The following is a 115,343-nucleotide window of genomic DNA, read 5'->3' on the forward strand; positions in this document are numbered from 1 at the left end:
CTTTGCGTGTTATTCGAGATTGAGGTCTCAACCAGCCTAATCATGGTTTGCACAATAGCAGGTGGACAGTTTGTGAAACGGACTAATTGCCCAGATCTTTTATCGTCCTCCCCGGCTATAGCTATTCTAACCTCATCATATGAGCATATTTTACAGACTCGAGCTAAACTAATTTTACTACTACATGAATTATGGTAATCGATCAAATGATGATAAAATACATGACAACTTTCACTATTTCTGAGCAGAACTATGATTTATACTAATGGGTAACATTTAACCGGAGTGGTATTGGAGGAGGAAACATGGTGCTGGATCTGGATGGTTTCCGTATGCTGGAGAACGTGGCGAATTTCGGATCGACCCGTATAATACGCATGATACGGGAAAGCGATCAAGCCCGTGTACTGGCGAAAACAACATCGGATGAAGTACCTCGTACCCGTCTCGTTCGTGGTATGAAGCGGGAATTTGACCTGTTGAAGCAACTAAAAGGGAGAGGCGCAGTCGAGCCTTACGAATTTCGGGTCGTCAATGGGCGTCCGATCATGCTGTTTGATGATGCGCCTGGCAGAACGATGGAACATCTGCTTGCCGATCGGAGACAGAGGCCCGGTTTAAATGAGCTGCTAACGATTGCAGCGTCGGCGGCTTATGCCGTACATGAGCTGCATGGGCTAAAGCGGTTCCATGGCATGATTACGCCTCGTCATTTCATTATTCATCCGGAAACGGGGGAAGCCAGGCTGCTTGATTTGGGCAATGGCGGAGGCTTGGGAGCCGTGTCGATGAAAAAGCTGCCCAATGCTTTCCTATCCTATCTGCCTGAACAGGCCATGGACGAAATGAGAGGAAAGCTTGGTTTTCAGTCGGATTTGTATTCTCTGGGCGTTACTCTTTATCATTGGTTCGAAGGGAGCTTGCCCTTGCCGGGAGACCCTCGGCTCGAACATCAAGATACGCAAGAGAAGCCAAAGGTCGTAAAATCGTTTTTTGCAACCAAGTGGCTGCCCGAGATGATTTCGATCATTGCAAGCAAATGTACGCAACTAACGCCAACGCCAGGCTACTCCAGCGTAGGAGGGGTCTATAAGGACCTAATGCAATGCCTGCGACAATTGGAGCAAAAGGGTGATATTGAATTATTTCGACCAGCTCTGGACGATAATCCAGTACCGCCTGAATTGTCCGGACATTTGTATGGCCGAGACGCCGAGCAAAAACAATTGCGAGAGGCTTACCAAAGTTCGGCTAATGGCTCGTTCGAGATGGTGTGGTTAAGCGGTGGCGGCGGTATTGGCAAATCGACGTTTGTGGAGCAAACAATGGAGAAACTGATGCCGGACGGCTCTATTTTTGTATCGGTGAAGTTTGATGAGGGGCACAACACGGCTCCTTACGAAGTATGGTCCCATATTTTCACTCAACTGACGGATTATCTGCTTACGGCTTCTACCATGGATATCGATATATGGAAGTTACGCATTTTGGAGGCTGTAGAGGGTCATGGCGGATTACTTCTGGATCTTGCTCCTCATTTGTCAGGGCTGATTGGGGAGCAGCCGTCCGTGCCCAAGCTTGCTTCCTCCATGGCCCACCACCGTTTGTATTCGGTCATGGATCGATTTTTGGAACTGTTCGGTCAGTTTGAAATGCCGTTAGTGCTGTTTTTTGACGATCTGCAATGGGGGGATGACGCCTCCCTGCATTATTTGCATCACATGCTCACTTACGAGGGCAAATTCAAGCATACAATGGTACTTTGTGCTTTTCGGAATACGGTATGGGGGCCACTGCATCCCATGTCGAAGATGGAGGCAGAGCTTAACGAGCGGAGTAAGCAGATTACTAATATTCAGCTAAGCGAACTGAATGGAGACGATTTGCAAGATATGCTGGAAGATACGTTGGATTTGTCGCAAGGGCAGCTAGGGCCGTTTGCAGCAGAGTTGCTCCGCAAGACGGGAGGGCATCCCCTATTTCTCAGACGTTTTTTTCAGCAGCTTCTGAATGATGGACTTCTTTTATTTAATGGAGCAAGCAAGCGCTGGCACTGTGATCTGGAACGGGTAAAAGGGCTGAGGCTGGCGGAGGATGTCGCGGACTATTTGTCTGACCGACTGACGCGTTTACCCCAGCAAACGAAATTGGCTCTCAGCCAGGCTGCGCATCTTGGTCGTATCTTTACACTGGATCGGGCTGCTGTCCTGCTTGCATGGTTGCCGGAACAGCTGGAAGAAGCCCTTCAAACTGCGGAGAAGGAGGGGCTCATTCAGCGCCATTTGACTTCAGGTGTCGAGAATGCATACGTATTTCTTCACGATCGCATACGCCAGACTGCCACAGAGTTGGTCGGGGAGAACGAACGACTGTTGCAGTTAGCGGATATCGGTTGGATGCTTGTGGAAAAGATGCCGGAGGACGGCGATCGTTATTTATTTGAGGCCGTTAGTTATCTCAATCAGGCAGCAATCACGATAAACGAACCGCTGCTTAAGCAAAAGCTTAAAAAGTTGAATATGCAGGCTGGCCAAAAAGCAAAGCAGGCAACCGCTTATGAAAGCTCGCTCGACTATTTTTTGCGAGCTGCTTCGTTTGTTCTGGAACACGACTGGGAAGAGCATTATCCTTCAACCTTTCAGCTCTATCAGGAACTGGCGGAGGCAGCTCATTACAGCACGCGTTTTGAGCTGGCCAATGAAACCTGTCAATTGTTACTGACTCGTTCGAGGTCCGACTGGGATCGAGCCGTCGTATATCGGATGCTTATCCAGCATGAAGTGAGCCAGAATCATCACGAGGAGGTTTTGCGTCTGGCCAGGCAGGCTCTGCAACTGCTTGGAATAAAGGATATGTTTAAACCATCATGGATGGGTATCGCGAAAAAATGGATAACTTGCAGAAGGAAGCTTCGACGATATTCGCCAACTTCAATTATAGACCTTGCGCCCATGACGGACGAACGACAGAAGGCGATAATGACTGTACTTGCCCATGCTTCCAATGCTTGTTTTTACTTGAATAAGGCAGGATGGATCGCGGTTACGATCACGATGCTGGAAATGACGATCGATAACGGGCTTGCCCCCGAATCCTCTATTGCTTTTGTCGGCTATGCGATGATTTTGTCCCTGCAATTTCGTCGGCACCTGGAAGCGACGGAATGGGGAGGAGCCGCTTTATTGGTGGCGAAGCCTTATCCGCATTTATTTGTCAAAACGCTTACAGCTTATTCGCTTTGTTATGATAGCTGGCGTCAGTATGATGCCAACTTTATGGATAAATTTACAGAACATGCAGGCAAAGTGGGACTGGAATCGGGAGATTTGTGGCAGAGCAATCAAAGCGTGATGCTGCACAATGTCTTGATGATGCAGTTCGGGCAGCCGTTACCCGATATCTATAAACGCCTGCAGGCACGGTCGCATGATTTTGCTCGGCATAATGTACGGGATTTTTGGTTCCAGGTATCTATGCTGTCGGAGTTTGCTGTGCGCTTAACAGGTTACCAATCTTCAAACGATATTTATCACCGTTTTGACCAGGAGTACATGGATAGGGAAGTCCAAAAGGCAGTTGATGCCAGAAATGAGACGAGCTCAGACGCTGGTCTATGGACATTTGGCTTAATACAAAGCTATATATTCGGTGATTACGAGCGTGCGGAGTATTGTATCGAACGAATCAGGCAGCATGTCAAATATCATCAGGATGCCTTTTTGGAGCCTTCTGCTCTTCACTTTTATGAGGCGTTGACTTTATTGGCTCAATATGATGATGTGGATAAGACGCTTCGTCGGCAGTATGTCCGGCGCATCCGGCAATTGATGAGGAAGCTTCACCGCTTTGCCCGTAGATGCCCGATTAACTATATGGATAAATTCATGCTTGTGCGAGCAGAATGGCTGCGTGTAACCGGTCAGACACGTAAAGCCGGGGAAATGTATAGGCAATCCATTGAGACATCGCGTTTTTATAAACATTATCATAATTGGGGAATAGCCGCGGAGTGTTATACACGATTTGCTTTAAAGGAAAAACAATATTCTCGTGCGGGTCAATATATAAGGGAAGCTTATGAAGCCTATGGGATGTGGGGGGCTGCTGTCAAACAAGCACAACTTGCCAGTTTGTATAGGGAACTGCTTGGAGACTCGTACGATGCGGGAAACAAGCAGCTCGATGAACGATTCGTCCTGAGAGCTTTGCACTCTCTGTCTGTTGAGATGGAAATGTCCGGTTTATTGCAAACCTTGCTCCGCATTACGCTGCAGAGCACAGGTGCGGAGTTTGGAGCGCTGCTGATGGACAGTGATAGCGGATGGAAGGTGGAAGCCTATGGTACGAAAGAAGAGATTGGGCTAAACGAGATTCCGATGGAGGAAGCAGATCAGCTTATTCCTGCTCAAATTGTCGGTTATGTCATACGAACCCGAGAGACAGTCGTACTAGAAGATGCAGCAGAAGTCGGCATGTTTTCACGTGTGCAACTCGTCCGCGAAAAGCAGATAAAATCGGTGCTGTGCATGCCGATCATTCATCAGCAGAAGCTGCTTTGCGTTCTTTATCTGGATAATAGGCAAATTTCAGGCCTATTTACTCCACAAAAGCTGGACGTGTTAAAACTTCTTAGCGAGAAATGCGCGGTTTCTCTTGAAAATGCTAAATTGTACTCCGGCATTCAAGCATTGAAGGACAGCCTGGAGATGCAGGTAAGGGAAAGGACTGTCAGCTTGGAGCAATCAATGCGGGAAACGTCAGCAGCCCTGGCGGAAATGTCTGTTTTTGCGGAGCGTAATCGCATAGCCCAGGATATTCATGATGTTGTCGGACACGGCTTGACCTCTACAATTCTACAGATTGAAGCCGGCAAACGACTGCTTCATAAGGAGGATCGCGAAGGAGCGCTCAGCCGTCTTCAGGTTGCGCAGGATTTGATCAGACATAGTCTCAGTGAAATTCGGGGCTCGGTGCATATGCTGAAAACGGGCAATGACTTTGATATTGCCGAGGCATCAAGGAAGCTGCTTACTCAAACAGGCCTGCAGGTGCAAGTGGATATTTCCGACATACCGGATATTCCTTTTATTTACAAAAAGGTGATTTATCATGCGCTTCAAGAGGGGATAACAAACGGCATTCGGCATGGCGGCAGTAAGGGTTTTGTTTTTTCCTTTACCTATGATGGAAGTTTGCTGCTGTTCCGGTTGCAGGATTACGGAAACGGTGCATCCGAAATCCGGATGGGCTTTGGTTTAACAGCGATGAAGGAGCGGGTAGAGCAACATGGCGGAAGGCTGAGTGTGACCTCAGAACCTGGAGAGGGCTGTGTTTTGCAAATCTCGCTTCCCTATCAAGCGGAGTATGGAGGGAGGGGTGGACAATGAAACCTATTACGATTGTTGTTGCAGACGATCAAATGCTGACTCGCGAAGGGCTTCGAACCATCCTGGATCTAGAGGAAGACATGGAGGTGGTTGGTGTAGCGATCAACGGACTGGAGGCCTGTGATCTGGCGAGCAGTCTGCATCCTGATGTCGTGCTGCTCGATATTCGGATGCCGACGATGAACGGCATCGAAGCTTTGAAAATCATTCGGGGAAGCTGCCCGAATACGGCCATACTCATCTTGACAACCTTTCTGGAGGATCAATATATTCTGGAAGCAATGGCGAATGGTGCCCAAGGTTATATTCTAAAGGATATGGACGGGGACAGGATGATTGCATCGATCCGCGACATTGCCGCAGGTCAGTTTGTGCTGCCTACGGCAGTAGCCGCCAGACTGGCTGCGAGAGCTAGCGAATTGGCAGACAGCCATAAGCAGACAGGGACTTATTTTGGCGGATCGCATCAGTTGAGGCTAACCGAACGTGAACGTGAAATTGCAGGGCTGATGCTGCAGGGGCTGAGCAATCGGGAAATTGCGGGAGCGATGCATGTGACGGAGGGAACAGCGCGAAATTATATCAGCAATTTGTATGGCAAGCTGGAGGTAGGCGAACGAGTGCAGGCGATTATGCGTCTGCAGGAGCTGCTAAAAGAGTAATTTTTCCCTTTATATACCATATTGTCAAATGACAAATTGATGACACCGGTCACTAAAAATAGATTGATAGATTGTATATAGTAGATGAGGTGATAATAGTAGCCCTAAGAAGAGGAGATTACATATGAAAAAATGCATAGCCGTATTTGTTGCAATGTTTATGCTTGTGCAACTTGTTCTGCCTAGTGTAGGAGTAGTTGGCGCAAGCAGCGAGGGAACAACAAATTTAACATTTCATAAGTTGGGCAATGGTACAAGTAGTAACACCGGTACGGTCTCGCCAGAAGGGACGATTGATGCAACTAAAATGTGGTTAAATACTACAATTAGTTCTCTGGTAGCCGATGACGAAGGCAATATTTACTTTATTAGAAGCGTAGCAGATGGACGTATTTACAAAGTAGATTCCAGCGGCATGCTGAGCACTTATGCAGGATTAGGTAAGATTGATGAAGCAGCAGCGCCTTATCAAGCCTATGAAGCAGGCAAGCTTGCTACTGAAACGTATGTGTACCAGCCAACTGCAATGACGCTTGATCGTCAAGGCCATTTATATGTTCAGTTTTTAAATCAACCATTTATAATGAAGATCGATGCCGACACAAAACTAACATCGTTTGCGTTTGGTTCAACGGGACATTTAACAACTCAAAATGGTCAGTCAGTTCCAGTTCCATATGAGTGGCAGACAGCTACTCCGACTGCAATTGAAGGTCTGAAGATGCCTTCTGCACCTAATGGGATAACCACAGATGCAGCTGGTGATTTATACTTTTCTATTCGTCAAGACGTTACCGTTCAAGGCTCTACAGCTTCCGTCATTTTTAAAATAGCAGACGGTAAGCTTCATTATATCGGACAGGTAGAGCAAGCGATCGGGGGCGGCATAGCGGTAGATTTGAAAGGACAAGTATATGCTGTTGCGCCGGGGCCGCAAAATCAACCTTGGCAATCTGTCATTTGGAAATTCGTAAAATCGGAAGCCTTTCCAGGACGCTATACCAGCGAAGTGTTTGCCAGCTCAGATGGTAAAGGGAATGCCAATCTTGGCGGTCATCATATTTGGCAACCGACGGGGATAGGCATTGACGCCAATGACAATATTTATGTAAGCGAAGGTACAAATAGAATAATCACTAAAATCGATAAGAACAACAGCAGAACAGTATGGGCAGGTATTGCTGTTAATACTGGTGTTAGTTCCGGCACTGTTGCACATGGCGGTGTTGCCAATGAACAAAAAATTGGAAATAGCAATGGGCAAACGAAGCTATACACGGTGACACCATCTGGTGTCGGCTATTTCATGAATTTAAGTAAAGTATTTGCTATTGAACCGGGAGTTACGCTTTCTTACGACGGTAGTGGCGCAAGTGGAGGATCGGCTCCAGCGACTAATGGGGTCAAGGTAGGAGCAAAAGCTACAATTGCAGGAAATACAGGAAATATGTTCAAGAACTTCCATACATTTGGTGTCTGGAACGATCAAGCGGATGGCAACGGAACGGACTATACTGCAGGTACGAGCATAGAGCTAACGGCCAGTAAGCAGCTATACGCGAAGTGGGTCGTGAATCAATATCAGTTAATCTACCGCGCGGGCAGTAACGGAACGCTCACAAAAGGCGAACAAAGTGGAGAGGCGAGCTTTACGCTCCAGGTTCCATATAACACGAAGGGTGCTAAAATAACGGCTGTTGCTAATCAAGGCTATGAGTTTACTGGTTGGGATGATGGAGTTGTTTCCCGAGATCGCGAGGATACCGCTCTCTTCGACAGGACACGAACAGCTAATTTCGTTAAGCTGCATACGGTGAGTTTCAATACGGATGGTGGTACAGCAATTCAGCCAGTGACGATTCGTAATGATATGCTGCTGCCCGCCATTAGCGATCCAACGCGTACTGGCTATTGGTTCGATGGTTGGTACACAGATGAAGCGCTAACGCAAGTATTCGATGCCAGCAAGAAGATTACAGCTGATCTGACGCTGCGTGCAAAGTGGTCACAAAACGTAGTCGTTAGTTTCAACACGAATCAAGGCAGTCCAATTGGAGCGAGCACGCTAGTCTACAATACGCTTCTAGGCAAGATTGAAGCAACAACGAAAGTAGGCCATACGTTTGCAGGCTGGTATACAGATAAAGAGCTAACGCAGGCGTTTGATGCAGAAGTGCCGATTACAAGCAATTTAACGCTGCATGCGAAGTGGGAAATTAATAAATATGCGGTAAGCTTTGTAGTAAATGATGGTTCAACTGTTCAACCACAAACGATCGCCCACGGTCAACCTATCCATGCGGCATTGGCAACGACGACGAGAACGGGTTATACATTCTTAAATTGGTACGTGGATGAAGAGCTAACAGAACCGTTTGAGACGGAAACCCCAGTAACGAGTGGGCTGACGTTGTATGCAAAGTGGGCTCTTAACACCTATACTGTATCATTTGAATCAAATGATGGGACTGCTGTAGCTTCTAAAGGGGTAGCTCATGATGGCGTATTAGGTACGATAGAAACAACAACGAAAGCAGGCCACACGTTTGCAGGCTGGTATACAGATAAAGAGCTAACGCAGGCGTTTGATGCAAATGCGCCGATTAAAAATAACGTAACGCTGTACGCGAAGTGGACGATTAACACGTACAAAGTAAACTTCGTAGTAAATGGCGGCTCGGCTGTAGAACCACAAGTGATTGTTTACAATGCGTTCATTGATAAGCAATTGACGAAAACAGATCGAGCAGGACATGCTTTTACAGGCTGGTATGTAAATGCAGAGTTGACGGAAGCAGCGGATACAGATGAAGCGATTACGAGCGATGTAACCCTGTACGCGAAATGGACGATTAACACGTACAAAGTAGATTTCGTAGTGAATGGCGGCTCAGTTGTTCAGGCACAAACGATTGCTTACAATCAACCCATTAATAATGGATTGGTGGTTAATCAACCAGGACATACCTTTGCAGGCTGGTATATAGATCAAGAGTTGACGCAAGTGTTCAATATGACGACACCGATTACGAAGGATATGACGCTGTACGCGAAGTGGACGATTAACACGTACAAAGTAAACTTCGTAGTAAATGGCGGTTCCGCTGTAGAACCACAAGCGATTGTTTACAATGCGTTCATTGATAAGCAATTGGCTAAAACAGATCGAGCAGGACATACGTTTACAGGCTGGTATGTAAATGCAGAGTTGACGAAAGCAGCGGATACAGATAAAGCGATTACGAGCGATGTAACCCTGTATGCGAAATGGACGATTAACATCTATACAGTATCATTTGAAACCAATGATGGTACTGAGGTAGCTACGCAAGAGATCGCGTATAACAAATTGCTTGATGCGCAACAGCTTGCAACTACTAAAGATAAGCATACATTTATTGGCTGGTATACGGATGAAGAGTTGAAGCAAGCATTTGCTGCGACAACACCGATTACGGGAGATCTGACGTTATATGCGATGTGGGTTGTTACACCGCCGGGCGCGCCGTCTATTACAGCGATTTCAGCCAGTGATGCAGGTATTGATTTGCAGTGGACTGCGGTGGAAGATGTAACTGGCTATGTTGTATATCAAAGCACTGTTGCGGGTGCAAAAGGTGAGCGGGTTGCAGAACTTGATGCTGATACAGTCAGTTATCAAGCGGTTAGTTTAACAAACGGAACGACTTATTATTATACCGTTGCTGCGGTTAACGATGGAGGCGGTATAGATTCTGTTCAGGTTCATGCTACACCAAAAGGAGTGCCAGCGGCACCTGCCAACGTTCAAGCAGTTGCAGGAAATGAACAAGTAACGTTGAGCTTTACAAGTCCTGCTCATAACGGCGGCAGTGAAATTGTGGAGTATATTGTAACGATTTTACCTGATGATACGACATTGAAAACGACGGATACCTCTGTTGTTGTGACAGGCTTGACGAATGGTAAGGCATATCGCTTTACGGTTATTGCTGTCAATGCGCAAGGTAATAGCGCAGCTTCCGAGTCTTCGGCTGCTGTAACTCCGTCCGCTCCGCCAACAGACGGCGGCGGCAATCCATCAACAGGCGGCAACAGCAATCCTCCAACGGGTGGCAATTCAACACCAAATCCCGTAACGACGACTAACGGTAAGCTGGAAATTGCTGCAGGAGCCCCGGGTAATACGAAATATGGTGAAGAGGTACAGGTTAAAATTCCGGCAGGCGCAACGGCGCAAAGCTTGAAGCTGACGGTTGAGGTTGTAACTCAGTTGGAAGGCTTAAATGTTAACGGTGAAGTGTTCGCCAGCTCCGTATATGAATTGTTGAAAAACTTTACTGACAATTTCCGAAATCCGATAACCCTAACATTTAAGTTCGATCAATCTCAAGTGAAAGCCAATCAGCATCCAGAAGTGTTCTATTTTAATGAAGAGAGCAAGCAATGGATCAGGGTTGGAGGAGAAGTTACAGGAAATATGATCAGTGTAGATGTGGATCATTTTACGAAATTTGCTGTATTGGTAGTAGACAATGTGACAGATATTCCTGATAACCAACCTAATTTTACGGACATTGCCGGGCATTGGGCAGAAGCTAGCATTAAAGATGCTGTTCAACGTGGCATCGTGTTAGGCTATACAGATGGTACATTTAGACCTCATGCACAAATTACACGCGCTGAATTTGCTACGATGCTGGCAGGTGCGCTGCAATTGAAAGTGGAGGGAACTGCGCTTGCATTTACTGATGAAGCTGAAATCGCCGCCTGGGCGAAAACGGCGATTGCTCATACAGTAGCGGCAGGAATTACAGTTGGATATGCGGATGGAAGTTTCCGTCCAAGCGCCAGCATTTCGCGGGCAGAGTTAACCGTAATGATTGCTCGCGCATCTGGCAAAGAAGCAACAGCCACGACAACCAGCTTTGCTGATGATCAAGACATTCCAGTATGGGCAAAAGCCTCAGTGCAAGCTGCTAAAGAAGCAGGCATCGTTAACGGGCTGGGACAAAACAGATTTGCGCCGCAGATGACAGCAACAAGAGCGGAAGCAATTGTTATGATCTTGAATTTGTTGGAAGCATTGAGCTAATACGAACCTGTAAAAGGGTCATTCGAATTTCGGAGACCACTAAAAAACCCTTTTTAAAAGAAAAGTTGAGTCTCATGAGTAATGTGTTATCGACTTAGATGCGGATGCGGGTTCCTCAAACGGAACTCGCATTTTTTGTAAGTGTGACAGATTAAACACCACTATGTTTGGTGGACTCAGGACAAAATCTTGTCCGTTCCTTGTAGACAACCGTAGACCAAAGCGATAAACTTGGGCAACAAGTGCTAAAATGCCGAGGGACGAAAATAGGAAATGAACCCCTGACAAAGCGTGACCCAGCGGGGAAAATGCGGACATGCCAATAAGGGTAAGGAGATAGGGTACGCTTGTTCAAATCCCCTTGCCTCCATACCCACCATGAAAAACCCGACCTCGTGAGGTCGGGTTTTTGCATTTTTTATTTTTGTTAAGGCAAATTTTTGTTGAGCTCCCTCGGTAAAATGTAGTTTTGTCACGAATGCTCACTATTTCGCAGGATCTCTCCCAATAGAAAAATCGCTATCCGGATAGAAGAGGGGATCTACCGTCAAATCGGTAGCCGAAGCGCATGCGGGAACAGAAGGGGCGAATTTTCGCTCCTTTTTTACTGCTCTGCTGCACGCTGCTCCACGCACCTCCGGAGGCTTTCACTCCCATTTCTCGACGGGTCTATGCCCTTTCATTCCTTCGTTACGCCTATCTAGAGGGTGGAGGCCGGTAATCCTAACGGTACGGGTCTATGCCCTTTTGTTTAATGCAATCCGGTACTCCGTGCAATCTTGAAATCCTGCGAATAAGCCCGTTTTTGTGCGGAGCGTGAAGCGATTAAGCAACCTGTTTCATAGGCAGAGCTCGATTCGGTTCGTAAGCTTCACCGCTGCGAGCTATGGCAACCAGAATGCGAGCCAACTTGCCGCAAAGCTTCATCACTGAGCGCATTGGCTTCATGCTTTTCGTCTTTACATTCATATCGTGCTGTCGTTTAAACGTTTCATCGTTCATAATGAGGGCCATGGTTGCCATGAACAGGGCATGTCGAAGTCTTGGTCGGCCACGTTTGCTGATGGACATTTGGCCCTTCCACTTACCTGAACTTGCTTCAGCTAGGTTGAGACCGGCATGCCGCAACAACGCATTGCCATGTGTATAGCCGCTGAGGTCGCCAGCTTCACCCAGAATCCCGGCGACTGACAGGATGCTCATACCCTTAATGGCCATCAACGGCTCGGCAAGCGGGATCCGGACCAATGTAGCCGCGACTTCATCCTCGATGACCTGCAACTGATCCATAGCCAGATCATATTCAGCCAGCAGCTGTTGTAGGTGAAGCTTGTAGGCTTTCTCTGCATGCTTGGCGCCGACGGAGCGAGCTGCTAGCGCCAGTAGCTCACCAGCTCTTCGTTCACCACTATGCCGTTTCATGACTGTTTTCCAGCCGTTGATTACCTGGCGAACGGTTAACTTTCGAAGATCGGCAGGCGTTGGAAAGAGACGCAGTGTGGCGAGCGACCCGGAGCCAATGAGGTGCTTATATACCTGCCTCAGCTCGGGAACACAATGTCGACCCAACGGTGGATCTGGTTCTTGACGCTGACGAGACGATGGACGATGGTCTCTCGATTCGCCATGAGCACTCGCAGTTCTACGAACACATCAATGGTATCTTTAATGACCGAGTAGTAGCCTTTTTTCACCATGTCGGCGATAACCAAGGCATCCTTGATGTCGCTTTTGGAGGGAGTATTATCTCGGTTTTCCTTGTTCTTTTTGACGAGATGAGGGTTTAATAGCACGACTTCGAGGCTTCGGTCTTTGAGCCAGTAGTGGCCAGTGGGTTCCATACCGATGATGGCATTGTTTAGTCTGTGTGTTTCCTGCAAATCTTTCATCCACTGCAGCAGCTGGTTAAAGCCTATATCGTTGTTCGAGAAGTGAAGCGGAGTGCCGAGCGAGATTCCACGGAAGTTGACAGCGCGAGCAACATGGGACTGCTGGGCGATGTCGATGCCGACGACAAGGTGCTGGGTTGAAATGCGTTCGAGCAGTTGATTTTGTTTAGTTTGAGCTTTAAAATTCAAGATAGAGCGACCTCCTTAAGATGGCTAAAGGGCTATGACCCGTGACTACCCCATCGTACCGGAGTCGCTCGTTTTAATGCAAAGCGCAAAATTAACGCTCTACAGGAATCCTAACGGAGAACGACAGTTCAGCGAACTATGTAGCAATCCAATATTTCCAGCACGTAAGCGTTTTTTAGTCTTTAAGAAAAAGTTTTTTATATTGAGAATGTACTTAGAAAAAATTCTGTATATAAAGGGGGACGATCTCCCTCGCCTCCATCATGTAAATCCACAACCGAATGAGGTTGTCTGTTACTTTACCCATAAGTTTGCCATGTGGCAAGCTTATGCTTCCTAAAAAGTGCGGAAACTTATACTTCAAAAGCAATTTTGAGTTCCATAAAAAATGCCACTACTCCTTATGAGTAGTAGTGGCATTTTCACTAATGTACTACCTATCTTGTTCGGTACAACGAAGAACGCCGTTTTTAATCAGCTATGTGCAGCGCTAATGGCCTATGTCGTTCACAAGGTTGTATAGTCACGCGAAATCTTATGTTCTTCCCCTATTGTTGATATGCCGATTTCTAGTCGAGCACATCAATATAAAGGAAGGAGACATGAGTATTATTTCGTATCGCCCCTGGTTCAGTCCATCTCATTTTTCTTTAGTAACAATAGGGGGTTCAGCCCCACAGCTCATTTTTTTGAATAGCAAGGTCGCAAGAAGTAAAGCGATGCATACAGCAGCAAGACCCAGCCAATTTAAATACAAGACTGATGTATGGCTGATGACAAGACCGCCTAGTCCAGATCCCAATGCAAAACCAAATTGGATGAAGGAAGTATTTAAGCTTAAGGCAATGTCCGGATTTCTAGGTACCAGAGTAACTAGATATAGCTGCTGAGCAGGGGATATACTCCAAGTGGCTAACATAAAGATCATAAAAATCAAAATCAATACAAAGAGGTTGACACCGGCTAGAGCGAATAAAAGGAGAGTTGCTCCTTGCAACAGGAGTCCGAGACAAATTGTGAATTTCGATCCCTTTGCATCTGCCAATTGTCCGCCCACTTTTGATCCGACGAAGCTGCAAATTCCGGCCAGGAATAGAATACCGCTAATTTCGGTTATGGAAAGAGAGGATGTGGCTTGCAAGAAAGGTGTAATATAAGTGAATAGTGTAGAGTAGCCGCCAATATAAAATAAAGTAATAACCAAGGCAGTCAGAATTTTTGTGTCTTTTAAAATGGAGAGTTGTATCCTGAGGGTAACTACTACTTCTTCTTTGATTGAAGGAACCTTGTTATAGATGATAATCAATGGGAGAACACTTAATAAGCCGATCCCTATAAACAAAACTCTCCATCCAAACATCTCACTAAAGAATGTACCAATTGGAACACCCAGCACGAGTGAACTGCTGAGCCCCATCAAAATAGTACCGATGGCAGTGCCCCTTTTTTCTTTTTCAACGAGTCGTGTCGCTACTGCCATAGCTACTACGGTAGCCATTCCTCCACTAGCCCCTTGAATAATTCGTACCCATAGTACGGTTTCGTAAGAAAGGTTTATCAACATTAGTCCGTTGCTGGCAATAAACACACTGAGAGTAGCCATGAGTAGCTTCTTGCGATCCATATTTATCGTTAGAGCGATCAGAATCGGAGCGATAATGGCCGCTGCGAGAGCAAATACAGTCACCAATAGCCCAGCTTCGGAAATAGATACTCTCAAGTCCACGGCGATCATTTCAATGACTCCTGTAATAATGTATTCAATGGTTCCGATCAGAAAAACAGCAAGTGCCAGGACATAGATGATCAGTTTGTTTTTCAATTCAATCCACTCCTCCTCCAGTTATCTATTTATAATCGGAATTTGTATCTCCATTAATTGTGCATCTTGTTGTATAATTTGTGGCAATGTGAAGCCCAATTCTTTTAGATAAAGATCCGGTTGAGCTGAAGAAGCTGGTCTGCTGAATAGTAACGGTAGCCGGTGTCGTGATCCACCTTTCTCGGCCTTAATATGCCAATCTGGTCATAATAGCGCAATGTTTTTAAGGAGACCTTGCTTAGCCTCGAAAACCCACTGATTTTAAACAAAATATCACCTCTAATCTATAACATAATGGAAGTATACAGTTTCCCGTGCAGGGGAAAGACAAGCGTGCGAAGTTATCATTCAAGCAAGAACATTTTCAGGTTTTTATCTATAAATAGGGAATCAGGTTCATGCTGTCCGATGCCTGCGCAATGTCCCCATTTCGATTCAATCGGGAGGAAGAACGCACCAGGCATATGTTGTGCCTCATATTTGCTATCCTGGGGAGGAAAGAAAAGGTCCGTGCTTCCCGGCATAACCAGCGCCCGTGCTGTAATCTTGCTTAATGCAAGTTCAAAATCGCCGTCATACGCTGGATCTGTGCTACTGTCGCCGGTGATTCCGGTATGCAACATGGTGATCAGGTCATTGGCATCAAAGGTCAAAAACACTTTATCCCAGTAATCCACGAGATATTCCTCCAGTGTGTGGTAGCCCTCTTGCTGATAGAGCTGCTCTAGATAATAAGCCTGAGAGAATCCCCAAGCTGCATAGACTCGACCCATGGCTGCCAATCCCGCTGTGGGCTGCTGCGTGTAAAAGCCACTCTTCCAGGCAGCATCAGCCTTAAGGGCAGCGATCATTCCTTCAAATACAACCTTTGCATGTGGCCGGGTCTTGGCAGTCCCTCCGAATGGAGCAATTCGCTCGACCATATCGGGATAGCTTGCTCCCCACTGAAAGGTCTGCACGGCTCCGAGTGACCAGCCTACTACGAGAGCGATTTTCGTAATGCCAAACTTTTGGGTAATCAGTTGATGCTGCAGCCGCACATTATCATAAATCGAAATCTGCGGAAAATTAGCTTGATGATAAGGCGGGGGCGTATTGCTTGGCGAGGAGGATAATCCATTACCCAGCATATTTGGGATGATGATAAAATACTTTTCCGGATCCAGTGCCTTACTAGGCCCAATTAACCATTCATTATCGGTATGCAGACCTGCAAACCAGGTAGGGTACACAATCACATTATTTTTTGCTGCATTTAGTGTTCCGTAAGTTTTATAGGCGAGAACGGTATGTGGCAGGGTGTCACCGGATTGCAGCAGAACATCCCCCAGTTCATAAATTTCATAATCTCTCATATAAAATCTCCTTTTCATAACTAAAGATGGAATACCATTCTTGTCATCACTCTACGATGATGCTATTGTTAAGTCAAAGAAACGTTTATGAACACAATGTTCATTTTTTTTGAACTAAAGGTGGGATGTACCATGGAACTGCGCCAACTAAAGACCTTTTCTACGCTTGCTTCTACACTTAACTTTAGCCGCGCTGCAGAAGTTCAAAACTATGTTCCCTCAACGGTTACGATGCAGATGAAGGCTTTGGAGGGAGAACTGGGTGTTAAGCTGGTGGACAGATTGGGTAAAAAAGTGATCCTGACCGATGCGGGGAGAAGTTTTCTGCGCTATGTAGACAACATATTGAGTGAGCTTGAAGAAGCAAAGCATGCAGTCAAGCAATCCGGCGAGTTGACGGGTACGGTGGTCATAAGTGCAGATGAAACGTTGTGCACGTACCGGCTGCCGGCTGTACTACGCCGGTTCCGCTTGCGCTATCCGGGGATTAGGCTGATGTTTCGACCGCTGGCTAGTCCGAACCTCAAACAGAGCTTGCGGGAAGGGGGCGCGGACATTATTTTTATGCTGGATGAAGACAAGGGCGAGACAGGATTTTGCGGAGTAAAAGTGCTGGATGAGCCCTTTTATGTACTGGTAGCGCCCGATCATCCTTTGACTGCACGTACAGCGTTGGCTATTGAAGATTTTAATGGCCAGACCTTTTTGTTGACGGAGAAAGGATGCTCCTATCGCACGTTTTTTGAGCGAAGTCTGTCACAGAAGGGCATGGGAGGAATTACCGAATTGGAGTTTAACAGCGCTGAGGCGATTAAACAATGTGCAAAAATAGGAATGGGCATCGCCATGTTGCCTGAAATGGCCGTGACAGCAGAAGTGAATCGGGGAGAACTGGTTCCGTTGCCGTGGGATTTGACCGCCACATCATTTTCAACCCAAATGTTTTGGCATGAAGAGAAGTGGATCTCGCCTGCGATCGAAGCCTTTTTGAACTTGACCCGAGATACATTTTTGAAAAATAGCACCCTATAAAAAAGTGGTGCGCCGTGTAAAAAGAATCACGAGAACCGCAGCCATGATGATGTACAGAAAATGCTTATCCGGTTTCATAAGAATCAAGCCGGACGGTGGGCGTTATTCATTTTATTAGTAGGTACGTTCATGGTTATTTTGGATATTTTTATCGTTAATGTTGCGATTCCCACAATTCAAGTAAGTTTAGAGACCACTTCAACGCAAATTTAATTTATCGTGGCAGCGTATATTTTGTCTTAAGCCGTATTCTTAATCACTGGAGTTCGTTTTGGTGATTGGCTAGGAAGAAAGAAGATGTTTATGATCGGGATGGGCGTATTTATGCTACCACGATCGTCGATTGCCAAGGCGCAAGAGGCGGGAATAATCGCTTCCCACCGCTTGCCTGAAGAGTATCGGGATTTACAGGTATGGTTTGTTCACAGGCATGAATTGATTTACTCTAGCGCGTTGTCAAGATGACTACAATTAATTGATGTAAAGCAAAGATAGTTAACTCGCAACAATAGAGTCGAGTGTGTGGTGGGATGCATCACCAAACAACCTCAACATCACACTCCGGCGAATTGTGGATCACGCCATGACTCGCCTTCACCACATGTAAGACCCCATCCGCGTAAGGATGGGGTCTTTGCTATGCTCGATGGACCGATATGATTGCAGCTAAAAGAGCAGGATGTATTAAAGTTTTAGTGAAAACGGGTTCGGGTGAAAAAGATTTGGCTAAATATCGAAGTAATCAATTTTTTGGAGAATGGCTGGAGGCTACCCCAGACTATATAGCTGAGAATTCATTAGATGCCGTGAACTGGCTGTTAAAGTAAATGTTCTGGGACAAAATAAATAGGACAGTATGATGATAGGCAGTAGGATAGAGCGATTGGAGAAATTTAAATTGAGGGCCATACAGTCAACAGAACGAGGCTGCTAATATGGAATGGCAGCCTCGTTGAGCTATTGGGCAGTTTGCATCAGTAAACTATGGTGGGTAAAGGTCTTAAAGCCAAGGAGAAGGCATGCGCTCAACTCATTCTTTTACTCATATTTGCAAATCTAGGCCCGGAGTGAAAACCTACAGTTCTATAAAGTTTCTCTGCATAATTGCCAACTGTAACGCAAAGCTTAACGACGGGTGTATATTTATGAGCATTTGCCCTTACCTGCTTTAGCATAAATTCGCCAAGCCGTTTATTCCTGTAATTAGGCAAAACACATATTTCACCTATTTCGGCAAATCCCAAAGGGATGCTTTCGCTAATACCAGCAATACAAAGCCCTGCAATCTTTTGCTCGTTTTCATCAAATATATAAATGGACAAATTATTGGGGGAATAAATTTGCATCAGACGTCTAGCATCCTCTTTAACATCAACTTCATCCGGAGTACCATGAATTTCATAGTCAATTCCTCCGATATATCCTTGCATAATAGTACTGGCAAGGGTTTTACTATCAACAGAATCATTTAAAGTATGAAGAGAGTAACCACTCGGCAACACCGAAGTCATGCCGGGATCAGTCGGACAGCACATGATCTGCCGGATAACATCCAAACGATAGCCGAAAGTAAGTAAAATACTGACGTCTTCTGTTAAAATGCCTCTTATGTTTATAATATCCTTGCAACAACTAAATAGCGCTTTCCAAAAAACAGTTCTATCTACAAATGGTGATATTAAAAATGGATACATAACCGTCCCATCGTTAATAATTGCTCCGCCAACTCTGTTATTATCGTATATAATCCAAAAACATTGATCAGTAAATTTAGTATCATCTAGTCGGGAATTCCAGTCGTACCACATTTCGATATCAGCATCTGAATATAGTACCTGATATACTGCAAACAAGTCTTTTTCGGCCTGCTCTATTTTGTATTTTGACATAAACCTGCTCCTATTCTGAAAATAAATACTATAACTCATCCATTTTTTTCTTGCACTCAATGAATGAGCCGTCCTATAGTAAAACTAATGTTGTTCGTGGCCTTTAAACACAAAAAGCCACCTTCCGGTATCTCGGATAGGAGGCATGTGCGCGTAAACAAAGAGACATATAGCTTTAGCAAAAAAAAAAAGCCATACTCTCCTTGCTACTATAAAAAAGCCCACACTAATCCTATCCAAGAAAATCGATTGAACGAATTTTCATAAAAGATAGAATTAGTTTATCATTGGCTTTGGTCACCCTTTCAATTACATATAATCAGTAATATATCAATATATCCCTCTATTTACAACCCATTTATTGATAGTGATTAGCAATCGGAATTAATTCTCACTGGCAGCGCTGCAGACATGAATGTTGACATCGTATGAATAGATTGCATTGAACCTGGCTTTGTGGAACTTTATCGTTGCCGTAAATGCTGAAGTTGACGGGTAATGCCTCTTCGATTAAAAAAATTGTGTACAATTACCTGTAAAGAGTTGGTGAATCAGAATGAGCGGAAAGTTTTGGTTAGTGGTACAGTATCCTCTGAAAAGTGAAAAAGGCAGCCAACGGGACCACTGGCTGAGGGATAAAGTAACGGAATACTTGGAGATATCTCTAGCAGATGCCAGCTTAGGCAATGTTGATGGCTTTGATATGGGGAAATGCGTTTCGGATCCGAAAAAATATGCACTTAATATATTTTGTGTCATTACGGAAGAAGAACGAAGTATAGCCTTAGTGAAAAAAGTTTTAAGAGATAGCAGGCTTGATTATACTCGTATAAAAATTGCTACAATGCCTTATGGAAAAGAAGAAGCATATACTCTGAAATATGCCTATAAAAAAGGTGTTACCGATTTTTCACTGTAAAATGGAATAGGAATTCAAGTTAGGAGAGGATGAAATCAAAATGGCTGCTAATTGGTGGCTGGCTCTTTTAGTCTTGGATGCAAAATGCGCAACCATTCAGGTGACATCAAAACTGTGATTGCCCCCCGACCGAAAGAGGTCGGGGTTTTTGTTATCTTAAATATGCCGTTAACTGTTCTAACCTTTGTTTTATATAACTTATTGAATTGGTTCTAATGCCAGGGAGTGAATAATTTCCTCTTGAGAAAAAGGTTTTTTCCTGCCCAATTGTTTAACCCTCACCATAAAGGGGCTTCCAGGATTTTTCATATGATAAAAGCCTGGTATGCGCATTACTCTCGATAGATTGGTTATCATGGGATCAGAGCTGAATTTTTTGGCTAGAGCTTTTTGAATAGGAACGAATTTGCTTACGGAGCCGCCTTGAAGGGCCCAATAGATGTGATATCCGTTTTTAGTTTCGATAATCATTGTATCCTTGATTTGAGTTTTGAATTTCTTTAGAAACGCATTCTTTAATTTCGTTACTCTCTGTTTTTTTCGCAGAGCTAAAAGATAGTATTTACCTTGTTTAGTTTTTTTAACGGTAATCGATTGAAGTTGTTCTGCAGGGTCGGATTGAATGGATTCAATCATCTGTTTGACTTGTTCTTTTGTGTCTAAATGCATCGAAATTTTGTTTAAATCTACATCGATGAACTGCGCTCTGATTTTTTTGAAATCACTAGTCCTTGTTTCTCGGTAATTGATCTCCATAAATACGGCATAACCTTTTTTATTTTGAGTGAGAAGATGTATGAGCTTATTCCTTTTGGAGAAGAGAGTGAACTGAGGGGTGCGTTTTTCAAGTAGATTGAGAGGTTTATGGAGTGTCATCGCTGGGTGAATAGAAGAAGAACTGAATTTCTTGTTTTTGTTTTTAGGGTCATGGACTAAAATAAAATGAAGTTGTTCGTTCGGCTTGCAGCCTAGTTTTTTAATAAATTGGCGTGCGTGGGTGGAGAACCTTCGCAAATTTTTTGTATATCTCTTTGAGCTTAAACGTTGTGCCATTGAACCACATCTCCTTTAAAGCATGCGTTACAATCTCAGTTCTTTTCTAAACAATCATATTCTGGCAAGAGGATACAAGTGTAAGTGGCAGTACCCATTTTTCGATATTAGATATGCTGTTGAAATAGTCAGGGCATGAGCTCTGTGGATATTCGCTTTTCCTCGACTCTTTAGTGAGTGGTAAGCATATTCCTAATGGATGACCAATGTACCCTTAATGAGATTCCGATGCGTGGAGTAGTTACACGACTAGCATAATCCCATATAATTACTGTGAATCACGACGGGAAGAGGTGTTATTGTTGGATTACTTTCAAGCGACTCAGAGATTCGTTGATTATATTGAAGATCATCTGGGCGAGGATATCGATATGGATGAAGCGGTGAGTAAATCCCATATTTCCAAGTTTCACTTTTACCGATTATTTAAAGCGATTGTGGGTATAACCGTTCACGAATACATAAAAAGAAGAAAACTTAGTAAGGCGGCGGAGCATCTTCGCAAAACCAATGATGACGTCTTAATGACGGCTGTAAAGTATGGCTTTAATTCTCAAGAAGTATTTACACGTAATTTCAAAAAGCTATTTCATTATCCCCCGGCCAAGTTCCGAAGCATGAATGATGATAACTGGCGTTTAAGCAGGACGAATAAAATTAATGTAGATGCTCTTAAGCTGAAAATAAAAAACTTTAGCGGAAAAGTCGTAGTACATGAGAATGTTGAGATCATCAAAGATTTAAGGCTGGTGGGCATTGAAAGAGTAACCAACGATAATAACAGCTTCACAGTGATTGAAGCCATGGAGCATTTTATACAAGAGGCTGAGCGAATACCCAACATGGTAAATGAAACCATTTATCGTGTTTGTTATGATATGGATCAGTCAGAAGAGATTGTCCAATATAAAGAGTTAATTGCTGTGGAGGTTACTAATCACTCTAACTTGCCGTTAGGAATGACAGCGAAGTATATAGCATACACGAAGGTGGTTACCTATACCCATGAAGGTAGGTTATTTGCAGGTGAAGTAGAAAAAATTATTAATACCTATCAGTTCCTATATAGTTATCGTATCCCTTATTTGGCGTACGAACTAACCAACGAGTTATTGCTTGAAAGGTATGGCGCGGATTTTAAGGGCCCGTATCAAGAAGACTCAAAAATGGAGATTTCTTTTTCAATTCGATAACACAAATAAAAGTAGCAATAAGAATCAAAAGATAAGATGAGCGTTCTGTTATTTTTAAGTTAACGAGAAGTTGGCTTGGAAATCTAGGGAGCTTATTTTATGGGAGGGATTTCTTATGTGTACTACATTTACGCTTCAAAATAATGAATCCATTTTACTGGGACAAAATTATGATTTTTATTATGGCCATGGCTTAATTGTAGTAAGTAAGAGAGACCTGCTGAAGGAATCTCTTAAAGAAGAAGGCGAAAAAGGAGTAACATGGACATCTAAATACGGAAGTGTTACCTTCACGCAGTTTGGACGTGAGTTACCGATGAGTGGAATGAACGAAAAAGGCTTGGCTATTGCTATGATGTATCATGAGGACGGGCAATATCCGGAAGAAGATAGCAGACCTGCACTAAATGAGCTGCAATGGATTCAATATCAGTTAGACCAGTATGCTTCGGTACAAGAAGTAGTCCATAATCTAGATAACATACGATTAGAAAAATCGATGTATGAGCTGCACTATATGGTTTCAGATGCTTCAGGACAAACCGCGATCATTGAATTTGTTGCTGGAAAGCCGCAGGTGATCAAGGATGCGCCGTATTTTGCAGTAACTAACACCAGCTTCGATAAGTCACTACAATATGCAGATCAATTCAAAGAAAGCTCTCTATTTAAGCTGTCGAAGCGAGTGAATTCTCTGGATCGTTTCACACTTGCCTATCGCATAGTTGAGAATAAGAGTCTACGGTATGCATCTTCGCGAATTCCGATCGAGGAGGTATTTGTTGTATTAGGAGAAGTATCGGTAAAGCCCTCTCTCGGAAGCATCTGGAGATGGGTTGGGCACAAGATTCCGCCTACCTTTACGTATTGGAGTATCGTATTTGATATGAAGAACTTAACGATTCAATATCGAGATTATCGCAATAAGGCCATACGCTCAATTGAACTAAAGAACTTTAACTTTTCTAAAGTTGAGCCCGTATTATCCTTGCAACTGGATAATCAACTAAGAGGTGGAATAGAGTCTGATTTCAAACCCTATACCGCCCAAGATAATGAACGAATTATCCGATTAAGTTATAAACCAATTACCGATATTTTTCCGATAGAAGATCAGTTAGAACTAGCGAAATATCCCGATACATTTAAGTAAGAGTGAATAAAGAATGGCAGTATCAAAAGGAATAAAGGGAGAGAGTGAAGAATTGTGGATTTGCTAAGCCACGCTTCGCCTCCACCATGAAAATCCACAACCTAATGAGGTTGTGGTATTTGCATTTCCTCGAGCTTGTATTGCGGAATCGTCATCTTGACAAACCGTCGTTGTAAAAAGATACTTATTCGAAGTGGAGATTGCTGGCATAGCGAGAGGAGGAGTAAGCATGGATTGGGAAGCCCACATCGAACGGTGGAGCCGAAATGCCGTAAGATTGCTGGATATTCGACAATATCGCGTGGAGAGTGGAACGGTACCAGATCGCTATGTGGCGCAGGCGAGCTTTTTTGTAGTTACTACCCATGGAGAGGCGAGAGTGAGCCTGTCGGGAACGGCCCATCAAACTCGTTCATTTCACATTTTGCACGGAGGAGCGGGAGTGGAACTATCCTTTATGCCGATGGGAAACGACTTCGCTTTCTATTTGATTCTGTATAAAGCCGAATGCGTTTCGCCAGAGGATCGGGAGAGCTTTCAAATGTCGTATTCATTCACTCCTTATGCAATGCTGCCTTTGCAGGAAAAGTGCCAAGCGATGGATCGCCAGTGGAATCAAACAACCCCGCTAGACAAGCTGCAGGCACAGTCTGCCTTCCTTCCGTTTGTGTATGAGGTCATGCGACAAATGCGAACGTCAGCAACGGAAAACAGTAGACGGAACGTGGTAACTGAAGCCATTCACTATATACATGAGCATTACAGGAAGTCGATTACAGCCGAGGAATTAGCCGGATTTTACAACTGCAGCGCGAGCTATTTGTCTCGCTTGTTCAAAAACCAGATAGGGGTAGGCCCGATTGAATACCTCATTCATGTGCGCATCCACAAGTCAAAACAGCTCCTGCTGAAATCGGAGGCGCGTATTCAGGAAATAGCGAGCAGTGTAGGCTATGCGGATGTCTATTATTTCAGTCGTTTGTTCAAGAAGCATATAGGCTCCTCTCCGCTTCAGTTCCGGGAGGACAATCGGCCGACTGTTCAGTATAATCCATTAGGACTGTTAAAATCGTCTATTGTATCTCCAAAGCTTGTTTCCCATAATGAGAATGAGAGTTATTATCAGTACAATGGGGAAGGGGACACATCGATGTTCAGATTTTCAAGACCAACGTTCGGAGCAATAATGCTTTTATGCACAGCTTTGCTTCTGAGCGCATGCCAGGCAAGCAACAAGACAGGGGCACCGGTATCCTCGCCTGCTCCAACAGAGACCACTGCGGCAAACACAGCTGCGGAAACGCGTATTTACGAGCATTTGAAAGGTCAAACGGAAATTCCTGTGAAGCCTCAGCGTGTAGTTACCCTTTTTCATTTGGGAGAACTGCTGACGCTTTGCGTGAAGCCGGTAGGTGCAACTAGCTTTATTCTGAAAAACCCGCTGCTAAGCGATGTTTCTGATATTGCAGATGTTGGGGTTCCGCCTGATGCGGAGAAGATTCTGTCACTGGAGCCTGACCTCATTATTACAACAGGACCATTTGCCGAGGTAGTTGAAGGCGGGTACGAAGCGCTAAGCAAAATCGCACCAACCATTATTGTGGAGCAATACAATGATCCAATCAAGGATGTTGAAATGTTTGGCGATATTCTTGGCAAGGAAGAGGAAGCGAAGCGGTGGAATGAGGCGTTTGCAACAAAAATAGCCGATTACAGGGAGAAGATTAGCCCGTTCATTGGGGCCGATGAAACCTTCTCGATTTTGAATGTTCGTCCCGATGCGCTTTATGTTTATGGTGATACCAACATGGGAGGCAATATTATCTACAAATATCTGGGTTTGAAGCCCACAGAAAAAGTAGAGACTGACGTTATTAATGGAGAAACATGGGAGATATCTACAGAAGTAATCCCTGATTTTATAGGGGATCGCTTATTCCTAGCTGTGAATAAAGGGTCAGAGGAAAAGCTGAAGGAAGTGGAAAAGCTTATTCAGCATTCTCCAGCAGGAAAAGCAGGAAGAGTCTACAAAGTTGATTTCGATCAATTTCTTCCCAGTGACCCGATTTCTGTAGAAAAGCAGTTGGATATTATCGTTAATATGTTGGTTGAAAGCGATTAGTAATAAACGCTTATTTGACTCTAATTCGATGAAAGTCGCATACGATATGGTTTAAATGGAGCGGTTGGCAGGATTATTTATAGTAGTAAGGAAACCCCAGACCTTCGTTAGGTCGGGGTTTTCTTTTTCGGTCATAAAACTATGTATTAATGGATTCGCTGACCGGTCATCCATAACATTTCGTTCACTTCTTCACAATAACTAACGATTGCGCTCCGTTCTTAAATGGGTTATTCTTCAATGAGCGCCCCGTTTGTGCTGCGTAATTACATAATGACGGTGGTAGAATCGAGCAAGTATGGGATTGATTAGGAGGGGAAGATTGGTATACATATGCCGTTTTTTGATAGGTTTGTTTCTTCCCGTTTCGGAAGTTTAGTCTTAAATCGGTAGTATGACACTATAACTTCATAATACTTAGGTAAATGGTGCTGTGTGAACACAGCTTAAAATGGAAGATCAGTGCAAATCTGACGCGGTCCCGCCACTGTAATGCTGAGTATGCTAACGTGTTTCCACTGTATTCTATACGGGAAGGAGTTAGCCATACGATGAAGCAAAGCCAGGATACATGCCATTTGCTTTTTCTGCGACTTCACGAGGATGAAAGGAGAGATGTTTAACTGTGCATTTATTTGGGCATTGCTGTGTCCTTATGTCCGTTTGTCAAACACCTTTCACAATGACTAGTGAGAGGTGTTTTTTTGTTTTGCCAAAATAGATAAGAATAAAGGAGATGGATCAATTTGTTGCGAAAAACAAGCGAAAAATGTTTGGCATTAAGCTTAGCATTACTAATGATTTTTTCATTGTTCAGCCCAATAGCTGCGATGGCAGCGGGGGATGTTTCAGATGCTAAGGGTATAAAGGGGTATGCGACGGTATCTGTTGAGAAATTCACATTAGGACAAGGCTATATTATTGAGCCGGTTCGTGTTCCTTTCCACGAAGGAGACAATGTGGCAGCCGTTATTTCAGAGCTGTTGGGAGAAAATCACTACAGGTATAGCGGTAGTGTAGCTGATGGTTTCTATTTAGCCGCTATACATGATCCGGGCGCCGGAGAAGTCGATATTCCCTCTTATATTTTGCAAGCCATCGGAGGAAAAGGGGAGATTGGTGATCGGACGAACGCGGATTGGTTAGGCGAATTTGATTACTCTAACCAATCGGGATGGATGTACGCGGTCAATAATAAATTTCCGAATGTGGGATCTTCGGCAACCTATATTAAAAATGGCGATGTTATTCGTTGGCAATTCACGGTCTACGGGTTAGGGGATGACTTAGGAAGTAGTGGTTTACTTATTAATCCTGCCAACAAGGACGCATTAACTGAAAAAGTAGCAGAGATTAACAGCCGTGTTGATAAACTAGAAATTCTTGCCGATGATGCCGTTCGATTCGCATACGATAATGCTTATGATGCGCTCACGGATATGGAAAGCAGCCAGACTATCGTTGATGATGTGCTGGAGGATTTGGTTGAAGCCTTGGATGAAGGCCATGAGCTGAATACGGCTAAATTGGAAGCGTCCATAAAAGATGCAGAATTAAACAAAGCATCCGTGAAGATTAGTAAAGACGGTTCGGATGTAAGCATCACCGACTATTGGGTTGTCGAAGCAGAGCTTGACGCATTGGTCAAAGTGATTGTATCAGCCCAGCAGTTAGTCACTGATTTGAATGCGAATCAAGAAGAAGTGGATGCAAAGGCATTAGCACTCGATCAAGCTCAAACGGCCTTCAATGAAGCGAAAAAACCAGGTTTATGGGAAGAAGTTATTCAGCCTGAATTTAATGTTACGTTTACGGTAGCACCTAAAACAACTAAATTAGAGATCTATAATGCCAAAGATCAGCTCGTGAATATCGGCGAGGGTGAAGAGGGCACTTATAAAATATATAAAGCTTCTTTGCCTGCTGGCGCCTATAGCTACAAGGGGATTGACGCTAGCGGGAACAGTATTGGAGGAGGCAAGTTAAAGGTAACGACGGAGCCTGACCAATCCTTTGGATTCCGTCAATTGAACCTTAAAGCAACCAATGCGGGATGGAACGCGGATGTAGATTATACGGTAAGGATCGGTCAGGACAGTCCAAGCGACACGTCTCTAACTTTGGGAACGATGACGGCTGCGGGTCAATATCCAGTCCTCGTACTTGCGGGCAATACGTATTTTTACTCTTTTGAGCCAAGCAAAGCGCGTGAAGGTGAAGAATATATTGCACTTAGCAACAGTGTTACGGTCACGTTAGCAGCTCAAGCACAAGCGATTACTGGAGCCATTCCTTTATCGCGAATCATTACTTTTACGGTGCCTGAGGAAGCATCATTGTTCGTAGGTCGAAAAATCAAACATTTTGTTTCGTTTGAAAAAATTCAACCTCTGGAAACGAAAATTCAAGACGGTAAGCGAGTATCTAGCTACAAATTGATGAATAGCCAGGAATATAACTATCGGGTTAGCCAAACTGGCAAGCTGACGAACACAGGAACGTTTAGAGCGAATGAAGCGAATGCAGCAATAGAGATTACGGAACAACAATTAAATGTTCTTTCGCCTAATTCGATTTTAAACCGGGGAACTTATCTGGAAGGGAATATTTATCTCAATATCAATGAACAAAATCACTTAAAGCTGGCAGCGCCGGGCTCTGAATACAAATTGTTAACGTTACGGAGCTGGCAGGCCTTAATTGAAGGTATCAGCAATTACTTCTTTGAACCTGATTTTCATTATGAAATTATTTCCGGCGACGATGTCATTGCTATTGCAGAAGGCGAGCCGGGCAGCTATTCAACGATCCGCGCGAAAGCGAACGGAACGGCGATTGTTAAGGTAACTTATGATGCTCTTAAGGTAAATGGATCTGCATATATTACAGCTGCAAACGATGCTTTTAGCGCAATTTGGCCGGAAAATGTCGGCTTGTTTGTTGTCACGGTAGGTCAAGGCGATACTGGTATTGTAACGGGTATCGAAAGCAATAAGGCACGCAACCAAAAGGCCAATGAGGGCAAGATGGGCAATCAAGTCATGAATCTTCAAAACGGCGCGTTCGATGCGGATATCGATAGCGTGTACTTCGTGGATACAGAGCCCGGAGCTACCTATACGTTTAACCCTTCTGCAGACAGTGAAGTCAGTATTCTTCGACCTGATATTAATCATGCAGCTGGAACTGTATCTTATGGAGACGGTACTTTCTCCGCAGAAAACGTAACAAAACATTCTGACGGATCGTTCAGTGTACTGCTGACGGAAGGCCGCAATATAGTTAAGGTGGAACGAGCTGGAAAGGCCGAATACCAGGTCATGACCGCAAGGCCGCTGAGCGTGACTATCGAAAATGTAACTCATCCGTCAGAAGAAGTTGGCCCGGGAGATCAAGTCAAGGTTGTATTCCAAGGGCTATCGTTCCCAGCTAACAAGCTAGCGGGTATTTATAATTTCAATGCACAGCTAAACTTTTTTGCAGGATCAAATCGGACACTAATTACCAATGCAGCTAAACAATACAACATTACGACGCAAGGCAATAGTGTGGAGTTCAAGGTGCCGCAGGATTTGGAAGGCGGTTATATTCTAAAAGACGGACATCTTAAGTTAGGCTTTTTCGGCAGTCCTATTGGGGATCATCGTAATATTAATCCGTTAGTAGGGGCTAACCCTAATTTCACGGCGTTGACTAGAGAGGGATACTATAGTATCTTTCCCAAGATTGTAATTGTTAAAGAAGCAGATAAGACTTTTCTGCAGCTTGCCGTGGATGATGCTAAGGAACAAGTAAAATCAGTCTCCGTGAGCACAGACGGAGTGGATGTTTATTCAAGCGAATATTGGGTGACAGAAGAAGTATATAGTCAGTCTATTCAGCTTATTGAATCAGCCCAAGCTTTAATTGCTGACGAAAACGCCAGCCAAAATAAAGTCGATGCCAAGGTGTTGGCGCTAGAACAAGCGCACAATGCGTTTAATGATGCCAAGCAACCAGGATTGAAAAAAGAACCTGTAGAAGACATAAACGAACAGTTAAATAAGCATTTGTCTTATTTAGTTGAAACCGTAAACAACCCTACATTCAATACGCTTGCCGGGGATTGGAGTGTTCTTTCTCTTGCACGCGCGAATTATGATGTTCCCGAAGACTATTTTGCAACCTACTACAGCAATGTAGTGAGTGAAGTCAGAAAGCAAATGCCTAAAGGGAAGCTGGATCCCAATAAAGGCACCGAGCATTCGAGGCTTATCTTAGGTCTTACGGCAATTGGCAAAGACATCTCTAATGTAGCGGGGTATGATATTGGCGCAGCATTAGCGGACTTTGCTTACGTCACCAAACAAGGGATTAACGGGCCAATCTTTGCGCTGATTGCACTTGACAGCCATCAATATGATATCCCTGTTCAAAATGGGGTTGCGAACCCGACGACGCGCGATAAGCTGATCAATTATATTGTGGACAAAGAAGTGGACGGTGGCGGGTGGTCCTTAAAAGGAGCTGCCGATCCGGATATGACGGCCATGGCGCTTCAAGCTTTAGCCCCTTATTACGATAAGAAGGAAGAGGTTAAAGGTGTCGTAGATCGTGCACTGCTATGGCTTTCTTCTGTTCAAAACGAAGTTGGCGGTTATTTGAGCGGAGGCGCCGAAAACGTCCAAAGCGTCGCCCAAGTAATTGTCGCATTAACCAGCTTGGGTATTGATCCTCATACGGATGTGAGGTTCAACAAAAACCGCCATTCAGCAGTCGACAATTTGTTGACCTATGCGGCGCCGACAGGCGGGTTTGTTCATCCAAAAGGCGGCAGTGTAGACGGAATGGCAACGGACCAAGGCCTTTATGCCCTAGTCGCGTATGCCCGTTTCCTAAATGAAGAAACTAATCTGTATGATATGACAGATGTTGTGATTGAGAAAACGGAGCCGGGCGATACGGTTCAACTTCCCGACAGCGGGCAATCTATCGTCATACCAAACGATGGCAAAGATTACACGATACGTGTGGAGGAAGCGGATCAGGGCAAGCAGGTATCTATTGAACTGCCTGATCGTGCGCAATCGAAAACATTCATTAATTTGCCTGCAAATGCAGCTCTGCCGAATCTGTCGATTTGGAGAGGCGGCATCACTGTCGACTTCCCGCAAGGGATTGTTATGGATGACGGTTCGAATCAAACGCTTGAACTAATCACGTCTAACAATAAAAAGGACGAGACGCTCAAGGCAGGCTTGATCGGCCTGATTGATTCGAAGCAGCAATTAGATGACGTTCACGAATTTTTCACGATCGGCGGAAACGGATCAATTCACTTTAAGAATGGATTTGTTGCTTTTACCTTTAAGGACATGAAGGGCAAAGAGGCCGCTTTTATACAAAATAACCAGCTTGCCTCTATTCAAAAGTTTGCTACCGATCAAGAAGGATTAGCAAGCGGCAAGCACGAGTATGCGTATGAAGCTGGAAATGACCTTATTGTTAAAACGAATCACTTTACCGACTTCGTCATCTATTCGCTCAAAGAAAAGGTCGATAATGGCGGTGGCACTCCACCGGGCGATGGCGGCGGTGTTGGGCCAAACCCTGAAAAAGGAACGATTCAATTATCTATTGATAAGTTAACGATTAAAAAGGGTTTTGTGTTGTCGCCAACTACAGTTGAATTCACGCCGGGCGAATCGGTCTGGGAGGTTTTGAAAAGAGAGCTGGATAAACGCGGTATTGCGTATAAAAACTCATTCTCACAAGAATTTAATAGTATCTACATCGAATCCATTGCAGGCGATGGAGAGTTTGATCACGGCGAGCTCAGCGGTTGGATGTATAACGTGAATGGAACATACCCTAATTATGGAGCAAGTCTATATAAGCTAAAACAGGGTGATAGTGTCCAATGGCGCTATACGACCAATATGGGCGAGGATTTTATCAAATTTCCTTTGGTTATAGACGAAGACATTGAAGGAACAGATGAACCTAACAAAGAAGAAAAGACTTTGGCAGACTTCTATACAGATAACGCAAATATTTCTTCTTGGGCTAAAGATCTTATTTTGGAAGCAACAAAAAAAGGGTTTGTTCAAGGAAATAATGGAAAGCTGAATCGGAAAAATAAAATCACTAGGGCTGAATTTGCCAAGTTGATCGTGGAAGTCTTTAACGTTCAAGCAAACGGCGAGGCAGCGGGTCTTTTCCGTGATGTTCGGACAACGGACTGGTTCTATTCTTACATCAATACCGCATATGCTGCAGGAATTGTGAAAGGGTACGGGGATCAGTTCCTTCCAAATGAAACCATTACAAGAGAAGAAATGGCGGTAATGATTGCAAGAGCAATGAAACGGGAGCCGCTTAAATCAAACGTTTCCTATCAAGACCGCGACCAAATTGCGTCATGGGCGCAGGGGCATGTTGCTGACCTTTCATCGTTAAAAATTATGGAGGGTTATGCAGATCAATTTAATCCAAAAGGTACAGCAACTAGAGAAATGGCTGTCGTTGTTGCAATGAGAGCGTATCTAGCAAATAAATGATTTTAGATATTTGCACAAAAACAGTCCATGGCAAATTAGTGGCATGAGCAATAAATAAAGGCAGAATATGAAATTGTCTCTATACATTTCGCCATGGCCAATAATTAGAAGAACCCAACCGTTGAGGTTGGGTTTTTTCTTTGGTTATTTAATCCTTAAATAGGTGGAGAGAATTACAATAGTATAAATTTTATAGAAAATATTGGAGACCTATAGTATCATTAAATTGGTAGACATACTAAGAAATAGAAGGAGATTACTGTATGAAAAAAGGGAGAAAAAAATTAATTTTACTCGCATTATTACTTTTATTGTTTAACTCATTGGGGATTGTTGCCCCAACTGCCAGCGCAAATTCATCAGCATCTTCTCTTGATCTCGCTCTCCCGAATGATTTAACAGACTGGCTATTGGACGAGGATGCGGGGTATATTTATGCAATCTCTAGCCCAGCAAATAGTCTCTACTTTATTCGACTTAGCGATTTTAAAATTGAGAAAACACTGAATGTTGGATCTAGACCTTTATTTTTAGCAAGGGACGGCCAGTTTCTTCAAATAGCGCTTTCCGGTGCGACCATGATAAAGACGGTTGACCTCTCAACTCAACAAATTTCAAACACGATTGTTACACCCGAAATTCCTAATTCAATCGCTGCTTCTTCCACTCATCTTTTTTACGGAACAAGTGACAGGAAGATCTACCAATATAACAAAGCTACTAAGACAAGCAGCGTATTAAACAGTGATTATAATATTTTTGATAATTTAACTCTAGCAGTTGATGAGTCATCGAATACACTTTATGCTGGCAAACTGTCTTCTTATGGCGGTATAACAGCTATAGATATTAAAACTGGAGTACAGCTGAGTAAAGACATTAGTGACAATATGGAGATAGGCGGATCTTCTATATCGCTTAAACGCATTTTTATTGATGATCGTTACGTGTATTTTGGAGGGCATCAGTTCAATAAACACAACTTGATAGAGACGACAGGTACCTACTCAAGAACCAATAATGACTATACTTATCTTGAAGCTGTAATACTGGATGTGACAGATGCTTATGTTCTTACCACGCAAGGTGTATATGATAAAGCTACTTATACTCCATTGGTTCTTTTCCCTTCTAATAAACGATTTGCCTTAATTGATTCAAGTGGACATGCCTATCTTTCTGGAATTGAGAACTGGTATGATAATATAAACAAAATTACTCGAATCGGTCTAACAATACCGCAAAGGACCACTGTTAACTTAACTGGAAATTCGTATTTTATAAATAGTAATCAACCAATTACCGATTGGATAACCTCTGACAACTCACCTTACATCTATGCTATTGTGGCAAGCACCAACGAGCTTGTTGTCATTCGCAAGGAAGATCTAAGTGTAGTGAAAAAAATGTTTATTGGTTCTAATCCAAGTGCAATCAAAATTTATAACGATAAGGTTTATGTTATTTTTAAAGGCGCAAACCACATTAACGTTATAGATTTAGATGACGGTATTCCATCAGAAGTGGCCATTTCTCAAATAACCACGAAGAACTATCCACTTAATGTCTATCCCGATAAGAATAATCGAATTTTGTACAATGGTGGTACATTTGGGAGTGGAATTAGTGTAACATCAGCTGTCTATACCTCTGTTACGGACGCGGTTTATAATGAAAAGAGCACAGGGATTTATTATCCTAGCAGTTATGCATTGGATCTTGATCAACAGATTCTTTTTGGTGGAGATAGTTCCAATGTCTATAAGTACGATAGTCAAGATTTTAGATTGCTTGAAAGAAAAAGCATAGATAACGGTTATTACTATTCCAATATCATTCTTGACGAAAATAATCTTTATTATGGAAAACTTAGATTGGATGCGAACCAGCCTTCTATATTATTGGGAACTTATTCAGAAAGGATTGTATATGCGCACGGAAGCCTCGTGTTCAGTAATGCTGCCGTATACGATAGAGATAGTTTTACAAAAAAATACGATTTGTTAATGTATGTCCAAAATGTCTATGTTGGTGCAGATCATACCATTTTCGTATCGACGGATAACCGTCTATATAAATTTAAAAATATTGAAGAGATGCAAACAGTCATGAATGAGACTCGTCTGCCTTCTAATGGCGTTTTCGTGGATGAAGATTTAAACCCCGGTTGGGTTGATGGATATTTGTCTTTTGAACCACCGATCGATCAAGATGGCATTAAGGGTTATGCTGCGTACTATCTGGATCAAATGGGCAATAAGCTTATGCAAATTGGATTGTATAAGAAGGTAGAACTCTCAACAGACTCGCTTTTTGTTTATGATATTTCAGGCTCGGGATTACCTGACAAAGCAGTCAGCATTGGAGTTTATCCGCTTATTCGCCTTAACGATTACAGCAGCGAACGTATGTTGGACGTGCCTCTATCGGTTCCAATTTATGATGCACCGAACTATCTTCCTGTAGACTTGACGGGGACAGATACGAATGCGGACATAAACATATTTTCTGGCACAGTGACATGGAAAGCAGGAAAAACAGAAATACCTAATGTTCGTTATCACTTGTATTTTATAGATGCATATGGTGACGTTGGAGATGAGATAGCCGTTGTGGATGGTGGGAAAAACACTTATTCCGTTGCTCTCGAGAAGTCTGTACCGGAGGAAGCTTTAGGAATAGGCGTCTTTATGGAAAGTGACAATTTTATATCCCCATTCTATAGCAGAATACTATTTGAAGATAAACGAACAACTGCTATTCCTTTAACATCAATTACCGTAAACAAATTCATGGTTCAAGCAGATAATATCGTAGTTAATAACCTAATTGCTGGTGATATTATACGTGTTTACAATGAGACTCAAACCTTTATTATTGGGGAAGGAATTGTTAAACCGAATCAGAGCACGATAACAATCACCATTGGGAATATTGGAAATCCAGGAAACAAGCTTGTTCTTACTCGAGAGAGTACGAATAGGTTCGAAAGCACGGGTACTTCAGTTGTTATTCCTTCTGTTATAAATGACAGTGGTGGAGGAGGAATCCCTGGTGGCGGTGGTGGCACTCCAGGTGGTGGGGGAATTCCCGGCGGTATTGCTGGAGGTTCAATTACTGAGGAAGCCAAAATCGTGACAACAATGAAACAAGGCACAGATGGAACTTACTCCTCTATAACGGAAGTACCATTGGCCTATATTTCGAATGCCATGAGTGACCCTGACTTTAAGAAAAACCCGAATATTAATATTAAGGCTGATGAAAAAACGGCAACTCAAAGCAGTCAATTCCAGATAGATTTAAATACAATATCAAACATTAACAACAGCTCAAAGGATGCTGTACTTACTTTTGAATCATCATCAGGCAAGTTACAACTTCCGGTAAATTCTTTGTTGTCGTCCGCCTCACAGGATAATCGTTCGGGACAAAAGGTCGTGATTACCATTGCTCAAGCATCAAGTGACTTCAAGACTAAATTGAGTACTCAGCTTAATAGCTCTACAAGTGTTCCGTTGGGGGTTCCTTTGGAATTTGAAGTTAAGTTGACTGGAAACGGTCAAGATAAGATTCTATCCAATTTCTCTAACTATGTTGGTCATATAATGGATTTGAAATTATCCAAAGATGCAGATGCTGTTTATGCGGGCCTTACCTATGATCCGATTACACAGGCTTACGTACCGGTTCCAACTACGTGGGAGTGGAAGGACGGAATTCTGCAGGTGACACTGCAGCGTAAGGGGAATTCAGTATACACCGTTGTTCAAAATCATGTGGAGTTTAATGATTTGGATAATAGCAGTCCATATAAAGAAAGTATTTTAGCATTAGCAAACAGGATGGTTATCAATGGCTACCCTGACGGAAGCTTCAAGGCAGAATCTGTTGTCACACGTGCTGAGTTTGCTGCTATGCTCAATCGGGCTCTAGGCATTTTGCCTAGATTACAGGCTTCTAAAAGCTTTAAAGATGTTAAGACTGGAACTTGGTATGCGGCTCAGGTTAATGCAGCCGTCGACGCTGGTCTAATTAATGGCTATACCGATGGTACATTCCACCCAAATCAAGAAATTACGCATCAAGAAATGATTGTTATGCTGGTGAATGCAGTCAAATATAGCGAAGCTAAGATCGTCATAAAAAACACCACTTCTATAGAGTTTCCTGACAAACTACCAGATTGGGCAAAACCATATTATACTGCTGCCTTGGATAATGGGATACTAACCACAGATAGCCCATTCCAATTTCAGACTGGAAAAAATACGCAACGACAAGAAAGTGCCCTTTTATTATACCAACTGATGAAGGTATTGAAGCTTATCAACGCCTAGGAAGCGGGAGGTGAATTGTGGATTTGTATACCATGATTTGCTTCCATCCTAGAAAGCCACAACCGCGAGGGTTGTGGCTTTTTCATTTACTTGCGCTTTAGCTGAAGAATGAGCTTCGAACTCTCTTTTTACTTTGTTACCTCAATAATCTAATAACGGATTGATCGAATATCAGCACTTGGCGGATATGACGGTGGCTGCGCGCGAAACGGTGGCCAAATGATTGCTTGAATTATAAAATGAGCAGTTGACACTTTCACTGGACCACAAGAAAGAGCGCCATGTTAGGCGCTCTTTTTGTTTTAAAGTTAGCCAGAAAGCTTACCAAGCTACCCCAATTACAATGCCCTCATCCGATTATTTCTTGGAAGGTGTTCGACTTCCGCAAGTCCTAGTTCCTCCATTAAAGGCGGGATATACATGCCAAATCTTCCGCGAAGACCTTTTTTCAAACCATACCAACCGCCTACGGGGTTTTCAGAAGAACGCCCCCAGGCTTCTACCGTACCTTCTTTCGCTGGCTTTTGCTCGTCTGCGCTGCCTAGCTCTATCCAATCTCCGTGCTGCTTGAGCATAGCATGTAAGTCGTCAATACACTGATAGTCATAATGCAATATCGTTTTGCCTACTGTGCAGACGATAATAGGCTTGCCGTCTTTCTCTCCCTTATACATCTCATATTCGGAGGTTTGAGGAGGAGTTTTTAACTTCCAAGGGTCTTCTTTGGTTCCTTTTGCTGTCGCCATAGCCATAACTCCTTTGATTTTGAATTGCATCTCTACTCATATTTACATTAACACACTAGGCTGATAAAATGGGGTGCTTGGCACAGACGCTTATTTAATGCACTACTACATGAAGTGGGGAGAATCCAAGATGAACAGCATTGAATCCCTGAAAGCTGTGGTTGCAATGATTCCAATCTTAAAGGCGGCAGTTCCTGCTGAATTATCGATTGCTATTTGTGATACAGAGAAATTTATAGCCTATTGGCCGGGCGAAAATATTGATTTGCATATACGTGTAAGTCAACAACTGCACCCTGAGGAACCGTTAACGCAGGCCATTCGAAGCAATGTAGCGCTAAGAGCGGAAGTCCCTGCCGCATTTTATGGCTTCGAGTTTACAGGTACGGCTACACCGCTCCACGATTTCGATGGCGCTGTGATTGGCGGCATAGCCGTTCAGCTTCGAAAACAAAGTGAGCTAATAGCCATTGCCGATCAAATGTCGGTTTCATTAACACACGCGAATAATCAGCTGTCGCAGGTGACAGAAGGATCGGTCGTACTGGCGGAGTCTGCTCAGCAGCTTCTTGCCCTCGCCCATAGGACGGTCAAACAGGTGAATGAAACGGATAAAGTGGTCTCTATGGTCAGAAGAGTAGCGGATCAGACAAACTTATTAGGCATTAATGCGGCAATTGAAGCGGCTCATGCAGGGGACCGGGGAAGAGGGTTTGGCATTGTAGCCAATGAAATAAGGAAATTATCCAATGAAACAGTGTCCTCTACGCAAACGATTCAGCATACGCTGAAAACCTTCGAAGAAGCGATAAGCGGAATGCGCATATCCATTGAACAAATGACGGGAATCGTTGAGCAGCAGGCGACATCGTCAAGGCAGATTTTGGACTTCATCGAAGACGTTCATCGGATGTCGGAGCAGCTTAATCAACTGGCAAAGCGGTTATAATCTTATTCTTGCGGCAATACGCCGAAGAACCCGACCTGATTAGGTCGGGTTTTTGGATAAATTAAGGTGTTTTTCACATGAAACTAACTAATTACGATTCGGTCATGTAGGTGAATGTAAATCAAAGCTTAATTTAGTGTTTGTAATGCTTCTGATGTAAAAGGAATCAGCTCGTCTGTCCGACCGTCCCGAATTTTGGCTGCCCAAGCGGGATCAACCAGTAGTGCGCGTCCGATGGCCACCATGTCGAACTCTTCACGCTCAAGTTTTTGGATCAATCCATCAACTCCGACGTTAGCTGCTCCTTTTCCTTCAGTGAAAAGGCTCATGAAGTCGCCATCAAGGCCAACAGATCCAACGGTAATCGTTGGTTTGCCTGTAAGCTTTTTGGTCCATCCGGCAAAATTCAGGTCAGAGCCCTCGAATTCAGGCTCCCAGAAACGGCGAGTGGAGCAATGGAATATGTCTACGCCGGCCTCAACAAGTGGGGCTAGCAATTGCGCCAGCAGTTCCGGTGTTTCAGCCAATTTTGCCGTATATTCACTCGACTTCCATTGCGATAAACGCAGTACGATGGGGAAATCTGCTCCGACTGCTTGACGGCAAGCCTCGATAACCTCCACGGCAAAGGTTGTGCGTGCCAGCATGTCCCCGCCATAACGATCCGTGCGCGGGTTGGTTTTCTCCCAAAGGAACTGGTCGATTAAGTATCCATGTGCGCCGTGCAGCTCAATGCCATCGAACCCAATCCGCTTGGCTTCTAAGGCTGATTGTGCGAATGCTTGTACGATATCAGCAATTTCTGCTTCCGTATAATCGCCAACATGACCGCGTGCTCCCATATGCCAAATTTGCGGAATAATTTTTCCTCCTGCGTCATGTACCTCAGACACTACGTTTGCCCAGCCATTTAAGGCTGCTTCGCCGTAAAAATGAGGAACGTTGGGCTGATTCGATGCATCTGGGTGATTGATAATGGTTCCTTCAGTCACAATCAGTCCCACACCGTTCTCTGCTCTGTGGCGATAATAGGAAGCTACATTTGCGCCGGGTACGCCTTCAGGTGAAAATTGACGGGTCATGGGTGCCATGACAATCCGATTAGCTAATTCCAAATTGCCTAATTTAAAAGGTTTAAACAGCGGTTCTACGGATTGAGTATAATTCATAATAGCCTCCAAAATTAATTTTTTATGTTTAGCAATTTAACTGGCAGTTGCCTGCAGGAATTAGCGCGATTTATCTGCGAATATTCGTCCTAAAGGAATTTCCTGTCCACCACCTCCTTAAGGTTGTAATGTTTGTTTATCATATAAAATTATTGCTTATTCTTGACTGAATGGTCAAAATCTTGGCAAAAAAAATCAAGGCGAAATCATTGCAAAAGATGTACGCAAGACCGCCTCAATCTGTTCCCGAGCTGCGCCTGATTTCTCTAAAATTCTAGCGCCTGAAATAGCGTTGTTAAGATAAGCTGCAAGCTCTTTGCTGGAAAAACGAGAGGTAATCAACTGTTGCTGCTGACCGCTTCTGATGATTTTCTCTAGGACCTGCTCGGCCTCGGCGAACATGAGCTCAATTTCGCGAGTGACCTGCTCGTCCTCTTTTCCGAACTCTAGAGACGAATTCACCATTAAGCATCCTCGGCAAAAGGCGCCATCGTTTAGAAGAGAGCTGCGTAATGAGTCGAGCTTCTCCAGTGGAGAGATATTCTGCTCTTCCAGTTCTTTCAGTAACGCGATGCTCTGTTCACGATAGTGTGCTAAAGCCTTTAGGAACAAGGCTCGCTTGTCGTTAAAGACACAGTATAAGCTTTGTTTCTTGACCCCCGTCATGCGGGTTAGATCCTCATAGGAGGTAGACTTAAACCCTTTGGACCAAAATACTTCCATAGACTGGTGCAAAACACGATCGACATCAAATTCTCTTGGTCTGCTCATGGGATAACCTTATCACGTTTTTGACTGCTCAGTCAAGAATGTGAACGGATACCGATAAGTTACGCTATGTTAGGCTACTGCTCTTTTTGCTTTTTTCATTATGACGAGTCTCCAGCCAGTCAGCATTGCACATACTAAGCAAATTGCGGATGATGTCATGAATACGAGATGCATGCCTGACAGAAAAATAGCGGGTTGGCCTGGAATCAAATCGGTTACTTGGTATCCAGCCTTGCTGCTCATTTCATGAAATAAGATGGTAGTGGCAAGGGTGATGCCGACGACCATCCCCACATTGCGGACCAGTGAGTTGACGCTGCCGGCGGAGCCAAGCTGTGTGCGTGGAACCTTGGACATAATTAGGGAATTGTTTGGCGGCTGAAACAAGCCGCTGCCGATTCCAAGCATAGCGATCCAAACGCCCACCAGCACGACAGAGCTGCCATCATGCAGGCGGGCCAGCCCGAATTGGGCAATGACCATTACGATTAGCCCGGCGAAGGTAAGAGCTTCAGAGCCGATTTTATCCGACAATGCCCCGCTAAGTGGAGAGATGACCACCATGCAGATTGGGAATAACATAAGTAGAAAACCTGCATAGAAGGGGGATAGTTCCAGCATATTCTGTGCATAGAATGGTGCAATTATGTTAAAGCAGAAGTTAGCCACAAACACAAGAAAGCCGCAAAGAATACTCAGTGAGAATAACGAATTTTTAAACAGTGACAGCTGCAATAGCGGGTGGGATGTGCGCATCTCTACTCCAATAAAAGCGATGAAAGCAGAAACCGCGACGATTAGCGACAAAATAATCAGGCTGTCTCCATACCCCAATTGCTGACCAAGCAGCAGTCCAGCGAACAGGGCGATAATAAATACGGCGAACAAAAGGCTGCCAGGGATATCAATTTTGGATTTTACTTTCATAAAGTCCGAAGGAAGAACCTTCCACCCAAGAACGATGGCAATCAGCCCAATCGGAACGTTCACCCAGAAAATATATTCCCAGCCTAATGTTGACACAATAATGCCGCCCAAGCTAGGCCCGGCAATGCTGCCTAACGACACGAAGGTGCCGATTAGCCCAATCGCTTTGCCCCTCTCTGTTGATGGGAAAATATCGGTGACAATGCCTTGGCTGTTGGCCATGGTCATCGAGGCTCCAATAGCCTGTATGATTCGCGAAGCGATAAGGAAGGGAAGGGATGCACTAATACCGCAAAGCAGGGATCCGAATATAAACACCACCATGCCAATTTTGAAAATTTTTATTTTTCCAGCGATATCGCCAAGCTTTCCGAAGAACAGTATGGCTGAGCAAATCGACATTAAATAGATGGTCGTCACCCACTCTACTTGCGCTAGCGGAAGATGAAGCTCCTTGACAAGCACAGGCAAAGCAATATTGACAATACTGCCATCCAGTGTGGCCATAAAAGTGAATAAATTTAATACGATCAGGATCATCCAGCGTTTTTTCTGGATCGCCTCATCCTCTTGATAGGTTGCACCAATTGCACTCATACCTAGCACCTCATGCCTCTTTTTTGATATATAGTTGCGAACGCAACCAAATAATACACTCAGTGTACTACAATGTAGTTGCGCACGCAACAAATTTCATGTAGTGTTTGAGGAAAGGCTTGTTACCCGGCAGTCATTAATTAAAGAGGTGTGCTTAATGAAATTGAACCATGAACCGATCGGCAAGCTGATCTCTCAGCTTCATCGCCAAAATCAAAAAAAGCTCGCGAGTGAGCTTCTGCCGTACGGTATCGGCAGTGGCGGACAGCCCAGCTTTCTTAAGCTAATTCTAAAACAACCAGGCATTACACAGGATCAAATGACCAATGAATTGAAATTTGATAAGGCAACAACCGCCCGTTCAGTGAAGCAGCTTGAGGAGTCCGGTTATATCGAGCGGAGAATTGATCCTAAGGACCGCCGCTCATCTCTGCTTTATCCGACATCGAAGGCACTTGAGTTCGCTCCTGTGCTCCAAGCGATTCTTGCGGAAATCAATAACACGCTTGCCGAAGGATTAACAGTTGAAGAGGTAGAACTATTGATTACTTTGCTCAAAAAGATCAATATGAATTCTAAAAAGTTATGAAAGCAGCCAAATCGTCTTCTGTTATAAATTCATGTTTGGCTCTTGCACGGAGTTGCTGTCGAAATGTTGCTATCGTATTCTGATTTTCGTGGGCTTCCTAATCAATCTGGTTATACTCAATGTAAATGAGTTGATGGCTGCGAGGGGGAAAGGTGATGGATGCAGAGTTATTCGATAAGGTTTACGAGTCTATTGCGAATAAACAATCAACCTATGACGGTATATACTATACCGGTGTAAAGACGACAAAAATTGTATGCCGTCCTTCATGCCGGGCTCGTACACCCAAACGCGAAAATATTACGATATATCCGAATTTAAAGTCTGCCTTGCGCGACGGATTTAGGCCCTGCAAGCGTTGTAAGCCTGATATTCCGGGTTCATTAAATCCAGATGCCATGCTTGCTGCGCAAGTGGATGCTATGATTACAACAAATTTTAAATCAGCGTTAACCTTATCCATACTGGCAAATCAGTTGGCCGTTAGCCCTTATCATTTGCAGCGTACTTATAAGGGCGTTACGAATCGCACGCCAATGGAGCAGCTTCATCAAGTGAGGCTTAAGAAAGCCAAACTACTTTTGGCCAATAGAGAGCTGACCATACATGGCGTAGCATTATCTGTTGGTTATAAAACCGCTTCGCATTTTGCGGTGTGGTTTCGCGAGCAAACGGAGCTAACCCCAACGGCTTACAGAGAGAGTCTAAAAGGAAAGGACGACAGCTATGAGAAATGAGCTAATGTGGACAAGAGTTGAATTCAATCAGAGTAGTTGGTTGCTGCTTGCAACGGAAAAAGGCTTATGCCGAATCATATTTCCGCATGAGGGATTGGAGCATTTCAAAAGCTGGATGACCCGGATTATTCCCAACGGAGAGCTGAAGGAAGATCATGAAGCCATTAAGCGTACAGGGATCATAGAGTGGCTTGAGGGCTATTTTGCAGGCCAGAAGTTATCCATTGCAGGCGCTAAGCTTGATTTAATCGGGACTAAATTCCAGCAGGAAGTATGGAGAGAGCTTGGAAACATCCCTTATGGCGAAACAAGATCCTATGGAGAGATCGCGAAGGCAATAAACAGGCCGCAGGCAGTACGTGCGGTGGGTGCAGCTAATGGAGCGAATCCAATCCCCATCGTATTGCCTTGTCATAGAGTAATTGGAGCCAATCGGAAGCTAACGGGCTTTAGAGGCGGGCTAGAGATGAAGAAAAAATTACTAACTATTGAGGGTATAACTAATGTTGAGGATGGCGGTCATGAACGATTCTTATTTTAAATGAGAAAGAGCACCTAAACCAGGTGCTCTTTTTTTCATTCTATTTTATTAAAGAATCATATACCTCTTCAAGGTAAGCGACCGATACATGCTCTGCTTCTTCTTTTAATAGGAGAGCATCAGAAGCTTGCCGAAGTCGTCGATAGAGGCTGATCGCACTTTTTAACGCATGATAGCAGCTTTCGAAGCTGTGTGCAGGGATCGTCTTTTTGAGGTCTTCTAATTCATTAATGGCATACTTCTCCAGTTTTCTAACGCCTCTAGGAAGTTGACCATTTTGTATCAAAACCAAAGGACCGAGCACGGCACTGCGAATATAAGTAATATGGTCGATCAATTCGAACCATTCGCCTCTCCCTAGCTTCGTTGCGCCGTAATGGACCCAGACCCAGAAGCGGTCCTCTATCCATTGGGCATCGGGGTATGGATGTGAAGGGAAGGTTTTTTCGAAAATGTGGCTGATTACCTGATCTTGTTCCCATAGGATAAGAGGATTTTCAATCCGGACATTGAGCTCTTCCAAGGTAACGAATTTTAGATCGACATGCAGCGGGTCTGGTCCATATAAGCATATAACGACACGAGGTTCACCAACGTGCTCACCCGTAAATCCAGAAAGCAGTGTGCCCAATCCTTCGGCAATGGCCAGCCGTTCACTCATGATCTGACCCTGATAGGCAGAGTCGTATACGATGATTAGGTCTAAATCGCTATACTCGTCCATGGTATTCGTCATCATGGAACCGCCGGCTAAAAGCCCTCGAACTCGCCGATCTTGGCTTAGCTTTTCCTTGGCTTGGTGAATGAATTGTTCGTGAACAGGCAGCAGCATATAAAGCACCCCTTATGATATGACCCAAAATGGGTATTACGCCAACGTACCATCTCCATTGGCCTTTGTCAATTCTAAGCGGAGCACTGCTCGGATGAGGTACTCAATTTTTTAGCTTCGTATTTAATTTCACAAGAAAGAGATCCTGAGAGAGCCCTTTTCCCAAGATATAAATTCAATCGGTTAAATTAGTAAGTTTTAGGAGCTTGTTCGGTTATTCTCTGATAAAATTAAGCATAAGGAGAGATATATCTTCCTTTTAGCCATAAGGCCTTGTTAATCTTAGTGCTTCTTAAAAAGTCGAATCGGAGTCAGTTACTGTAATAGCAGGGGAAGTGTGTACGTTGGATAACGGTAAATTTGTGAAGCTGTTTGGGCTTGTTGGCGGAGCTGCGGTCCTGAATATTATCGTGTTGTCACCTGGGCTTCTAGGTGTGGAAATAGGAGGTGAAAGCGTACTTGAAACGGCTTCGGGCGTAACGTTATTGGTTGTGAGTTTTATTGTTATGCTTTACGGGAGTTATAGTTTGCTCTTTAAACCTCCCGTCGTGCTTCCGGTAAAAAACATAGCGACGCGTGAGGATTATATTGCTGCGCTTCACCAGTACCGAAATGCCAAAGACTTGAAAAAGGATATAGCCCTTGCTTTGGATCAATTGGAACGAATAGTGAAAAAGAAGAGTGCTTTGGTAGAGATTCTTGGACAGCGCTTCGATCAAACGGAAATCAGCTATAAGAAGTTCGACTCCGTTATTTATGAGGTTGAGAAGCTGTTCTACCTCAATATTCGGGGTATTCTTAACAAGCTCAGTGTATTCGATGCCTCCGGCTATTCCACTTTTGCAGGGCAGCAGCAATCGGCGAGGCTCTCTGACAAACTAATACAGGAAAAAACGAATTTATACAAGGAGTACTTATCTTACGTTACGGGTTATCTCAGTGCTAATGAAGAAATTTTACTTAAGCTAGATAAATTATTGTTGGAAATTTCGCTGTTAAACAGTACCGATTATAGAGATGTTGAGGAAATGCCCTGCATGAAGGAGATTGATTTATTAATCAAGCAGACCAAATTATATAAGCATGGAGAGGGAGACGGATATGGCAGGTAAAGGGAAAGCTTTTGTAGTGTTAGTGGCTATTGCACTGTCTGTTTTTTTGCTTGTTTATTTGGGCATCACCTTAACGTCTAATCTAGGGAAAACAAAGACGCAGATCACTACGGAAGACGCGGCCAAAAAGCTTGATAAATTATATAAAGATGTATCGGTGAAAACGATGCAGCCCATCAAAGGCCAAATTGATCTAGATCCTGCGGCAGTTGGAGATTCTTTGCCCGATATATCCAAATTTCCGGTTTCGGTATCGAATACCACGGATAACTATGTAGAAATATTTTCTTCCACGGAGAAATCCGGAACAGGTATTGATGGGTGGTTAAATGAAGTAGCTGCCGAATTCAATAACGCCAATATCACGGTTGATGGAAAGCCAGTATCGGTTATGATTCGAAATATTGCTTCGGGAACCGCTGCCGATTATATCAGGTCAGGCAAATATATACCGGATGCCTTTACTCCTTCGAACGAGCTGTGGGGCGAAATGGTCAAAGCAGAGGGCATTCCTACTCAGTTAGTCTCTAAGCGGCTTGTTGGCAATGTTGCCGGTATTGTATCAACCAAAACAAAGTATGATGAGCTGGTAGATAAATACGGTTCCCTGAATATCAAGACCGTCACCGATGCTATTGCCGATAATGAGCTGGCCATGGGGTATACAGATCCGTTTGCCAGTTCTACGGGGCTAAACTTTTTGGTGACCGCCCTCGGAACCTTTGACAGCAATGATTTGCTGGGCGAGAAAGCGGTGCAGGGCTTTGAGAAGTTCCAGGCAAATGTCCCTTTTATTGCGTCAACCACGCTGCAAATGCGCGAGGCAGCCAAGACAGGCATGCTGGATGCTTTTGTTTTAGAGTATCAAACCTTTGTGAATGCGACGGATTTTAAAGCAGGTTACGTGTTCACTCCTTTTGGCGTGAGACATGATAGTCCGCTTTATGCCTTGGGTGATTTGCCAAAGGCTAAACTCGACATTATTCAGAAGTTCGCCGACTTTGTGGAGCAAGAGAAATATCAGAAATTAGCGGAGCAGAAAGGCTTTAACGGCCTGCAGGATTACCAATCAGAGCTTTCGGTCGTGGATGGCAGCATCTTGTCCGCAGCGCAGAAGCTATGGAAGGAGAAGAAGGATGGCAGCAAACCGATTGCGGCAGTGTTTGTAGCTGACGTATCGGGGAGCATGGGCGGTGAACCGATAAATCGATTGAAGGAATCGCTGTTGAAAGGTCAAAAGTTTTTGGGCCGGGACAATAGCATTGGTTTTGTTTCTTACTCCAGCGATGTTGCCATCAATCTTCCGATCGGGAAGTACGATACGAATCAGCAATCAATGTTCGTGGGGGCGATAAACAGCCTTCAGGCCAGTGGGGGCACAGCTACTTTTGACGGGATTGTGGTGGCGATGAAAATGCTTCAGGACGAGATCGCTTTGAATCCCGATGTAAAGCCTATAATCTTTGTACTGAGCGACGGAGAGACGAATGAAGGGCATTCGCTTAAGGATATTAGAGGACTGATCGAGACCTACAAAATTCCGGTCTACACGATTGGCTACAATGCAAACATCAAGGCTCTTCAAAGTATTTCAAGCATCAATGAGGCGGCCAGTATTAATGCGGATACCGAGGATGTTGTTTATAAGATCGGCAATTTACTTAACGTTCAAATGTAAAGATAAACAATGAGGAGGGGCTAAAATGTCATTTTCCATGGAAGTGATAAGCGAGGAGAAGCTGAAGTCGGCAATCGAGGAGCAGGTGAAGCCTGAACCGGAGGAGTTAACGCAGCTGAAAGAGCTGGCGTTAAACAACGTTTCTACAATTTTGGCGTTGGATATCGAGTCATTGGATAAGCGAAGAGGGGTCTTGCAGTCCATTGATAGCTTCGGAATGGGCTCGATGAGGTCGTCCTCGGAGAAAAATGCCCTTCTGCAGGTTTCCGTAGGGAACTTATCCAAAACAGGGGATGAAGGCGGGCAAGTAGCCAAGGGTTTGGCGGAGCTTCACCTTCAGTTGAAGGATTTGGACCCGAGCGTCATCGATTTTGCAAAAAGCGGCGTTTTGGGCATGCTGTTTAATCCCTTGCGGCGTTACTTTGTGAAGTACCAGAAAGCAGATGCGGTCATTTCGGACATTATATTATCATTAGATAAAGGGAAAACGGTATTAAAAAATGACAACACCACCTTGGAGATCGAACAGCAGGTGCTTAGGGAGCTCACTAAAAAGCTGCAAAAGGAAATCCAGCTAGGCGTGCTAATGGATTCAGAGATTGAGTCTCAGATTGAAGCAGCAAAACTGCGCCAAGAGTCTGCAGACAAAATTCTGTTTATCACGGAGGAAGTCTTATTTCCTTTACGCCAGCGTCTAATGGATTTGCAGCAAATGCAGGTAGTCAATCAGCAGGGAATTATGGCCATAGAGGTTGTGATGAGGAATAATAAGGAGCTTATGAGAGGAGTAGACAGAGCCCGAAATGTTACAGTTTCTGCCCTGAAAATCGCAGTCACCGTGGCAAGCGCGCTTTACAATCAACGAATTGTTTTGAAGAAGATTGAGCTTCTCAACCAAACCACGGACAATCTCATCAGCGGTACTTCAAAAATGCTGAAAGACCAGGGAGCAGCGATTCATAAGCAATCCCTTGAAGCCAATATCTCAGTCGACACGATGAAACAAGCCTTTACCGACGTGCTTTCAGCCTTAGATTCGATTAGCACTTATAAGCAGGAGGCGCTTCCTCGCATGCGTGAAACCATTAGCCAGTTTAGAGAGCTGGCGAATGAAGGGGAAAGCAGGATTTTACGGCTGGAGAAGGGTCAAAAGCTGGGTCTTTAGAGAGGTTCATTATTTTTGAACAGGCAGGGGCTTAACGAAGCCCCTGTTTTTGGCGTAGGAGGAGACTGGACGCTTGCTGAACTGTTCAGAGATGAAGTTGTTTCAGATCTTTGGCTGAACAGGATACAAACGCTTTTGTCTGCGCTGCTCGTCCAGCAATCGCATCATCCCATTCTGAATGCTGATCGTATGCTGTGTTGAAAGTGAGGGATGAACAAGGTTGTTTGTCTCTAGGGGATCATCGGTTAAGTTGTACAATTCAAATTCCTCCTGAACCGGTTGTGTCTTGGTTGACGTAACCCATTGCCCTAAAGTAGGGTCTCCTACTGGCTGTGAGATGCTATCTTGGACGCCAGGTTGGCTCCAAAATTGAACATTGTCGAAGTAACGGGAGAACTTCCAAATCTCCTGTTTGTTATTTCTATTAAGGGTAATCATTACGGTTTCGATGTGGTTAGGTTGAACGACAGAGGGATAGGGCACGCCCAATACATTCATTTGGCGCTGGCCGCGGGTGACATCGTCATCGGACATGAAGTAGATCGGTTCATCCGCGATCCGAGCGTCATTATTCCCGAGCGCCAGAGAACTAAGATTTCGACCAACAAATGGACGAATATCACTGAAGCTATTATGAATACGATTTTGTATTTGATTAATGTCAATATTCGCCAGACCAAGCATAGTAGGCAGAAGATCTACATGATTCGTCAGGGAATGAACATTTTTCTGTTGAGGGAATAGATGCTTATTATGTATGAGGAACGGGACATGAAGGAATTCTTCATAGGCAGAGTACCATTTTTGATGAAGATTGCCGTGTGCCCCAAGCAAATCCCCATGATCAGAAGTGAAAATAACAATGGTATTGTCGTAAAAAGAAGAGCTAGTAAGAGCGTTAAACACCTTTAATATTTGATTGTCCGCATTTTTTTGCAATTGGTAATAGAGCTGACGGTAAAACGGCTGGTCGGAAATTGGCTGCAGCGCTCTGGGGTAAAGATCCCGATAGCTTGCTTGACAGCGAGGCTTCGTAGTTAGCTGTTCATTCAGGGTCGGTGGAGGGGATACTTGGGGCATAGGATCGACATTAAATTTGAAATTGGGCAGTCGAGCGGTCAAATCGCCATATAACACAATATCATGCGGGTTTACAAAGGAAGAAACGATTAGCCAAGGCTGTGCATGGTTGTTTTGGCGTTGCATATGATCGAGGGACTGAATGAGCTCAACGGTTTCAGCAGCGTAAACCTCATCTCGGCCGCTTAATCCGTAAGCGGAGGAAGATGCTGAATTGCGAGGGTTTCGGCCTACGGGATCGGGCCCAATCCAATCAGAAAAACCGAAATCGTTTAAGCGATCAGCAAGGGAATATAGTTCTTCTTGTTTCCGATCAGGGGCTCCAGTCAACGGATGATAGCTAGGAATGCTATTGTGGGTACCTGGCGTGATGATATCCTCATTCGATATATGCCATTTTCCCTTATAGTACGTTTCGTAGCCGGCAGCCCGGAAGTAATGGCCCATCGTAGGCACCGTATTTCTATTCAACCAAAACATGTCGGAGTCAAATGCTTCCTTTGCAATGCCGACGGTCTGACTCACTCCGTGGAGCGAAGGATACTGGCCCGTAAACATCGTAGCCCGACTTGGGCAGCAGGCGGTGCTTCCTATATAATGTCTATGGAACTCCACGCTGTTAGCTTTTAAAAGTTGCTGAGCAATGAGATGATGTGCACGCCATTCTTTGATTTCCTTGCTTTCATAAATGGGAGGATAACGCTCTTCATCCACCAGAAGGACAAGGAAGTTGGGTTTCTCCGTAGAACGAGATGATAGGGGAGAATTGTTCATCGTAAACTCACATCCTCAGAAGGGTTTAATTCTATGTTATGTGGCGCGAGTTCAGAAAAGTAGTGCTTATGAAGGGATTAATGCCTACACTCCCTGGATGGTGGATCTCGTACAGCCGCAGTCTCCTTCTGGGCTTTCACCTTATCAAGTGAGCGGATGTGCATAGTGAGAAACGAAAAGAGCCAAGTCATTTATAAAATGACTTGGCTCTTGATTATAGATTCCAGATACGGTACAGGATGACTGCTGCTTCAGCGCGGGTGAGTAAATCGTTTGGCGCAATTGTGCCGTTTTTACCGTTCACAATGCCAGAATTCACTAAGCTTTCAACGCTGTCCTTCGCGTAATCGGAAATACTCGCTGCATCAGGATAAGTGTCTAAAGTTCCACTCTTTTCAAGCGGCTTAGTAGTGGCCGCCAGTGCCCGAGTGGTCAGAACCATCATATCTTGACGGGAGATAGGGCTGTTAGGTTTTAACGTATGATCAGCAAAACCAGTAACGATTCCCAATTCCTTCGCAATGACTAGCTCATTATAATAATATGCACTTTTTTCTACATCGCTGAACGTCTCTTCATTTTTCCCAGTTCCTTGCAGTTCGAGCGCTCTGACAAGAAGGGCGATAAAGTCCGCTCTCTTGATGGAAGCAGCAGGAGAGAAGCTGTTCTCGGAACTACCTTTGATGACATCACGCGCAGCCATGGCGTCAATCGCTTGCTTCGCCCAAGGCACATGATTCAAATCTCCAAAGGTTTTGAGTACGGAAGCCACAGCATAGGTGCTGAAGTGTGTGGTTTGGAATACAACTCTTCCTGTTGCCGCAACATAACGGCCATTCGGAATCGCAGTTACCTCACCATTGTCGGCGATGTACCAAACTACGATTGAATCCGGATTGCTTAACTCTTCTGCTGTCGGCGTGTAAGGAATAGAGATCGTTACAGGTGCCTTTGCATTGTTCCAAGCGATTGCTTTACCATCGACAACCAAGCTTAGATCCAGCACTGGACGGTTGCCGACCAGTTGGCGAGTAGATGCATCCATGTGATCTGTAGTACTCTTGCTTACGCGAACAGATACTTGTTCAGCGTTCACTGTCACATCGGATAGCATGTTGCTTGGAATATCGATCGTAGCCTGTTCACTTTTCATCGAAAGCACGAAGTTCTCGGTACCTTTCAAGCTTTGAGTTGGCAATTGTACTTCATACGCATTCGCGTTAGATTGCTTCGGTACTTCAATGACGACTTGTTTCTTACCGTTAGCTGCTGGAGCAGCTTGCGCTAGTGCTTTCTTCAACGTTTCGTCGGAAACGGTGCCTGTTGTACGGCTTCCGTCGCTTTTCACTAGTGGATGGATGGTAACAAAGCCGTCTTTCATTTCAATAACTCCGGTCGACGGGGCAGGTCCGCTGCTGACGGGATCGCCGGGAGGAACCGTATTATTCTTGCTCAGAGTCAGTATGCCGTATCCGGAAGTGTCCATATAATTATTGCCAGTCGTATCATTCCAAGTGGCAACACTTTGACGGGCACCATCCTTAGCGTCATTGATCTGAACGTCGAATCCAATTTTCTTGTCAGCGCCAGGTGTCACTTTCTTAAACGGTATCTTCACTTCAACCGTATAGTTCGTGCCGGAAATTTTAGTTGCCGATACGAAACCTTCTGCAAAGCTTGTCGGATTGAATGAGGTTTGGTTGTCAAAATTCACCCGGTACTGTCCATCATCATCTTGATAGAACGATGATTTGCCATTGTTTTCGTCCACGAAGATTTCAACAGAATCCTGCTCATGTTCGGCTGCGCTACTCTTGTCAAGCTGTGCGTCGCGTACCTGGACTAGAACGTACAGGTTTTCATTGTCCCAGAGCGTCTTCGCCACTCCGGTTGCACCTTGCCACGCCATCTGATAGCGATTAATCGGTATTTCAGGCGCGCTGCTCCAAACCGAATCAACCGTGCCGTCGATGGTAGGCGTGCCGAATTGGGCACTGGATTGCTTGGCATCTACCGTTACTGGAGCGTGCTCTTTCAAGTATTTATCCGGGTTGATGACAGCGTGATAAGCAGGTTTGGCAAGCAGGTCTTTATTGAACAACAATGGGTTGTTCTCTGCCCTCCAGCTGGAGCTGTCATTCAGTCCCCAGAAGGTTACGCGTTTGATATGCTCAGCGTTAGCCTTATAAAGCTCGAACAGCTGGGCATACAAGTAGCCTTGAGCATTTGCAAGCTGCTCCGGAAGCTGATAGTTGCTTCCAGCCTGAACATCAAGTTCGGTTATGCTGACTTCTACACCTAAAGAAATAAATTTCTCCAACGACAGCTTAACGTTAGCTGGGTTCGTGTTGACATTGTAGTGCGCTTGCATGCCCACACCGTCGATGAGAAGCTTGCCAGGGTGAGTGAGCGCATACTTATCATTGATTTCTTTGACCATGCTGTAAATGGCATGGGCTTTGTTCTGATTATCATCGTTATAATCATTGTAATACAGCTTGATATCCCATTCAGGATTCTCGTCCAGCACTTCTCTTGCTAGTAGGAATGCCTGCTCTACGTAATCTGTGCCAATCGCGCTTTTCCAAGGGGCTTGTCGTAGAGCTGCTTTCCAATCCGAAGGATTAGATGGGTTATCGTTCATCGCCTCGTTGACGACATCCCATGAGATCACTTTGTTGCCGTAATGCTCCATGACCGTTTTGATATGGTTTTTCATATTGGCGAGAGCTTCCTCGCGTCCCAAAGGCGCGTCATCGGAGCTGCTCATCCACGCTGGTGTCTGCTGATGCCATACGAGCACATGCCCATGGACCTTCAGTCCCTCGGCCAATGCTTTGTCAACGAGCGAATCTGCTCCAGCAAAAGTAAAGTTGCCTTTCGTTGGCTGCATCTGATCCGGCTTCATTGCATTTTCTGCAGTGATGACATTGTGATGCATCTTGAGAAGCTCAAGTCTAACGCCCGCAAGATCATTAGAGGATACTGCGTTACCAATCAGGAAATCGTTCTGATAAGCATCCTTGAGCGGAGTGAGATCTTTCTCCACGACGATAGGTCCTGTGCCAACTTTCTCGAAGCGGACATCATCAATATAGAAAGAGGCTGTCTTCTGATTAGAGCTTTCCAAATAGATCGTTAAATATTCGTCGCCAATATTGGTATAACGGTAGGTTCCCTCGAACTGAACCCAGCCGTCACTAGCGTTGATCGTTTTGGCTGAAAGAGTAATATAGCTCGGACTGCTATTGCCAACCTGCGTAGACAGCTGAAGCTGCGAGCTAGCAGGCGAGATCAGCTTGGCCCAGAGCGAAATTTTATATTCGGAGCCTTTGTCTACATATTTTTCTACGCGCAGTGATGGCGCGTGCCATGAATCGGATCGGTTCTCTACCTTTAATGCGTACGAACCGTTTTCCGTATGGTTAGCTTCATTGGTAACGGTTAGTGTTTCTGTGCCTGCTCTGCCTACAAAACCGTTGGTCGTTTGATTCTCAAAGGTAATGGCCGTAAAATCTAAAGCTGGCGGACGAGTTTCTTCCTCTTCACCACCGCCGGAAGCTACCTTCTCCGTAATCAATACATCTCCAATATAGAATGGAACAGTGGCCCCAGTAGAGTTCGATTGAACGCGTAAGCTCACATCTTTGCTGGTATCCACCGTAAATTCCTTCGTTAATGTAAAGGCTTTGCCAGCAACAAACTCTGCGCCTGCCAACCAGCCGTAGCTGTCCACCGTTTGGAGAGCGGCTTGTGCTCCGGCAGGTACAATTACATCTGCATCAACATAGCCTGAAACGGTTACCGAATAGGTTTTTCCATTGGTCAGACCGATAGTCGCGAATTTGAAATCAACCGCATCATAGTCATTTTGTCTGTTGCTAACGGATAAAGCTGCTCCATCAGCATTGCCATCGAATGTTTTATCGGTGGACAACGTCAGACTGGCGTTACCCGATTGGGTGGCAGCTCCTTTTCCACCAGCAAAGGATTCATGGTAAACCGTATTAATCTGTGTTTGCTCGGTTGGTGCGGGTCCGCCAACCAGCGTAGCGAATTGGCTAAGTGTTGTGGTTCTCTGCATGTAGTGACGGCCCATAGCGTAGCTGCCTTGATTCGGATAACCTACTTTAAAGGCATATTTGATGTTACTTTCCGCTGCTGCAGCTTCTGCGTTTTCATTAAAGGTGCCGTATGGGTAAGCGAAAAGAATAGGGTCTTTGCCTGTGTGATTCTTCAGATAGTCATTCGCTGCGGCAATCTCGCTTGCAGCTTGCTCCTTAGTGATTGAACTTGTCCAAATTTCACCGCCTGCAGTATCGCTGCTTTGGCTATGTGTCTGGGAATGGTTTTGAAGGCTGACGCTCGGCTCTTCTGCAAGCGCTTGCAGTTGTGAGGTCGTCATGCTGTACCCACCATTGATCCAATCACTAACCACAAATTGAACGGATTTCATTTGATATTGCTTTAAGATTGGAAGCGCATGGGTGATGAAGTCAGGTGTAGCGTCATCAAATGTTAGTAGAATCGGTTTGTCAGGGGCGCTTTCTGTTCCATCGAGGATGTCAACATACTGTTCTGCTGATAAAGAATTATAACCATTGTCGCTCAGATACTTCATTTGCTTTGTGAAATTTTCTACACTGGTATGAGTCCAGTCATCCGTCGCATTTACAACGATCCGGTGGAACAACATGACAGGTATTTCAGGCGCTGCTGCTTTTGCGATTGGCGCAATCCAGCCAGCAGGGCTGAACAAAGCAGCTGTGAGTAAGAGCGCGATGATCTGTTTGAGCTTTCTACTCATGAGATGCATTCCCCCTTAAATGATTTGAAAAACAATTAAGCGCTTACAATATATTGGAATAATCCTCCTTTCCAGAGTTTTATTATATCGTGTATCCAAAAAACGTTGGACCAGAAGAACTAAAGAACATATTGTACTTTTTATATATTAATCTGGTAAATAGTATGAATTGTGCTGAATTCACTCTGAAGGCATGACAAAAGAAGGGGAGTAGAAAAGAGTGGAGGGTAGGCTAACGGTGTAACGGAAGGCTGCTGCCATGCAGCAATTTATGCTGAATATCATGCGGCAATCGGATGCAGAGGTTTGAATGAGGGGTATAGAGGCTGAAGATAGTTATAGCTCTAAAGCTTCCTTCGTAATCTTTTGGATATCAACGGGGCAATTGGAGCTTTCCTTAACGATGTCAGGTAAAATATGTTTTAGAAAATAATCTACGCAATGCAGCTTTATTTTTTTGATTTTGACAAGCGCTTCGCGGTACATAATAACAAATTCCTTCTCTGTATTTCCCCGTTGCAACTCAGTAAGTGCTTCGTACACTTGATCCAATTTATCGGCGACTTCCAGAATGAGCCCTTCAACGGAATCATCTTTGCCCTCACGGAGTTGTCTGCGGAAAATTGGCTTGAGCTCTTCTGGAATATTTTCCTCTATAAAAAGTGCAATCATGCCTTCTTCTACTTGCTGCAGCATGCCGCGCAGTTCTAAGGAGTAGTGCTTAACCGGCGTTTTAATATCGCCAATAAATATTTCGCCATAATCATGGCTGCTCGTAATTTCGTAAAGCTTCTTCCAATCAATCGTGACGCCATTGCTTTCTTCAATATCTGCCAAGGTTTTGGCGTACTGTACAACTTTCCAAGAATGAGCGGATACGCTGTGCTCTTCGAACTTAAACTTCCCAGGACAACGAATAATGCGTTCAAGATCGTTTAATGATTGAAAGTACGTATGAATTCCCATGCATGTAGTTCCTTTCCGGATTAGATATAGGTTGTGATGCATTACAGGTAGTATAAAGCTTGTTTGTTAAGGGACGATTAATTTAAGAAGGTAATATATGAAAATTGGAATTCCTTTTAAAGGTGGTAAACGGCGCCTACAAAATATTGAAATTATCGCCTTAGTTATCGTAGTTTACCCAGCTAAAGAGCATTCTTTAACTATTGGCGGAGGGTCAATAGTTTGCGGTTGACACGTTGATATAAATGAATGAACAAAATTTCAGGGTGCGGATTTTTACAAGGCGTGCCTTTGTGTTCAGTACGATATAGAAGAAGGCGTGAGCAGTTGAAAAACGGGTATAATTAAGCTATGCTCTTGAATGAGAATGAATATCAATTAGTGCCGCCAAAGGACGGCAACAGACGTTTCACCTGGTACTAAACAAAATCTTTTCTAAGATTTAGGAAAGGCTTAGATTTAAATAGATGAAAGCCAGCGTAATGAAAGGAGCGGACAAACAAAATGAGGCAATCGGACAGACGATTTACGCTCTTGGACACACAAACGTTTACTACAGCCTCTATGGAGCCTGAGCTTCAGCTGTCCGAGCAGCATAAGCTTCTGGTTATTTCAAATGGCAGCGGAGAGATGGATGTTAAAAGTAAAAAGTTAGTGGTGCATCCTGCTCATGTGCTGCTCCTTCCGCCGGGAACCGAGTGGGAATTCAGAGCATGGGGCAGCCAGCCGCTTGAATTTGATCAATTTTCATATGACATCTATGTGGTAGGAGAAGATGGCAAGCTCTGTTGCGAGACAGAGGTATCCATCATTCATCAGGCGATGACATTGCAGGAAGCAACCGTGCTCGCCCGCAGCATATCAAACGGTTGGAACGGTGATCGATGGGATCGAATGGAGGCAAATATCCGTTTTCAAGAGCTGCTGCTAGCTGTACTTAAACGGGCGGAGCTGGAACCGCAGCCTCAATTCGATCATGTCCGCGAGAGAATTCAGCTATCCAAAGCACATATTGAAGCCCATTTCCAACACGACCTTACACGCGAAAATTTGGCATCGATGGCGGGGATGAGTGTTGCTCACTATGCCAGGCTGTTCAAGCGGGACGTTGGACAAGGGCCGATGGAGTATTTGAACGAAGTCCGTATTGCCCATGCTGGCGATTTACTGCTCGGCGCTGAGCGTACGATTCGGGAAACGGCACATCGGGTCGGATATCAAGACGAGTTTTATTTTAGCCGAAAATTTAAAGCGATCACTGGATTTTCCCCCACTGTATATATGAAGAAGCACCGGACATCCTCACGCATTGCTTCCGCTGCCATTCCTTATACCGGTCATCTGCTAGCGCTGGGCGTGCAGCCTTATGCGGCGTTGGTTAACCCGTCTCAAGAGCCAACTGCTGGATTGCGCGATACGTTGGAGGTTGGCCATGGCCAGCCAGAGCTTGATCGACTCCTGATTGCACGTCCGGAGCTTATCATTGGCTTTGAACGCACTGACTATGCAGAACCTGACAAGGCGGATCTATTTCGGCATATCGCTCCAACCTGTACGGTTTCCTTCCAGGGGGAATGGCGCGACCATCTGCGTATGATTGGGAGAGCAGTCAATCGGGATCAGGCAGCGGAGTTGTGGCTGGAGCAGTATGAAACGCTCGCCGAACGCTCACGTGCTGCTATAAGAGAGAGAGTCGACGGCCAGACGGTGGCGGTAGCTCAATTCCAGGGCGGACGTTTCCAATTGTTTGGAAGTCGCAATCTCGGGACCGTCCTCTATCGAGATCTGCAGTTGATGATGCCAAAGCAATTAGCCGAAGTCTCCCATTCCCAAATGCTGACGGTAGAGCAGCTGGCCGAGTATGATATTGATCATCTTATTTTGTTCACTGCCGATGAAGTCCAGCAGCGCGAGGCGCTCCGGCGTTCACTGGCCTCTCATTCGGTGTGGCGAGAACTTAAAGCCGTACGCAATGGCCACACCTATGACCTCGGTGCATCCCGCAGCTATTCCTGTTACACGTCTTTATCTCATGATTTGTTTCTACGCCGGACGACCGAATTGTTCATGAGCCAAACGTCCATGTTATGAGCATGGACGTCCATGGCGTTACAAGCAGAGTCTGCCTATAATAAACAATGATAATGATTATCAAAATCACATTGGAAGGCGTGTGGCAAGTGTTGTCGAACAATTATTTTTTCTCACCGTTTATTAGACGGGGGACCGTCGTTCTCTCGGTTATGCTGCTTGTAGGTTTATTAGCTGGTTGTGGGGCAAACGGGATTTCTGGAGGCACTACAAATGGTTCCATTTCAGAACAGACGGATTCGTCGAGCAATTCAACTAGTCATGCTTCTCCAACCACATCCGAAGCGGAAACACGGATCATTACTACGGTTAAGGGAGACGTGGAGGTGCCGGCACATCCGAAGAAAGTAGCGGGCATGCTTTATGTTTTCGCGGATCACCTGCTTGCGCTCGGCATTGAGCCTCATGCTATGGTTACTTACAATGACCTTGGATTTCCTGAATATTTAGCAGATCAGATGAAGGATACGCTGGTCATCGGCTCTGGAGAAGCTCCGAATTTTGAAGCATTGCTTCAAGCGGAACCCGATCTTATTCTGGCGTCCAAGACATTGAACGAAGCCAATTACGACGAGTTGTCCAAAATTGCGCCTACGATTCTTTTTGACAATGAGAATGAAGGGAATTGGGAACGATTCCGCGAAACAGCAGCTGTCTTCGGTATGGAAGCCGAAGCGGACCGCATTCAGGCAGAGTACAACACGAAGGTTACCGATGTTCATGGTCGGCTAGCTGCCGAAGCGCCGGATGAAACAGTGGCATTTATGCGGGTACAGGATAAACAATTGCAGTTGATTCAGCCTAGTGATAATTTCACCTTGTTTGGAGCGTTAGGTTTAACGCCGGCATCCGTGGAGGGTATCGATTTTAAGGATTCATGGAACGTTCCTATTTCAGCGGAGGTACTGCCGGAGCTGAATCCGGACCGTATGTTTGTTATTCTTCGCCCTGGTGATGCTAACAAGCTGGCGCTGGACAATATTATGGATACTTCGATTTGGTCCTATTTGAACGCTGTGAAAAATGACAAAGTCTACATCGGGGATGCGAATCTTTGGTTTGCGGGTTTTGGACCTATCGGCCTTAGCAAGGTTATCGACGAGGTTGCTGCTGCATTCTCGCTCCAGCCCTAAAGGTTAATCGGCTATGAATAGATTGAACAATATCATAGAGACGATACGGGAGAGAAGAACCATTCAGGAGTTTAATGGCGCTCCAGTATCGAAGGAATTGCTCCTTACGCTGCTCGAGAATGCAGTGTGGGCACCATTCCATTCGAAGAAAGAGCCCTGGAGATTCATCCTGTTTGTGGGTGATGGGAGACGGGCGTTCGCAGAGGCGGTAATGAGTACCAAGCCGCCGGAATTTGTGGCGAAGCACGGTTCGCAAATGCTTGAGGCTTACTGTAGCCAAACACCCGCGCATCTTATTGTCGTTATGAAGGCCAACTTGCCAGAGAAGGCATGGGAGGAAGCTTTCGCAGCAACCGCTGCGCTAATTCAGAACATTCAACTGTTGGCGTGGGAGCAAGGCATTGGAGTCGTATGGAAAACAAGTCCTTATAATGAAAACCCTGAATTCTTGGCAGCAGTCGGCGTAACGTCTGAGGAGAAGGTTGTCGGCACGCTGCATCTGGGGTATTTTGATCCGGAAGTAAAGCTTGATCCAAAACCTCGTACACCAGCGCGGGAGCTGTTGACGCTAATTGGCGATTGAAAATATTGTGCGCACCCATAAGGGTGCGCACTTATTTGTGTTTGACAGACTATAAAGGGCGAACGATAAATATTTTTGACAGGTCATGAAGACCGCGAAGCCTTGTGGCTGCGCGGTTTTTGTCGTTTTTCGTGGAAATCTTTTATTATTCTTTTATCGTAGGTCATTAGACTTAAGCCTAAGGGTCACTAACGCTGCCGAATTCGGGCTCTATCAAATAAAGAGTTATCTCTTAAACCGATTGGCAAAATGAAAGGGGAAATTATGGTGAGGAAAAAAGAAGTCAGGAAATTCCGGGGCTTGCTGCTGAGGTGGATCATGATTGCAAGCTTGGTTGTTGGCCTTATCGCTCCCGGACTGGGTAACGCGAGTGAACAAGCCTTCGCAGCATCCATGGTTCCGGCTCCGATTACAGGCTCGTTCTCGGATTTATCGGGGCATTGGGCCGAGAAGACGGTGAGGGAATGGGCGGGACAGGGCTTAATTGAAGGGTTTGAGGATGGCACCTTTAAGCCGAATCAGGCTCTAAGCCGGATTGAATATGTAACGCTGGTCAACCGCTTGTTTGTTTTTAAGGGTGCGGGAGATAGCCAGTTTACGGATGTAGCACCGACAGCATGGTACGCTGCACAAGTTCAAGCAGCGTCGGGTGCCGGATATATTCAAGGCTATGCTGATGGCACATTTCGTCCTAACCAAAAACTGAGCCGAGTGGAAGCAGCCGTTGTCCTGTCGCGGCTTGTGCCGGTAATTGGCAAGGAGGGGGAAGAAAGGCTTAGCGGGTTCAAGGATCAGGCGAGCGTTCCGAGCTACGGACGCAATCCATTGGAAGCGATCATTGAAGCGGGTTATATGAGTGGTCTTACGGATGGCACGATTCGTCCACTTCAGCCGATGACACGTGCGGAGGCCGTCAGCATGCTGGATCGGGTGCTAAAGCAATCGACAAGATCAGAGGATGGCTTGATTGCCCGTGCTAAGATTCTTGAAACTGGCGGCACATGGGGTCCGTCACAAGGGAATTTAGAGATTGCCGGTGACGTCATTATTCAAGCTCCGGGTACAACACTTCGCAATGTGACCATTAAGGGGAGTCTCACCATTGGGAAGGACGTTGGTGAAGGTGACGTTTTTCTAAAGGGAGTGAAGGTGCTTGGAACCACGTTAATTAACGGTGGCGGTGAGCATAGCATTCATATTGATGATTCCCAGCTTGGGAGCGTCGTAGTCGAAAAAATTGATGGGCAGGTTAGGGTCGTTGTCGGAGGCACGACAGTGATCAGTCAAATGGACGTTCAGACCGCTGCAATTATTGAATCTTCTATAACCGAAGACAGTGGAATCAAAGGAATTAGCATCTCCGCATCCGGCGATGTCATTTTGTCAGGGAAGTTTAGTCAAGTCGAAGTGAAAAGCGACGTTCAGCTTACGGTTGCTTCAGGATCAATAGCGAAATTGACGGTAGTTGGACAAGTCAATGGCTCGACCATCACTCTCGCGGAAGGCGTCAGCATTACCAACATGGAACTGCATGGGGCTGCGAGCGTGAAGGGCAAAGGAACGATTGAGAATGCTCTCGTTGATTCGCCAGGAGTTACCTTTGAGAAGGAACCCATACATAAAGAAGTAACGGATAAGGGTGGCTTGTCTGGAGGAGCTGCCGGAGGAACTGGCTCACCTGGTGGACCAACGGGTCCAACTGATCCAACAAGTCCAACCGACCCGGTGGATATAGCGGTCACCGCGACTGCCGGACAAGCAGGTGTGATGGGATTCAGGCTCGCGTTCAGCACGCCAGTACCGGGGCTTGCCGTCACTAATCTAACATTAAAAAATTCAACAAACAGCAGCATAGCGGTTACTTCTGTCGCTACGCTGAGCGGAGGCAGCTCTTACTTTATTTCAGCCGCTCTTACGGAGGGTGAGTCTTATACGCTGACGATTACCAAAACCGGTTTCCGGTTTGGTGATGATATTGGGTTTCAATTCCCGCTTACTGAGCAGCCTACGGTATCCGTTACTGCATCGGTATATGGAACTAGCGCCGCAGGGTTCTCATTATCGTTAAGTCCAGCGGTTGCTCATTTGGCTAACGCTGCATTTACGCTAAAACATGGGAACGAAAGCGTTGCTATCCTAGCGATAACAGAGGGTGCGGAAGGCAGTTCTTATGCTTTTGAAGCGGCACTTACCGAGGGTGAAACCTATTCGTTATCGGTTGTCCAAAGCGGATACGATTTTGGCGGCGCAGTGCCGGTGTTCATTCCAATAACCGATCCTGAGGTCATCCCTGTGAACGCCTCCGTATCTGTGGTTAGTGCAGCAGGCTTTATGATTACGCTGGATACTCCGGTCACAGACTTAACGGAAACTAATCTAACGTTGGTAGACGCTGTAGGTGCTGTAATTGGATTGACAGATGTTATTGCAGAAAATGGCGGAACGACCTATGCCGTTAAAGCGGATTTGCTTGAAGGAGAGACGTACACGCTAACGATTCGGAGAACTGGATATAGCTTTGGCGCAGCCCTTGCGGTTACCGTTGCACCACGTGGCAATATTTCGGTTCATGCTGCCGTTAGCAGAATCTCGACCGCGGGCTTTATGCTGGAGCTGGATCGGGCAGTTCCAGGAATTGATGCTCTAAGCTTTGTATTGAAGGATGACGCCGGATCGGACGTAGGCATTAACATGCTGAGCGCGGTTTCCGTGGGCAAAGAGTTTGAAGTCTATTCCTCTCTGACCAAAGGGGAATCTTACTCCTTATCACTCGATGTAGAAGGTTACGAGTTTAACGGCGAAGTTGTCTTAAAAGTTGAACCGTCCTCCATTCTGTCGAACGTAGACTGGGTCAACCGCCAAGCCTTTCAGTTGAATTTTCCAAACGATGTGGTTGATTTGGCTCATGCGTTAATCACGATTGAGGATGAAGAAGGGAAGCCGCTTGCTGTCTCTTCGGTTCAGACGAATGCGGATGGGCGCTCTGCCACCATTTCGGCTAAGTTCACGGAGACGGGAAGCTATCGTTACCGGATTGATGTTGACGATGACCGATATACGGTTGGCACGCTCGTCATTCCAGAGAAAATAACGGTAGAAAAACAAACCGTATATGAGCAATCTAATAAAGGTATTATCGTGCACTTCAGTGTACCTGTTCCGGGATTAACCACAGACGCGTTTTATCTGGCGAATACAAGCGGCGTTCCTATTGTTATAGATAATGTCTCCACATCGGATAATGGCAGCAGTTATTTCGTTGAATCAGCAGCCATGCAGTATCAGCCTGTAACCCTTAAAGTGAGCAGCGAGGGGTATGATTTCGGAGATACTGCAAGTATTGTTCGGACAACGATTAACCCTTGGTATTCGGGCGTCGGCCCGAACAATGTTATGGTGGGGCTTAACCCGAATCTAACCGATATGACTGCGAATCATTTTAAAGTTGTAGATGCATCGGGCAATGCGGTAGCCATTACAAATGTCTTATGGGACCCTCAGCAAAGATTTTATATTGTTTCCTATAATGGCTTAAGGGGAAAACCTTATTTTATTAGCGTGAAACGTGAGGGCTACGACTTTGGGGTTCGTAAGTCGGTGACTCTAGCAGAGAAAAATACCATTACGGACATATCCTATGCCGGATTCACTTTTGTTCTTAATCCTCCCGCTATCATAGATCCAACCCATGGCTTTGTTCTCAAGAGGGCAGATGGAAGCAACGTGACACTGCGATCTGTCTTGACAAGTGATGGGGGTTGGAGCTATCGAATAGATGCTAATCTGGCTCCTGGTGATTATGTAATGAAGGTCAGCGCGACCATGGACCAGACGATTTATAACATTCACGTTCCTGTCGTCACCACAATCTCGGCAGACCAGGTCGTTGATAAGGGACTTCGAGTCAAGCTCAGCTACGCCATTGCCGGCTTATTGCCAGGACAATTTCTTCTGACCCGCAAGAGTACGGGGGAGCAGGTGACGGTGCAAGACGCTGTGACAACCGATGGCGGTCTTACCTACCGATTAAAGGCCGACTTGCCTGGCGGCAGCTATAACCTGAGTCTTTCTGGCCATCTTCCTGCACAAGGCATTGAGTTTGAAGCGGGAGAGACGATCGACGCAGGGCAAACGACCATCAGCAATACAGCCATGAGCGGCTTTGATCTGGTATTTGAACAAGCGGTTCCGGGCTTACTGCCGGCTCATATTCAATTGACTGATAATCAGGGCAATCCGGTTACTGGATTGGCGCTGACAACTACCAATGGCGGTTTGTCCTATCATGTCAGCGTGAATCTGATCAGTGGTCGTGACTATACGATTGCCTTCCTTAAGGATTACGCAAAGTTTAGCGGACCAGTAACGTTTTACGTCAATCAATTCGTCACTGGAATCATTACGGACGTTTCGAAAGACGGAGCCATATCCGTCACTTTCTCCACGCCACTCAGACAAATGGAGTACGGACAGGGCCTTGCGGTGAAGGATGAGCAAGGAAATCGCTATCATCCAGGTACGCTTGCGATGTCTGCCGATGGGAAAAGCTTTGAGATGTCTTTCGGCGGTACTTTTGCTTTGACGCGTGGACAAACCTACGTTTTCGATATTGAATTAGAAGGTTATTCGTTTAGCCATCTAGCCTTCAAGGTACCTTCCGCGGCAACTGTTACTAGATCTTCGGTTGCGGGTGTTACCGTACATTTTGATACTCCTGTTCCCGGACTTGGGAAGCAAAATTTCGTCATTCGGGGGGCTCAAGGGGAGATTATAACCGTAGCTTCTGCCGTAACAACCGATTCCGGAAGCAGCTATGTATTGGGAGCAGCGCTGACTGCTAGCAAAGCCTATACTGTTCTAGTCAAACCTGATTTAACTTATCAACGTTTCGAGCCGGTATCGTTTGTCTTAACTAAGTTGATTACCGCTTCCGTATCCGAGATGAAGAAGGATAGCTTCAAACTCAGCTTTAGCGAAAAAGTTACTGATTTGAAGCCTGCCGAAATTATTCTTCGGGGCCCAGACGGACAACAGATTCCATTCACGGAATACTCCTTATCCACAAAAGATCAGGGCTTGACCTATACGGTAGTAGTATCTTCCATATTTAGTGCAAAGTACTTATTGGAATTGAAACGCAATGAATTTATGCTGGCGGCACCCGTAAAGGTGGATACCCCTGCAGTAGGCTCAGTTCGATTGATAGGCACGACGGCAGCGAAAATGGTTGTTGATGTCTATCCGATTATTACGGATATGACGGGCGACAATTTTAAGCTGACAGACAGTAAAGGCCAGCCAGTCGGATTTACGCTTCAATACGAAGGAGGAGCAAGTTATTCCCTTAATGGGAATTTTAATGTGTCCGAGACATACAGCCTTGTTGTTTCCTATCCGGGGTATGACTTTGGCTATCCGCTATCGGTTGGATTAAAGGTTCGCGTTGACGCGGTACTTATTCGCCAGTCACAGCAGGGCTTCACCGTTTATTTCTTCCCGTCGGTTCCGGATCTTCAGCTCGCAGACGTGAAGGTTAAAGACAATAACGGCAATACACTTGCGATACAATCCATTCAGACGAACGATGAGGGAGCAAGCTATACCGTTACAGTTCCTTTAAAAGGAGGAATGACTTATACGGCCAGTGTCGACAAAGAGGGTTACCAATTCTCGACGCTCGACAAGATTACATTGAACTCGCGGTCTATCGCTTCTGTGCAAGCCAGTGTTTCGCAAGTCACCTTACACTTTGCGGAACAAACGATGCTATCGACTTCGGATATTCATCTATTCGACGAGAACGGGGCAAAGATTGCCATTCGCACGAATGTATCACACGACGGCGGTTATTCGTACGAGCTTGGCGCCACACTTGTCCCTGATAAGGTGTATTCTGTGCTCATTTCCAAAATGGGCTACGATTATGGTGATCCGTTATCCTTCTCTATTCGCTCCATTGGGATAAGTTTTGGCGGGATGATAAGCGGGAACAATCAAGCTTTTATTCTGAATTTGAATCAGGCCGTACCTCACTTGCGATTAAGTGATTTCCAGCTTAAACGCGCGGACGGAGGAAAAAAAGCAATTACTACTGCAACAACGAGCGATGGGGGAAATAGTTACCTTATTGAAGCTGAGTTTTGGGGGGCTGAGCAGTACACGATCGTTCCGACCAAAGCGGGCTATGATTTTGGCAAACCGATCGTCGTTGATGTCCCAATCATCGCAAATGCTGCAGTTCTGAGTTCAGGCGCTTCGGAAATTGTCATTGGCCTTAGCCCTGCCGTATCGGACTTGGACGCTGGCCATGTTGTCATCACGGACGAGGATGGCAATCAGCTTACCGCAGCTTCGGTCGTGTCGGATGATAACGGACTAACCTATCGGATTAAAGCCTCTTATCAGGGGGGCAAAACGTATTCCTTTGCGCTAAGCAAAGCCGGATATGATTTTGGACAAAAATTGTCGGCATTGCTGCCGAGTGCAATGATCGGGACGGTGGAAAGCGCGACCGAAACGGGACTTGTCGTTTCCTTTGCACCAGGATTAAGTGGACTGACCTTGGGCAGCTTTGCGTTAAAGGATTCCCAAGGCGGCTTGGTAGTTATAAAAACAGCAACAACCCATAACGGTGGAAGAACGTATACGTTATCCGCAGCGCTCGAAGGTGGAAAAACGTACAAACTGACCATGATGGCGGGCGGATATGATTTTGGAGCGGCATTGAGCGCTTTTGTACCGGTACCAATAAATCCATCCATAACTGAAGTCAGCAAGGAAGGTTTTGAAGTACAGCTGGATTCTGCTGTTCCAGGCCTGAATATAAGTGACTTTAGCTTGCGTAATAGCCAAGGCGTTGTGGTTACGATCGTTTCCGCAACAGCCGTGAACGACGGCAACCAATATGCGGTACATGCTCTGCTCCAAGATGGAGCGGCATACAGTCTGACTTTAATGAAGAGTGGATACGCATTCGGCAGCGGACTGCCGATTCTTGTACCGGCTGCGCCTGTGCCAGAAGCACAAGTGCCTATTCAATTGGCGGCAGCTCAAATAACGACCAACGGTTTCACATTGGAACTAAGCAAAGTGATTGCTAATCTGGATCGTGCCTGGCTTACCCTGCAGGATGACCAAGGACGAGTAATTGGCTTCCAGCTTACGAATCCAAATTCGAATAATGCCAATGCACCGAATGCAGGACGAATCTATAACATCATTGCTCCGCTTTCTGCAGGTGTGAAATACAAGCTGATCGTTCAAATACCGGAACGTGTGGTAGTAGGGCCGCTTGATGTTTATGTGCCTATAACGGAGTATCCGAGAAGTTTGGCTGCTACCAGAAGCGGATTGAAGGTCACTTTCGTTGGAGCGGGTCCGAAGGATCTGCAGCCAGAAGATATTACGCTCTTGTCGGAGGACGGAACGGAGTTCGCAGTCACCGGAGTCGTTGCTGGTGAAGAGGCAGGGTCATTTTTAATTAATGCGAATGTGGCTGAAGGGAAAAAGTACACGGTATCGTTTAGCAAGCAAGGCTATATCTTTGAAGGGCAAGCAAATCTAAAAGGGGTGTATGTGCCGTTTTTTATCACCGTATCCTTTGTACGCGTAAACGAGAACGGGTTTAATCTGGTGCTTAGCGCTCCGGTACCGAATTTGAATATCGAAATGCATAATGGTACCGCAGTTTGGTATCGTCCGACCTCAAGTTCGACACCGGACTTTGGGCAAACCTATTCGATTACTGAATATATCGGGTATAACAAGGAGTTTAAGCTTCGCTTAAGCAAGGACGGGTATGACTTGGGGCCCGAAATGATAATCAGCAACGTGAGCACCCCTCCCGAGCTGGTCGAGGCGGTATCTAGTGAGAATGGAAAGGCCATTACGCTGACCTTTGATAAGCCGCTTGCCGCTGTTAATTCTGGATCTACGTTTTCTGTGAAAATTAATAATCAATGGCAAAGCGGGGTTATGACAAGGCTAACCGCCGATGCAACGAAAATTGAGCTGACTTGGAGCAGCAGCGGGGCAGTGATTAGCTCCACTTCGACCGTAGCTATCGCTTATAGCGGTAACAACCGGGTTAAGGCGGTCAATCAGACTTTTTTAGCTACTTTTGGAGAATATCAGGTAGCTAATGTAGCCACGCTGGAGGGCTTTCTTCAAAGTTATTCCAGCCAGTATGATGCCGTCTATCCTGTACATGTATTGCGGATTGATTATGGCAAGACTGCGCTAGAGTCATTAAGGCTGCTCCGGCAAGCGGGATTTACTGTGGCTAATTATGCGAAGGCGGTCAAGAGTGAGTACGGTTTGGCATGGAGTGAATTCATCCGCCTGTTCTATGAGATTAGCGCAGATGCACCTACGTTGTTTCAAGCTTTAAGCGGTTCAGGCTATAACGCCAGCTATGTTCTTCTGATTCCAGATTTCATCTCGGCTGGTTATGAAGCGGAAGATATTGCACTTCCACTTCGAAACAAAGGGTATCAGACGCGGGAACTAGTGGCACCATTTAAAGTGGCAGGGGTAACGGCTGATGCTGTCGCCTATGTCCTGCGCTATACGTATGCGGAGCAGGCTGCCAGCGCCACTGCAGCATTGAAGCTTGGCAAGTACAGCTTGAGCGAAATTAGGAAAGCTATTCAATTTATTTATGGCTTATCGAACGCGAGCACTGTTGAAGCTATAGCAGCCGCGAAGTTTACGGCAGTGGAAACTGCCGTTGTTATTAAGGATGCTTATGCGGCAAATAGCGTGGATAACGCGAAGCTTCTTGGAGGTGCCGGTTATCCAGCTAACGAAATAGGGGTTGCGCTGCGAGACTTGTATTCGTTCAGCGATGCCAATGAGGCGGTTCAGACCTACTTGGGCGCAGGATTCGACGCGGCGCAAGCGTATGCTATTCTTAGAAGCTCCTTCGGCAAGCAAGAAACAGCCAAGGCCATGCTGGAGGAAGATGTCTCCACAGCGGAGGTAGCCAAAGGCATTCAAGCCTCTGGTGATGGAGCGGCTGTTTTCGTTGGCGCTATGAAGAGCGGGGGATACGAAAACGTTGATATTGCAAGTGCCTTACTGAGCGCATGGGGGTCCGAAGTGGCTGGCTTAATAGAGGCTATGAAAGGATTTGCCGATCATGGGTATGACATGGAGAGCAGGGCACAATTGCTTCGGCAAGGCTTTGGGGCGGAATTGTCGACTACCATCAGTGTGTTGTATCCGGCCGTTTCAGGTGCACAAAGAAAGACGATGCTATTGTCGTTGATCCACGCCGGATATGATCCTGCGGAACTTACGGCTTACTTTCTGAATAATCGACTGGCCAGCAGCCGCTCGGAAGCTTTGACGCTGCTGCGACAGTCCGGGATGTCTACCGCACAAGGATTAAGCACGATTCGAAATGCCGCTATTCGAGGAGGTTCATCCTTCACGCTGGAGGATGCGGTGGAAGTCATTTACCGCAGCTATGACCGCTTTGAAGCAGTAGACGTACTGAATGCGCTTCGTTCGGCTTTTGCCGGTGATGAGACGGTGAGTGTGGATGCCACTACTATGGCCCGTTCGCTTACAAGCATCAAAAGCTGGGAGAAGCTCGTAATCGGACAGGCTCTAAAAGCTCAGTTAGGTTTGACGCTGCAGCAGTGGGTTGAGCTTGAGAGAACATCAGCATTTGATTATTTTAAATGTCCTTGCCAAGTATCGACGGTTGTCAAGGATTCGCAATATTTGTTCCCAGGAACGTCAATACAAGAAGTAACCGTAGCGATGAGTCTCTCTAGTCTTTATACGCTAGGTGACATTATTGAAGGGACGATCAATCTGTACCCAACGGGCGGGGTCCGGGCGAATGGATTGCCTTATTTGACCGCGGCACTGAAAAACTCGGGGTACACCTTCGTAGAAATCGCAGAGGCATTCGAAGTACGGGGCTGGTCCGAATGGATTGGGGCGTTCAGCCGACAAGGCATAGCAGCGAGTGAGGTTGCTGCCTATTTCAAACAAACAGCTTTACCTCCAACGATTGGGCAAATGATTACACGCCTTGCTCCATATCCAATAAGGGATATTGCATTAGTGCTGAGAACAGAGTATGGCTTGGAGTCTTCCGAAGCATCGACGCTTTTGCTTAGCGCTTATACACCGGAAGAAGTAAGCTCTGCCATTGCTTCCGCTTATGGCGGAGATCCCATGACGATCTGGATCAAAGTGCTGAAGGAGCAGGGAGCGACAGCTATATCTGTCATCAACACGCTGGGCGCGCTTTATCCGTCTTATTTTGACTCAGGTAAAGTTGGGCCAGCATTGATTAAAGGCGGATATACGAAAGAAGAAGTAATGGAAGGGCTTCTCATTCATACTCGGAGATTGGGGAACTTGAAGACGACCATAGGCATTTTGCAAGCCTTATACGGACAAGAACAAGTAACCATCGCCGAGCTATTGGACGCTTCGTCCAGCAAGGAGCCTAAAGACGGCATTGCATTCCTTAGAACGAGCGGTTATTCGCTAGCTGTTGTGGCAAATAGTTTGAAGGATTATTATCATCTTACTTCCAGCGAAGCTTCATTTTTGCTTGCTAAAGAATATCCAAACGATATCGATAATATTCTGCTCGGACTGGCCTCCTTATACGGTCAAGGACTGGATGAAACGGTTGCAGGCGCGTTGGAGCAGCAAGGCATTACGACGATTGGAGCAGCGGTTCATTACCTTTATGCCGCGGGATTCCCGGTTAAGGATATCGTAAGTGTTGCCAAAGGCCATTTTAATCAATCGGCTGGTGAAATCGCGCTTCGCTTATCAACGGTATACTTGTCATCAAGCCATGTGCTCATTCAGGCAGTAGCTTCGGTATACGGGCAATCGGCCGAGTTAACGATGTACCAGCGGCAGGCTGCAGAAGGTACAGCTTCCTTCCCCATCGGAATCGAACTTGCTTATAAGGCGCAATTCAGTCTGGTTTCAATGGTGCGAATGGCGAAGGACGGTTACGGCATTTCTTCAGGGGCTGCTCTGCAAGCGCTGATGAATACGGGAAGGTATAGGCAGTCTGATGTAGTATCCGCTGTATCGACGATTTACGGCAGCTCCCAGAACGCTAGCATTATCGACGCCCTTGAGGTGCAGCACCTCGTAACGTTTGTTGACGCTGTGCCTTACCTTAGAAAAATGAGGTTTAGCCTCCGGGATATGATTCAGGTAGGGAAAGATTATTATCATCTAGATTCCTCGCAGACGGTATTGGCTTTAAAGGATCATGCAGTCGAGGAGGAGAGCCGGATATTGGCGGAAGTTTCTGCTGTGTACGGCTTGACGTTAGAGCAGGTTACGATTCAAGCTATGATCGACCTAGGCATTGGCCAGTTGTCGGATGCGATTCCGCAGCTCAGGTTGACCTATAGCTTACGAGATATTATCCGAATTGCGAAGGACTATTACCGCATGACGGCAGGAGAAACATTAGGTGTTCTCTCCGAAACAAACGTTTATTCATTTAATGAACTTGTTGCGACAGTATATGAAGTTTACGGCAAGCCAATTGATGAAAGCTTATCCAGCCTGCTCAAGAGAAACCAAATCAATACATTAGAAGCGGCTGTACCTTTCTTGCGGGGAATGGGCTATACCTTGAACGATATTGTGGGGGCAGCCAAGGATTACTTTGGATTTGGGGCAGAAAAAACGTTGGGGGTACTGAATGCTCTCCAAGCGGACAACGAGAAGGTCATTGAAGTGACGGTAGCAGCCGTTTATGGGCAGTCTTCTGAGTCAACGACGCTGCAACGTTTGGAAGAAGGAGGAATTAAGGACGCGTCAGCGGCTATTCCTTACTTGTGGGAATCTGGCGTACCAATGATGGAGATAGTACGCGTATTAAAAGAGTTTTATGGCAAAACAGCCGGCGAAGCCGCTACATTGCTTATTAACAGTCAGCTATTTGGACTGGATGTCATTCTAAACAGCGTAATCACCGTTTATGGACAGTCAGTGAACGGTTCCTTAATCGAAGCGATTAAAGCAAGCGGAGTGACATCTGCTGGAGCTATGGCAGAGCTGCTGCTGCATGCAGGATACCGCATGGAGGACATCGCTAAGGCAAGCAAGGAGCAGTATGGCAAGACGAGAGAAGAGACGCTTGCTATTCTTCAGGGACTTTCTGCATATCAAGAAACGGCCATTCAACTGGCGCTGAGTAAAGTATATGAAGAGGCTGTTACGCCGGTAACGATTATTAAAGACGTGCTTAAGCTAAAAGGGGTTACGACAGCCCAAGGCGCGGTTGTTTTTCTCAAAGAGGCTGGTTATGAGGTTAAGGAAATCGTCCAGTATTTAAGATTTGATTACAAGCTAGATTCGGGTGCAGTGACGGAACTGCTTTCTCCTTATTTTAAATCGGAAGCGATCGGGCTTGCTATTGTAGCTGTCTACTACACCAACACAAATCTGCGGGTATTGGAGGATATTTTCCCAGCGACAACCGCCTTTGTTCCACTTAATGTCGTTCGGTTTATGAAAGACAAATTTACTGTAGCGGATATCGTACTCGCTATGAAGCTGCTGTTCCAGTTGGATGCTGCAGCTGTAATGGAACTCATCCCGGGAACGTTGATTCCGCAGGATAAGGTTCGCATAGCTGTTGGCGAAGTATTCGGTGGCAATCCATTGCTCACTTATCTCGCCCGCATGAAGGCAAATGGAACCGATGTAATTGGCATTACAACCGAGCTTGAGCGTCAAAACCTATTGGGGCCTGACCAGTCCGGTTACTTGACCGACACGTTGCTCACTCTCGGCTTTGACCGGTCCAGCATTATTAGAGCCTTCTACATGTTCTTTACGAGCGGTAGAGGGACCGGAACTACGGTAGAGGAACAATCGACGATGTTCGTGAAGCTTGGTTATACGCAAGCGGGAGATATCATCGACGTACTGAAACAAAACGGTTACGTCAATAGTACAAGCTACGCTTACCGCATTTTAACTACCGTCAAGCTGGCTTTGCCGAATGTTTCTTTGGTCGAGGTTGCTAAGGCAATGAAAAGCCGCGGATATGCCGGCAGAGACATTTTGAACGTATTGAATCAATACAATGTACGGGAAGATGCCATTCTCGATCTATTGAAGGAGTACGGTTATAACGCGGTGGAAGCTCTGAGTTTTATGAGAGGCCGAACTCTTGAAGATCAGCTGTATTGGGTGCATAAAAACGGTTATTCCGTTAGGGAGTATCTGAGATACACATTCAATTGGGATAACAATGCGATCTCGATTTTGAAACAACTGGGCGTTTCATCCAGCGATATGGCGATTGCGTTGAATAGTTACGGGAATAGTTTATATTACATCTCTAAATATCTGTATGATGGCGGGTTTACGGAAATTGAAGAGCTTACTCGGGCGCTGCTAGCTACGAATGCCCGTGTCCAATGGATTCCATATAATCTGCTGGAGCTCGGGCACTGGTCATTGAAGGAAATTGCTAAGGGAATGCTGGACTCGGGACTGATTACTCTCGTTGAGCTAAGCAGCGCAATCCGGATGGCCAACTCCAACAATTTAGCCGAGACCTATCTCATTATTAAAGAGATATCGACTCGTGAGCAGCAAGCTTTTTACGACTCTCTGTCTTCAGTGGAGCGCAAGCTGCTCAGCAATAATGAAATCGCGGTTATTGTTACGATAACTACGCTGCGGAGCGACAATGTGAAGATAGCTGAGGTTACGAAGCTATTGAGAAGTACCGAAAGAGAGGACTATAAGAAAGCGATTATTCTTATGGCCCTCTCCGGGTACAATGTTTTTGACGCTTTGGATGCGGTATGGGACGTTTATCGCTTCGAAATTGGGATCGATATCCTCAAAACCATGATAGGCCAGACTTGTACGAAGGTGCTTACTGAGTTTAAAGATTATTACAGGCTTGGAAACCTCATTTACAGGATCGTAACGAATGTAGCAAAGTAATCAACGAAATGGTAGGCAAAACATTTAGGAAATAGGAAAACACCCTGTCAGGTTCGTCGCCTTTGTGTGGCGAGACAGGGTGTTTTTGCTGTTTTTTAACTTTAAGTAAATAATTCCGACTAAAACGATGTGAAATAAGGAAAAACCATTGACAGCAAGTAGAATAACGCTTTATGATGGGTTCATGGGATTAATTACGAATCATTTCGTCGGATAATGAAAGAGCACACATCTACTGGACAACCAGAGATTCGCTGTAGGAGCAAAGCTGCCTACTACGAATCTCTTTTTTTATCCTCATATTCATAACAGGGAGGGGCGGCGTCATAGCATTCTAGGTAGAGATATAGAACAGTCAGTAAAAAATGGTTCGTTGCATTTGTAATTCCAACTATTCTGATAGGTAGAGGTGTATAAGATGAAAAAAGCAAAAAAAAGCCAGCGGTGGATTGCTTTGCTTCTGGCAGCCGTATTGGCTTTCCCGGCCTTTGGGGCAGTCAGTGCAAGCGCGGCTGACAACTCTGAGGTTAGCGCCACTAAACTAGACTATTTCGGCTCTCGATACCAATCGCTTGCAGGCAAAGATCATGTTTTTGAAACACTGACGTATTACGAGCTTGACTATTTGCTTAGAAATGCAACTGACGGAGCTTCTGCAGCTCCAGATGATAACTATGTTATTTTGTTTGGCGGTTCGTGGCAGCCGGAGACGCAAGCAGCAATCAGCTACATCAATGATGTGGCTAAGGAGTACGGCGTGACTTCCATCAAGAACTTCGATACGAAGCTCGATGGGCCGGATGGTTGGGTTGATATTACTAAAGCTAATGCTCAGCCTACATATGAAATTCTTCCTGGAGGCACGGTAGCTAATGCAGCAGCAACAGTTACTGACCAACAAAAAAGAACTGATTTTTCTAGGCGTTATGTTGATTTGGGAGCCCGTTATTTGACTAACCTAAATGATGTTACTTCTGGAAATTTAGGTAAGGTTAGTGTAACTTACACAGGGGATAATTCCCCAGGCACTCAAGAGGTTAATGTTGTCGATTCCCCGTTCTTGTTCATCTATAACAAGAATAATAAGGATGCCGATGGCAAACCGACTCCAATCATTGCTTCCCTTGAAGGCATTAGCAGTGCAGGAAGCCTTGCCGCTCTGCAAAACGGCAGCGGAGCAGAGTCCTACAAGACGGCACTACGCAGTGTGTTTGATAAAATTTCGCCTGCGGGCACAAAAAACGCGAAGTATAAAGTCCTGACGAACCAATCGTATATTTCTGGTTCGTATAATGAGTTTAGATCTGCTCCTACAGGCGGAAGCACTACCGTAACTCCAGTCATTTTTAACAATGAAGATCCTAAAATCGTTCTGGATTCGGTTACGCTGGATGAACTAAAATATATGCTTTCTACGGAAGGCACGTATGTGTTTCTTATAGGCTGCGCTTGGTGCGGCGACACACAAGGAATTGTGAAATACGTAAACCAAGTGGCGAATGAGTATGGAGTTGAGAAGGTGTATAACTTTGATGCCAAGCTTGATGGCGGTATCGGCAGTGCACCTGCATATGCGACAAACCCACGTCCAGCTTGGGGCGATCCTGGCGGCAACTTCCTGCACACACGGGATAATAGCCAAGCAATTACACCGATATATACCAACTTGGTTAATACCTATTTGCAAAATATTTCTTCGGAGAATACGAAGGCAGGCAATAATATTATCTATTATCAGAATGCTGACGCTAAAACGAACAAAACGCCAACCATAGCGAGCAGAGTACAGGCACCTTTTGTGTTTGTGTACGACAACCGAAACAAAGATGCTAATGGAAATCCGGCGCCAATTCTTGGCCATGTGGAAATTATGGGCTACTGGCGTGATACCAATAGCAACGCTGCAACAAAGAGCTTAAAAGTCAACAGCTTGAGAACGCTCTTCTCAAGAACAGAATTGAAGCCAAGCGGATTGACTGCTGTGCCTCCGACAACACGAGGCGGCAATGATGCGAAAATTGAAGGTATTGCGAAGATTTCTACGATTGGAACAAATGAGGTTATATCTACAAAATCATTAGAGTACCGATTGAAAGGTGCTGCAGATGAGGGGTATAAACCGGTTCCTTACAAACAAAATGATAATGTGTCAGGAACAGCAATTACAAATCTGATACCAGGGGTATATGAAATCCGTTATGCAGCAAAACCTGGATTCGATTCAGAAAACAGCTCTTACACAACTTTAGTAGAAACCTTGTACGCCCCAGGTCCAGCTGTAGAAATTGTCGTTCCAGATTTTCAAGCGGCACCGACGGATCTGTCCGATCTGGCGCCTGAATCAGAAACGGGCAAAGGGAAAATCGTTCGAATCGAAAACGGTGTTCAAAAATCTCTTCCTGCTGGTCTTGAGTATAAGCTGAAAGAAGCGCCAGAATCAGCTTATGTACCCGTTACTAGCGATGAAATTAGCGTAGACCCAGGCAAGGATTATGTTATTAGGTTAGCAGCGAAAATCGAAAATGGCATTTCATTTGCACCAAGTGCTGCGGTAACCGTTTATGTTCGCGGTTATAAAGAACTAGGCAAGCCATCGGCATTGAACGCGGTTCATCCATCTACGCTTCTCAATGATGATGGACAAATTGAAGGCCTGACGGCAGGCCAGGAATATCAATCGGAGTACACTTTGGAATATAAAAAAGGCAGCGAAGAAGGTTCCGTTTACGTAACCGTGCCGGAAGCGGCAATACTCGCAGGCAAGCTTACAGGCCTCACGCCTGACCTATATAGTGTTCGTTACTCCACTTATGGTGACTTCAGCGCAAGCCCGGCTGTTGAGCTTCGCATTAAAGCAAATGTTGCTTCACCTACAGGGCTTGTAGGCGTAGCACCGACCAGCACGTTGCAAAATAACGGTAAGATCACAGGAGTAAACTCAGCTCTTGAGTATCGCTCCGCTGGTCAGTCCACGTATCAGGCTGTAATCGGTTCAGAAATTAGCGGTTTGCTTACAGGCGACTATCTCGTTAGATACAAAGAGACGGAAAGCACGCTGGCAAGTTCAGCTGTTTCGGTTAATGTTCCTGAGTATGTGGCACCTTCTACACCTGGTGGCAATATCGGTGGCGGTGGTGGTGGCGGCACTACAACACCGGCAGGCATTACTCAATCCGGTGACACTGTAGTGGCAACAATCGCTTCAACCGTTAATGAAGAATCAGGTACGGCTGTAGCTGTAGTTTCTGCTTCTATTGTGACTGCTCTGCTCGATAAAGCCAAACAAGCGGAGGCAGATGGCAAGAAAGCTTCACTTGAAATTAAAGTTGAGGATTCGCAGCAAAAGGGAGATATTCAAGTTACTATTCCGAGAGCTTCTTTCAACGGGCTTGTAGCTGGAACAACTGCTGATCTGAAAATCAACGTTGGCTTCGGTTCGATTGTATTCAATGCAAGCACACTAAAGGCAATTAGCACGAACACGGATGCGGGCGATATCAGCTTCATTATCTCCAAATCCGAGCTTACGGAAGAGGGCAAGGAAGTATTGGGCGATCGTCCGGTATACGATTTGTCGGTATTCGCAGGACAAACTAACATTAGCTCGTTTGGCGGCTCAAAAGTATTTGTATCGTTGCCGTACACGCTGCAAGCTGGTGAAGATGCGAATGCAATTATCGTCTATCATCTGACTGATGAAGGCGAGCTGCAAGTCGTTAAAGGTCATTACAATAAGTCTACGGGCGCAGTTGAATATTCAACGGCCCACTTCTCTCAATACATTATTGGCTACAATAAAGTTGATTTCTCTGATGTTTCTTCCGCATCTTGGTACGCTTCAGCCATTCATTTCTTGGCAGCGCGGGATATCACGAGCGGAACGGATGATACTCATTTCAGTCCGAACGCATCTATTACTCGTGGTCAATTCATCGTTTTGCTTCTGAAGGCTTACGGTATTGAGCAGGATGAGGCTGGAGAGAGCAACTTCGCGGACGCTGGAAATACGTATTACACCGGCTATCTAGCAGCGGCAAAACGTCTCGGCATCGCAAACGGTTTTGAAGGAAACCGCTTTGCGCCAGACAAGACGATCTCCCGGCAAGAGCTGTTCACATTGCTCTACCGCGCTCTGGATGTGCTTGATGAGCTTCCGGCAGCACAAGCAGGATCTGCTTCGCTATCCAGCTTTGCAGATGCTGAAAAAGTAGCGGATTACGCAGGTGAAGCGTTCAAAGCGCTTGTTGAAGCGGGCGTAATCTCGGGTTCGAATGGCAAGCTTCTGCCGAGCAACGTATCGAGCAGAGCGGAAGTTGCGCAGGTGCTTTACAACCTGATTTCCCGTTAAGAGCTTTGGCCAAAATCGTATAAGTGGACGAGAATGGGCAGCCCTGGGCTGCCCATTCTTTCCCTTTTAACAAACAGAGCAGCAGGAGATAAATTAGATGCACTCTAATTCCGACTAAAACAATGGGAAAAACATAAAAACCATTGACATCCGTTTGAGGTGCTACTAAAATGAGGATACATACTCAATGATGAAGTGCTCGATGACGGCATCTGAGGATAAATCATCGACTGGACCACCAGAGATACGATTGGCGTGCGAATGTGCACCCTATTTGTATCTCTTTTTTTATTTAGACACGCGAACCGAAGCCCAAAAACGAGCAAGGTTTGCGTTGGATTACAAAAGAGGCTCAATCTGAGCGAAAGGGATGTTAACTATTTATGAAAAAGCTATCATTATTCGTCATTATTGCCGCAGTAGCCTTTTTGGCCTTGACCTATGCCGTTGTATCTGCCAATAAGAAGGCAGACGAGAGAAATACGACAAGCGACCAAGTCACAGCAACGCCGGAACCTGTCTCCACTGCTTCTGATGCTGTACAGCCTCCGGCAGAAGAGCAAGTTGCTGTTAAAGAGGCTCTAGTAGAAGCTGCTGGTGCTGTTAATACTGCCCAAAATCAAGCAGAGACAGTTAAAGAAACCACGGCTGCAGTCGTTCAAGAGGTCAAACTGGAACCGTCTACGGCACCGGCTGTTAAGAAAGACACGCAAACCCAAGCGAAAACGAATGCAGCAGGCATTGCTGCAAATAAGGCTGAAGAAAAGCCGCAAGCATCGACAGCGCCTGCAGTAAGTGCACCCGCTAATCAAACGGGTACAGGCACACCTAAGGTAAGTTCTCCGACTGCAACAGAAAAGCCAGTACAGGAGACTAAAATTGTGACGAAGGAAAACACACAACCAGCTACTGCTGCACCTGCCGTGCAAGAAGAGAGTAAAAAATCCATTACGTTTACAAAAAAGGAAGAAGTTAAAGTCGTGACACCGGCGGTGACCTCATCCTCATCTTCTTCATCGTCGTCTTCCTCTTCGACATCTGAAGAATTTTGCGAAGAAGGCTGCTAGGAATTAGGCTAGGGTTACTATTTTGAGAGAAGGGCGGTCGGTTGACTGCCCTTTTTTTTCAAAAGGTAAGACTTTATTAGGTTGTAAGTGATTTTAACGATTATAAGGAGTTAACCCCATGAAAAAGAACATTCTCATCGGAGGCGCAGCGATATTGCTGTTCCTGTTTGTTATTTATACAACGAATCAGCAACGTGTAAGCAGTAAGGATAAGGAAACTAGCGAGCCCGTACAGCAAATCGTGGTTGAACAACCCGCAAATAGTCCGATTCCGGTAAGCAGTATACTTAATGCTTCAGCTACGCTGGCGGATTCGATTGATTTTACATTGACGGATCTAGATGGGAATCAAGTGAATCTCCAAGACTTACGAGGCAAAAATGTGTATCTGAACTTCTGGGCCACTTGGTGCAAATGGTGCAAGAAGGAGCTGCCCGATATTAACAAGGTGACGGGCCTTTACAAAGATAAGGATTTGGTTGTTTTGGCTGTTAGCGTGGGCGAGAATCAGAAGCTGGTGAGCAGCTTTATGCAGGAGCACGGCTATGAGGTGACCACATTGGTAGATCCGGATAAGAAAGTGGCGGAGGAATACGGGGTGACGGCTCTTCCGGTCTCTATCTTTATCGATAAGAATGGGAAAATAGCCCACCGCAAGTTAGGCACGATGTACGAGGAAGAATTAAAAACGGTCATTGATGAGCTTCTGCTGAGAAGCTGATTCGCCGCCGCAGGGAGCCGCTCCCTGCGGCTTTTTATATTTACTAAGCTGGAATGAAATAGCCTTTGTGCTTAGGAGGAAGAAGCCGTTGATTTTGCTTTTTCCGGAGCCGTACTTGTATATTAATCGTATAGCTTATATCCTTGAAAAGTGATTCTTTTGGAGGAACATGCACGGTTTCGCGGAAAACGAGAATTTTCGAGAAGGGCAAGCTGCCTTTTTATAGAACCGGCAACAGATTTGGATATGAATATCAGGAGGAAACAACTTGAGTACACAAAACGTAGGCGTACCATTGGAAGGTTTTGCTGAATTTAGCCGAACCGTAGCCGCAGAAGGCGCGGTATTGTTAAAAAATGAAGGACAGGTGCTTCCGCTTCGAGATGGCGAGAATGTCGCTATATTTGGCAGAACCCAAGTGAATTACTACCGCAGCGGTACAGGCTCGGGCGGAAGTGTTCATGTGGCTTATACGACCAACTTACTGGATGGTCTTCGCAGTAAAAAGAATATCGTTGTTAACGAAGAGTTGGCGGCTGTTTATGAGAAATGGATTGAACAAAATCCGTTTGATAACGGCGGAGGCGGCTGGGCAGCAGAGCCTTGGCACCAGAAGGAAATGGCATTAACGGACGAGCTCGTGGCGGAAACAAGAAAAACATCGAGTAAAGCGATTATTGTGATCGGTCGTACGGCAGGAGAAGACCAGGATAATGCTGACGAGCCGGGAAGCTACCAATTGACTGCAGATGAGAAAGCGATGCTGAAGCAGGTAACGGCTTATTTTGAGCAAACCGTCGTTGTACTTAACGTATCGAACATTATAGATATGAGCTGGATGAACGACCAAAGCTATGCGCACCCGATTCCGTGCGTGATTTATTCTTGGCATGGGGGAATGGAAGGCGGCAATGCGATTGCCGATGTGCTTGCCGGAGAAGTGACGCCGAGCGGCAAATTAACCGATACGATCGCTTATTCGATCAAGGATTACCCGTCGACAAGCAATTACGGCAATGAATTTAAAAACCTGTATCAGGAAGATATATATGTCGGCTACCGTTATTTTGAGACATTTTGCCCGGATAACGTGCAGTATGAGTTTGGTTTCGGTTTATCTTATACTTCATTTAGCGTAGAAGCGCAAGAAGCTAGGCTGTCCACTAAGGCAGGCGAGAGCTACGTTGAAATTGACGTAACGGTAACGAATACGGAATCTGTTTATGCTGGTAAAGAGGTTGTACAAGTGTATTACGAAGCGCCGCAAGGCAAGTTGGGGCAGCCGGCTAGAGCTTTGGCGGCACTTGGCAAAACAAAGGTGCTTCAGCCAGGTGAATCGCAGCGTCTTACGGTCAGCTTCCCAGTGCATGCCATGGCCTCTTATGATGACGCCGGTGTCACGGGACATCCTTCCGCTTACGTGCTGGAAGCCGGAACTTACCGTATTTTTGCGGGAACCAGTGTCAAAAGCCTAACAGAAGTTGGCGTTCAAGGGCAACAGGGTTATTCCGTGGAAACTCTTCAAGTGGTGGAGCAGCTGCAAGAGGCGATGGCGCCGACGGAAAGCTTTACGAGAATGAAGCCAGGTAGCCAGAAGGAAGACGGCTCATATGAGCTCACTTATGTAGAGGTGCCGAAGCGTGCTATTTCTTTAGCAGAGCGGATTGAAGCCAATTTGCCTACAGCGCTTGAGCAAACCGGTAATCAAGGGTACCTGTTAAGAGATGTCTACCACGGGAATATTAGCATGGAAGTCTTCATCGCCCAGCTCAGCGACCAGGATTTGGCCGCGATCGTCAGAGGAGAAGGCATGAGCAGTCCGCTCGTTACTCCTGGAACGGCTTCGGCTTTCGGCGGGGTGAGCGATGGACTGTTCAATTATGGTATCCCGGTTGCTTGTACGTCAGACGGACCTTCCGGCATTCGGATGGATAGCGGACAGAAGGCTACTCAGGTGTCCATCGGTACCCTGCTTGCGGCCACTTGGAATGTGGAGCTGGTCGAGGAGCTTTATGTCATGGAAGGCCAGGAATTGGTAAGGAACAACGTAGACACGCTGCTCGGGCCCGGCTTGAACATCCGTCGCAGCCCGCTTAATGGGCGCAACTTTGAATATTTTTCGGAGGACCCGGTTATTTCGGGCGTATTCGCCGCAGCGTGCACACAAGGCATTATGAAGGGCGGCTCTAACGCTACGCTGAAGCATTTCGCCTGCAACAACCAAGAAAAGCACCGCAGCAAGGTAGATGCCATCGTATCGGAGCGCGCGCTTCGGGAGATTTATTTGAAGGGCTTTGAAATTGCCGTGAAGCAAGGCGGCGCCAACTCGATTATGACCTCTTATAATCCGGTTAACGGGCATTGGGCGGCTTCCAATTATGATTTGAACACTACGATTCTTCGCGGCGAATGGGGCTTTAAAGGCATTGTAATGACGGACTGGTGGGCCATTATGAATGATGTTGTCCATGGAGGCGCCGCTGACCGGAAGTTCACAAACTGGATGGTTCGTGCGCAAAACGACCTGTACATGGTTGTGCCTAACTACGGGGCGGAGATTAATGGCTGGGATGATAATACGATCGAGTCGCTTGCGGATGGTACGTTGACACGAAGCGAACTTCAACGCTCCGCCATAAACATTTGTGAGTTCATCATGCACGCACCGGTCTTCTCTAGAAAGCAGGAGATTATCGAAACGGTAGAAGCCTTCAAGGCAAATTCAGCACTATCATCAGAGCAAGCACAGGTTCTTTCCGAAAATGCTCAGGTGAAACCTGCAGCAGCCGGTTCGACCTTTATGAAAGTGGATCACGCCGGCCAATACCGGATCATTGTCAGCATCATGTCGCCGGAGCCTGAACTGGCTCAAAGCGCTTGTAACGTCACGCTGAATGATCAACTGATGACTACTATTCAGACGAATGGGACGGAAGGCAAGTGGATTAAACAGAAGCTTGTGAAACTCGAGCTGGAAGCAGGACTTTATGAATTGAAACTAGACTTCGTGAAACCGGGCTTGCAGATTGAATGGATTGAATTTAAACAAGTGTAAGAATAGATAGACTTAAAAGCCGGTATTTCCTAACGTAGGAAATACCGGCTTTTGTTACTTCTATTATGTAAATCCAGCTATAGTACAAGCCATTGAAGCATTCGGGCGAATCGATGTTGTTGTCAATAACGCAGGCATTGGCACCTATTGAGGGGTTATATTATGAGCTTAAGCCGCTTAATATTGAGCTTCGTTTGAGAAGAAGGATAGCAGCAAGGTTGATGATCCTCAGGATCTCGTCCAGGTGGCCGAACAGTTAGCTGCTGGGGAAATCACAAAATTCAGAACGTTAGTTGGTCCAATTGCCCAAGGTCTGGTTGCTATGCGACCGCAGAGAACTTTTTGAGTGAAACTTATTTCCAGAGAACTGAACACGCATCATATCGAGGAATAGGGCAGAAACTGCCCTATTCTGTTCGCTATGATTTGAAGTTGCTGGGATCGTCTGAATGATCGACTAGCTAACTAACAGCAGGCCCCGATTGGACGGCTGTGCTTATTGCGTCAGATGAGGTATCGGTCGTATGGAAGTAATAGGAATGGATGCCAAGCGGCAGCTTTGTTGTGTAAGTGTAAGCTTTGCCGTCGGAATAAGTCGTGTCGCTTGCATTCACTGCTTTCATGTAATGAACGACACCGTCGAGTACAAGCTCCATGGCGAAAGGCGCCTCATTATCCGCATCCGTATAGGTGACGTTAAACGTGAAATTCGTAGCCTTATCTCCGGTGGCTTGATCCACGCTGCCTAAGGTTAAAGTGGGCGCGCTTCCGGTAGCACTGTTTGTAGCTGTTATATCATCAATGTAAAGCTCGCTATAAGTGCCGTTAGTGGACATAAGCCAAATCGACAGCACCACATTTTTCTTATTGACGCTATACGGGAGCCCATTCAAGTCTAATTTCAAATCGGTCCATGTCGTTGGTACGGTGGCCCATCCGCCCGTCAGGCTATGGGTTCTTGTGCCGTCAGACAGCTCGATTTTCACCCGTAAATTTGTGTAACCAGGATTTTTTAAGGCAAAGTTCAAATATCGGTAGCCGGATAGATCAAACTCGTCATGCCATGGCTGAAATTTGGCGTAAGAGGTATTGGAGGTAGGCGTTTGTGTAAACTTGCCAATTTTCCGAATGCCTTCGGTCGATCTCGAGAATGTTCCTGTTCCTCCATTTTGGTTATACCAGTTGACCCACTCGCTACTGCCGCCTGTGGCTCCCCAAAGGCCTTTCCCATCAAAATCATCATAAAGCAGAGGTGTTGAGGTATCAGGCAGCGGTGCTGCAACCGTATAGTGAGTCTGGCTGAAAGTATGACTGCCAGACGCCTCGGTTCCTCTTATTCGGATGATCTTATTGCTGTAAGGTGCAGACAGGCTCTCATTGATTGTAGCGGAATACACGGAGCCGGATACGGTCATTGGGCTGTATGTGGTGCCAGTAGCGTATTCGATCGCGTTCAGACTAGTTGCCGGATCAGCGAATATGGTGACATTGCCGCGAACATAATCACCGATAACAGGGGATAAAATCGGGAGTTTTGTCGGTTCGGTCCCCCCGCTTGACTGGGAAGTATCGGTTGCGCTAAGGCCCATAATCGTATATAAAAGCCCGGCTTGTATACTGATGCTGAATTCGTTATATCTCCACTGGCCTAAGTCGTCCAAATACACTGAACGGTCTTCATACCAGGGGCTTACGCTTTTTTTGTTTCTGGTATCCTTCATATTAGGGCCGCTCACCATAGCTCCTGGCAGTACAACGCCAGGAGCAGTGGCGGTATTCGCTTCCTCATCATAGCGTGTATGCGGAAAGTTCACGAAGTTCGAGCCGATTCCTGAAACCCAGCTAATATTCCAAGGATTTTCACCAAAGACCCAGTACATGCCCTTGAGAACGGCACGGAGGGCAGCGGGATCGCCGAATAGCTCGTAATATCTCAGCATATCCCCTAAATAGGATACATGCGGTTCATTGACCCCAAAGTTAGAAAATTGGTTGAAAACGGCGTAAGGTGTATCGTCAGTGTTGGACAGGAAATAATCAACCTGCTGCTTGAGCAGACTTTGGATGTGGGCTTGCGTCGTGGTGTCTGCTACTGGATAAAATTCTGCCAGCGACATGGGCCGCATATCCCAGTAGTTCGTTGAGTACAAATCCTTAAAGGCCAGCGTGTTAATATTGGTGGTGGCAGCATCTTTATATTTGCTCTCATTGGTCAGTAGGTAGAGTTCTACATCGGCAAGCAGCTTGGCATTGGGGAGTTGTCCAATAGTTTCATAGGAACCGTGTGGTAGACCCGGGTTGGCCACGACATAGTCATAAAAAGTAACGGCTGCTGCTTCGCAAGCATCGGCGAAACTTGTAAGTGCGGTTACTTTGGCAGAGGCGATGTCGCCTTTTGCAATAGCGGTACGAATGGCGCGTGCCGTGGCGGCAAGCGTTCCTGCGGATTTGGCGGAACTACCAACACCGATTCCGGAAATGGTCCGGTCATCAGCCGTGCCCCGAATATTATCCGTCGATTTATGCGGATGAATAAATCCTGCGTTGTTTCCCAAATTATACATCGCACCGCCTAACTGATTAGCGAATTTAACCAAATACTCGCTGCCAAAAATTGCTTCATCAACGAGATCGGGAATGCCGTTGTTATCTATGTCATATTTGACGCTGGCTGAATCGGAGTAGCGAAGATAAGCAAGCGCAATTTGCGCGCCAACCCACTGGTTGCCGCCATATTTGCCATAGTCACCGGCATCGTACCAGCTGCCAGTTAGATCATATAGCGAGCCGCCGTCATCGAGATGGCCGGCTGGATGAAAGATTTTGGCAGAGGGCGCGACGCTGCTGTAGCCGGGTGGATAAGCGTCTGAGGTAGCTATACTCGCACGCTGAAGACGATAGAAAGCGGTCATCTCGTCTTTGAATCCATCCCATATATTGGGTTGAATCGGGAAGGAGAAGGAGGATATCCCGTTGCTTTTTATCGAATAATTGTCTCCGGCTTCCGTTATTGAGGAGAAATCAATGGTGTATGCATGTTTGTCCCATATGAAGCCATCATAGGTCAAGCTTCCCGAAGTGACAACGGTAGAGCCTTTTAAAACCTCATAGGAGGTGTCAGTTAAAGGAATTGAAGAAATAACCTTGGCGTTTTTAAAATCATTGGCGTTGTACCCAGCTTGGCTGACGACGACATCAACGACCTGCTCTGAGTGGATAACGACAGGTGTGGCTTGTGTTGTTGTTCTAACTTCGTTTGAGGTAAGATCGGTTGTACGGAAGTAGTAGGAATGGTTCCCGGGGGGTAGCTTGGTTCGATAAATATAGTCTTTTCCATTGGTGTAATTTGTGTCTGCATTGTCGATCTCCCGCATTTCGTACGCCTTATCGTCAAGGACCAGATGCATTACATAAGGCTTTTCATTATCCTGATCCGTATAGGTTGCGTGGAAGGTGAACAGCGTATTTTGGTTGCTCAGTGATCCGGAATTTGTGGCCAGCGTCGTATTTGTCAGTGTTGGAGCGGTCCCGCTAGAGCCGGTTGTAGCGGAAATTTCATCAATAAGCGTTTCGCCATATAATCCGCCAGATTGCCGGAGCCAAATTTCAATGTTAATTTTAGATTTGTTGATGGCTGGAACTAGAGCATCCAGATCAAATTGACTGACGGTCCAATCGGTGGGTACACTCACAAAATTGTTTGTCAGGTTGTAGTTTCTGGTGCCATCGCCAATGACAATCCGAATAAGGGAATTGGCGTAACCGGGGTTTTTCATCGTGAAATTCAAATAGCGGTAGCCAGATAGATTTACGGATTCATTCCACGGCTGAAACTTTGCCCATGAAGCATTCGTTGCCGGGGTCTGTGCAAACTTGCCAACGGTTCGGGAATCTACGGTTGCTTTGGTGAAGGTACCAGTGCCTCCAGCTTGGTTGTACCAGTTCATCCAATTCAGCTTAAACGCTCCGCCTCCGTTAAAATCATCGTATAGCAGCGGGTTGCTCGGTCCCGGCAGTGGAGCTACCGCCGCGGAAGAGGGGACAGGCGATAGTACAAGCGAGTTTAATAGCAAAATGATTCCTAAACTCCAATATAAAGCGGTCTTGAGACTTTGGCTTATGCGAGAGCTTCTTAACATCCTTCATTCCTCCATTTTTTTATTTCATCGTGCCTATTCGAAATGCCTGAGCATCCCGCCTATCACTAATCCACCTCCACCTTTATTTGTAAACGCTTTCATATAGATTGTAAGAGATGTAGCCTGCTGCTTCTATGATGTAATTTCAGCTTTTTGTGATCAATTCCAGTTTAATATACTCATTTTGGAAAAAGAAAGGAGAATGAACTGACCGACTAGGCTGGCATGGCTCGATGCTGCAACGGTATAAGCAGAATTGTGAATGGATGGGAAGCTCCAATCACTTTTGCTGCCATTATAGCTGCTGTTAGATTTAGGCGGCTAACTAAACATTCTGTTGTTTGCTCCGATCTAAGCTTCGCATAAAGGCATAATCGGCCTCCAAATCCGTATTGGTTTCCGGCAGCAGCTCCTCTCCACGCTCCATACCTACCTCCTGCAGCTAGTTTTAAATTCCTTTCATTGTACAAATGGATTGAATCCAATAAAATGGTTACAAGTAGGAATAGTTTCGAGATGATGGGCGTTATTCCTCATGTAAAATTTGCGAAGCATGCAACAATACTTAGTATTACTTAGGAATACCGTCGAGGTTTGCCGCAATGGCTAACCTTTGTCAGTCCTTATGCTGAAAGGTTATTTTTAATATAAGTTGAACTAGAGTTTCTCGTTTTGGTCGTTGCGAGAGTAGATCATTCTATGGGTCTCGATTGCAGCCAGATTCTTAGTTCGACTAAGACATGTAAAGGTAAGAATCCGGCTACTAAGGCAATCATTTCATTCCTTCAGATCGATCTTCTCGTTTCGCATACACTTTATTTTTTTCGTTCGACTTATCTATTTCTCCAAAATTCAGCCGAAAGCTGTCCATTTGAAGGCGCTGGGCTAGATTTGTTTGAAGGCGGTAGCATGATTCAAAATTGTTTTTGAAGGAAATCCCCAATTACAAATGGACTAATATTGACCGACTTTGCGTCCGTATGGAATCCTGCTTTCAGAGACTTATTAAGGTTAAACTCATTAGTTGAGCTTATATAGTTAGTGCAGCCAAGCTGAAGCCAGCGCTTTAATCTATAGAGGAACATCGGGATCAGACCGTATTCGTGTCACAGTTGGCTTCTTTAAATCCTCACATTATCAAATGAAATTAAGCGCTTTCATTCACCTATCTTTCTCCAACAACTCAGAACATACGCAGCTTGAGCAGAAGTTCCTTGATTACATCACATTTCGGTTAGAATAGATCATCGCAACGGCAATGCCGCTTCATTAAACTGTAAGAGTAGAATGGCGCTGAGTCTCAGCAGCCAATGAATCCATGGCATTCAGCTGGGAGCGGAGGTCTATATGTACAAAATACTGGTGGTAGACGATGAGCCGCGGGTGAGCATGGGAATTAAAAATTTTCTGCTTGGCTCGGATTTGCAGATTACGTTTGTGGAGACGGCGCTGAACGGATTCGAAGCCATCGATTATTTAAGAATGGACAGCTTCGATTTGGTGCTTACGGATATCCAAATGAGCAGGATGAGCGGCATCGAGCTGATGGAAACGATCTATATGGAGCAGCCGCATCTGCCAGTCATTGTGATCTCCGCCCATGAAAAGTTCGATTTTGCCAAGAAATCCATGCGCTTAGGCGCCAGAGACTATCTTGTAAAGCCCGTGGAGCAGGAGGATCTGCTGCGCGTGGTCCGCAAGGTGCTGAATGAGAAAGAGGAAATTGGCAAGAAATCATTGGAGCTCTCTAAGTGGCAGCGGGAAAAGGAAAAATCGGCATCGTTAAGCCGCAATGAACTGCTGATGGAGCTTGTAACGGAGAGGAACCTGACGAAGAGGGATTACAAGGAGCTGATCGCCGAGCTTGGCGAACAAATCCAAGGCCATTATCTCGGCGTGGTTTCGATTCGGTTGGGCTTAAATCAAGGCGGCTTCAGCAATCGGGAAATCACCCTGCAGGACCGTAAGCTGCTGAAATACGCATCGATCAATATTATGGATGAAAGCTTGTCGGAGTGGAGAGGATTAACGTTCAACGGGTTCGGAAACGAGCTAATCGGTATTATTCAATTAAACGAGCAAGAGGTGTCTGGTCAGCGCTTCAACGTCAAATCGCAGCTGCATCTCATCGGGCAGATGATTCATATGAACTTAAAGCAATATTTAAACGTGGAGACGACCGTAGGCATGAGTACGCTGCATTCGGATGTCTTCATGCTCCCCAAGCTAATGGAGGAAGCCAATACGGCAGCAGAGTGGAAAAACCTGCACCCGAGTAATCAGGTGTTTTACTATGAGGATGTAAAGGCACAGGAGAATTTGAGCATCGTCGAGTGGATGGCTAGAGTCGATGAATTCATGCAGGGACTAAAAGCCGGCTTCGAAAAGCCGCTCCCGATCGATACGGAGCCGATCATTAAGCCGCTAACGGAGCTGGCCACATCGGAGGAGCTGTTCAACAGCTATTTCGGCATGCTGGTTTACCGGCTGTATGGCTTAATGTTGGAATACGGAACCGCGAACGGGATTTCGCTGCAGCGGTTCGACCCTGACGCCTACTTCCGGAATACATCAGGAACAGCGAAGATTGAAAGGCTGCGCGAGTACATTCAGGAGACGGCTAAGCTTGTCCATTTGCTCGTGAAGGAACGGGATCAGACGATTCTTGCCAAAATCACCGGCTACATCCGACTGCATTTCCGAAATCCCGCGCTGAAAATTCAGGATATTGCGAATGAAGTCCATTTCAGCACCGCTTATTTAAGCTATTTATTTAAACAGGAAATGAAAAAAAACTTGTGGGATTACGTGACGGAGCTTCGCATCGACGAGGCCAAGCATCTGCTTGCCACAACTGACAAGAAACGGTACGAGGTGGCTTATGAGGTCGGCTATGAGTCTCCGGAGCATTTTGGCCGCATGTTCAAGCGGTATGCAGGCATCAGTCCCGCGGAATATCGAAAAGAAGGCCAGGGGGGATTGGGCTGAAGCTCAAGTATAAAGTCACGCTAGCGTTTGCTCTGTTTATTGTGGGGCCATGCCTTGTTGTAGGCTGGGTGTCGGCATACAAGGCTTCGGATTCGATGAGGGACGAAGTAGGCAGAACGACGCTGCAGCTCGCTAAGCAAAACCATGTCACGATTGAAAAAACGTTGTCGTCGGTCAATGACAGAACAATCACGCTGCTGGACAACCATTTTTTTAGCGATTCCAAGCAATACGGCTTCTGGACGAACATTGAAACGCTTGGACAGATCAGAGAAGCTGATGCCATACTGGAACGTTGGTCCTCGGACGGTACCGAATACACTTTGTATATGATGAATACGGCGGAGAAGAGCACGCCCTTTGATCTTTCGCATAAGACTAAAGGATTTAAATACTTCAACAAGGAGATTGCCGAGCAGCTGGAGTGGGCGGAGCGAGCCTTGCAGGAGGGTGGAGCCGGAACGCTTCATTTGCTGCCATCGGAGAGCGGGATGCCAACCGTCAGCTTTATGAGGAGTATACTGAACCCTGAGGAATATGAAGAGTCCATTGGCTTTCTTGTCGTATCCAAGCTTGAGGTGCTGCTGACTAGGGACATCATATCCGTACAATTGCCCAAAAATGCAGGGATCTATTTGTTCAACGATCAGAATGAGCAGTTGATGAAGGCGGGACCGGAGGATTCACGGATGGCGGATATCGCCAAGGGGGCCGCGGGCCGTGGGGACGGCTATTATTTTGCAAGCGAGGACGGGGAAAAATGGCTGTATGCGTACTCCCATCGTTCCGCGTTCAACACCAGGCTGATCTATAAAATTCCGCTGGATTCCATTACGGGCAATCAAACGGTGTTTCAATGGACCATAATGATCTTATCCGCGGTTTACTTGGCTTTTGTTCTTATTTTCGTTCTCTATTTGCTTCGAATTATCGTAACGCCGTTGATTCGACTAGTGTCCATTACCAAAATCTACGAGCCCGGAAAGCAGCTGGATATGGACCAGAAGCTGCTGCGTTCCGATGAGTTTGGCATTTTGTACGGGGCATTTCTGAAAATGACGACGAGATTAGACCATTCTATTGAAGAGAACTACGGCATGAAAATTAAGCAAAAAGAGAATGAGCTTGCCACGCTGCATTCGCAAATCACACCGCATCTGCTGTACAACACGCTCGATTCCATCTATTGGTACGCGCTGGACAGCGGGAACACCGATGTTGGCGAGATGGTTAAGGATTTGTCGAGGCTGCTGCGAATCGGGCTGAGCAAAGGAAAGTCGATCATTACCATAGCTGAAGAGATCGAGCATGTGAAAGCATACAGCCGGCTTCAAATGAAGCGTTATCCGGGCAAATTTGAGGTGTTTTGGCAGATTGACGAATCCTTGGCCATGTATATGACGCCTAAAGTTATTTTGCAGCCGCTCGTGGAGAACGCTATCTTTCATAGCGTCAGCAGCATGGACGGCGAAGGCGCAATCTGGATTGGGGTCCGGCGCGTGGACAAGGAAATTCAAATGACGGTGGAGGATAACGGCTTCCTGCCAGTCGATATGGAGCGGCTGGATACCATCGTTAACGGCGATACCAACGACAAGGGGTACGGCATCCGAAATGTCCATCAGCGCATCCAGCTGCATTTTGGCGAGGCTTACCGTCTTCGTTATGAGCGGCGGGAAGGCGGGGGGATCGTGGCGATCATCAATCTTCCTATGCAAGAAAAAATCATCTAAACGAAGGCTCTGGCTGCTGGCTGGAGCCTTTTTTTGATTGAGGCTAACGTGTTTATTTTACATCACACTCTAGTAGGAATAGATCATCGTCAGGAAGAGGGCGCCAATCTATACTAAAGTCAACAGGAAGGAGGTGGACACATTGAAAGGAAAAACAGTGGTTCAAGGCACAAGCCTGCGGAGCCATTCAAAATCCGGGACGGCGTTATTCTTTCATTTGCTCTGGAAGTACAGATATTTGACGATGATGATGCTGCCCACCCTGATCGTGCTGATTCTGAATAACTATCTGCCTATGTTCGGAGTGTTCATCGCATTTAAAAATATGAATTATATCGATGGCATTTGGAAAAGCCCGTGGGTAGGCTTTGATAATTTCACCTTTCTCTTCTCTTCCGGATCGCTATGGCGGATAGCTAGAAATACGGTGCTGTACAGTCTGGCGTTTATGATTATCAACCTAGGCTTATCGGTGGCAATTGCCGTTGCCATCAATGAGCTTCGTGGCCGGCTGCTGGCGAAGGGGTATCAGACCTTTATAATTATGCCTTATTTTTTATCAATGGTCGTCATTAGCTATCTGACGTATGCCTTCCTAAATCCGGACAAAGGCTTTCTGAACCTCACGGTGCTCGAGCTGCTGGGTAAAGACCATGTGTTCTGGTATTCCGAGCAAGCTTACTGGCCGTACATTCTAACTTTAGTAAACGCTTGGAAAGGCGTCGGCATAGGAGCGGTTATCTACATTGCGGCGATAGCCGGCATTGATCCGGAATATTACGAGGCTGCTGTCATTGACGGGGCATCGAAATGGCGCCAGATCTTCCATATTACGCTTCCGTCGATCCAACCGATTATTATCATCATGACGATTTTGTCGATGGGGCATGTGTTTAATTCCGACTTCGGCTTATTCTTCCAGGTGCCAATGGATTCGGGAGCGCTGTATCCGGTAACCGACACAGTCGACACGTATGTCTATCGGGTACTCATGGAGCTGAATGATATTGGAATGTCATCCGCAGCGGCGCTTGTGCAATCCGTTTTAGGCTTCATTATGGTCATACTGACAAACTCGGCGGTGCGCAAAATCAATAAAGACCAGGCCCTTTTCTAGGCCATAAGCAGAGGTGATGACAATGAGCTCGCAAACCAGCCGTCGGGAAAATAAAATTACCCCGCTAACGAATGTTTTATTAAACGCTGGATTTATACTTCTTTCCTTAGCCTGTGTGCTGCCCGTTATATTAGTAATTATCGTATCAATTACTCATAATGATTCCTTGCTGAACAGAGGCTACAGCTTTATCCCTGAGAAGCTGTCCTGGATCGCATACGAGAGCTTGTTCAAAGATTATTCAACCATTGTAGGCGCCTATTCGGTAAGCATTGGCATCACTTTAGTCGGCACGATTCTGAGTGTCATCTTCATGGCTTTGTATGCCTATCCAATATCCCGGCAGGACTATCCGTTCCGCGGTATCTTTACCTTTGTTCTTTTCTTCACCATGTTGTTCAACGGAGGAATCGTTAGTAAATATATCGTGTTTACGCAAACGATCGACCTGCTGGATTCTTATGCAGCTTTGATTTTGCCGCTGCTCATTATTCCGTTTAATGTCATCATCATGCGAACCTTCTTCCAGTCGACGATCCATCCGGCGTTAATTGAGTCGGCCCGCATCGACGGCGGTGGAGAATTGCTTATTTTTATCCGCATCGTCCTTCCGCTTTCTTTGCCGGTAATGGCGACCATGGCACTGCTCAGCACAATCGTGTTTTGGAATGACTGGTTTAATGCGCTCATGTTTATTCGCACCGAGGAGAAGTATCCGCTGCAATACCTCATGATGCGTGTCTTAAACGATGTTCAGTTTATGAGGGCGAATGTGCAGCTGGCTGCGCAGAACCCGCAGATGATGAGCGATCTGCCGAATGAATCACTGCAGATGGCGATGGCTGTAGTTGGTATGGGACCGATTCTGCTGATTTATCCGTTTTTCCAGAAATACTTCGTTAAAGGCTTAACGGTAGGTGCAGTCAAAGGTTAGAATGTTCGGTAGTAATGACCTGAAGCTATACGGCCTAAGGTCAGCTATTATAAATCAGTTATCAGGAGGGTTAATAGAAATGAGACAGAAAAAAACGGTCATGTTAATGCTTGCTATGCTACTCGTCCTATCGGTATTTTTGCAAGCGTGTTCAAGCAGCAATGGGAACGAAAAACCGACAAACAAGCCAGCCGCGACAAACGCGGAAAAAACGCCGGAGCCGGATAAGGCGACGAATGCCCCATCTGCTGAACCCGAGCTTGCTCCTTATGAGGTATCCATTGTCTACTTCGGTACTCCGCAGGAAGACGATGCTTTAATTGAAGAGAAGCTGAATGAATTTTTTAAGGAAAAAATTAATGCTACGGTCTCGCTCCAGCCAATTGCCCCAAGCGATTATAAGAGCCGGACAGAGCTGATGATGAATACCGGGGAGAAGATTGACCTTGTCTTCGGTGCTTCATGGCTTAATTTCTTCGGTAATGCGTCCAAGGGTGCTTACCTCGAACTGGATGATCTCCTAGAGAAGTACGGTCAAGGCATTAAGAAGCTGATTAATCCGCTCTATCTGGAAGCTCCACGCCTGAAAGGCAAGCTATACGCGGTTCCGACCAACAAGGAGATTACGCAGGGCAAGGCTTTCACATACCGGAAGGATATTGTCGACAAATATAATATTCCGATAGATTCAATTAATAAAGTCATTGATCTAGAGCCTTGGTACGAGAAGTTTAAGAAAGAAGAGCCTGGGATGATCAACCAATATATTAATGGCGGATCAGGCAATTTTGGCGGTGGCCTCGTGATGTATGAGACCAATTCCAACTTCCGGCCAATCGGACCAACTCCTGCGAAAACCCCGTTGTTCTTAATAGATTACAAGTCACTTGATATGACGATTAAATCGGTGTTAGATCCTGAAATTGTGGAGCTGAACAAAAACGAAATCGAAATGTTCCGTCGTTTTTATGAAAAAGGCTATATCAATTCCGATGCAGGAACTAGTACAACGGATGTTGGCGATTTAAGGAGACAAGGCAAGATCTGGATGCAAACAGCCCCATGGAAGCCAGGCGCTGATATTGAAGCGCAAATTGCGGATAATAACAAATACGAATATGTGTCGCATGTTGTGGAAGAGCCGATCGTTACGACGGATCTGGCTGCAGGCTCCATGCTCGCTATCTCCAGAACGTCCAAGGATCCAGAACGGGCGATGATGGTTTTGAACTACCTGCACACAGACCCTTACGTCATTAACTTGTTCGTTAACGGAATTGAGGGCAAGCACTATAAGAAGATCGGTGAGAATCGTATCGAGCCGATTGCGGATTCAGGCTATGGCAAGACGGCGCTATTCTGGGTAATAGGTAATCAAATGATCAACTATTTGAAGCCGGGACAGCCAGATGATCTCTATATCAACTGGGAAAAGTTCAATAATGAAGCTACACGCTTCCCGTTAATGGGCTTTGTATTCGACGATACGAAGGTCAAAAATGAGCTAACACAAATTACAGCCGTCGTTACGGAATACAAATTGATTTATACGGGGGCTGTCAAAGACCCAACGAAGCTGCTTGAAGAGAGAAACAAAAAGCTGAAAGCGGCAGGGCTTGAGAAAGTTCAGGAAGAGCTTCAATCACAAATTAATGTTTGGTGGGCAGAGAACAAGAAATAGAAGCTGGTGAAATGAGATGGTCAAAGAGTCTCCAAGTGGGGACTCTTTGCTATCTGTACGTGTGCGAACTTTTACAAATAGTTGATCATTAGAAGAATTGGGATGTTGAATTGAGACCGGAAAAGCTAATGTACACATTTGTCAGCTACGCATCGCATTATGTTACCTCTTGGGGGCAATAGCCGTTATGCGGATGATTCCTGCTGGGCAAGTGTAGGGAGGCGGTCTCTATATGTTTTTGTCCTGCTTTCCTGCAAGCTTGGTCCGAATAAAGCCTGCTGCTAGGAGGAGAACAGGAATAAATAGCAGATGGATCATGGAATAGCCAGCCCAGACCTTCTGAATGATATCTGCGACATATACGCTGTTAAGATAAGTATTCCATGCGACTACGATGAACAGAACGGCAATCGGATACACGAGAGAGTGATAGCTTTTCAAATGGAAAACCGTTTTGATGCCTGACAGGATCGAGAAGAACAGCAGGGTCGTTTTGATAAAAAAGGTCATCACCCATAAGGTAACAAGAATGCCCTCCAGTCGCTGTATAAAGTTGCCGATATTAATTGTCTTAGCCAGAACGAAGGCGGGAAAGGTACTGTTCGCCGTTTGCTCGATTCCAAGTATAAGCACGCTGAGCAGGACTAGCGTCGATAGGAGACCGTTGCCAAGCAGGGAGCCTGACCAATACGCCGTTTCTCCCGGTTTGCGTTTCATGACCATCGGGGCAAGGACCATCATGACGATCAATTCTTGAAACATGGACGTGTGGATGCCTGCCTTTAGAACAGGCGCCCAGCCGTCCTCCAGCACGGGCCGGATATGATTCCAGTCAATTTGAGGCACGAGAGCTAGGGCCAGCAGGACGAAGAAAAAGATAATCCAGGGAAACATTAATTCTCCTACACGCGCCAAAATAACGATCCCGAGTCGGGCGCACATGACGGCTGCCGCTAGAAACAACAGTTGGACGGCTTGTATCGGGGTCTCCTGTAAAATTTCACTCGTGAGAAAAAAACCAAGATTGCCGATTAGCGTCCCCGCTAGGATTAAGAAATAAAAGAGATATAACAGCGTGATGACTTTGCCGATCCATCTTCCGAAGACGAGCTCGTTGATTTCAAACAACGTTTTTCCTGGATACAGCCGCATGATGATTATATACAACAGGACCATAAGGAGGTTAATGGCCAAGCTGATAAGTGAAGCGATCCAGGCGTCCTCCCTAGCGACATAAGCAAGTCCCGAAGGCGTGACGAGTACAGAGGTGCCAACTGTCAATCCGAATGTCAGGATAAAAAACTGTCGGGCGGCGATTTCGGTTTTCTTCATCGGCTGTCTACTCCTTACTTCTCCGTGGTTACGGCATAAACGATTGGATTGGATTTGTCATAACGCGAATCCAATCCAGCGGCTTTGGCAGCGGAATTCCGAAGCATTCCGCTGCGATGGCTGCCAGTGCAATTCCCCATATAAGCAGGAAGACGAGGACGTCGCGCCGGGATTGGAGGCCTTTCAAATAAGGCATTTCGATAAGCGGTACCAGCAGAAGGAACACCATGATTAAGACGCTCCAGATCATCGTTGATGGATCTCCCTTCGAACAGGCTGAATAATGGAGCCGATATGGCGGACGGCAACGAAGGCCTTGATCTGGACGCTCATCGTCTTGAAGTGCGTATCCCAATTATTGCGGTATTTTGCCCATACCTTCGGATATTCCCTGTGAAGCACTTCGCCAAAACCAAAGATATCTGCGCCGTATTTCGTCTGAACATCTCGGATGTTGTTCCCGATAACCACTTCAAGCTTTTCTTTCAATTGATTCTGTATATAGTCAATATTTTTGGACTTGCTTAGATCAATTGCGCACTGAACCGCATTTAGGTTTGCTTCCACATGAATATAGGCTGTAAACTGGGGAATTCCTCGCTGATCCAGTTTAACGTCCATCTTAGTATCCGAGTTGAAGATTTCAATGCCAACCACCTCGTTTTCGCTACCGGGGCAAGGCACATACCCGATCGTAGTGGATACTTCATTTAGAATATAGTTAACGGTCTTGCTCTTGGATTCTTCCAGCCAGCCTACCAGCTTATCCTTCTTGAATACAGCAATCCCCGCATGCTGAAGCTGAGCATCGGGATTAATTTTTTTTAGATTGCTGCTGGAGTAGCCTACAGCTTGACTTCCGATTACCCTGACACCAGATAAGATGGGGTTGGAGCCTGCGCGCTCCAGCTCGGTAATGTATTGCTGCAGCGTAACCATTCCTGTTGCCGCCCAGTTCTTATGCGAGACTAATATGGACGAGAACAGGGAATTTGCGGGTATCGGCTCAAAGGAGGTCAGCACGTTTAGAACGTCCCTCGCTTTAGAGTGCTGGGCAACCAGCATGAAGAAATCCGTTCGCAAATCGGGACTTCGCGAGACATAATCCAGAACGTCGCTGATTCCACTGCGGGCTAAGGCCTCGCCAAGAACCAGTACCCGCAGATGGGATAAGTATAGCTGTCTAGGCGCTTGGCTTAATACCCGCTGAAGGGCATCCGGAATTGTAATGCCTACGGCTTGGTAGGTGACGACAGGCGTAGCCCCCACTGAGCTTCGCTGTTTGCCGATCTCGCTGGAGTTAATGACCTGGGCAGTTACCAGAAAGCCGCTCTTATGCGTATCCACGCCCAGGGCAGCTACCACGGCCAGCTCATTGAGCTCTTTACGGCTCCAGCACCCTGGCAGAATCAGCAGCAGGATAAGCAGAAGCCAGATTGCTTTTCTGAATATAAACATTACTACACCTCTCCCCGCACTCCGTTTCTGTCAGTAATCCTTCTTACCGGAGCGTCCGAAGTATTTATTCATGACGGGACGGGACAGTCGCAGCAGCGCATCCTTCTGGTCCGACCAGCGGAAGGGTGCAAAGGAGGTCATATAAGGGATACCCATTGATTGCAGGTTGCATAGATGCAGTGCCAGCATAATTAATGCAATCGACATGCCGAATAGACCGAATGAAGCTGTAATGGCCATGAGCACAAAACGAAGCATCCTAACGGAAATTCCCATATTGAAGGTAGGAAGCGCAAAATTGGCAATGGCCGTAATGGATACAACAATGACCATTGCCGCAGAGATCAGGCCGGCTTCGACCGCTGCTTGACCAATGACTAGTGTGCCGACAATGGAGACGGATTGACCGATCGACTTTGGTAGCCGGATGCCGGCTTCGCGCAAAATTTCAAAGGTAACCTCCATGAGCAAGGCTTCTATAAAAGCAGGAAACGGGATGCCTTCCCTCTGCCCGATCAGGCTCATAAGCAGATTAGCCGGGATCATTTCCTGATGAAAGGTAGTAATGGCGATATAAAAGGACGGGGTAAGGAGAGCAATGGCAAAGCAGATGTAGCGCAGGAATCGTACCAGGCTGGCGAAGTCACCGCGCTGGTAATAATCCTCGCTGGATTGGAAGAAATGCAGGAACAATGCGGGAACAACCAATACGAAGGGTGTTCCTTCTACGAATATCGCAATCCGTCCATCCAGCAGCGCGGCAGCGATGATATCCGGCCGTTCGGTATTATATACCGTCGGAAAAGGACTATAACGTTGGTCTTGAATCATCTCTTCAATGTAATTGCTCTCTAAAATACTCTCCAGCGAGATGTGTTTCAGACGCTTATTCAGCTCCAGCAGGACGTCAGGGTCTACCTTCCCTTCCATAAACATGATGGCTACCTTAGTCCTTGATTCCTCACCCATCGTGTGCTCCTGCAGGCGAAGCTTCGGGTTTTGAATCCGGCGGCGGACCAGCGAGGTATTATCGCGAAGGGACTCGGTAAATCCTTCCCGTGGACCACGTACGACGGATTGTGAGCTTGCCTCTTGCACGGCTCTTTGCTTAAGGTTTTCTGTTCCGACAAGTAAGGCTGAGCTCATGCCTTCCAGATAAATAATCGTATTCCCCGATAATAATGCTGAGATGACAAGGCCTAGCAAGTGGGCCTCCTCGACTTTTCCTTCTGAAATCGCATGCTCTTGAAGCCTTGTATAGTTATCTTCCACAGCTGTTGAACCGGTAGATTCAGACCATAAAGGAGATTCATCATGGATGGATTCCAGAACTAGCCTAGGGTCTGCCAATCCTTCAATGTAGACGATGACGCCCTTATTTCCGCCGATCACAATGCTTCGATAGACGATATCGGGGCTGTCGCTCAAGGCGCCGTGCAAGTGGTTCGTGAATGCTTCCAGATCGGCAGGCACATGTTCGACGCCTTCTCCTATCGTAAACTGTGTCATAAGTCACCTCGCCAATCGGAAAATTAAACAATGGATTTAGTTTTCTTATATTTTCCTGCTTAGTGAAAAATTATCCATGTATAAGCGGTGCATCATGCGGCAGGTTATGCGCTGCTCATCTGGCGAGTGGACAAGAAAAAAACCGTCAGGGAACCCTAACGGTTTAATGCTTTGTGCTTATTTACTTAAACCTGCCCTTTTCTTCCCTTCGATTAAGATCGTCAAGCTTACAAGCGTAACGAATATCGTTGCTCCCATATCGGAGAGAATGGCAATCCACAGCGTAAGCCAGCCGGGAATGGTTAGCAGCAGGGCAATGACCTTTAGCCCGAGTGAGACAATGATGTTGAAGCGAATGACCCGATTAACCCTTTTGGCGATGGAGATCGCTTCAGGAAGCTTGCCTAAATGATCCTGCATGAGCACGATATCCGCTGTCTCGATCGCGCTATCCGTTCCTTTGCCCATCGCAATGCCGAGCTGCGCGGAGGCAAGGGCAGGCGCATCGTTAATGCCGTCTCCAATCATGGCGACCGTATGGCTTGTGGATAGTTCCTTGATCCGCTTTACTTTATCCTCTGGCAGTAGGCCTCCATAAAAATCAGATACACCGACGGCAGAAGCTACCTTCTCTGCTGTCTTCTGATGATCGCCAGTCAGCATGATGGTGCTCTTGATGCCAAGCCTGTGCAAGGCTGCGATAACAGACCGGCTTTCCTCGCGTATTTCGTCGGCGATGCCGAACATGCCAAGTACCTGCTGCTCATCGGCTACGAGAACTAACGTTAGCCCCTCTTCCTTCAGTTCATCAATCCGCTTCTGAATAGGCTCCGGTATTGCGATATGAGCAATGCTTTTTTCATTTCCGAGCCAATAAGGATGACCGTTGACTTTGGCCTTGATTCCCCGCCCTGTTAGCGTCTGGATCTCATCTGGATCAGGCACTGCAACGCTGCGCCTTTCCAATTCTTTCATTATCGCTTTCGCTAGCGGATGGGAAGAAGATTTTTCGATTGCCCCAGCTGCTTGGAAAAATCGTAATTCGTCATAAATTTCCAATTGGGCGACATGAGGCTCACCCTTTGTAAGCGTTCCTGTTTTGTCAAAAGCCAGCACGTCAATTTTGCCTAGCTGCTCGAGGAACACGCCGCCTTTGACGAGTACGCCGTTGCGGGCGTTGCGGGTAATGCCTGACACGATGGCGATCGGCGAAGAAAGAATGAGCGCACAAGGACAACCGACGATCAATACGGACAAACCTTGATAGAACCACGACTTCCAGTCTCCTTGGAGGAGAAGGGGCGGAATAACCATAACAAGTGCGGCAACAATCATAATGAGCGGCGTATAATACTTTGCGAACTTATTGATAAAGAGCTCCGTAGGCGTTTTGGTTTCCTGCGCTTCTTGAACCAGATGCAAAATCTTGGCCAGAGACGAATCTTTATAGGCTTTTTCTATACGTACAATTAGAAGGCCCTCGTTGTTTATGCTGCCGCCGAATACGGGCTCGCCGGATTCTTTCTCTACGGGAAGAGATTCGCCCGTAATGGCTGCTTCGTTGACGGAGCTTCTTCCTTCGGACACCGTACCATCGGAGGGGATTTTCTCGCCTGGTTTAATTTTGACAAAGTCACCGATTTGAAGCGTGGAGATCGGCACGACAGTCTCCTGTCCGTTCTCCCACTTTACAGCTTCCTTAGGTGCGACTTGCAACAAGGTTTCCATGGAACGACGGGCCTTCTCCATGCCGTAGCCTTCCAGCAATTCATTTAGTCCAAACAATATAGCGACTAGCGTTGCTTCCTTCCACTCCCCTATGGCGACTGCGCCGGCCAAAGCAATCGTCATTAGCGTATCGATATTGAACTTTAGTCGAAAAAGGTTTTTGAGTCCCCGTAGAAACGTGGTGTACCCGCTTATAACGGTGGCAATTAAATAAAGGAGAATAACCGCTTGTTTGTCGAGCAAGCCATCGAGCAACAAGGCTGCTGCATAGATAACGCCAGATACAATGAGCAGGTTAAGCATCTTCGAATTGCTGCCTTCATGGCTGTGATCGTGGCCTTCATGACTATGGCTGTGTCCATGATTATGGTCATGGTCATGGTCATGCTGTCCAACAGCGGTATTGGACTCTGCTCCCGATTCGATATAGGCATTGTCGGACTTTAATATTTTTTTCACGTCGTTCATGGAAATTTGGGAATCTACCGTTAATTTACCGGAATTATAGCTAAGCTTAGCATTTGCGCCATGCTCAAGCTGCTTGATTTCTTCCTCCATCCGCAAGGCGCAGCCGCCGCAGGAGAGTCCTTTAATGCGATATTCGTTCATACGTAAGCCACCTTTCAAAACAATACATGAACACTTGATCATATGATATGCGATTCCACAATTTATGTCAAACTTAGATTCTCCAATTGGGCAGGAAAAGATGAGGGGAGTCCTATTGAACGGATGGACGAGTGAAACTGCAAGTAAGCGCGCTCCTTTAAACGTAATGTTTCTGATATAATAATGAAAAAGAACAGAAAAGCGGTGAGAAGGCATGAGTAATCAGTTGATGGAGGAGCAGTGCGCGGACAGCTGCCAGGGTACCGAAATAAATTCGGACAAGCTGACCGAAGCGAGGCTTCATGATCCTACGGCTAACGATTTGGCGGAATTGTTCAAGGCGCTAGGCGATCCTACTAGGGTGAAAATGATTCATGCTTTGCTGCATAGCGAGCTTTGTGTCCATGATTTATGTGTAGTATTAGGCATGGCTCAGTCCGCGGTGTCCCATCAGCTCCGATACTTGCGCAATGTGAGGATAGTCAAGCGTCGCAAAGAAGGAAAGACCGTCTTTTATTCCATTGACGATGATCATGTGAAAGAAATTTTCCTGCAAACCTTAAAGCATTTGGAGCATGGATAGGATAAAGAATCTAATGTGAACAAAAAGGCGAATTCCAATTTGGGATTCGCCTTTTGTTTATCATCCATTCTGGTTGAAGTTCAGATCAAGTTGTCACATGACAAAAAAATGACAACGATCACTATTAGTCAAGTGTGAATTGAATTATATTAGTTTTAAAGGAGGGGGACTAATGCCTCATTTTTATTTTCGGAGAATTTGGACGCCCTTAATGCTGATTGGGATTCAATTTTACAAAGACGATCATGGTGATCTTTGGTATAAGATCTTCTCCGGCCGCAGGAAGCGGCTTTCGAAAGCGATAGCATAATCAGGGTTAGCATGACATTATAGTGAACCAAATGGAAACAGAAAATGAGACACCTTAGCGGGTGTCTCTTTTCTATTGTCCTATAAAAGCAGGACAGCTTCACAGGTTTGAAGCGGGCAAAATGGCGTACCTTGCTCTGATATTACGAGCCTTGTAAATCGATTGTAAGGATTACCCTTCTCATGCATAATGAGTGTACGTGTTCATGATAATCAACGCATTCCAACAGACTGGAGAGGCTTCGATGTACAAAGTGATTATTGTCGATGATGAAGCGGTAGTTCGAATCGGATTAAAAAATACGATCCAGTGGCACGAGCATGGCTTCGAGCTGATCGGCGATTATGCCAATGGCCGGGAGGCCTGGGATGCCGTCGAGCTGGACCGGCCGGAGCTGGTCATCTCGGACATTAGCATGCCGTTTATGGACGGGCTGGAGCTGGCCGGACTTATTTCGGCGCAATATCCATACATAAAAATGATTATTTTGACTGGCTTTGATGAATTTGAATATGCGCAGCAGGCGATCCGGCTTAAAATATCGGATTTTATTCTTAAGCCGATTACGGCGCAGGAAATCCGGCAGCTGCTCGATCGCATCAAAGGGGAAATGGACGAGGAGAAGCAGCGGCGCGAGGATCTTAGCAGGCTGAACAGCCAGCTGGAGCAAAGCTTGCCTTTGTTAAAGGAACGATTTCTGGAGCGTTTGGTAGCGGTAGGGCTTGGCGAAGCGGCAATCGCGGAGCGGCTAACTTATTTCAGCCTTCCGCCCATGCCGCAGCCGTATTTGGTTATGGTCGTGGATATTGATGATTTTGGCAGCCGCGTGTTCGCTTCGTATGAACATGATGCCGAGTTTTTGCGGTTCGCGGCGTACGATATCTTTCAGGAGACGGCCGCGCGTGAACAGGTGCTTGCCTTCCGAACCCGGGAGGAGAGGATGGTTGCAATCGTTTACGGAGAGAACGACGAGAGTCTCTTGTATGAGCGGGTATATTCGCTTGCGGAGGAAATACGCTATCATATCAAGAAATATTTGAATTTCACGGTTACTGTTGGAATCGGCCGAGTCTGCACGAACGCCGAGCAGCTTCCGACTTCTTACAAAAGCGCGTTGTCCGTGCTCGATTACCGCTTCCTGCTGGGCAAAAACAAGGTGCTGAGCATTACGGATATTGAGGGGAAATCCTCGAATGCCTTGCCGCTAAGCAACGATTGGGACCGCAAGCTTGCCGCGGCCGTCAAAACAGGCGCGATCCAAGAAGCGTACCTGTTAATTGACTCGGGGGTCGCCGAGCTGAAGAGCTCCATGGTTCCGGCAGAAGCCTGCCTGCTTCAAATGCAGAAGGTAGTGCTGTCGCTTATGAATTCGATCCAAGAGCTGGCCATTCACGAGATCGATCCGGTCTTTGGGGAGCAAATCAAGCTGATGGATATCCTGAAGTTCAAGACGCTGGATGAGGTTGAACTGTGGCTGAAGGAAGTCGTGCGATCGGTCATATCTACCGTTACGGATAACCGGAATTATTTGACGAACAAGCAGATTCACCAAGCGGTCAAATACATTGATACGAACTATGCCAATGAGAAAATGTCGCTTCAGGACCTGTGCCGCCATGTGCTCATGAGCACAAGCTATTTCAGCCTGGTATTCAAGCAGCATACGGGAGAAACCTTTATCGAGTATCTGACGGGGACGCGAGTAGGCAAGGCAAAGGAGCTGCTTCATAACTCAACGCTGAAGCTATATGAGATCGCTGAGCAAGTCGGCTACAAGGACCCGAACTATTTCAGCATTATTTTTAAGAAGCATACCGGTATGACGCCTAAGGATTACCGTGACAAACAAATTAAGGGGAGCGGAGTCTAGCATGCTCAAGGAACGTTTCTTTCCCTTATTCCCGCTAAAGAGCATTCAATCCAATATCTCTTTGGCGTTCTCGTTATTGATTTTAGCGGCAATCGTGTTGACCAGCTTGGTTAGCTACCAGGTGTCGGTCTCTGCGGTAGAGAGAAACTCCAAGGGCTATATTGAAGAAATCATAAAGCAGGTCAACCTCAATATACAATCCTATGTCGATAATATGGAAAATATCTCGCTGCTTGCCTTGACCAACAAGGATGTGAAATATTATATCTCCGACAATAGCTTTATCAGCTCAGAGAACCGCCGTACCTACGAAAAACGAATTTCGGATTTATTCCAAGCCATCCTCTATACGCGCAACGACATCGCCTCCATTATGGTATTCGGCTACAACGGTCGTTTTGTTTCTGACCGGAGAATTACAACCATGAATCCAAACACCAAGCTGGAGGACCAGGCATGGTACCAGATGGCGAAGGCGGCAGGCGGGCAATCCGTCGTATCCGCGCCCCATGTGCAAAGCCTGATCGAAAACGAATACCGCTGGGTCGTATCTTTAAGCAGGGAGCTCAAAAATACGGATGGCATAACCGCCGAAGGCGTTCTGCTGGTGGATTTGAACCTCAGCGTCATCAACGATATTTGCAATAACATCAACCTCGGCAAAAAAGGCTATCTCTTCATCGTGGACGATAAAGGAAATATCGTTTACCATCCTCAGCAGCAGCTGATTGACAGCAACCTGCGGACCGAACACATCTCAGAAGTTCTTCAAGCATCCAGCGGTCAATCCTTTATTATGGACAAGGGCGACGGCAAACGCATTTATTCCGTACAAGACACGAATTTCGGCTGGCGAATCGCTGGGGTCGCCTATACGGATGACCTTATTGCCAGCAAGGACGATTTGCGCAATTCGATTATTTTCTACTCAGTGTTCGGACTGGCAATTTCCTTGCTTATTTCGGTAGGGCTCTCTCACCGTCTATCCAAGCCGATTAAAGTGCTACAATCGGATATGAAGCAGGTGGAGAAAGGAAATTTCGATATTCAGACCGAGATTGGCCAGATGAACGAGATCGGGCAGCTCGGACGCTCATTTAATCTGATGGTCAGCCGAACGAAGTTTTTAATGGAGGAGACCATTCAGAATCAGGAAAACAAGCGCAAGAGCGAGCTGCTGCTGCTTCAATCGCAGATCAACCCGCATTTTTTGTATAACACGCTGGACTCGATTGTCTGGATGGCCGAGCAAAAGCAGCATGAGGAGGTCGTACTGATGACTTCCGCGTTAGCTAAGCTGTTTCGCGCCAGCATTACGAAGGACCAAGAGCTGGTGCCGATTCGCGTGGAAGTCGAGCATATCACCAATTATTTGCTCATTCAGAAAATGCGCTACAACGAGGAGCTGAACTACGTCCTTGATATTGATGAGGGCATCTTGGGCTTCAAGACCTTAAAGATATTGCTACAGCCGTTTGTGGAAAATGCGATTTATCACGGCATTCGCAGCATGTACGGCATGGAGGATGGCCTGATTACGATCCGTGGAAGACAATCGGGAGAGCATATTCGGTTTGAAGTGGAAGATAACGGGCTAGGGATGACGCCGGAGCAGGCCTCGCGGCTTCTGATCAACTATGAGGAAGACGGGCGAAATCAGGGAATCGGCATTCGAAATGTCAACGAGCGGATCAAGCTGTATTTCGGCCATGAATATGGCATTCAAATCCGTAGTGAAATCGAGGAAGGCACATGCATAACCATCGTAATACCCAAACTCGCTTAAGGGGTGCAGACTTGTGCGCAAGCATCGATTAACGTTTTGGCTTATCCTGATTATTGCCGCTGTCGGCATCTATACTTTATTTAATTTTAGATTGTTTTCAGGCGCGCATCAGGAGGAGAGAAATGTGACGGTCATCCTAAAAACCTTGAACGTACGGTTGGATTTCTGGCAAGCGGTCAGTCAAGGCGCCGAAGCGGCAGCCAAGGAGATGGGCATCCGTTTGAGTGTGGACGGGCCGCTCTCCGAGGACGATGCGGAAGGGCAGCTGCGGCTGCTCGAGGAAGCGATCGAGCGAAAACCGCAGGCGATTGTGATTGCCCCAATTGCGGACAAGCGGATGCCGGAAGCGTTCGCTAAGGCTCGTGAAGCAGGCATCCAGCTGGTCATTATTAATGACTCGCCTGACGCGACGTCTGCTCCCATTATCGTGACCACCGATCATGGAAAAGCAGGGCGTCTTGCAGGAGAGGCGGCCATTGAGGCTACGGATGGTTACCCCTTGATTGCAGTCATCAGCGATGAAGAGTCGTCTGCCGTTTCAGAAGAACGGCTGAAGGGGCTGCGGCATGCGCTCGCCAGTTACTCAGAGAGCGTAATTGGAACCTATTACGCAGACAACGCCGAGGATCGTGCCTATGCGATAGTTATGGAGCTGCTGCGAAGGGGGGAGCCCATCAATGCCATTATTGCTTTGAATGAGTCGGCATCGCAAGGGGCTGCCGCTGTGCTCAAAGAGCTGAATAAAGCGATGGAGATCAAGCTGATTGGTTTCGACAGCACCAGCGACGAGGTTCAATTGCTGGAGTCAGGAACGATGACGGCCTCCATCGTGCAGAAGCCCTTCAATATGGGTTACCTTGGCGTGAAAATAGCGCAGAAGCTGATGACCGGCGGCAAAGCAGAGCCGGTTACCTATATCGACTCCAATGTCATAACGAAGGAAAATATGTACACGACGGAAAATCAGAAGCTGCTGTTTCCCTTTATCAATAGCAAATAGAATGCTTTTTTGGAAGGACAAGATGCACGATGCCGCTTAAAAAAGCCCGTAATGATAAGCCTTTTGCGACCGTAGCCTTGCTATTGGCCGGCACCCTTCTACTTGCTTCCTGCATGAATGCGAGCCCTTCGTCCAGCGCCCCTCCAAAGGAGGAGAGAGCTCTTATCCGCTTCGTGGCTGCGGAATACAGTACGGAGACGAAGCCGCTGCTGGAGAAGCTGGTGAAGGAATTTGGCAGAAGGAACCCGCTGATTGATGTTGAGCTGCAGGTGGCCAACTGGGATATTCTAGATGGCGTCTATACATCGATGATTAGCAAGAATCAGCCCCCGGATCTGCTGAATACGAATGTGTATGCCCACTATGCGAAGGATGGCTTGCTCAACAATATGACCGACATTATGTCGCCTGAGCTAGCGAGCAAGCTTTATCCGAATTTAGTCGAAATGGATCAAATGGACGGCATCCAGTATGCGATACCGTACGTGGCGACTACAAGAAATCTTTATTATAACAAGGAGCTCTTTCAGAAAGCGGGCATTGCCGCCCCTCCATCAACCTGGTCTGAGCTTGCGCAGGCTGCCCAAAAAATTAAAGCGTTAGGCATGGCGGAAGGGGTCGGCGTGGACCTAACGGATAATGAAACGCATGCTTCTTTATCCTATGTCTTCTATGGTTCGGGCGGAGGGTGGATGAAGGATGGGAAATGGCAAATCAATTCACCGGGCAATGTCGAGGGAGTCAGCTTCCTGAAGGAGCTGTTCGATAAAGGCTTGACCGATCCTGAGCCTACCGTGACAACTCGCGATGAGAAGCAGCGCATTATGGGCGGAGGGCAGCTTGCGATGATGATCTCCGGTAACTATTTCTCGACCGTAGTTCCGAAGGAATACCCAGCACTTCAGTGGGGCAAAGGGCCGATGCCTGTGAAGGATGGGCAGCCGCCAATCAGCTTTGGCGTGCATGACGTGCTTGTTTCATTTAAGACCGATCACACCAATCAAGAAGCGTTGTCGAAGTTTCTTGACTTTTTATACGATGACCGGGAATACGAGGAAATGATCAAACGCGAAGGTTTTCTGCCCGCAACGATGACGGTAGGCACCCGCTTATCCGAGCAGGACGAAGAAATGAAGAAAGACCTGGAAGAACTCCGCCAAGCAAATTTCTATCCGGTAAGGGAACCCTCCTGGCAAGCCGTACTGGATTACGCGCGCAAGATGGGTGATGCTATTCTGTATGAGCATATGAGTCCAAAAGAGGCGCTCGACGAGCTGCAGCATTTCGCCGAAAGCAAGCAAAGTCAGATCAATGCAGCGAAAAAATAGACGGAAGCAGAGTAGATCGCTATAGCGATGGCAAGGAAAAGAAAATAATCAAGAATATATGGAAGATATTCGATAGAGTTCAGAGCCCTCCCAAACTATGATGAAATTACGCATTTGAGCTTTGTTAAGAGCTCGTAAATGGCAGCGTAAACACATTATTTTTTGGGAGGGTTTGCTTTCATGATGATGAAGAAAAAGTTTGCAGCGCTCGGAATTGCCGTTATATTGGCTGCCGTGTCGTTAGCAGGATGCGGATCGGGTAACACCAACAGCGAGGCAACGAATAAGCCTACCAATGCGGCGCCTGCCGCTGAGGAAACAAGCACGCCGGATGCCGGCAATGAACCGGCTAAGCTGACCGGAGACTTCGAGATCCAATACTTCGTTGGCGGCTATGGCGACAAATGGTGGAAGAAGGTTATCGCTGATTTCCAAGCTGCAAATCCCGACCTGAAAATTAAAGAATCATCCGGTCCCAAAATCAATGACCAAAACCGGCCCCGCTGGATCGGCGGCAATCCTCCTGACTTCGTATACATCGACGGACCGGTTCTGAATGACCGCCAGATGGTAGAGGATGGCCAGCTGGAAGATTTGACGGACTGGCTGAAGGATGCCAAAAACGTTGACGGCGACCTCATTACCGATATCCTCGCGCAACCCGCTCAGCAATTTGATGGCAAAGTGTACAATATTCCGCTCGTCTTGAACTCATGGGGCGTATTCTGGAACAAAGCGCTCTTTAAGGAAAAAGGCTGGAGCGAGCCAACGGACTTCGCATCCTTCCTTGCCGTGAGCGACAAAATCAAAGCGGACGGCATTACTCCTTTCATTCATACAGGCAAATACCCGTATTATATCAACGGTTCGATTCTGTATCCTGCAATCGTGTCGGCGAACAACAACGATTATACGATTCTGCAAGACATGGCGGCGAATAAAGTGGAAGCGTTCGAAAGCCCTGCGGTGCTTGCGGCGCTGAACAAAATTGTAGAGCTGCGCGACAAAGGATTTATCGACAAGGCTTCCATCCAAATCAATCATACCGATTCCCAAATGCTGTTCCTGCAAAATAAAGATGCATTCATTCCTAACGGCTTGTGGCTTCCTAACGAGATGGCCAAGGATATTCCTGCCGGCTTCGACTTTGGCTTCATTCCTTCCGTTACGCAGGAAGCGGGCGGCAAAGTGGTAGCCAACACCTCGACGTCTACAGTAGCGATTGCCAAGAACGGCAAGAACAAAGAAGCGGCCAAGGCGTTCCTGCAATTTATTTTCTCCAAAGCTCAAGCTTCGCAATGGGCCGAGCTAAGCGGCGCGCCATCCAACATTAAAGGCGACATTAGCGCTTCGAACGCGCCAAGCTTCGTGAAGGACGCCGCTAAATATTTGACGGACCCGAACACAATCGTTATTCCGACCATTACGTACAACGCGGACGTGGATAAGGCGATGATGGACGCAACGGATGCGTTGACCATCAGTACGATTACGCCGGAGGAATGGGTAAAACGGGTAACGGATGCTGTCAAAAAAGCGAGCAAATAAATAACCTTTAACAGATGCAGAGCAGGGGCGGCCGAGGCAAATAAACGCCGCGGCCGCCTTCTGTGAGTTTACTCGGGGGGATGGGGAGCATGAACTCAGGGACAGTCAAATGGCAGAGAAATCTATTTATCGCATCATTCATCGTTCCTACGCTGCTGTTTTTTGGCGTATTTACGATTTATCCGGTCGCGCAAGGCCTGTATTATTCCTTCTTTGATTGGTCCGGCATGTCGGACAAGAAAACATTCGTCGGCTTCGATAATTTCGTAGAAATGTTCCATGATCCGATCATTTGGAGAGCGATCGGCAATGATTATTTCCTTGTCGCGGGAAAAATCGTCGGCATTATGCTGCTGGCAACCTTTTTCGCGGTGGCGCTGACTCGTTTCGGCTTTAGGCTGGCCGGGTTTTTCCGCTCGATTTTTTTCATACCGAATGTTATTTCCGTCGTTGTTATCGGCGTATTGTGGAATTTCATATATAATCCGCAAATCGGCTTTCTGAATGGTTTTTTATCGTTGTTTACGAAGGAACAGGTGACGATAACTTGGCTAGGCTTTCCCGGCCATACGATATGGATGCTTCTTCCGCCGGCGATTTGGGCCGGGATCGGCTTTTATATGATTTTGCTCATCGCGGCTATCCAGAGCATTCCTGAGTCGTATTACGAGGCGGCCAGCATCGAGGGCGCGGGGCAGTGGAAGCAGTTCTGGAGCATTACGGTACCGCTCACTTGGGAGCAGATTAAAGTGTCTATTCTGAACATTATGATGACGACGCTGAACGGCTCCTTTGTAATCGTCTGGATCATGACCGAGGGCGGACCGGACAACAGCACGCAGGTGATGGGCTCCTATCTGTATCAGATGGCGTTCCGGCAATATCATTTCGGCTATGGCGCGGCTATAGGATTTATTATTCTGGTATTGTCACTCATTACGACCATCGTGCTGCAGCGGTTGATGCGCCATGATACGGTCGAGATGAGCTAAGGGGGATACAGCGATGAACATGCAGCTAAAACATCCGTTCGCCAAGCTGATCGTATCTGTTATTTTGGTTTTGTGGGGCATATCGGTTCTGTATCCGCTACTGTGGACGCTATTCGATTCGCTCAAAAACAATGAACAGTTTTTTATGAATGCACCTTGGTCCTTGCCTGAGCTGCCACTACTGTGGAGCAATTTCTCTTATGTGTGGAGCAAATATAATTTCAGCACGTATTTCGTGAATTCGCTTGTCATTACAATCGGATCGACCGTATTAGCACTGCTGCTGTCGGCGACAACCGCCTATGTGCTGGCAAGGTACAAGTTCAGAGGCAGCAATGCGTTGTTTCTGCTTTATATTTCATCGATGATGGTGCCTTTTGTACTCGCGCTCATTCCGTTGTTTTTCTTAATGAATTCGATGGGCTTAATCAATACGAAGCTTGGCTTGATCTTTGTGTATACGTCGAGCTTGCTGGCCTTTGGCATATTCGTGCTTGTCGGTTTTTTCAAATCGCTGCCGAAGGAGCTGGAGGAAGCCGCCATCGTAGACGGTGCCTCGTATTACGGGACGTTCTTCAGAGTTATGCTGCCATTGTCGCAGCCAGGCTTAATTACGATTGGCATCGTCAACATCCTGAATATCTGGAACGAATACATCGTAGGAACCATTCTCATTAATGATCCGGACCAGTACACGCTGCCGGTGGAAATCGGCGTCATGCAGGCAGAGATGCAGTACCGCACGGAGTGGGGCCCGTTGTTCGCTGCACTCTTGATTACGATTGTTCCGGTGCTGATTATCTATATCATCTTCCAGCGGCAAATCGCCAGTGGGATTACGGCTGGTGCGGTGAAGTAAGGGGGGTAAGCGAGAACAAAATTCAGCAATTCCGCGCGTGAGCAGCCGAGCCTCAGAGAGGATCGGCTGCTCTTTTTTGTATGGCTGCCTATTTGCTTTACTTCGCTGCGGGTCATTATAATAAAGAAAATGGAGCGGGCAAGCGGAGCTCATTAGGGATGTTCGCTTACCCTGCTACCGGACGGAGGAGCCTCACATGAACTTATTTTATATGCAGCCCGAACGTGACGGAGTTCTACCGATGCCGATATTCTTGAAAGACAATTACATAGGATTTGATTGGCCGGGAATCGGCGATCTGGAGCATGTCGGCAGGGAGGAATGGCAGGAGCTTGCCGTTCACACTTGCTCGGAACAAGGGCAAGCACTGCTTGACCGTCTGACAGAGATTGGTTTGTTTGTCTATGCGATGCAGGATGGGGATTATCTACTGGTTGCTGATGGCGAATATGTACATCTGGGCGATTTAGGAGATTACTACTATGTGGAAAGCGCTGGCGAAGCAGAGGATATCTACAGTCATCGACGGGGCGTCACCTGGTTAAAGCGAATGCCGAAGGCGGAATTGCATGCGGAGCTGCGGCCATTGGCAGAAGGACAGTCCACCTTGGCAAAGCTGGACCGGCCGGTGAGCCAGGAACTGCTGGAGAAATGGACGGCTAAGCCTGCTCACGAAGGGCATGAAGCCAGCCGAATGAGGCATGTGGATGACGAAACGATTGCGGAAGCATTGGAGATTTTGAAGAAAGCCATGAAAAGCAAGGACTTAGAGCGCAAGGAACGGGCGGCGATCGCTATCTTGAGGTTTGCGAAATAAAGAAGAGCGAGATTGTGCGTGCTATCCTGCACGTGAGCAGGCTGCCGCTTGTTTATTGGTGAGGCCGAGTGTCTACCCTGCATTTCGTACAACATAGACGACTGAAGTGGGTCCAATATGGCCGTAAACAAGTGAATGTATTGCAAATTTGCAGGATAGGACATCATGATGTGCTAAATTATGAGAAGTTACTGCAATTGTGCAGGATAGCTGACCGTCAAATCCATTAAACAGTAAGGTTGCACGTGGATATAGAAAAGAATGCCTCCACCGAACTTCGCAACGTAGTTGTTGAAGATCAGCTATCTAAATAAGGACTTATCCACTGAACAGCAAAGCTGCGTACCGAATAAGTCCTTATTTGGCAATCAGTATTCATAAAACGGGTCAAGCTAGGTGCTTCTATAGCGATGTTCTAAATCATGCTTGGATAGGTTTGTGCGCAGTCAGCGCCATGGACGCGTAATCTTTCACTTGCATGAAGCTGCCATTCGCTGCTAGGATTTAAGCGATTCCGGCCCATCCAGCAAGTATCGCTCCGTGAGGATCGACAGGAGCTGAATGCCCACCTCGTTGTGGCCGCCTTCGGGAATGATCAGGTCGGCGTATTTTTTGGATGGCTCAACAAAAGCTTCGTGCATCGGCTTCACCGTATTCAAGTACTGGTCATGAACGGACTGGATGGTTCTGCCGCGTTCCTCAATATCCCGCAGCACGCGGCGGAGAATCCGCACATCCGGGTCTGTATCGACGAATACCTTGATGTCGAGCGCCTGGCGGATGTCTTCCTCGGCAAGCACATGAAGTCCTTCTAGAATGACGATATTGTTAGGCCGCAGCTCGACCGTCTCAGTTCCCGAACGGGCATGGATTGTGAAATCGTATACCGGGGCAAAAGCGGTCTGGCCCTCCCGAAGCAGCAGGAGATCGCGGACCAGCAGCTCGATATCGAAGGCGAGAGGGTGGTCGTAATTAATCCGCTCGCGCTCGGCTAAGCTAAGATTAACGGGATTTTTATAATAATTATCCTGGGATATGAACGTTACTTTGTCTGACCCTAGACGGTCGATGACGGAACGGGCAACCGTTGTTTTGCCGGATCCGGTGCCGCCGGCGATTCCAATTATAAGCATGGTAATTCAATAAGCCTCCCTGTAATTAAACCCTTTGCAATTTTAGTATTGTAGCATAGCATTCGTTTTTTTTCATCCCGGCATTAAAATACATAAGGAACAGGAACAAAACTTACACGGAATGCGAGGCGGAAGTATGGATCATTCTAATGAAGGACTGAATGCGATGGAGCCTGTATTTCTGAAGAGCGAGCTCCAGACGGTAACGCTCGGCATGGGCTGTTTTTGGAGTCCGGAAGCTTTATTTGGCCATTTGCCCGGTGTGATCCGTACGCGTACTGGTTATGCTGGAGGTACGACTAGCCAGCCTACTTATCGTGAAATGGGTGATCATACGGAAACGGTTCAGCTCGAGTTTCTGCCCAGCGTCATCCGCTTGGAAGAGATTCTTGTTAGGTTTTGGGATGGTCACAAGCCAGCTAACATTAACGACTATAAAGGACGGCAATATCAATCGCTTCTGCTAAATGCCGATGAGCGGCAGAGGGAAGCCGTTGAACAGGTGCTTCAGCAACGGAAGGAGCAAGGAAAAGGAGAACCGGATACGGAGATCGTTCCTTATTCGGCATTTCATCGCGCGGAGGAACGGCATCAGAAGTATTATTTGAAGCGTTATCCTGATGCCATGGAGAAGCTGAGCCGGATCTATGCAACGGAAGCTGAGCTTGTGGACTCGACGATAGCCGCGCGATTGAACGGCTTGGCTAAAGGTTATACGAGCCTGGAGCGGGTTTTGCTGGAGCTGCCTCAGTGGCCTATGGAGACTCAACAATTATGGGAGCTGTCCCATCTGATTAAGCAGATTCGTTGGTAGGCATCATACGATACGAGAGGAGTGTTGGTTGTGAAATATAGAAGACTCGGA

Annotated in this window: 63 protein-coding genes, 2 pseudogenes and 1 riboswitch (1 of these 66 only partly in view); of the genes and pseudogenes, 44 read left to right on the plus strand and 21 right to left on the minus strand. The window is 46.2% G+C overall.

What is annotated here, in order from left to right; translation table 11 throughout:
* The first annotated feature begins 305 nt into the window (after nt 1–305).
* From E0496_RS28990 to E0496_RS29000, 3 genes are all read left to right on the plus strand, one after another.
* Nucleotides 306–5,387: an AAA family ATPase gene (locus tag E0496_RS28990; protein ID WP_141505308.1), complete on the plus strand. Its 5,082-nt coding sequence runs from the start codon at nt 306–308 to the stop codon at nt 5,385–5,387.
* Nucleotides 5,384–6,049 (plus strand): response regulator transcription factor, encoded by a 666-nt coding sequence (locus E0496_RS28995; protein WP_141505309.1) that lies wholly within the window; start codon nt 5,384–5,386, stop codon nt 6,047–6,049. Before E0496_RS28990 ends, E0496_RS28995 begins: the two co-directional genes overlap by 4 nt.
* Nucleotides 6,050–6,173: 124 nt before the next feature.
* A complete protein-coding gene (locus E0496_RS29000) occupies nt 6,174–11,123 on the plus strand; it encodes an InlB B-repeat-containing protein (RefSeq protein ID WP_141505310.1) in 4,950 nt (1,649 codons plus the stop codon).
* 825 nt (nt 11,124–11,948) lie between these two features.
* Here the strand turns inward: E0496_RS29000 and E0496_RS29005 are convergent.
* The 4 genes and pseudogenes from E0496_RS29005 to E0496_RS29020 all read right to left on the minus strand — a co-directional run bounded on the left by E0496_RS29005 (nt 11,949) and on the right by E0496_RS29020 (nt 16,378).
* A pseudogene (locus E0496_RS29005) lies at nt 11,949–13,201 on the minus strand (IS110 family RNA-guided transposase).
* 640 nt (nt 13,202–13,841) lie between these two features.
* The gene (locus E0496_RS29010) at nt 13,842–15,023 is read right to left on the minus strand and encodes an MFS transporter (protein ID WP_141505311.1); all 1,182 of its coding nucleotides are present in this window, start codon (nt 15,021–15,023) and stop codon (nt 13,842–13,844) included.
* 42 nt (nt 15,024–15,065) lie between these two features.
* A pseudogene (locus tag E0496_RS29015) lies at nt 15,066–15,292 on the minus strand (MerR family transcriptional regulator); the annotation flags it as partial.
* A 75-nt stretch (nt 15,293–15,367) separates the two neighbouring features.
* Entirely contained in the window at nt 15,368–16,378 is a 1,011-nt protein-coding gene (locus E0496_RS29020) for an alpha/beta fold hydrolase (RefSeq protein WP_141505312.1), read from the minus strand.
* 132 nt (nt 16,379–16,510) lie between these two features.
* Here E0496_RS29020 and E0496_RS29025 point away from each other — a divergent pair, with 132 nt between their 5' ends.
* The 3 genes from E0496_RS29025 to E0496_RS29035 all read left to right on the plus strand — a co-directional run bounded on the left by E0496_RS29025 (nt 16,511) and on the right by E0496_RS29035 (nt 18,237).
* Complete coding sequence (locus E0496_RS29025) at nt 16,511–17,410, plus strand: LysR family transcriptional regulator (RefSeq protein ID WP_141505314.1); 900 nt, start codon at nt 16,511–16,513, stop codon at nt 17,408–17,410.
* A gap of 297 nt (nt 17,411–17,707) precedes the next feature.
* Nucleotides 17,708–17,875 (plus strand): type 2 periplasmic-binding domain-containing protein, encoded by a 168-nt coding sequence (locus tag E0496_RS29030; RefSeq protein WP_241675030.1) that lies wholly within the window; start codon nt 17,708–17,710, stop codon nt 17,873–17,875.
* A gap of 191 nt (nt 17,876–18,066) precedes the next feature.
* A complete protein-coding gene (locus E0496_RS29035) occupies nt 18,067–18,237 on the plus strand; it encodes a hypothetical protein (protein ID WP_241675031.1) in 171 nt (56 codons plus the stop codon).
* 198 nt (nt 18,238–18,435) lie between these two features.
* Here the strand turns inward: E0496_RS29035 and E0496_RS29040 are convergent, their stop codons facing one another.
* The gene (locus E0496_RS29040) at nt 18,436–19,299 is read right to left on the minus strand and encodes a GNAT family N-acetyltransferase (RefSeq protein ID WP_161601626.1); all 864 of its coding nucleotides are present in this window, start codon (nt 19,297–19,299) and stop codon (nt 18,436–18,438) included.
* Between the two features lie 556 nt (nt 19,300–19,855).
* Between E0496_RS29040 and E0496_RS29045 the strand changes: the two genes are divergently transcribed.
* Nucleotides 19,856–20,218: a hypothetical protein gene (locus E0496_RS29045; protein WP_141505318.1), complete on the plus strand. Its 363-nt coding sequence runs from the start codon at nt 19,856–19,858 to the stop codon at nt 20,216–20,218.
* A gap of 198 nt (nt 20,219–20,416) precedes the next feature.
* On the opposite strand, the gene E0496_RS29050 is transcribed toward E0496_RS29045, so the two are convergent.
* Complete coding sequence (locus tag E0496_RS29050) at nt 20,417–21,271, minus strand: DNA-primase RepB domain-containing protein (protein ID WP_141505320.1); 855 nt, start codon at nt 21,269–21,271, stop codon at nt 20,417–20,419.
* Nucleotides 21,272–21,573: 302 nt separating this feature from the next.
* Here E0496_RS29050 and E0496_RS29055 point away from each other — a divergent pair, with 302 nt between their 5' ends.
* The 5 genes from E0496_RS29055 (at nt 21,574) to E0496_RS29075 (ending at nt 36,618) form a co-directional block, all read left to right on the plus strand.
* Nucleotides 21,574–22,464 carry an AraC family transcriptional regulator gene (locus tag E0496_RS29055; RefSeq protein WP_141505322.1) on the plus strand — a complete coding sequence of 297 codons (891 nt, stop codon included), beginning with the start codon at nt 21,574–21,576 and terminating at the stop codon, nt 22,462–22,464.
* Between the two features lie 115 nt (nt 22,465–22,579).
* Complete coding sequence (locus E0496_RS29060; protein WP_141505324.1) at nt 22,580–23,617, plus strand: linear amide C-N hydrolase; 1,038 nt, start codon at nt 22,580–22,582, stop codon at nt 23,615–23,617.
* A gap of 229 nt (nt 23,618–23,846) precedes the next feature.
* Entirely contained in the window at nt 23,847–25,739 is a 1,893-nt protein-coding gene (locus E0496_RS29065; protein WP_141505326.1) for an AraC family transcriptional regulator, read from the plus strand.
* 409 nt (nt 25,740–26,148) lie between these two features.
* Nucleotides 26,149–26,332: riboswitch (cobalamin riboswitch) on the plus strand.
* Between the two features lie 204 nt (nt 26,333–26,536).
* Nucleotides 26,537–32,278, plus strand: a complete 5,742-nt coding sequence (locus E0496_RS29070; RefSeq protein WP_206669902.1) for an S-layer homology domain-containing protein — start codon at nt 26,537–26,539, stop codon at nt 32,276–32,278.
* A gap of 263 nt (nt 32,279–32,541) precedes the next feature.
* Nucleotides 32,542–36,618, plus strand: a complete 4,077-nt coding sequence (locus E0496_RS29075; protein WP_141505330.1) for an S-layer homology domain-containing protein — start codon at nt 32,542–32,544, stop codon at nt 36,616–36,618.
* 338 nt (nt 36,619–36,956) lie between these two features.
* Here E0496_RS29075 and E0496_RS29080 read toward each other — a convergent pair whose 3' ends face one another.
* Nucleotides 36,957–37,364: a DUF6855 family protein gene (locus tag E0496_RS29080; protein WP_141505331.1), complete on the minus strand. Its 408-nt coding sequence runs from the start codon at nt 37,362–37,364 to the stop codon at nt 36,957–36,959.
* Nucleotides 37,365–37,494: 130 nt separating this feature from the next.
* Here E0496_RS29080 and E0496_RS29085 point away from each other — a divergent pair, with 130 nt between their 5' ends.
* Nucleotides 37,495–38,313 (plus strand): methyl-accepting chemotaxis protein, encoded by an 819-nt coding sequence (locus E0496_RS29085; protein ID WP_141505333.1) that lies wholly within the window; start codon nt 37,495–37,497, stop codon nt 38,311–38,313.
* A gap of 128 nt (nt 38,314–38,441) precedes the next feature.
* Here E0496_RS29085 and E0496_RS29090 read toward each other — a convergent pair whose 3' ends face one another.
* The 3 genes from E0496_RS29090 to E0496_RS29100 all read right to left on the minus strand — a co-directional run bounded on the left by E0496_RS29090 (nt 38,442) and on the right by E0496_RS29100 (nt 41,777).
* On the minus strand, nt 38,442–39,482 hold the full coding sequence (locus E0496_RS29090; RefSeq protein WP_175598130.1) for an NADH:flavin oxidoreductase: 1,041 nt from the start codon (nt 39,480–39,482) through the stop codon (nt 38,442–38,444).
* Nucleotides 39,483–39,677: 195 nt separating this feature from the next.
* Complete coding sequence (locus E0496_RS29095; RefSeq protein ID WP_141505335.1) at nt 39,678–40,253, minus strand: TetR/AcrR family transcriptional regulator; 576 nt, start codon at nt 40,251–40,253, stop codon at nt 39,678–39,680.
* 69 nt (nt 40,254–40,322) lie between these two features.
* The gene (locus E0496_RS29100) at nt 40,323–41,777 is read right to left on the minus strand and encodes an MFS transporter (protein WP_141505337.1); all 1,455 of its coding nucleotides are present in this window, start codon (nt 41,775–41,777) and stop codon (nt 40,323–40,325) included.
* A gap of 163 nt (nt 41,778–41,940) precedes the next feature.
* Between E0496_RS29100 and E0496_RS29105 the strand changes: the two genes are divergently transcribed.
* From E0496_RS29105 to E0496_RS37020, 3 genes are all read left to right on the plus strand, one after another.
* Complete coding sequence (locus tag E0496_RS29105; RefSeq protein WP_141505595.1) at nt 41,941–42,366, plus strand: MarR family winged helix-turn-helix transcriptional regulator; 426 nt, start codon at nt 41,941–41,943, stop codon at nt 42,364–42,366.
* A gap of 155 nt (nt 42,367–42,521) precedes the next feature.
* Nucleotides 42,522–43,103, plus strand: a complete 582-nt coding sequence (locus E0496_RS29110; protein ID WP_141505339.1) for a bifunctional transcriptional activator/DNA repair enzyme AdaA — start codon at nt 42,522–42,524, stop codon at nt 43,101–43,103.
* Nucleotides 43,093–43,644, plus strand: a complete 552-nt coding sequence (locus E0496_RS37020) for a methylated-DNA--[protein]-cysteine S-methyltransferase (RefSeq protein ID WP_141505341.1) — start codon at nt 43,093–43,095, stop codon at nt 43,642–43,644. Before E0496_RS29110 ends, E0496_RS37020 begins: the two co-directional genes overlap by 11 nt.
* Before the next feature lie 40 nt (nt 43,645–43,684).
* Here E0496_RS37020 and E0496_RS29120 read toward each other — a convergent pair whose 3' ends face one another.
* The gene (locus E0496_RS29120) at nt 43,685–44,476 is read right to left on the minus strand and encodes a nucleotidyltransferase domain-containing protein (protein WP_141505343.1); all 792 of its coding nucleotides are present in this window, start codon (nt 44,474–44,476) and stop codon (nt 43,685–43,687) included.
* A 344-nt stretch (nt 44,477–44,820) separates the two neighbouring features.
* On the opposite strand from E0496_RS29120, the gene E0496_RS29125 reads away from it, so the two are divergent.
* Genes E0496_RS29125 through E0496_RS29135 form a run of 3 tightly spaced genes read left to right on the plus strand, consistent with a single transcriptional unit; the run spans nt 44,821 to nt 48,431 of the window.
* Nucleotides 44,821–45,588 (plus strand): hypothetical protein, encoded by a 768-nt coding sequence (locus E0496_RS29125; protein WP_141505345.1) that lies wholly within the window; start codon nt 44,821–44,823, stop codon nt 45,586–45,588.
* Nucleotides 45,578–47,266, plus strand: a complete 1,689-nt coding sequence (locus tag E0496_RS29130; protein WP_141505348.1) for a vWA domain-containing protein — start codon at nt 45,578–45,580, stop codon at nt 47,264–47,266. Before E0496_RS29125 ends, E0496_RS29130 begins: the two co-directional genes overlap by 11 nt.
* 25 nt (nt 47,267–47,291) lie before the next feature.
* Nucleotides 47,292–48,431 carry a toxic anion resistance protein gene (locus E0496_RS29135; RefSeq protein WP_141505349.1) on the plus strand — a complete coding sequence of 380 codons (1,140 nt, stop codon included), beginning with the start codon at nt 47,292–47,294 and terminating at the stop codon, nt 48,429–48,431.
* A 102-nt stretch (nt 48,432–48,533) separates the two neighbouring features.
* Here E0496_RS29135 and E0496_RS29140 read toward each other — a convergent pair whose 3' ends face one another.
* The 3 genes from E0496_RS29140 to E0496_RS29150 all read right to left on the minus strand — a co-directional run bounded on the left by E0496_RS29140 (nt 48,534) and on the right by E0496_RS29150 (nt 56,058).
* Entirely contained in the window at nt 48,534–50,285 is a 1,752-nt protein-coding gene (locus tag E0496_RS29140) for a sulfatase family protein (RefSeq protein ID WP_141505350.1), read from the minus strand.
* Nucleotides 50,286–50,499: 214 nt separating this feature from the next.
* The gene (locus E0496_RS29145) at nt 50,500–55,092 is read right to left on the minus strand and encodes an endo-1,4-beta-xylanase (protein ID WP_141505351.1); all 4,593 of its coding nucleotides are present in this window, start codon (nt 55,090–55,092) and stop codon (nt 50,500–50,502) included.
* A 336-nt stretch (nt 55,093–55,428) separates the two neighbouring features.
* The gene (locus E0496_RS29150; protein ID WP_141505352.1) at nt 55,429–56,058 is read right to left on the minus strand and encodes a YfbR-like 5'-deoxynucleotidase; all 630 of its coding nucleotides are present in this window, start codon (nt 56,056–56,058) and stop codon (nt 55,429–55,431) included.
* A gap of 97 nt (nt 56,059–56,155) precedes the next feature.
* On the opposite strand from E0496_RS29150, the gene E0496_RS37025 reads away from it, so the two are divergent.
* The 9 genes from E0496_RS37025 (at nt 56,156) to E0496_RS29190 (ending at nt 83,024) form a co-directional block, all read left to right on the plus strand.
* Complete coding sequence (locus tag E0496_RS37025; protein WP_277755894.1) at nt 56,156–56,290, plus strand: hypothetical protein; 135 nt, start codon at nt 56,156–56,158, stop codon at nt 56,288–56,290.
* 302 nt (nt 56,291–56,592) lie between these two features.
* The gene (locus tag E0496_RS29155; protein WP_206669903.1) at nt 56,593–58,149 is read left to right on the plus strand and encodes an AraC family transcriptional regulator; all 1,557 of its coding nucleotides are present in this window, start codon (nt 56,593–56,595) and stop codon (nt 58,147–58,149) included.
* A 53-nt stretch (nt 58,150–58,202) separates the two neighbouring features.
* Nucleotides 58,203–59,282, plus strand: coding sequence for an ABC transporter substrate-binding protein (locus tag E0496_RS29160; protein ID WP_206669904.1), 1,080 nt, complete (start codon nt 58,203–58,205; stop codon nt 59,280–59,282).
* A 13-nt stretch (nt 59,283–59,295) separates the two neighbouring features.
* Nucleotides 59,296–59,865 (plus strand): nitroreductase family protein, encoded by a 570-nt coding sequence (locus tag E0496_RS29165; RefSeq protein ID WP_141505355.1) that lies wholly within the window; start codon nt 59,296–59,298, stop codon nt 59,863–59,865.
* 267 nt (nt 59,866–60,132) lie between these two features.
* On the plus strand, nt 60,133–73,833 hold the full coding sequence (locus tag E0496_RS29170) for an S-layer homology domain-containing protein (RefSeq protein ID WP_206669905.1): 13,701 nt from the start codon (nt 60,133–60,135) through the stop codon (nt 73,831–73,833).
* A gap of 418 nt (nt 73,834–74,251) precedes the next feature.
* Nucleotides 74,252–78,181, plus strand: coding sequence for an S-layer homology domain-containing protein (locus E0496_RS29175; RefSeq protein ID WP_141505359.1), 3,930 nt, complete (start codon nt 74,252–74,254; stop codon nt 78,179–78,181).
* 383 nt (nt 78,182–78,564) lie between these two features.
* On the plus strand, nt 78,565–79,248 hold the full coding sequence (locus E0496_RS29180; protein ID WP_141505360.1) for a prolipoprotein diacylglyceryl transferase: 684 nt from the start codon (nt 78,565–78,567) through the stop codon (nt 79,246–79,248).
* Between the two features lie 118 nt (nt 79,249–79,366).
* The gene (locus E0496_RS29185; protein WP_141505362.1) at nt 79,367–79,969 is read left to right on the plus strand and encodes a TlpA family protein disulfide reductase; all 603 of its coding nucleotides are present in this window, start codon (nt 79,367–79,369) and stop codon (nt 79,967–79,969) included.
* Nucleotides 79,970–80,237: 268 nt separating this feature from the next.
* Complete coding sequence (locus E0496_RS29190; protein WP_141505368.1) at nt 80,238–83,024, plus strand: glycoside hydrolase family 3 C-terminal domain-containing protein; 2,787 nt, start codon at nt 80,238–80,240, stop codon at nt 83,022–83,024.
* Between the two features lie 461 nt (nt 83,025–83,485).
* Here E0496_RS29190 and E0496_RS29195 read toward each other — a convergent pair whose 3' ends face one another.
* Nucleotides 83,486–87,163 (minus strand): glycoside hydrolase family 9 protein, encoded by a 3,678-nt coding sequence (locus tag E0496_RS29195; RefSeq protein WP_141505370.1) that lies wholly within the window; start codon nt 87,161–87,163, stop codon nt 83,486–83,488.
* 1,347 nt (nt 87,164–88,510) lie between these two features.
* Here E0496_RS29195 and E0496_RS29200 point away from each other — a divergent pair.
* From E0496_RS29200 to E0496_RS29220, 5 genes are all read left to right on the plus strand, one after another.
* Nucleotides 88,511–90,151 carry a response regulator transcription factor gene (locus E0496_RS29200; RefSeq protein ID WP_141505372.1) on the plus strand — a complete coding sequence of 547 codons (1,641 nt, stop codon included), beginning with the start codon at nt 88,511–88,513 and terminating at the stop codon, nt 90,149–90,151.
* 95 nt (nt 90,152–90,246) lie between these two features.
* Complete coding sequence (locus E0496_RS29205; protein WP_141505374.1) at nt 90,247–91,884, plus strand: sensor histidine kinase; 1,638 nt, start codon at nt 90,247–90,249, stop codon at nt 91,882–91,884.
* Nucleotides 91,885–92,017: 133 nt separating this feature from the next.
* Nucleotides 92,018–93,001: an ABC transporter permease gene (locus tag E0496_RS29210; RefSeq protein WP_479680880.1), complete on the plus strand. Its 984-nt coding sequence runs from the start codon at nt 92,018–92,020 to the stop codon at nt 92,999–93,001.
* Between the two features lie 22 nt (nt 93,002–93,023).
* The gene (locus tag E0496_RS29215; RefSeq protein ID WP_141505375.1) at nt 93,024–93,935 is read left to right on the plus strand and encodes a carbohydrate ABC transporter permease; all 912 of its coding nucleotides are present in this window, start codon (nt 93,024–93,026) and stop codon (nt 93,933–93,935) included.
* A 79-nt stretch (nt 93,936–94,014) separates the two neighbouring features.
* A complete protein-coding gene (locus E0496_RS29220) occupies nt 94,015–95,616 on the plus strand; it encodes an ABC transporter substrate-binding protein (RefSeq protein ID WP_161601629.1) in 1,602 nt (533 codons plus the stop codon).
* Between the two features lie 228 nt (nt 95,617–95,844).
* Here the strand turns inward: E0496_RS29220 and E0496_RS29225 are convergent, their stop codons facing one another.
* From E0496_RS29225 to E0496_RS29245, 5 genes are all read right to left on the minus strand, one after another.
* Nucleotides 95,845–96,948: a GerAB/ArcD/ProY family transporter gene (locus tag E0496_RS29225; protein WP_141505379.1), complete on the minus strand. Its 1,104-nt coding sequence runs from the start codon at nt 96,946–96,948 to the stop codon at nt 95,845–95,847.
* A 28-nt stretch (nt 96,949–96,976) separates the two neighbouring features.
* Complete coding sequence (locus tag E0496_RS29230; protein WP_139994129.1) at nt 96,977–97,198, minus strand: hypothetical protein; 222 nt, start codon at nt 97,196–97,198, stop codon at nt 96,977–96,979.
* On the minus strand, nt 97,195–98,406 hold the full coding sequence (locus tag E0496_RS29235) for a Ger(x)C family spore germination protein (RefSeq protein ID WP_141505381.1): 1,212 nt from the start codon (nt 98,404–98,406) through the stop codon (nt 97,195–97,197). Before E0496_RS29235 ends, E0496_RS29230 begins: the two co-directional genes overlap by 4 nt.
* A 30-nt stretch (nt 98,407–98,436) precedes the next feature.
* On the minus strand, nt 98,437–99,915 hold the full coding sequence (locus tag E0496_RS29240; protein ID WP_141505383.1) for a spore germination protein: 1,479 nt from the start codon (nt 99,913–99,915) through the stop codon (nt 98,437–98,439).
* A gap of 177 nt (nt 99,916–100,092) precedes the next feature.
* A complete protein-coding gene (locus E0496_RS29245) occupies nt 100,093–102,252 on the minus strand; it encodes a heavy metal translocating P-type ATPase (RefSeq protein WP_141505384.1) in 2,160 nt (719 codons plus the stop codon).
* Nucleotides 102,253–102,466: 214 nt separating this feature from the next.
* Between E0496_RS29245 and E0496_RS29250 the strand changes: the two genes are divergently transcribed.
* The 9 genes from E0496_RS29250 to E0496_RS29290 all read left to right on the plus strand — a co-directional run bounded on the left by E0496_RS29250 (nt 102,467) and on the right by E0496_RS29290 (nt 113,345).
* Nucleotides 102,467–102,835 carry an ArsR/SmtB family transcription factor gene (locus E0496_RS29250; protein ID WP_141505386.1) on the plus strand — a complete coding sequence of 123 codons (369 nt, stop codon included), beginning with the start codon at nt 102,467–102,469 and terminating at the stop codon, nt 102,833–102,835.
* Between the two features lie 554 nt (nt 102,836–103,389).
* On the plus strand, nt 103,390–105,015 hold the full coding sequence (locus E0496_RS29255; protein ID WP_141505388.1) for a response regulator transcription factor: 1,626 nt from the start codon (nt 103,390–103,392) through the stop codon (nt 105,013–105,015).
* 1 nt (nt 105,016) lies between these two features.
* Complete coding sequence (locus E0496_RS29260; protein ID WP_141505390.1) at nt 105,017–106,801, plus strand: cache domain-containing sensor histidine kinase; 1,785 nt, start codon at nt 105,017–105,019, stop codon at nt 106,799–106,801.
* 13 nt (nt 106,802–106,814) lie between these two features.
* Entirely contained in the window at nt 106,815–107,801 is a 987-nt protein-coding gene (locus E0496_RS29265) for a substrate-binding domain-containing protein (protein WP_141505392.1), read from the plus strand.
* Between the two features lie 29 nt (nt 107,802–107,830).
* A complete protein-coding gene (locus E0496_RS29270; RefSeq protein ID WP_141505394.1) occupies nt 107,831–109,129 on the plus strand; it encodes an extracellular solute-binding protein in 1,299 nt (432 codons plus the stop codon).
* Between the two features lie 180 nt (nt 109,130–109,309).
* Nucleotides 109,310–110,677, plus strand: a complete 1,368-nt coding sequence (locus E0496_RS29275; protein WP_175598131.1) for an ABC transporter substrate-binding protein — start codon at nt 109,310–109,312, stop codon at nt 110,675–110,677.
* Nucleotides 110,678–110,766: 89 nt separating this feature from the next.
* Nucleotides 110,767–111,669: a carbohydrate ABC transporter permease gene (locus E0496_RS29280; protein WP_139994161.1), complete on the plus strand. Its 903-nt coding sequence runs from the start codon at nt 110,767–110,769 to the stop codon at nt 111,667–111,669.
* Between the two features lie 13 nt (nt 111,670–111,682).
* Nucleotides 111,683–112,528 (plus strand): carbohydrate ABC transporter permease, encoded by an 846-nt coding sequence (locus tag E0496_RS29285; RefSeq protein ID WP_141505395.1) that lies wholly within the window; start codon nt 111,683–111,685, stop codon nt 112,526–112,528.
* A gap of 196 nt (nt 112,529–112,724) precedes the next feature.
* A complete protein-coding gene (locus E0496_RS29290) occupies nt 112,725–113,345 on the plus strand; it encodes a hypothetical protein (RefSeq protein WP_141505397.1) in 621 nt (206 codons plus the stop codon).
* A gap of 497 nt (nt 113,346–113,842) precedes the next feature.
* Here the strand turns inward: E0496_RS29290 and udk are convergent, their stop codons facing one another.
* A complete protein-coding gene (gene udk / locus E0496_RS29295) occupies nt 113,843–114,478 on the minus strand; it encodes a uridine kinase (RefSeq protein ID WP_141505399.1) in 636 nt (211 codons plus the stop codon).
* A gap of 136 nt (nt 114,479–114,614) precedes the next feature.
* On the opposite strand from udk, the gene E0496_RS29300 reads away from it, so the two are divergent.
* Both E0496_RS29300 and E0496_RS29305 read left to right on the plus strand, forming a co-directional pair.
* A complete protein-coding gene (locus E0496_RS29300) occupies nt 114,615–115,292 on the plus strand; it encodes a peptide-methionine (S)-S-oxide reductase MsrA (RefSeq protein ID WP_141505401.1) in 678 nt (225 codons plus the stop codon).
* 30 nt (nt 115,293–115,322) lie between these two features.
* Nucleotides 115,323–115,343, plus strand: the 5' portion of a protein-coding gene (locus E0496_RS29305; RefSeq protein WP_141505403.1) for an aldo/keto reductase. The gene runs 900 nt beyond the window's last position; 21 of the gene's 921 nt are visible here — the first part of the coding sequence; the start codon lies at nt 115,323–115,325; its stop codon lies off the right edge, out of view.

It is taken from the genome of Paenibacillus luteus, from assembly GCF_006542765.1.
In the GTDB taxonomy this organism is placed as follows: domain Bacteria; phylum Bacillota; class Bacilli; order Paenibacillales; family Paenibacillaceae; genus Pristimantibacillus; species Pristimantibacillus luteus.

Bases quoted from the DNA above. Each gene is read 5' to 3' on its own strand.
- E0496_RS28990 (WP_141505308.1), top strand. From the start codon at position 306: ATGGTGCTGGATCTGGATGGTTTCCGTATGCTGGAGAACGTGGCGAAT.
- E0496_RS28995 (WP_141505309.1), top strand. From the start codon at position 5,384: ATGAAACCTATTACGATTGTTGTTGCAGACGATCAAATGCTGACTCGC.
- E0496_RS29000 (WP_141505310.1), top strand. From the start codon at position 6,174: ATGAAAAAATGCATAGCCGTATTTGTTGCAATGTTTATGCTTGTGCAA.
- E0496_RS29020 (WP_141505312.1), bottom strand. From the start codon at position 16,378: ATGAGAGATTATGAAATTTATGAACTGGGGGATGTTCTGCTGCAATCC.
- E0496_RS29025 (WP_141505314.1), top strand. From the start codon at position 16,511: ATGGAACTGCGCCAACTAAAGACCTTTTCTACGCTTGCTTCTACACTT.
- E0496_RS29030 (WP_241675030.1), top strand. From the start codon at position 17,708: ATGTTTATGATCGGGATGGGCGTATTTATGCTACCACGATCGTCGATT.
- E0496_RS29035 (WP_241675031.1), top strand. From the start codon at position 18,067: ATGATTGCAGCTAAAAGAGCAGGATGTATTAAAGTTTTAGTGAAAACG.
- E0496_RS29040 (WP_161601626.1), bottom strand. From the start codon at position 19,299: ATGTCAAAATACAAAATAGAGCAGGCCGAAAAAGACTTGTTTGCAGTA.
- E0496_RS29045 (WP_141505318.1), top strand. From the start codon at position 19,856: ATGAGCGGAAAGTTTTGGTTAGTGGTACAGTATCCTCTGAAAAGTGAA.
- E0496_RS29050 (WP_141505320.1), bottom strand. From the start codon at position 21,271: ATGGCACAACGTTTAAGCTCAAAGAGATATACAAAAAATTTGCGAAGG.
- E0496_RS29060 (WP_141505324.1), top strand. From the start codon at position 22,580: ATGTGTACTACATTTACGCTTCAAAATAATGAATCCATTTTACTGGGA.
- E0496_RS29065 (WP_141505326.1), top strand. From the start codon at position 23,847: ATGGATTGGGAAGCCCACATCGAACGGTGGAGCCGAAATGCCGTAAGA.
- E0496_RS29070 (WP_206669902.1), top strand. From the start codon at position 26,537: ATGATTTTTTCATTGTTCAGCCCAATAGCTGCGATGGCAGCGGGGGAT.
- E0496_RS29075 (WP_141505330.1), top strand. From the start codon at position 32,542: ATGAAAAAAGGGAGAAAAAAATTAATTTTACTCGCATTATTACTTTTA.
- E0496_RS29080 (WP_141505331.1), bottom strand. From the start codon at position 37,364: ATGGCGACAGCAAAAGGAACCAAAGAAGACCCTTGGAAGTTAAAAACT.
- E0496_RS29085 (WP_141505333.1), top strand. From the start codon at position 37,495: ATGAACAGCATTGAATCCCTGAAAGCTGTGGTTGCAATGATTCCAATC.
- E0496_RS29090 (WP_175598130.1), bottom strand. From the start codon at position 39,482: ATGAATTATACTCAATCCGTAGAACCGCTGTTTAAACCTTTTAAATTA.
- E0496_RS29095 (WP_141505335.1), bottom strand. From the start codon at position 40,253: ATGAGCAGACCAAGAGAATTTGATGTCGATCGTGTTTTGCACCAGTCT.
- E0496_RS29100 (WP_141505337.1), bottom strand. From the start codon at position 41,777: ATGAGTGCAATTGGTGCAACCTATCAAGAGGATGAGGCGATCCAGAAA.
- E0496_RS29110 (WP_141505339.1), top strand. From the start codon at position 42,522: ATGGATGCAGAGTTATTCGATAAGGTTTACGAGTCTATTGCGAATAAA.
- E0496_RS37020 (WP_141505341.1), top strand. From the start codon at position 43,093: ATGAGAAATGAGCTAATGTGGACAAGAGTTGAATTCAATCAGAGTAGT.
- E0496_RS29120 (WP_141505343.1), bottom strand. From the start codon at position 44,476: ATGCTGCTGCCTGTTCACGAACAATTCATTCACCAAGCCAAGGAAAAG.
- E0496_RS29130 (WP_141505348.1), top strand. From the start codon at position 45,578: ATGGCAGGTAAAGGGAAAGCTTTTGTAGTGTTAGTGGCTATTGCACTG.
- E0496_RS29135 (WP_141505349.1), top strand. From the start codon at position 47,292: ATGTCATTTTCCATGGAAGTGATAAGCGAGGAGAAGCTGAAGTCGGCA.
- E0496_RS29140 (WP_141505350.1), bottom strand. From the start codon at position 50,285: ATGAACAATTCTCCCCTATCATCTCGTTCTACGGAGAAACCCAACTTC.
- E0496_RS29145 (WP_141505351.1), bottom strand. From the start codon at position 55,092: ATGAGTAGAAAGCTCAAACAGATCATCGCGCTCTTACTCACAGCTGCT.
- E0496_RS29150 (WP_141505352.1), bottom strand. From the start codon at position 56,058: ATGGGAATTCATACGTACTTTCAATCATTAAACGATCTTGAACGCATT.
- E0496_RS37025 (WP_277755894.1), top strand. From the start codon at position 56,156: ATGAAAATTGGAATTCCTTTTAAAGGTGGTAAACGGCGCCTACAAAAT.
- E0496_RS29160 (WP_206669904.1), top strand. From the start codon at position 58,203: ATGATTATCAAAATCACATTGGAAGGCGTGTGGCAAGTGTTGTCGAAC.
- E0496_RS29165 (WP_141505355.1), top strand. From the start codon at position 59,296: ATGAATAGATTGAACAATATCATAGAGACGATACGGGAGAGAAGAACC.
- E0496_RS29175 (WP_141505359.1), top strand. From the start codon at position 74,252: ATGAAAAAAGCAAAAAAAAGCCAGCGGTGGATTGCTTTGCTTCTGGCA.
- E0496_RS29180 (WP_141505360.1), top strand. From the start codon at position 78,565: ATGAAAAAGCTATCATTATTCGTCATTATTGCCGCAGTAGCCTTTTTG.
- E0496_RS29185 (WP_141505362.1), top strand. From the start codon at position 79,367: ATGAAAAAGAACATTCTCATCGGAGGCGCAGCGATATTGCTGTTCCTG.
- E0496_RS29195 (WP_141505370.1), bottom strand. From the start codon at position 87,163: ATGTTAAGAAGCTCTCGCATAAGCCAAAGTCTCAAGACCGCTTTATAT.
- E0496_RS29200 (WP_141505372.1), top strand. From the start codon at position 88,511: ATGTACAAAATACTGGTGGTAGACGATGAGCCGCGGGTGAGCATGGGA.
- E0496_RS29205 (WP_141505374.1), top strand. From the start codon at position 90,247: ATGAGGGACGAAGTAGGCAGAACGACGCTGCAGCTCGCTAAGCAAAAC.
- E0496_RS29215 (WP_141505375.1), top strand. From the start codon at position 93,024: ATGAGCTCGCAAACCAGCCGTCGGGAAAATAAAATTACCCCGCTAACG.
- E0496_RS29220 (WP_161601629.1), top strand. From the start codon at position 94,015: ATGAGACAGAAAAAAACGGTCATGTTAATGCTTGCTATGCTACTCGTC.
- E0496_RS29225 (WP_141505379.1), bottom strand. From the start codon at position 96,948: ATGAAGAAAACCGAAATCGCCGCCCGACAGTTTTTTATCCTGACATTC.
- E0496_RS29230 (WP_139994129.1), bottom strand. From the start codon at position 97,198: ATGATCTGGAGCGTCTTAATCATGGTGTTCCTTCTGCTGGTACCGCTT.
- E0496_RS29235 (WP_141505381.1), bottom strand. From the start codon at position 98,406: ATGTTTATATTCAGAAAAGCAATCTGGCTTCTGCTTATCCTGCTGCTG.
- E0496_RS29240 (WP_141505383.1), bottom strand. From the start codon at position 99,915: ATGACACAGTTTACGATAGGAGAAGGCGTCGAACATGTGCCTGCCGAT.
- E0496_RS29245 (WP_141505384.1), bottom strand. From the start codon at position 102,252: ATGAACGAATATCGCATTAAAGGACTCTCCTGCGGCGGCTGCGCCTTG.
- E0496_RS29250 (WP_141505386.1), top strand. From the start codon at position 102,467: ATGAGTAATCAGTTGATGGAGGAGCAGTGCGCGGACAGCTGCCAGGGT.
- E0496_RS29255 (WP_141505388.1), top strand. From the start codon at position 103,390: ATGTACAAAGTGATTATTGTCGATGATGAAGCGGTAGTTCGAATCGGA.
- E0496_RS29260 (WP_141505390.1), top strand. From the start codon at position 105,017: ATGCTCAAGGAACGTTTCTTTCCCTTATTCCCGCTAAAGAGCATTCAA.
- E0496_RS29270 (WP_141505394.1), top strand. From the start codon at position 107,831: ATGCCGCTTAAAAAAGCCCGTAATGATAAGCCTTTTGCGACCGTAGCC.
- E0496_RS29275 (WP_175598131.1), top strand. From the start codon at position 109,310: ATGATGATGAAGAAAAAGTTTGCAGCGCTCGGAATTGCCGTTATATTG.
- E0496_RS29280 (WP_139994161.1), top strand. From the start codon at position 110,767: ATGAACTCAGGGACAGTCAAATGGCAGAGAAATCTATTTATCGCATCA.
- E0496_RS29285 (WP_141505395.1), top strand. From the start codon at position 111,683: ATGAACATGCAGCTAAAACATCCGTTCGCCAAGCTGATCGTATCTGTT.
- E0496_RS29290 (WP_141505397.1), top strand. From the start codon at position 112,725: ATGAACTTATTTTATATGCAGCCCGAACGTGACGGAGTTCTACCGATG.
- udk (WP_141505399.1), bottom strand. From the start codon at position 114,478: ATGCTTATAATTGGAATCGCCGGCGGCACCGGATCCGGCAAAACAACG.
- E0496_RS29300 (WP_141505401.1), top strand. From the start codon at position 114,615: ATGGATCATTCTAATGAAGGACTGAATGCGATGGAGCCTGTATTTCTG.